Source organism: Pseudomonas sp. c313 (assembly GCF_055407145.1).
The window spans coordinates 56,636-171,098 of record NZ_JBUZRD010000004.1; the positions used below are offsets into that span (position 1 = coordinate 56,636).

The 114,463-nt window shown below is 60.8% G+C and carries 99 protein-coding genes and 2 pseudogenes (2 of these 101 cut by a window edge); 52 read left to right on the forward strand and 49 right to left on the reverse strand.

What is annotated here, in order from left to right; genetic code table 11:
- The 5 genes from ACZRKZ_RS13820 to cfaB form a co-directional block, all read left to right on the forward strand.
- Positions 1–1,309, forward strand: partial view of a cation-translocating P-type ATPase gene (locus ACZRKZ_RS13820; RefSeq protein WP_463981849.1) — the 3' portion only. Its footprint begins 602 nt before the window's first position; the window shows 1,309 of its 1,911 coding nt (coding positions 603–1,911); the start codon falls outside the window, past its left edge; it ends in the stop codon at positions 1,307–1,309.
- Positions 1,310–1,426: 117 nt separating this feature from the next.
- On the forward strand, positions 1,427–1,681 hold the full coding sequence (gene bufA2, locus ACZRKZ_RS13825) for a BufA2 family periplasmic bufferin-type metallophore (RefSeq protein WP_149412501.1): 255 nt from the start codon (positions 1,427–1,429) through the stop codon (positions 1,679–1,681).
- A 61-nt stretch (positions 1,682–1,742) separates the two neighbouring features.
- Entirely contained in the window at positions 1,743–2,588 is an 846-nt protein-coding gene (gene bufB / locus ACZRKZ_RS13830) for an MNIO family bufferin maturase (RefSeq protein WP_463981850.1), read from the forward strand.
- The gene (locus tag ACZRKZ_RS13835) at positions 2,579–3,364 is read left to right on the forward strand and encodes an HvfC/BufC family peptide modification chaperone (RefSeq protein ID WP_463981851.1); all 786 of its coding nucleotides are present in this window, start codon (positions 2,579–2,581) and stop codon (positions 3,362–3,364) included. The genes bufB and ACZRKZ_RS13835 overlap by 10 nt, the downstream gene beginning before the upstream one ends.
- An 85-nt stretch (positions 3,365–3,449) precedes the next feature.
- Complete coding sequence (gene cfaB, locus ACZRKZ_RS13840; RefSeq protein WP_463967543.1) at positions 3,450–4,634, forward strand: C17 cyclopropane fatty acid synthase CfaB; 1,185 nt, start codon at positions 3,450–3,452, stop codon at positions 4,632–4,634.
- Between the two features lie 5 nt (positions 4,635–4,639).
- On the opposite strand, the gene cls is transcribed toward cfaB, so the two are convergent.
- Entirely contained in the window at positions 4,640–6,079 is a 1,440-nt protein-coding gene (gene cls, locus ACZRKZ_RS13845; RefSeq protein WP_463981852.1) for a cardiolipin synthase, read from the reverse strand.
- Between the two features lie 130 nt (positions 6,080–6,209).
- On the opposite strand from cls, the gene ACZRKZ_RS13850 reads away from it, so the two are divergent.
- Complete coding sequence (locus ACZRKZ_RS13850) at positions 6,210–6,731, forward strand: DUF3617 domain-containing protein (RefSeq protein ID WP_149412506.1); 522 nt, start codon at positions 6,210–6,212, stop codon at positions 6,729–6,731.
- On the opposite strand, the gene ACZRKZ_RS13855 is transcribed toward ACZRKZ_RS13850, so the two are convergent.
- The 7 genes from ACZRKZ_RS13855 to folE2 are packed head-to-tail and all read right to left on the reverse strand — an operon-like array spanning position 6,728 to position 12,367.
- Positions 6,728–8,065, reverse strand: coding sequence for a dihydroorotase (locus ACZRKZ_RS13855; RefSeq protein WP_463981853.1), 1,338 nt, complete (start codon positions 8,063–8,065; stop codon positions 6,728–6,730). The two genes, ACZRKZ_RS13850 and ACZRKZ_RS13855, sit on opposite strands and share 4 nt — an antisense overlap.
- Before the next feature lie 2 nt (positions 8,066–8,067).
- Positions 8,068–8,628, reverse strand: coding sequence for a gamma carbonic anhydrase family protein (locus ACZRKZ_RS13860; protein ID WP_149412508.1), 561 nt, complete (start codon positions 8,626–8,628; stop codon positions 8,068–8,070).
- The gene (gene hisI / locus ACZRKZ_RS13865) at positions 8,625–9,047 is read right to left on the reverse strand and encodes a phosphoribosyl-AMP cyclohydrolase (RefSeq protein ID WP_463981854.1); all 423 of its coding nucleotides are present in this window, start codon (positions 9,045–9,047) and stop codon (positions 8,625–8,627) included. Before hisI ends, ACZRKZ_RS13860 begins: the two co-directional genes overlap by 4 nt.
- On the reverse strand, positions 9,044–9,928 hold the full coding sequence (locus ACZRKZ_RS13870; protein WP_463981855.1) for a metal ABC transporter substrate-binding protein: 885 nt from the start codon (positions 9,926–9,928) through the stop codon (positions 9,044–9,046). Before ACZRKZ_RS13870 ends, hisI begins: the two co-directional genes overlap by 4 nt.
- Before the next feature lie 11 nt (positions 9,929–9,939).
- Entirely contained in the window at positions 9,940–10,806 is an 867-nt protein-coding gene (locus ACZRKZ_RS13875; RefSeq protein WP_463981856.1) for a metal ABC transporter permease, read from the reverse strand.
- Positions 10,806–11,474 (reverse strand): metal ABC transporter ATP-binding protein, encoded by a 669-nt coding sequence (locus ACZRKZ_RS13880; RefSeq protein WP_463981857.1) that lies wholly within the window; start codon positions 11,472–11,474, stop codon positions 10,806–10,808. Before ACZRKZ_RS13880 ends, ACZRKZ_RS13875 begins: the two co-directional genes overlap by 1 nt.
- Positions 11,471–12,367, reverse strand: a complete 897-nt coding sequence (gene folE2, locus ACZRKZ_RS13885; protein WP_463981858.1) for a GTP cyclohydrolase FolE2 — start codon at positions 12,365–12,367, stop codon at positions 11,471–11,473. The genes ACZRKZ_RS13880 and folE2 overlap by 4 nt, the downstream gene beginning before the upstream one ends.
- 129 nt (positions 12,368–12,496) lie before the next feature.
- On the opposite strand from folE2, the gene ACZRKZ_RS13890 reads away from it, so the two are divergent.
- A complete protein-coding gene (locus ACZRKZ_RS13890; protein ID WP_463981859.1) occupies positions 12,497–13,708 on the forward strand; it encodes an N-acetylmuramoyl-L-alanine amidase in 1,212 nt (403 codons plus the stop codon).
- Here the strand turns inward: ACZRKZ_RS13890 and ACZRKZ_RS13895 are convergent.
- Positions 13,705–13,809 (reverse strand): annotated as a pseudogene (locus ACZRKZ_RS13895) (glutamine synthetase); the annotation flags it as partial. The gene ACZRKZ_RS13890 and the pseudogene ACZRKZ_RS13895 overlap by 4 nt on opposite strands.
- Before the next feature lie 132 nt (positions 13,810–13,941).
- On the opposite strand from ACZRKZ_RS13895, the gene dksA reads away from it, so the two are divergent.
- Genes dksA through ACZRKZ_RS13915 form a run of 4 tightly spaced genes read left to right on the forward strand, consistent with a single transcriptional unit; the run spans position 13,942 to position 17,233 of the window.
- Positions 13,942–14,346: an RNA polymerase-binding protein DksA gene (dksA, locus tag ACZRKZ_RS13900; RefSeq protein ID WP_463981860.1), complete on the forward strand. Its 405-nt coding sequence runs from the start codon at positions 13,942–13,944 to the stop codon at positions 14,344–14,346.
- A 26-nt stretch (positions 14,347–14,372) separates the two neighbouring features.
- Positions 14,373–15,581 (forward strand): zinc metallochaperone GTPase ZigA, encoded by a 1,209-nt coding sequence (gene zigA / locus ACZRKZ_RS13905; RefSeq protein WP_463981861.1) that lies wholly within the window; start codon positions 14,373–14,375, stop codon positions 15,579–15,581.
- The gene (locus ACZRKZ_RS13910) at positions 15,581–16,225 is read left to right on the forward strand and encodes a DUF1826 domain-containing protein (protein ID WP_463981862.1); all 645 of its coding nucleotides are present in this window, start codon (positions 15,581–15,583) and stop codon (positions 16,223–16,225) included. The genes zigA and ACZRKZ_RS13910 overlap by 1 nt, the downstream gene beginning before the upstream one ends.
- A 45-nt stretch (positions 16,226–16,270) precedes the next feature.
- Positions 16,271–17,233 (forward strand): CobW family GTP-binding protein, encoded by a 963-nt coding sequence (locus ACZRKZ_RS13915; protein WP_463981863.1) that lies wholly within the window; start codon positions 16,271–16,273, stop codon positions 17,231–17,233.
- Here ACZRKZ_RS13915 and ACZRKZ_RS13920 read toward each other — a convergent pair.
- The gene (locus ACZRKZ_RS13920; protein ID WP_133100682.1) at positions 17,227–17,619 is read right to left on the reverse strand and encodes a DUF3301 domain-containing protein; all 393 of its coding nucleotides are present in this window, start codon (positions 17,617–17,619) and stop codon (positions 17,227–17,229) included. The genes ACZRKZ_RS13915 and ACZRKZ_RS13920 overlap by 7 nt on opposite strands.
- A gap of 117 nt (positions 17,620–17,736) precedes the next feature.
- Here ACZRKZ_RS13920 and pdxY point away from each other — a divergent pair, with 117 nt between their 5' ends.
- Complete coding sequence (pdxY, locus tag ACZRKZ_RS13925; protein ID WP_149412519.1) at positions 17,737–18,609, forward strand: pyridoxal kinase PdxY; 873 nt, start codon at positions 17,737–17,739, stop codon at positions 18,607–18,609.
- A 61-nt stretch (positions 18,610–18,670) separates the two neighbouring features.
- Here the strand turns inward: pdxY and ACZRKZ_RS13930 are convergent, their stop codons facing one another.
- Positions 18,671–19,156 (reverse strand): acyl-CoA thioesterase, encoded by a 486-nt coding sequence (locus ACZRKZ_RS13930; protein ID WP_463967557.1) that lies wholly within the window; start codon positions 19,154–19,156, stop codon positions 18,671–18,673.
- Between the two features lie 293 nt (positions 19,157–19,449).
- Between ACZRKZ_RS13930 and ACZRKZ_RS13935 the strand changes: the two genes are divergently transcribed.
- Positions 19,450–21,207, forward strand: a complete 1,758-nt coding sequence (locus ACZRKZ_RS13935) for a cation:proton antiporter (RefSeq protein ID WP_463967558.1) — start codon at positions 19,450–19,452, stop codon at positions 21,205–21,207.
- Positions 21,208–21,216: 9 nt separating this feature from the next.
- Here the strand turns inward: ACZRKZ_RS13935 and ACZRKZ_RS13940 are convergent, their stop codons facing one another.
- From ACZRKZ_RS13940 to uvrD, 3 genes are all read right to left on the reverse strand, one after another.
- Positions 21,217–21,624, reverse strand: a complete 408-nt coding sequence (locus ACZRKZ_RS13940) for an SMI1/KNR4 family protein (RefSeq protein WP_133100686.1) — start codon at positions 21,622–21,624, stop codon at positions 21,217–21,219.
- 136 nt (positions 21,625–21,760) lie between these two features.
- Entirely contained in the window at positions 21,761–22,630 is an 870-nt protein-coding gene (locus tag ACZRKZ_RS13945) for a Tim44 domain-containing protein (RefSeq protein ID WP_350615105.1), read from the reverse strand.
- Positions 22,631–22,821: 191 nt separating this feature from the next.
- Positions 22,822–25,005 (reverse strand): DNA helicase II, encoded by a 2,184-nt coding sequence (uvrD, locus tag ACZRKZ_RS13950; protein WP_463967559.1) that lies wholly within the window; start codon positions 25,003–25,005, stop codon positions 22,822–22,824.
- A gap of 278 nt (positions 25,006–25,283) precedes the next feature.
- On the opposite strand from uvrD, the gene ACZRKZ_RS13955 reads away from it, so the two are divergent.
- The 3 genes from ACZRKZ_RS13955 (at position 25,284) to ACZRKZ_RS13965 (ending at position 29,513) form a co-directional block, all read left to right on the forward strand.
- Entirely contained in the window at positions 25,284–28,157 is a 2,874-nt protein-coding gene (locus ACZRKZ_RS13955) for an EAL domain-containing protein (protein WP_463981864.1), read from the forward strand.
- 162 nt (positions 28,158–28,319) lie between these two features.
- A complete protein-coding gene (hexR, locus tag ACZRKZ_RS13960) occupies positions 28,320–29,186 on the forward strand; it encodes a transcriptional regulator HexR (RefSeq protein ID WP_133100690.1) in 867 nt (288 codons plus the stop codon).
- A 132-nt stretch (positions 29,187–29,318) separates the two neighbouring features.
- Positions 29,319–29,513: a PA3496 family putative envelope integrity protein gene (locus tag ACZRKZ_RS13965; protein WP_463981865.1), complete on the forward strand. Its 195-nt coding sequence runs from the start codon at positions 29,319–29,321 to the stop codon at positions 29,511–29,513.
- Here the strand turns inward: ACZRKZ_RS13965 and ACZRKZ_RS13970 are convergent.
- Positions 29,443–30,417, reverse strand: coding sequence for a LysR family transcriptional regulator (locus ACZRKZ_RS13970; protein ID WP_463981866.1), 975 nt, complete (start codon positions 30,415–30,417; stop codon positions 29,443–29,445). The genes ACZRKZ_RS13965 and ACZRKZ_RS13970 overlap by 71 nt on opposite strands.
- A 192-nt stretch (positions 30,418–30,609) precedes the next feature.
- Here ACZRKZ_RS13970 and ACZRKZ_RS13975 point away from each other — a divergent pair, with 192 nt between their 5' ends.
- Together ACZRKZ_RS13975 and oadA are read left to right on the forward strand one after the other, a co-directional pair.
- Positions 30,610–32,025 carry an acetyl-CoA carboxylase biotin carboxylase subunit gene (locus ACZRKZ_RS13975; RefSeq protein WP_133100693.1) on the forward strand — a complete coding sequence of 472 codons (1,416 nt, stop codon included), beginning with the start codon at positions 30,610–30,612 and terminating at the stop codon, positions 32,023–32,025.
- A gap of 11 nt (positions 32,026–32,036) precedes the next feature.
- Entirely contained in the window at positions 32,037–33,860 is a 1,824-nt protein-coding gene (oadA, locus tag ACZRKZ_RS13980; protein WP_133100694.1) for a sodium-extruding oxaloacetate decarboxylase subunit alpha, read from the forward strand.
- A gap of 75 nt (positions 33,861–33,935) precedes the next feature.
- Here oadA and ACZRKZ_RS13985 read toward each other — a convergent pair whose 3' ends face one another.
- Complete coding sequence (locus ACZRKZ_RS13985) at positions 33,936–36,902, reverse strand: autotransporter outer membrane beta-barrel domain-containing protein (RefSeq protein ID WP_463981867.1); 2,967 nt, start codon at positions 36,900–36,902, stop codon at positions 33,936–33,938.
- Positions 36,903–37,124: 222 nt separating this feature from the next.
- Here ACZRKZ_RS13985 and ACZRKZ_RS13990 point away from each other — a divergent pair, with 222 nt between their 5' ends.
- Entirely contained in the window at positions 37,125–38,465 is a 1,341-nt protein-coding gene (locus ACZRKZ_RS13990; RefSeq protein ID WP_463967564.1) for a HipA domain-containing protein, read from the forward strand.
- Complete coding sequence (locus ACZRKZ_RS13995) at positions 38,462–38,737, forward strand: helix-turn-helix domain-containing protein (RefSeq protein WP_149412530.1); 276 nt, start codon at positions 38,462–38,464, stop codon at positions 38,735–38,737. Before ACZRKZ_RS13990 ends, ACZRKZ_RS13995 begins: the two co-directional genes overlap by 4 nt.
- Before the next feature lie 40 nt (positions 38,738–38,777).
- Here ACZRKZ_RS13995 and ACZRKZ_RS14000 read toward each other — a convergent pair whose 3' ends face one another.
- Genes ACZRKZ_RS14000 through ACZRKZ_RS14010 form a run of 3 tightly spaced genes read right to left on the reverse strand, consistent with a single transcriptional unit; the run spans position 38,778 to position 40,541 of the window.
- A complete protein-coding gene (locus tag ACZRKZ_RS14000; RefSeq protein ID WP_463981868.1) occupies positions 38,778–39,449 on the reverse strand; it encodes a GNAT family N-acetyltransferase in 672 nt (223 codons plus the stop codon).
- Positions 39,450–39,459: 10 nt separating this feature from the next.
- Positions 39,460–39,906 carry an N-acetyltransferase family protein gene (locus ACZRKZ_RS14005; RefSeq protein WP_463967566.1) on the reverse strand — a complete coding sequence of 149 codons (447 nt, stop codon included), beginning with the start codon at positions 39,904–39,906 and terminating at the stop codon, positions 39,460–39,462.
- An 11-nt stretch (positions 39,907–39,917) separates the two neighbouring features.
- Positions 39,918–40,541 (reverse strand): FMN-binding negative transcriptional regulator, encoded by a 624-nt coding sequence (locus tag ACZRKZ_RS14010; RefSeq protein ID WP_463981869.1) that lies wholly within the window; start codon positions 40,539–40,541, stop codon positions 39,918–39,920.
- 104 nt (positions 40,542–40,645) lie between these two features.
- Here ACZRKZ_RS14010 and pdxR point away from each other — a divergent pair, with 104 nt between their 5' ends.
- Positions 40,646–42,199 (forward strand): MocR-like pyridoxine biosynthesis transcription factor PdxR, encoded by a 1,554-nt coding sequence (gene pdxR, locus ACZRKZ_RS14015; protein ID WP_463981870.1) that lies wholly within the window; start codon positions 40,646–40,648, stop codon positions 42,197–42,199.
- Between the two features lie 33 nt (positions 42,200–42,232).
- Here pdxR and ACZRKZ_RS14020 read toward each other — a convergent pair whose 3' ends face one another.
- The 6 genes from ACZRKZ_RS14020 to aspA all read right to left on the reverse strand — a co-directional run bounded on the left by ACZRKZ_RS14020 (position 42,233) and on the right by aspA (position 49,837).
- The gene (locus ACZRKZ_RS14020) at positions 42,233–43,324 is read right to left on the reverse strand and encodes a polyamine ABC transporter substrate-binding protein (protein WP_463981871.1); all 1,092 of its coding nucleotides are present in this window, start codon (positions 43,322–43,324) and stop codon (positions 42,233–42,235) included.
- A complete protein-coding gene (locus tag ACZRKZ_RS14025; protein WP_463981872.1) occupies positions 43,321–44,361 on the reverse strand; it encodes a histone deacetylase family protein in 1,041 nt (346 codons plus the stop codon). The genes ACZRKZ_RS14020 and ACZRKZ_RS14025 overlap by 4 nt, the downstream gene beginning before the upstream one ends.
- 156 nt (positions 44,362–44,517) lie before the next feature.
- On the reverse strand, positions 44,518–45,510 hold the full coding sequence (locus ACZRKZ_RS14030; RefSeq protein ID WP_463981873.1) for an AraC family transcriptional regulator: 993 nt from the start codon (positions 45,508–45,510) through the stop codon (positions 44,518–44,520).
- A 61-nt stretch (positions 45,511–45,571) separates the two neighbouring features.
- A complete protein-coding gene (locus ACZRKZ_RS14035; protein ID WP_463981874.1) occupies positions 45,572–46,558 on the reverse strand; it encodes an asparaginase in 987 nt (328 codons plus the stop codon).
- 68 nt (positions 46,559–46,626) lie between these two features.
- Entirely contained in the window at positions 46,627–48,078 is a 1,452-nt protein-coding gene (locus tag ACZRKZ_RS14040) for an alanine/glycine:cation symporter family protein (protein WP_463967573.1), read from the reverse strand.
- Positions 48,079–48,412: 334 nt separating this feature from the next.
- On the reverse strand, positions 48,413–49,837 hold the full coding sequence (gene aspA / locus ACZRKZ_RS14045; RefSeq protein ID WP_133100705.1) for an aspartate ammonia-lyase: 1,425 nt from the start codon (positions 49,835–49,837) through the stop codon (positions 48,413–48,415).
- 181 nt (positions 49,838–50,018) lie between these two features.
- Between aspA and ACZRKZ_RS14050 the strand changes: the two genes are divergently transcribed.
- The 5 genes from ACZRKZ_RS14050 (at position 50,019) to ACZRKZ_RS14070 (ending at position 53,755) form a co-directional block, all read left to right on the forward strand.
- On the forward strand, positions 50,019–50,942 hold the full coding sequence (locus ACZRKZ_RS14050) for a LysR substrate-binding domain-containing protein (RefSeq protein WP_463967574.1): 924 nt from the start codon (positions 50,019–50,021) through the stop codon (positions 50,940–50,942).
- A gap of 255 nt (positions 50,943–51,197) precedes the next feature.
- Positions 51,198–51,689, forward strand: coding sequence for a 5-(carboxyamino)imidazole ribonucleotide mutase (purE, locus tag ACZRKZ_RS14055; protein ID WP_149412540.1), 492 nt, complete (start codon positions 51,198–51,200; stop codon positions 51,687–51,689).
- Positions 51,690–51,701: 12 nt separating this feature from the next.
- Positions 51,702–52,787: a 5-(carboxyamino)imidazole ribonucleotide synthase gene (locus tag ACZRKZ_RS14060; protein ID WP_463967575.1), complete on the forward strand. Its 1,086-nt coding sequence runs from the start codon at positions 51,702–51,704 to the stop codon at positions 52,785–52,787.
- Positions 52,788–52,886: 99 nt separating this feature from the next.
- Positions 52,887–53,132: a GlsB/YeaQ/YmgE family stress response membrane protein gene (locus tag ACZRKZ_RS14065; RefSeq protein ID WP_463967576.1), complete on the forward strand. Its 246-nt coding sequence runs from the start codon at positions 52,887–52,889 to the stop codon at positions 53,130–53,132.
- A gap of 86 nt (positions 53,133–53,218) precedes the next feature.
- Entirely contained in the window at positions 53,219–53,755 is a 537-nt protein-coding gene (locus ACZRKZ_RS14070) for a DUF3299 domain-containing protein (protein WP_463981875.1), read from the forward strand.
- A 7-nt stretch (positions 53,756–53,762) separates the two neighbouring features.
- Here ACZRKZ_RS14070 and ACZRKZ_RS14075 read toward each other — a convergent pair whose 3' ends face one another.
- A complete protein-coding gene (locus ACZRKZ_RS14075) occupies positions 53,763–54,662 on the reverse strand; it encodes a D-hexose-6-phosphate mutarotase (protein WP_463981876.1) in 900 nt (299 codons plus the stop codon).
- A 56-nt stretch (positions 54,663–54,718) separates the two neighbouring features.
- Complete coding sequence (locus ACZRKZ_RS14080; RefSeq protein WP_149412545.1) at positions 54,719–55,123, reverse strand: acyl-CoA thioesterase; 405 nt, start codon at positions 55,121–55,123, stop codon at positions 54,719–54,721.
- A gap of 481 nt (positions 55,124–55,604) precedes the next feature.
- Here ACZRKZ_RS14080 and ACZRKZ_RS14085 point away from each other — a divergent pair, with 481 nt between their 5' ends.
- The 9 genes and pseudogenes from ACZRKZ_RS14085 to ACZRKZ_RS14125 all read left to right on the forward strand — a co-directional run.
- Complete coding sequence (locus ACZRKZ_RS14085; protein WP_149412546.1) at positions 55,605–56,894, forward strand: MFS transporter; 1,290 nt, start codon at positions 55,605–55,607, stop codon at positions 56,892–56,894.
- A gap of 217 nt (positions 56,895–57,111) precedes the next feature.
- Positions 57,112–58,101 carry a phosphate ABC transporter substrate-binding protein PstS gene (locus tag ACZRKZ_RS14090; RefSeq protein ID WP_133100714.1) on the forward strand — a complete coding sequence of 330 codons (990 nt, stop codon included), beginning with the start codon at positions 57,112–57,114 and terminating at the stop codon, positions 58,099–58,101.
- Between the two features lie 178 nt (positions 58,102–58,279).
- Positions 58,280–60,565 (forward strand): ABC transporter permease subunit, encoded by a 2,286-nt coding sequence (locus tag ACZRKZ_RS14095; protein WP_463981877.1) that lies wholly within the window; start codon positions 58,280–58,282, stop codon positions 60,563–60,565.
- A gap of 15 nt (positions 60,566–60,580) precedes the next feature.
- The gene (gene pstA, locus ACZRKZ_RS14100) at positions 60,581–62,251 is read left to right on the forward strand and encodes a phosphate ABC transporter permease PstA (protein ID WP_463981878.1); all 1,671 of its coding nucleotides are present in this window, start codon (positions 60,581–60,583) and stop codon (positions 62,249–62,251) included.
- Positions 62,252–62,387: 136 nt separating this feature from the next.
- Positions 62,388–63,221: a phosphate ABC transporter ATP-binding protein PstB gene (gene pstB, locus ACZRKZ_RS14105; RefSeq protein WP_065883786.1), complete on the forward strand. Its 834-nt coding sequence runs from the start codon at positions 62,388–62,390 to the stop codon at positions 63,219–63,221.
- A gap of 115 nt (positions 63,222–63,336) precedes the next feature.
- Complete coding sequence (gene phoU / locus ACZRKZ_RS14110; protein ID WP_133100717.1) at positions 63,337–64,098, forward strand: phosphate signaling complex protein PhoU; 762 nt, start codon at positions 63,337–63,339, stop codon at positions 64,096–64,098.
- A gap of 167 nt (positions 64,099–64,265) precedes the next feature.
- The gene (locus tag ACZRKZ_RS14115) at positions 64,266–65,165 is read left to right on the forward strand and encodes a response regulator (RefSeq protein ID WP_463967582.1); all 900 of its coding nucleotides are present in this window, start codon (positions 64,266–64,268) and stop codon (positions 65,163–65,165) included.
- A gap of 79 nt (positions 65,166–65,244) precedes the next feature.
- A complete protein-coding gene (locus tag ACZRKZ_RS14120) occupies positions 65,245–65,940 on the forward strand; it encodes a M23 family metallopeptidase (protein ID WP_463981879.1) in 696 nt (231 codons plus the stop codon).
- Positions 65,941–65,965: 25 nt separating this feature from the next.
- A pseudogene (locus tag ACZRKZ_RS14125) lies at positions 65,966–66,046 on the forward strand (outer membrane lipoprotein carrier protein LolA); the annotation flags it as partial.
- Here the strand turns inward: ACZRKZ_RS14125 and ACZRKZ_RS14130 are convergent.
- The 3 genes from ACZRKZ_RS14130 to phoB all read right to left on the reverse strand — a co-directional run bounded on the left by ACZRKZ_RS14130 (position 66,045) and on the right by phoB (position 69,624).
- Positions 66,045–67,385, reverse strand: a complete 1,341-nt coding sequence (locus ACZRKZ_RS14130; RefSeq protein ID WP_463967584.1) for a hemolysin family protein — start codon at positions 67,383–67,385, stop codon at positions 66,045–66,047. The pseudogene ACZRKZ_RS14125 and the gene ACZRKZ_RS14130 sit on opposite strands and share 2 nt — an antisense overlap.
- A 122-nt stretch (positions 67,386–67,507) precedes the next feature.
- Positions 67,508–68,794 (reverse strand): phosphate regulon sensor histidine kinase PhoR, encoded by a 1,287-nt coding sequence (gene phoR / locus ACZRKZ_RS14135; RefSeq protein ID WP_463982087.1) that lies wholly within the window; start codon positions 68,792–68,794, stop codon positions 67,508–67,510.
- 140 nt (positions 68,795–68,934) lie between these two features.
- Positions 68,935–69,624 (reverse strand): phosphate regulon transcriptional regulator PhoB, encoded by a 690-nt coding sequence (phoB, locus tag ACZRKZ_RS14140; protein ID WP_133100722.1) that lies wholly within the window; start codon positions 69,622–69,624, stop codon positions 68,935–68,937.
- Positions 69,625–69,776: 152 nt separating this feature from the next.
- Between phoB and ACZRKZ_RS14145 the strand changes: the two genes are divergently transcribed.
- On the forward strand, positions 69,777–70,157 hold the full coding sequence (locus tag ACZRKZ_RS14145) for a COG4315 family predicted lipoprotein (protein ID WP_463967585.1): 381 nt from the start codon (positions 69,777–69,779) through the stop codon (positions 70,155–70,157).
- Between the two features lie 122 nt (positions 70,158–70,279).
- Here ACZRKZ_RS14145 and ubiA read toward each other — a convergent pair whose 3' ends face one another.
- Together ubiA and ACZRKZ_RS14155 are read right to left on the reverse strand one after the other, a co-directional pair.
- Positions 70,280–71,170, reverse strand: a complete 891-nt coding sequence (ubiA, locus tag ACZRKZ_RS14150; protein WP_463981880.1) for a 4-hydroxybenzoate octaprenyltransferase — start codon at positions 71,168–71,170, stop codon at positions 70,280–70,282.
- Positions 71,170–71,733 (reverse strand): chorismate--pyruvate lyase family protein, encoded by a 564-nt coding sequence (locus ACZRKZ_RS14155; protein WP_463967587.1) that lies wholly within the window; start codon positions 71,731–71,733, stop codon positions 71,170–71,172. The genes ubiA and ACZRKZ_RS14155 overlap by 1 nt, the downstream gene beginning before the upstream one ends.
- Before the next feature lie 196 nt (positions 71,734–71,929).
- Between ACZRKZ_RS14155 and ACZRKZ_RS14160 the strand changes: the two genes are divergently transcribed.
- The 3 genes from ACZRKZ_RS14160 (at position 71,930) to ACZRKZ_RS14170 (ending at position 73,764) form a co-directional block, all read left to right on the forward strand.
- Positions 71,930–72,097 carry a rubredoxin gene (locus tag ACZRKZ_RS14160; RefSeq protein WP_032856748.1) on the forward strand — a complete coding sequence of 56 codons (168 nt, stop codon included), beginning with the start codon at positions 71,930–71,932 and terminating at the stop codon, positions 72,095–72,097.
- Positions 72,098–72,148: 51 nt separating this feature from the next.
- Entirely contained in the window at positions 72,149–73,297 is a 1,149-nt protein-coding gene (locus ACZRKZ_RS14165; protein WP_463981881.1) for an NAD(P)/FAD-dependent oxidoreductase, read from the forward strand.
- 191 nt (positions 73,298–73,488) lie between these two features.
- Positions 73,489–73,764: an HU family DNA-binding protein gene (locus ACZRKZ_RS14170; RefSeq protein ID WP_003177201.1), complete on the forward strand. Its 276-nt coding sequence runs from the start codon at positions 73,489–73,491 to the stop codon at positions 73,762–73,764.
- A 327-nt stretch (positions 73,765–74,091) separates the two neighbouring features.
- Here ACZRKZ_RS14170 and ACZRKZ_RS14175 read toward each other — a convergent pair whose 3' ends face one another.
- The 14 genes from ACZRKZ_RS14175 to tssA form a co-directional block, all read right to left on the reverse strand.
- Positions 74,092–74,706 carry a DUF6707 family protein gene (locus ACZRKZ_RS14175; protein WP_463981882.1) on the reverse strand — a complete coding sequence of 205 codons (615 nt, stop codon included), beginning with the start codon at positions 74,704–74,706 and terminating at the stop codon, positions 74,092–74,094.
- A gap of 16 nt (positions 74,707–74,722) precedes the next feature.
- Positions 74,723–79,117, reverse strand: a complete 4,395-nt coding sequence (locus tag ACZRKZ_RS14180) for an RHS repeat-associated core domain-containing protein (protein ID WP_463981883.1) — start codon at positions 79,115–79,117, stop codon at positions 74,723–74,725.
- Between the two features lie 12 nt (positions 79,118–79,129).
- Positions 79,130–79,564, reverse strand: coding sequence for a DcrB-related protein (locus ACZRKZ_RS14185; protein WP_463981884.1), 435 nt, complete (start codon positions 79,562–79,564; stop codon positions 79,130–79,132).
- A gap of 15 nt (positions 79,565–79,579) precedes the next feature.
- A complete protein-coding gene (locus ACZRKZ_RS14190; RefSeq protein ID WP_463967592.1) occupies positions 79,580–81,520 on the reverse strand; it encodes a type VI secretion system Vgr family protein in 1,941 nt (646 codons plus the stop codon).
- Positions 81,521–81,652: 132 nt separating this feature from the next.
- The gene (gene tssH / locus ACZRKZ_RS14195; protein ID WP_463981885.1) at positions 81,653–84,331 is read right to left on the reverse strand and encodes a type VI secretion system ATPase TssH; all 2,679 of its coding nucleotides are present in this window, start codon (positions 84,329–84,331) and stop codon (positions 81,653–81,655) included.
- Positions 84,324–85,367 carry a type VI secretion system baseplate subunit TssG gene (gene tssG / locus ACZRKZ_RS14200; RefSeq protein WP_463967594.1) on the reverse strand — a complete coding sequence of 348 codons (1,044 nt, stop codon included), beginning with the start codon at positions 85,365–85,367 and terminating at the stop codon, positions 84,324–84,326. The genes tssH and tssG overlap by 8 nt, the downstream gene beginning before the upstream one ends.
- Complete coding sequence (gene tssF / locus ACZRKZ_RS14205; protein WP_463967595.1) at positions 85,331–87,190, reverse strand: type VI secretion system baseplate subunit TssF; 1,860 nt, start codon at positions 87,188–87,190, stop codon at positions 85,331–85,333. Before tssF ends, tssG begins: the two co-directional genes overlap by 37 nt.
- A complete protein-coding gene (tssE, locus tag ACZRKZ_RS14210; RefSeq protein ID WP_463981886.1) occupies positions 87,187–87,702 on the reverse strand; it encodes a type VI secretion system baseplate subunit TssE in 516 nt (171 codons plus the stop codon). The genes tssF and tssE overlap by 4 nt, the downstream gene beginning before the upstream one ends.
- Positions 87,696–88,136 (reverse strand): hypothetical protein, encoded by a 441-nt coding sequence (locus ACZRKZ_RS14215; protein WP_463981887.1) that lies wholly within the window; start codon positions 88,134–88,136, stop codon positions 87,696–87,698. The genes tssE and ACZRKZ_RS14215 overlap by 7 nt, the downstream gene beginning before the upstream one ends.
- Positions 88,133–88,582, reverse strand: a complete 450-nt coding sequence (locus tag ACZRKZ_RS14220; protein WP_463967598.1) for a type VI secretion system amidase effector protein Tae4 — start codon at positions 88,580–88,582, stop codon at positions 88,133–88,135. Before ACZRKZ_RS14220 ends, ACZRKZ_RS14215 begins: the two co-directional genes overlap by 4 nt.
- 79 nt (positions 88,583–88,661) lie before the next feature.
- Positions 88,662–89,150: an Hcp family type VI secretion system effector gene (locus tag ACZRKZ_RS14225; RefSeq protein WP_463967599.1), complete on the reverse strand. Its 489-nt coding sequence runs from the start codon at positions 89,148–89,150 to the stop codon at positions 88,662–88,664.
- A 175-nt stretch (positions 89,151–89,325) separates the two neighbouring features.
- Entirely contained in the window at positions 89,326–90,819 is a 1,494-nt protein-coding gene (tssC, locus tag ACZRKZ_RS14230) for a type VI secretion system contractile sheath large subunit (RefSeq protein ID WP_463967600.1), read from the reverse strand.
- A 15-nt stretch (positions 90,820–90,834) separates the two neighbouring features.
- Complete coding sequence (gene tssB / locus ACZRKZ_RS14235; RefSeq protein ID WP_133100738.1) at positions 90,835–91,359, reverse strand: type VI secretion system contractile sheath small subunit; 525 nt, start codon at positions 91,357–91,359, stop codon at positions 90,835–90,837.
- A gap of 54 nt (positions 91,360–91,413) precedes the next feature.
- Positions 91,414–92,424 (reverse strand): type VI secretion system protein TssA, encoded by a 1,011-nt coding sequence (gene tssA / locus ACZRKZ_RS14240; protein ID WP_463967601.1) that lies wholly within the window; start codon positions 92,422–92,424, stop codon positions 91,414–91,416.
- A 402-nt stretch (positions 92,425–92,826) separates the two neighbouring features.
- Here tssA and tagH point away from each other — a divergent pair, with 402 nt between their 5' ends.
- The 13 genes from tagH (at position 92,827) to ACZRKZ_RS14305 (ending at position 110,399) form a co-directional block, all read left to right on the forward strand.
- Positions 92,827–94,182, forward strand: coding sequence for a type VI secretion system-associated FHA domain protein TagH (gene tagH / locus ACZRKZ_RS14245; RefSeq protein WP_463981888.1), 1,356 nt, complete (start codon positions 92,827–92,829; stop codon positions 94,180–94,182).
- A 64-nt stretch (positions 94,183–94,246) separates the two neighbouring features.
- A complete protein-coding gene (gene tssJ / locus ACZRKZ_RS14250; protein WP_463981889.1) occupies positions 94,247–94,753 on the forward strand; it encodes a type VI secretion system lipoprotein TssJ in 507 nt (168 codons plus the stop codon).
- Between the two features lie 15 nt (positions 94,754–94,768).
- On the forward strand, positions 94,769–96,103 hold the full coding sequence (gene tssK, locus ACZRKZ_RS14255; protein ID WP_463967604.1) for a type VI secretion system baseplate subunit TssK: 1,335 nt from the start codon (positions 94,769–94,771) through the stop codon (positions 96,101–96,103).
- 6 nt (positions 96,104–96,109) lie between these two features.
- Entirely contained in the window at positions 96,110–97,405 is a 1,296-nt protein-coding gene (locus ACZRKZ_RS14260; protein ID WP_463981890.1) for a DotU family type VI secretion system protein, read from the forward strand.
- Positions 97,402–100,902, forward strand: coding sequence for a type VI secretion system membrane subunit TssM (tssM, locus tag ACZRKZ_RS14265; RefSeq protein ID WP_463981891.1), 3,501 nt, complete (start codon positions 97,402–97,404; stop codon positions 100,900–100,902). The genes ACZRKZ_RS14260 and tssM overlap by 4 nt, the downstream gene beginning before the upstream one ends.
- The gene (tagF, locus tag ACZRKZ_RS14270; protein WP_463967607.1) at positions 100,899–101,552 is read left to right on the forward strand and encodes a type VI secretion system-associated protein TagF; all 654 of its coding nucleotides are present in this window, start codon (positions 100,899–100,901) and stop codon (positions 101,550–101,552) included. Before tssM ends, tagF begins: the two co-directional genes overlap by 4 nt.
- Positions 101,553–102,284: a PP2C family protein-serine/threonine phosphatase gene (locus ACZRKZ_RS14275; protein WP_463967608.1), complete on the forward strand. Its 732-nt coding sequence runs from the start codon at positions 101,553–101,555 to the stop codon at positions 102,282–102,284.
- A complete protein-coding gene (locus ACZRKZ_RS14280; RefSeq protein WP_463981892.1) occupies positions 102,281–105,286 on the forward strand; it encodes a serine/threonine-protein kinase in 3,006 nt (1,001 codons plus the stop codon). The genes ACZRKZ_RS14275 and ACZRKZ_RS14280 overlap by 4 nt, the downstream gene beginning before the upstream one ends.
- Complete coding sequence (locus ACZRKZ_RS14285; protein ID WP_463981893.1) at positions 105,286–105,990, forward strand: ABC transporter ATP-binding protein; 705 nt, start codon at positions 105,286–105,288, stop codon at positions 105,988–105,990. Before ACZRKZ_RS14280 ends, ACZRKZ_RS14285 begins: the two co-directional genes overlap by 1 nt.
- Positions 105,990–107,177 (forward strand): ABC transporter permease, encoded by a 1,188-nt coding sequence (locus ACZRKZ_RS14290; RefSeq protein ID WP_463981894.1) that lies wholly within the window; start codon positions 105,990–105,992, stop codon positions 107,175–107,177. Before ACZRKZ_RS14285 ends, ACZRKZ_RS14290 begins: the two co-directional genes overlap by 1 nt.
- Positions 107,170–108,882 (forward strand): formylglycine-generating enzyme family protein, encoded by a 1,713-nt coding sequence (locus ACZRKZ_RS14295; RefSeq protein ID WP_463967612.1) that lies wholly within the window; start codon positions 107,170–107,172, stop codon positions 108,880–108,882. Before ACZRKZ_RS14290 ends, ACZRKZ_RS14295 begins: the two co-directional genes overlap by 8 nt.
- A gap of 84 nt (positions 108,883–108,966) precedes the next feature.
- Positions 108,967–109,893 (forward strand): type VI secretion system-associated lipoprotein TagQ, encoded by a 927-nt coding sequence (tagQ, locus tag ACZRKZ_RS14300; RefSeq protein ID WP_463981895.1) that lies wholly within the window; start codon positions 108,967–108,969, stop codon positions 109,891–109,893.
- Between the two features lie 125 nt (positions 109,894–110,018).
- Positions 110,019–110,399 carry a helicase gene (locus ACZRKZ_RS14305; RefSeq protein ID WP_350615131.1) on the forward strand — a complete coding sequence of 127 codons (381 nt, stop codon included), beginning with the start codon at positions 110,019–110,021 and terminating at the stop codon, positions 110,397–110,399.
- Between the two features lie 75 nt (positions 110,400–110,474).
- On the opposite strand, the gene ACZRKZ_RS14310 is transcribed toward ACZRKZ_RS14305, so the two are convergent.
- From ACZRKZ_RS14310 to ACZRKZ_RS14320, 3 genes are all read right to left on the reverse strand, one after another.
- Positions 110,475–111,875, reverse strand: a complete 1,401-nt coding sequence (locus tag ACZRKZ_RS14310; RefSeq protein WP_463967614.1) for an aminoacyl-tRNA deacylase and HDOD domain-containing protein — start codon at positions 111,873–111,875, stop codon at positions 110,475–110,477.
- A 77-nt stretch (positions 111,876–111,952) separates the two neighbouring features.
- Positions 111,953–114,028, reverse strand: a complete 2,076-nt coding sequence (gene recG / locus ACZRKZ_RS14315) for an ATP-dependent DNA helicase RecG (protein ID WP_463981896.1) — start codon at positions 114,026–114,028, stop codon at positions 111,953–111,955.
- 7 nt (positions 114,029–114,035) lie between these two features.
- Positions 114,036–114,463 carry the 3' end of a hydrogen peroxide-inducible genes activator gene (locus ACZRKZ_RS14320; RefSeq protein ID WP_149412560.1) on the reverse strand. It continues 493 nt past the right edge of the window, so 428 of the gene's 921 nt are visible here — the last part of the coding sequence; its start codon lies off the right edge, out of view; the stop codon is at positions 114,036–114,038.

Below are 114,463 nucleotides of genomic sequence, written 5' to 3' on the forward strand. Positions count from 1 at the left end.
TGGCGTACAGGTCTTTGGCGGGGCGATCAATCTGGACGGCTTGCTGCGCCTGGAAGTGACCCGCACCGGCAACGAGTCGACCCTGGGCAAAGTCATTGCCCTGATGCAAAGCGCCGAGCGCTCCAAGCCGCCGATTACCCGGTTGCTGGAGCGTTATGCCGGCAGTTACCTGGTGCTGGTGTTGCTGCTGGCGGCGGTCACCTGGTTTGTCACCAACGATGCCCAGGCGATGTTGGCGGTGTTGGTGGCGGCATGTCCGTGTGCGCTGGTGTTGTCGGCACCAGCCACGGCGATTGCGGGCATTGCAGTCGCGGCGCGCCATGGGATTCTGATTCGCAGCTCGGCGTTTCTCGAAGAGCTGGCGGACTTGACGTCACTGGTGGTCGACAAGACCGGCACCCTGACCTTTGGCACCTTGCGTTTGCAGTCCATTGAAACCACTGAGCCTGATCGCCAGGTGCTGCTCAACCTTGCCGCCAGCCTCGGTTCGGCCAGCAGCCACCCGGTCAGCCGGGCATTGGCGGGGTTGGCAACTCAGGAACAAATGCTGGCGCTCGCGGATATTCGTGAGCGCCAAGGCCTGGGTGTCGTGGCGCAGACTTCACAGGGTGAAGCGGCCCTCGGTCGGCCTGAGTTGTTCGACCAACTGGGTATCGTCACCACTGCGGTGCCCAACCACGACGGCCCGATTGCCGGGCTGGCGCTCAATGGGCAATTTCTCGCCTGGCTGCTGCTGGCCGACAGCGTCAAACCGGAAGCGCGCCAGGCCATGAAGGAACTGCGAGAACTGGGCCTGGGTCGGCAACTGCTACTGACCGGCGATCGCCAGAGCGTGGCCGATAGCCTGGCGCTGGAAGTGGGCATCAGCGACGTCGAGGCCCAGGCCTTGCCGGAAGACAAGCTCAACCGTGTTATGGGGGAAATCAGCAGCGGTTTCCGGCCAATGGTGGTGGGCGATGGGATCAACGACTCCCTGGCGCTCAAGGCCGGTGTGGTAGGCGTAGCAATGGGCGCGGGCGGCGCGGACATCGCCCTGGCATCGGCGGATGTGGTGCTGATTGGCAGCGACCTGCGGCGCCTGGGCACTTGCGTACGCTTGAGTCGCCAGTGTCGGCAGACGTTGCAGGTCAACGTGATCATCGGCCTGGGCTGGACGCTGGCGATCGTGGTATTCGCGGCGTTTGGCTGGCTGGGCGCGGCGGGGGCGATGATTGCGGCAGTGCTGCATAACCTCAGTACCTTGCTGGTGCTGGGTAACGCCGGGCGGTTGCTGCGGTTTCAGGAGCCGTTGCTGAAGCTGGAAGAATGATTTTCAGAAAATATCGAGGTGCTCTGTAACGGCATTCGATGACCTCACTCTAGTGGTGTGTCGGGACTGAACAATCCGTTCAGCCGACGCCATTACCGATCATTGAGGAATACAAAAATGAACATCAAAAATGCCATTTCCGGTGCTGCCCTGGCTATCGCTGCCGCCACCATGTTTGCCGGTGTTGCCACTCAAGTACAAGCCGCCGATGAAGCGAGCGTTCATTGCTACGGCGTGACTTCCTGCAAAGGCATGAACGACTGCAAGACCGCTGAAAACGCCTGCAAGGGCCAGGCTGTCTGCAAGGGTCACGGCTTCAAGGCAATGACTCAGGCGGCCTGCGATAAGGCTGGCGGCAAAGTCGGCGAGTAACGGCGAATACGTGATTTCGCAGCGGTGTGCACGTCGCTGCGGACACTTTCAGGAGTTCGTCATGTCTGCATCTATGCCTTGCCTGGGCTACGGCCTGGGATTACGTGGCGCTTACTACCAGGAGATTCTTGAACAGTCGCCGGACGTGGACTGGTTCGAGATCGTCTCCGAAAATTATCTGGTGCAAGGCGGCAAGGCCTTGTACTACCTGGACGCCATCGCAGAGCGCTACCCGCTGGTGATGCATGGCGTGTCCTTGTCCATCGGCGGGCCCCATGCCCTCGATATCGATTACCTCAAGCAACTCAAGCAACTGGCTGACCGGGTCAAACCGGCCTGGGTTTCCGATCACCTGTGCTGGAGCCGTGGCAACGCCCATCAGTTGCATGACTTGTTGCCGCTGCCTTACACCGAAGAAAGCCTCTATCACGTTGCTGCTCGTGTGCGGCAGGTACAGGAGGTTTTGCAGCGCCCGTTGGTGCTGGAAAATGTCTCCAGCTATGTACGAGCAAAGGCCGATGAATTCACCGAATGGGAGTTTCTCAATGCCCTGAGTCACCTCAGCGGTTGCGAGCTGTTGCTGGACGTTAACAATGTCTATGTCAGCTCCCGCAACCACGGCTTTGACCCCTGGACCTTTATCCGCAACCTGCCGCCCAAGAGCATCCGCCAGTTACATCTGGCCGGGCACATGGATTACGGCGACTACGTGGTCGACACCCATGATCATCCGGTGTGCGATCCGGTCTGGAAGCTCTATCAACAGACCCTTGAACACCTCGGCCCGGTGGCGACACTGCTGGAGCGTGACGACCACTTCCCGCCGTTTGCCGAGTTGCTCGATGAGTTGAACAAGGCCCGTGAGCTGGGCGCAATCGCCCTGGCCAGGAGGCCGTTATGCGCCTGATCGATTGGCAACAGGCGTTTGAACAGCACCTGCTGAGCAAATCCTCTGCGAGCAGTGGTTTTAATGCCACGTTGATGGGCGGGCCGACGCTGGATGTCGAGACGGGATTGGCGATTTACCACAACGCCTACCTGGCGCGGTTGCAGGAGGTGATGCGTGGGGACTTCCCGGCGGTGTGGCACTGGTTGGGGGACGAAGAGTTTGCCGCGCTGGTGGCGGCCTATATTTCTCGCTATCCCTCGGCACATTTTAGTTTGCGCTGGTTGGGACAGCGGTTCGAACGCTTTATCGGCGAGCATCTGGTTGCCGAGCAAAGCGCTCCGCTGGTAGAGCTGGCGCGCCTGGAATGGGCGTTTACCCTGGCGTTCGATGCGCCGGAAGGTGAACCTCTGACGGTGTCCGATATGGCCGCGCTGGCGCCTGAGGAGTGGCCGGGGCTGCAGGTCGAACTGGTACCGTCGGTGCAGCAGGTGTTGTGTCGCTTCAACAGCCTGGGCATCTGGCGTTCGGTCAAGGATCAGACTGGCTTTCCCGGCAGCCAGGAGCTGCCCTTGGCCGAGGTGTGCCTGGTCTGGCGTGACCAGCATGTTTGCCGCTACCGCAGCCTGAAACCGGCCCAAGCCTGCGCTTTAGCCGGAATGGTCACTACCGGCTGGAGCTTTTCAGAACTGTGCGCCGAGTTGGCAGTCAGTTATCAGGAGGGCGCGCCACTGCAAGCTGTTACCTGGTTGAAACAGTGGGTTCAGGACGGTTTGCTGCAGCTTCGTGCACCATAGAAAACGGCTATTAAATCGATAGCCTGCTGCTTTTCTTTGGATGGTCTACCCTCATTTCAGACGTCTGAAACAAGGGGGATTATTCATGCTCGCGCAACTTCCACCGGCCTTACAGAATCTTCAGCTTCCACTGCGTCTGCGACTCTGGGATGGCCATGAATTCAACTTGGGCCCGGAGCCCAGCGTCACCATTGTGGTCAAGGACCCCATCGTGGTTTCGCAGTTGGCTCATCCCACGCTCGACTCCCTGGGCGCGGCCTTCGTCGAGGGCAAACTGGAGCTGGAGGGCTCCATTAGCGAAGTGATCCGGGTCTGTGACGAGTGGAGTCATGCCTTGATCCATGACGACGAAGAGAGTCGTCCGGTGCGCTCGATCCACGACAAGTCCACCGACGCGGCGGCCATTTCCTACCATTACGACCTGTCGAACGAGTTCTACCAGCTCTGGCTGGACCACGACATGGCCTATTCCTGTGGTTACTTCGAAACCGGCAGCGAATCCCTCGATCAGGCCCAACAAGACAAATTCCGCCACCTGTGCCGCAAATTGCGACTGCAACCAGGTGAGTATTTGCTGGATGTCGGCTGCGGTTGGGGCGGGCTAGCGCGTTATGCCGCGCGGGAATTTGGGGTCAAGGTGTTCGGCATTACCCTGAGCAAGGAACAGCTGGAGCTGGCTCGCGAGCGTGTGATCGCCGAAGGCCTGGAGGATCTGGTGGAGCTGCAGTTGCTGGACTACCGCGACCTGCCGCAGGACGGGCGTTTCGACAAAGTGATCAGCGTCGGCATGTTCGAACACGTGGGCCACGCTAACCTGGCTGAGTACTGCAAGACGCTCTTTGGTGCGGTGCGCGAAGGTGGCTTGGTGATGAATCACGGCATTACCGCCAAACACACTGATGGCCGACCGGTGGGCCGTGGCGCTGGTGAGTTTATCGGGCGTTATGTGTTCCCCAACGGCGAGCTGCCGCATCTGTCGATGATGACCGCCGAAATCAGCGAAGTAGGTCTGGAAGTGGTCGACGTGGAAAGCTTGCGCCTGCATTACGCCCGCACCCTGGACCATTGGAGCGAGCGCCTGGAAGACAACCTGGAAGCAGCGACGAAGATGGTGCCGCAGCAAGCGCTACGGATCTGGAGGCTGTACCTGGCGGGCTGTGCGTATGCCTTTGCCCGGGGTTGGATCAATCTGCATCAGATTCTGGCGGTCAAGCCCCATGCCGATGGCAGTCATGATTTGCCTTGGACGCGAGATGATCTGTACCGATAGTGCGCCTACAAAATCGGTGAAATAAGCCGCGCGACCCGCATGCCCAGTTGTTGCAGGCGGCGGGTCTGGCGGCTTTCTTCCTGGCTGGTTTCGTGGGCCAGGGCGAAGTCGTCCATCAGCATTTTTTCCACTTGGCTGGCAAAGGCCTCATCCACCGTCAGCAACATCACTTCGAAATTGAGCCGGAACGAGCGGTTGTCCAGGTTCGCACTGCCGATGGCGCTGATTTCGCTGTCCACCAACACCACCTTCTGATGCAGAAAGCCGGGCGTGTAGCGAAACACCCGTACGCCTGCGCGCACGGCTTCGATGGCATACAGGCTTGATGCGGCATAGACGATGCGGTGATCGGGGCGCGATGGCAGCAGCACGCGCACATCTACCCCGCGTAACACCGCCAGCCGCAGCGCCGCGAACACTGCCTCATCCGGGATGAAATACGGGCTGGTGATCCACACACGCTCGGTGGCGGCATGAATGGCTTCGACGAAGAACAGCGAGCAGGTTTCATAGGGGTCAGCCGGGCCGCTGGCCAGTAACTGGCAGAGTACGCCGTCATCGGGGTAAGTGTCCGGCAGGATCAGCGGCGGCAGTTCCCGCGCGGCCCAGAACCAGTCTTCGGCAAAGGACTCCTGCAGGCATGCCACCACCGGGCCACTGACCTGGACATGGGTATCGCGCCAGGGCGCGAGCGGAGGCTTCTTGCCCATGTACTCATCGCCGACGTTATGCCCACCGACAAAGCCCACCAAGCCGTCCACCACCACTATCTTGCGGTGGTTGCGAAAGTTGACCTGAAAACGGTTGAGCCAGCCGCTGCGGGTGGCGAAGGCTTTGACGTTGACCCCGGCATCGCGCAATGGCTGTACATAACCGTGGGGTAGGGAATGGCTGCCGATGCGGTCATAGAGCACGTAGATGGCCACGCCTTCTGCGGCTTTCTGTTTGAGCAATGCCTGCAACTGACGGCCGAGTTCGTCGTCATGAATGATGAAAAACTGGATCAGTACCGCGGTTTTCGCCCCACGGATCGCTTCGAAAATCGCGCCGAAGGTGGCGTCGCCGTTGATCAGTAACCGCACCTGATTGTTCGCCAGGCACGGCATGCGCCCCAGCCTGGGCATGGCGCGCAGCGAGGCATAGGCATGGGAGTTGCGGGCGGCCAGCGCCTCTTCCACCCACGGACGCCAGTTCAGCTCGGTGATGGCCTTGTGCATTTCCTGGTTGGCCTGGCGGCGTGCCTGTATGTAGGCGTCGAAGGTGCTGCGGCCAAAGATCAGGTAGGGGATCAGCGTCAGGTAAGGAATGAACATCAGGGACAGGGCCCAGGCAATCGAGCCTTGGGCGGTCCTGACGGTCAGCACCGCGTGAATGGCGGCGATGGTGCCCAGGGTATGGAGCAATGCAATCAGGTAGCCGAGCAGGTGTGGGCCAAAAAAATCCATGGACGATGGTACTCCCGATGATTCCATGCCTAACAGACCATGTTCCGGTGCGAATGTCGCTATTTTATTCGCTGTGCAACACTGGCGCTTTTGCGGCGTCTAACGCCGACAATTGCCCAGGAGTTACCCGATGAATGCTCGTCTGCTTGGTTTGGCCATGGTTGTTGGTTTGTCGTTGCCAGTGGCGGCGCAGGCGCAGATGTTGGCGCCGGGGTTGTGGGAATTGACCACCAGCAACATGAAAGTCGATAACCAGAATCTGCCGGACTTGTCACTGATCCTCGGTCAGTTGAAACAACAGATGACCCCGGAGCAACGCGCCATGCTGGAAAAGCAGGGCATTGCCATGGCCGGCAAGGGCGTTCAGGTGTGCCTGACGCCGGCACAAGTGGCGTCCGACTCGATCCCCCTGACTGACCCGCAATCGGGCTGCAAGCAGGAAGTGACCGATAAAACCGGCAACCAGTGGAAATTCCGTTTCAGCTGCCCGAAAGCCCAGGGCACGGGAGTGGCAACGTTCCAGAGTCAGAAGGAATTCACCACCACAGTCAACGGCACCTTCAATGCCACCGGCATTCAGCAGAACGGCAGCCTGGATACCCATGCACAGTGGTTGGGCAGCAATTGCGGGACGGTCAAGCCTCGCGCCTAACGCAGAAAGTGCAAAGGCAAGCCCCGGCAGCTGTCATGTACCCGCTCGTCGTGCCAGGCCAGGTGCCCGGAGACCAGCGTGGTGCTGACGCTGTGGCGAAAGCTGCGTTCGGCGAAGGGCGTCCAGCCGCAGCGGGCGAGAATCGGTTGGCTGCTGACGGGTTTGCCGTGGGGTTCGGGTTTGATCAGCACCAGGTCGGCCCAATAGCCTTCGCGCAGATAGCCACGATCAGGGATGGCGAACAGGTCGGCGACCCGATGACTGGTTTTCTCCACCAGGGTGGCCAGCGGCAAGAGGCCGTCGGCCACTAACTCCAATAACGCAGGCATAGCGTGTTGCACCAGCGGCAAGCCCGATGGCGCCTCGCGGTACGGCTGCTGTTTTTGTGCCCAGGTATGAGGCGCATGGTCGCTGCCGATCACATCCAGGCGGTTGCTCAGCAGCGCCATACGCAGGGCGTTGCGGTCGGCGCGGGACTTGATCGCCGGGTTGCATTTGATCTGATGACCTAGGCGCGCGTAGTCGCGGTCATCGAACAACAAGTGGTGCAGGCAGACTTCGGCGGTGATACGTTTTTCCGCCAGGGGTTTGTCTTCAAACAGTGCCAACTCCCGGGCGCTGGTCAGGTGCAGCACATGCAGGCGCGTGCCGTGGCGGCGGGCCAGATCCACGGCCAGGGATGACGAGCGATAGCAGGTCTCGGCGTCGCGGATCAACGGGTGGGCCACGGCGGGGATGTGGTCGCCGAAGCGCCCGCGCAGGCGTCGTTCGTTGGCCTGGATGCTGGGGGTGTGTTCGCAGTGAGCGAGGAGGATGGTTGGTACTTCGGCGAACAGGTGCTCCAGAATCCGTGGATCATCCACCAGCATATTGCCGGTGGAGGCGCCCATAAACACTTTGACGCCTGCCACCTCTCGCGGATCAAGCGCGGCGACAGTGTCGAGGTTGTCATTGCTCACGCCAAAGTGAAAACCGTAGTTGGCCACTGAATGCAGGGCGGCGCGGCGCTTTTTATCGGCCAATGCTTCCAGGGTCAGGGTTGCCGGTTGGGTGTTGGGCATGTCCATGAAACTGGTAATGCCGCCGGCCACGGCGGCGCGGGACTCACTGTAGAAGCTGCCTTTGTCCGGCGCACCAGGTTCGCGGAAATGTACCTGGTCGTCGATCATGCCGGGCAGTAACCACTGGCCCTGGGCGTCGATTTCTACGGTAGCGTTTTGCCCTTCGATGCTTGCGGCAATCTTCTCGATGCGGCCGTTGGCGACCAACAGGTCGGCGTCGAATTCCTGGCCTTCATTTACCAGGCGGGCGTTGCGGATCAGTAGGCGGCTCATGCTTAAAACTCGTTTTGCAGGGCTTTGTAACCGCGCACCAGATCAACGTTGGTACGGGCCACGTCTTCGGAAAACTCCGAGGCGCTGATGCTTACCGGCGGGAATTGCGACAGGTCGGTGTTGGGTCCGATGCGCGTGGTAGAGGGTACGTAGAAGGCGGCAGGCAAGTCGCGGCCGTCGACCACCGAGTTGTGCCGCACCACGCAGCCGTCGCCGACCGCACAGTTGAATAGCACGCTGTTGAAGCCGATAAATACTCGATCGCCGACGGTGCAGGGGCCGTGGACGATGGAGCGGTGGGCGATGGAACTGAATTCGCCGATGGTCACCGCCGCCCCGGATTTGGAGTGGATCACCACGCCGTCCTGGATGTTGGAATTGGCGCCGATGGTGATCGGGTCCATATCGCCATTGGTGTCCACCTCGTCGGCACGGATCACTGCGTAGGGGCCGACAAACACGTTTTCACCGATGATCACCTTGCCGCAGATGATTGCGGTTTTGTCGACGTAGGCTGACTCGGCAATCACGGGGAGATCGCCGGAAGGGTTCTTGCGGATCATGCGTGTTCCTCGACGGGCGCGGTGATGATGTGCACTTGGCCGTCAGCGATGGTGTTGTAGAAGCAGGTGGGCCGGCCGGTGTGGCAAGCGGGGCCCTGTTGATCGACGATCAGCAGCACAGCGTCGCCGTCGCAATCCAGGCGCGCTTCGATCAGTTGCTGGCGATAACCAGAGGTCTCGCCTTTACGCCACAGTCGCTGGCGCGAGCGTGACCAATAGCAGACCTGCCCGGTGGCCAGGGTTTCGTCGAGGGCCAGGCGGTTCATCCAGGCCAGCATCAGCACCGCGCCGCTGCCGTGTTGCTGGGCGATGGCGGCAATCAGGCCATCGTTGTTCCATGGCAGGGCGTCGAGCACCTGATCGAGGGGAAAGCGGCTGCCGAGGGCCGCGCTTTCCAGATCGAGCATGGTCAGGGTCATGGCTTGCTCAAGGCGTCGTACAAGGTGTTGAGGTTGTATTCGAACAGCCCGGTAAAGGTGCTGGCCGGACCTTCGGTTGCCAGGGCGTCCGAGTACAACGTGCCGCCGATATGGGCGCCGCTTTCGTCGGCAATCTGCTTGAGCAGGCGCGCGTCCTTGATGTTCTCCATGAATACCGCCTTGACCTTGGCCTGACGGATTTGGGTGATCAGCGCGGCGACTTCGGCAGCCGAGGGGTCGCGTTCAGTGGACAGGCCTTGAGGTGCCATGAAGTCGATACCGTAGGCCTGACCGAGATAGCCGAAGGCGTCATGGGAGGTGACGATGCGGCGGTTGCCCGGTGGCAGCGAACCTAACTTGGCCTTGGCTTCGGCCAGCAGGCGGTAGATTTCCTTCAGGTAGACCTGGCTGTTGTGCTGGTAGTCTGCTTTGTTGGCCGGGTCCGCCGCGATCAGGGCTTTGGTGATGTTGTTCACGTAGAGTTCGGTGTTGGCCAGGTTGTGCCAGGCGTGCGGGTCGGGGAGGGTGTCGCCATCTTCGTCCATGGTGCGGGGAATTACGCCTTTGCTGGCGGTCACCACTGTGGCCTTGGTCTCGGTGCTGGTGACCAGGCGATCCAGCCACGGCTCGAAACCCAGGCCGTTCTTGATGATCACCTTGGCCGTGAGCAGCGCCTTGGCGTCGTCCGGGGTTGGTTCGTACGTGTGGGCATCGGCGTCAGGGCCGACCATGTTGCTGATCTGGATATGGTCACCGCCAACCTGGTGAGTCATGTCGGCAAGGATGCTGAAACTGGTGACCACCTGGAGCTTGTCCGCCGCCTGGACGGTCGCGAACGACAGCGCCAGCGAGACACTGAACAGCACGAGTAGAGCGCGCATCGGGAAACACCTCATTGGGATGTAAGCAAAGACGGGCGGCGCAGTAAGCCGTGCACCGGACCGAAGACCACGGACAGCAAGTACAAGCCGCCAGCCACCAGCACAATCGCCGGGCCGCTGGGCAGCGAGTAGTAGAACGACAACAACAAGCCAAGCCACACCGACAGGCATCCCAGCGCCGCCGATACCACGATCAACACCGGCAGGCGCCGGCTCCAGAAGCGTGAAGCCGCTGCTGGCAACATCATCAAGCCGACCACCATCAAGGCGCCGATGGCCTGGAAGCCGATCACCAGGTTCAGCACCACCAGGGTCAGGAACACGCCGTGGGCCAGCGGCCCGAGGCGGCTGACGGTTTGCAGGAACAGCGGGTCGAGAGTGTCCAGCAGCAGCGGTTTGTAGATCAGCGCCATGGCGATCAGGCTGAAGCCGGACACCCAGATCATGCCGGTGAGGGTCGGGCCGTCCACCGCCAGGGCCGAGCCGAACAGCAGGTGCAGCAGGTCCAGGCGCTTGCCGGCCATGCCGAGGATTAGTACGCCGCTGGCCAGGGAAATCGGGTAGATGGCGGCGAGGCTGGCGTCTTCGCGAAGGCCGGTGCGGCGGGTGATCCACGCGGCCAATCCAGCCATGCTCAGGCCAGCACCGAGGCCGCCGATGGTCAGGGCGGGCAGGCTCAGGCCGGCGAACCAGAAGCCCAGCGCCGCACCGGGGAGGATGCCGTGGGCCACGGCGTCGCCGATCAGACTCATGCGGCGCAGGATCAGGAACACGCCGAGTGGGGCGGTGCTGCAGGCCAGTACCAGGCCGCCGAGCAATGCGCGGTGCATAAATACGAAGTCGTTGAACGGCATCCATAGGTGGGCGGCGATGTGCATCAGGCCACCTGCATCTGCGGTTGCTGACGGATCAATTCGTTACTGGGTGCCAGGACGCAACCGCTGTTTTTGATCTGCAATGCCTGGGGGATGTGTTGGCGCACAGCGGCCAGGTCATGACACACCACCAGCAGTGTGCGGCCTTCGGAGTGCCAGGCGTGGATGTGTTTCCACAGCAACGCTTGGCCGTCTTCGTCGAGGGCAGCATGGGGTTCGTCGAGCAACAGCACAGGCGCTTCGGCCAGGCTCATGCGAGCGAGGAGGGCGCGTTGCAGTTCGCCGCCGGACAGGGCCATCAACGGGCGATGCTCCAGGCCGCTGAGGCACCAGTCGTCCAGTACGGCTTGAAGGCGTTGGCTGCGTTGTTGCGGTGTTTGTTTGCTGCCCCAGAAGCCGGCGGCCACTAACTCTTGCAGGCTGATCGGAAACTGGCGGTCCAAGTGTTGCTGCTGTGGCAGGAATGACAGACTGCCGCGCCGTGGAGTTTCCAGTACGACTTTTCCGGCCAGGGGTTTCTGCAAGCCAGCGATGACTTTCAGCAGGCTGCTTTTGCCGGAGCCGTTGGCGCCGATCACACCGGTGAGGCTGCCTTTGGCCAGTTCGAAATCCACTGCGGGTGTCAGTGGTTGGCCAGGCGCCCCCCAGCGCAACGCTTTGCAACTGATCATGCGGATGCCCTCGTCCAGCGGCTTTCTGCTACAGCGTCGTGAGCGTGCAGGCTTTCGGCGTGGACCACTTTCAAGTGGAAGGCGTGTACCGCGTCTGAACGTTTCAGCGCCAGATTCAAGCGGCGGGCTGCGTCCTCACAGAACATCAGGTTCTGGCCGTTGGCCAAGGCGAAGGCTTGTTCGTCGGCCCGCTTCACGGCGGTTTGCACGGCGGTGCCGAGAGCGGCTTCGGCGGCATTGATCAGCTCAATCAGCGGCAGGTTGTGAGTATTGCTTTGCAACTGGACCTGCAATTGCGCGCTGCTGCGCTGGCTGTGGGGTGTGGCGACGATGCCTTTCGTGCTGCCCAGCCAAGCCATTACGTCCTCGTGTTGCAAAGGGGTGTTGGCGAAATCATCGACAAATTGCTGCTGAATCAACTGCCTGGCGAGCGCGGCCGAGCAAGGACAGGTTGACGAGTAGGTAACGTCAATTTTTAGTTCCACGTGGAACATTTGATTTTCAAAACGCGCCTCGATGCTCACCGGATAATTTTTCCAGCCAGCCAAAGGACTGACCAGGGCGGGGCGTTTGAGCAGTAAATCTGTGTGAATACGCAGGCTGGCGTTATGGGACAGACCTTCATGGCTATCGAGGAAGCGCTGCAACACTTGACGCAACAGCGCCGGTGTCAGGCTTTCTTGTTCAAGCATTTCCAGCGCCAGATACAGGCGCGACATATGAATGCCGCGCGCCTCATTGTCGTCGAGGCTCACGCCTGCATCGGCCTTGGCATTCAGGCGCTGGCCGTCGATCAGGACAGGAAGGGCAATGCCGCACATGCCCACCCAGTCCAGTGGCAAGGCTTGGCGTGAAGCCTGCGCGGCGATATCCGGCAGAGTCAGCGCATTCATGAGCAGGTCCATCATTGGGATTAAAAAGACATGTTATATTATAACTATTGAGGCGACGATGGTTTTTCTGCGCCGGTTTTTTAATCAGTTATGTCGAGCACGGACGCTCCTTAATTTGCGGTGTAAGTCATGCACAGACGTCAACTCCTCAACCTGCTGCTGGCCAGTGCAGTATTCGCTTTACCCTTCAGTGTTTCTGCCACGCAAATCCGCAATGCCCGGCTCTGGCGCTCGGACGAAAAACTGCGGGTGGTGTTCGATCTCAGCGGCCCGGTGCAATACAAGACCTTTTCCCTGACGGCCCCCGAGCGGCTGATCATCGACCTTAGCGGCGCTGGCCTGAGCGGAGATTTCAGCCAACTGGCCCTGAGCAACAGCGGCATTACCTCTATTCGCTCGGGACATTTCGGCAAGGGCGACACGCGGATCGTCCTCGATCTTGCTGCGCCGATGCAGCTCAACAGCTTTCTCTTGGCGCCTCAGGATGGTCAAGGTCATCGCCTGGTGCTGGACTTGACCAATGCCATGAAAGTGCCTTTGCACATAGCTGCTGCCACAGCGCCGCTGATTGCTTCGGTGGGTAAGCCTCACCTGAAGCGCGACATCATCGTCGTGGTCGACCCCGGCCACGGCGGTAAAGATCCAGGTGCCATCGGCTCCAAGGGCGAGCGAGAAAAAGACGTGGTGCTGTCCATCGCCCAGTTGCTGGCCAAACGCTTGAAGCGCGAGAAGGGCTTCGACGTGAAACTGGTGCGCAACGACGACTTCTTCGTGCCACTGCGCAAACGGGTGGAGATTGCCCGCAAGCACAACGCCGACATGTTCATCTCGGTGCACGCCGATGCGGCGCCCCGGCTCTCGGCCTCTGGCGCTTCGGTCTATGCATTGTCAGAGGGCGGAGCGACGTCGGCAACGGCGCGCTTCATGGCCCAACGGGAAAACGGCGCTGATCTGCTGGGCGCCACTAGCCTGCTGAGTCTCAAGGACAAGGACCCGATGTTGGCCGGGGTGATCCTCGACATGTCGATGAACGCCACCATCGCCGCCAGCTTGCAACTGGGCAGCACCGTGTTGGGCTGTCTGGCGGGCATCACAACGTTGCATCAAAAACGTGTGGAACAAGCCGGATTCGCCGTGCTCAAGTCGCCGGACGTGCCGTCGATCCTGGTGGAAACCGGCTTTATTTCCAACCCCCGCGACAGTCAGCGACTGGTCACTCCCCGTCATCAACAGGCGGTGGCGGATGGGTTGTTTGAAGGTCTGCAGCGCTACTTCCAGAAGAACCCGCCAGTGAACAGCTACATGGCCTGGGCCCAGGAGCAGAAAAAAGGCCAGGTTTAACAGCCGGTAATACGGCTGCAGGTGAACTTGGCGCGGGACCCTCCGGAACTGGAAAACCGGTTGAGGGTGGTCCAGCCCGCTCGCCGGGTATAGAACACGTATTTCATAGCGTTTCTCGGAGTATCGATGGCCCCAGCATTGCGCCCTTCGTCGTGGTGGGCAAGGAGGGATTGGCTTATTTGTGTTGTTATACTATAACATCAAAAAACAGTCCGACCCGTGAACCTCTCCCTATGACCGAACAAGACCTCCTCGCCCAATCGCCCGCTGATTACATGAATGAAGCCCAGCAAGGCTTCTTCCGCGAACTGTTACTGGCGCAGCGTAATGAGCTGCAAGCGCGCATTGATGCCGAGTTTATGGTGCTGCGCGAGCAAGAACCCAACAGCGATCCAGCGGATGTCGGCAGCGCCGAAGAACAGCGCCAATGGCAACTGCGCCTGCTGGAGCGAGAAAAAAAGCTGTTGGACAAGATCGACGAAGCCCTGGAACACCTTGCCCGCGGTGAATACGGCTGGTGTCGCGAAACGGGTGAGCTGATCGGCCTCAAGCGCCTGTTACTGCGCCCCACGGCCACCCTGTGTATCGAAGCCAAAGAACGTGAAGAGCTGCGCGAACGCCATCAACGGGCGATTTGACCGGCCAACCTGATGAGGAATACCTGATGCCCAACCGTCTCCCCGTTACTGTGCTCTCCGGCTTTCTCGGCGCCGGCAAAAGCACGCTGCTCAACTACGTCCTGCGTAATCGCGAAAACCTGCGGGTGGCGGTGATCGTCAACGACATGAGTGAAATCAACATTGATGGCGGCGAGGTCCAGCGCGACGTCATCCTCAATCGCGCCGAAGAAAAACTGGTAGAGATGAGCAACGGCTGCATCTGTTGCACCTTGCGTGAAGACTTGCTCATCGAAGTCGGAAAACTCGCCAAGGAAGGTCGTTTCGATTACTTGCTGATCGAATCCACCGGCATTTCCGAACCGCTGCCGGTAGCCGAAACCTTTACCTTCCGTGACGAAGACGGCCAGAGCCTGGCGGACATCGCCCGCCTCGACACGATGGTCACGGTCGTCGACGGCATGAACTTCCTGCTCGACTACCAGGCTGCTGAAAGCCTGGCGTCCCGAGGCGAAACCCTCGGTGAAGAGGACGAGCGCTCCATCACCGACCTGCTGATCGAGCAGATCGAATTTGCCGACGTCATCCTGATCAGCAAGATTGATCTGATCAGCAGCAGCGAGCGCCAGGAGTTGATGGCGATCCTGGCGCGCCTCAATTCCCAGGCGCACATCATCCCGATGGTCATGGGCGAAGTGCCGCTAGCGGAGATTCTCAATACCGGCCGGTTCGACTTTGAACGCGCGGCCCAGGCGCCAGGCTGGTTGCAGGAGCTGCGCGGCGAACATGTACCTGAAACCGAGGAGTACGGGATCGCGTCCACCGCTTATCGAGCCCGTCGCCCGTTCCATCCCCAACGTTTTTTCGACTTTATCGACCGCCCGTGGGTTAACGGCAAATTGCTGCGCTCCAAGGGTTTTTTCTGGTTGGCCAGCAAGCACCAGGACGCGGGAAGCTGGTCCCAGGCCGGAGGCTTGATGCGCCATGGTTTTGCCGGACGCTGGTGGCGCTTTGTGCCGAAGAGCGAGTGGCCACAGGACGAAGAAAGCGTCGCGGCAATCATGGGCAACTGGCAGCTGAGCACCGGAGACTGCCGTCAGGAACTGGTGTTTATCGGGCAGAACATCGACTTTGCGAGGATGACTACTGAACTGGATGCTTGCCTGCTGACCGATGAAGAAATGGCCCTGGGCGTCGAAGGCTGGCGCTTGCTGGCTGACCCCTTTGGCCCTTGGTATGAGGAGGCTGCCGCCTGATGCTTGCACCGATAATGAAATTGCGCCCGGTGATCCGCCAGAGCCTGGGGAAAACCCCGGCCGTGCTGACCGACATCCTGGAAGACGGCGTGAACCTGGCGCTGTGGCAGCGTCAGTTGCCGCTGCATATCGCCGAGTTCGGCACCTTGCTGCTGTCGCGGAATGAGCCGTTGGCCGAATCGTTGGTCGTTGAACTGGCCAGCGAAGATGACGAGCCAAACTTGCGCGGTTTGGCGTCGAATTTCAGCGATCTTGAAGGCTACGAAGGGTTTGTCGCCGATGTGTCGTGGCTGATCAGCGGCTTTTCCTGTTTGCTCGGTGCCAAGCGCATTGGTGTGCGGTTAAGGCTGTTGGACAAAGCCATGTGCCCGCGTTTTCACGTCGATCATGTGCCGGTGCGGCTGATCACCACTTACGCGGGGATTGGCAGTCAATGGTTGCGGGAAGGGGTCATGGAACGGCGGCACCTGAGTCAGGCAGACGCAGAACCCGAGCACCACATCGAGCAAGTCCATTGCGGGGAAGTCGCCCTGCTCAAAGGCGAAAAGTGGCACGGCAATGAAGGGTTCGGCCTGATCCATCGCTCGCCGCAGCTGACGGGTGATCAACGACGGCTGATTCTGACGCTGGATTGGTTGGCGTAACCGGGTAGGATCAAACGTCTCTACACGGTCAGAATGATGTCCAACATGCTGCAGAACATTCCTACCCACGTGATTGCCGGCCCTTTGGGCGCCGGCAAGACCAGCCTGATCAAACACCTGCTCAGCCAACGCCCGGCCAACGAGCGCTGGGCGGTGTTGATCAATGAGTTTGGGCAGATCGGCCTGGACGCGGCACTGCTGACCCGCGATGACGACGGTATTGCCTTGGGCGAAGTGGCGGGCGGTTGCCTGTGTTGCGTCAATGGTGTGCCGTTTCAGGTAGGACTGGGCCGTTTGTTGCGTAAGGCAAATCCGGATCGGTTGTTCATCGAACCGTCTGGGCTGGGTCATCCGGCACAACTGCTCAAGCAACTACGCGAAGCGCCATGGCAGGACGTGCTGGCGGTCCAACCCTGTGTGCTGGTGCTGGACGCCCAGGCCCTGGCTGCGGGCAAACCGCTGCCGACCGCACAACGCGAGGCCCTGGCCAGCGCCGGTTTGCTGGTGTTGAACAAGGATGAGGGGCTGAGCGCCACGCAGCGCACGATGATTGCAAGTCAGTTACCTGCCTGTCCCGTTTACTGGACGCGCCAGGCGCATGTGCCTTTAGCGCAACTTCCGGGTCTTTCAGCACAGGCCGGCGCCGCTGTGGATAACTTCGAGGTGCCCAAGGGAGTGGCGCAGATGCCAGCGATCTGGAGCGATCCGGCCTTGCCGATCTGCCTGAGTCAGGTCCAGGAAGGTGGCTGGAGTATTGGCTGGCGCTGGCATCCGAGCCAGCAATTGGACCCGCAGCGTGTGCGGCAATGGCTGGAAGCGCTGGACTGGCGGCGGGCCAAGCTGGTTATCCACAGCCCTGCTGGTTGGGTTTCAGCCAACGCTGTGGATAACATCACGATAACCTGGCAGCCCAGTGAGTGGCGTCGGGATTCGCGGGTTGAGCTGATTTTCAGCGAGGCGCAGGACGTCGTCAGTTTACAGCGCGGATTGGCCGATTGCCGTTACTGACGGCCCTTGCCGTGCTCCTGGCGCCACTGGCTCATCTCAATCACCTCGGCGCTGGGCAGTGGCGTCTTGATCTCGAAGGGGTAGGGCGCCAGTTCAATCTGCGCACTGTGGGCGCCGAACTGGGTGATGGTCCCAGGGTGTCGCGCCTCACCGGTCACGGTGAACTCAAAGTTGTAGACCCGCGCCAACCGCCGACGACCGTTGGCATCTTTCACAAAACCGATGCGTTTCAACGCCACGGCGCCATCGAGCAGTTCGATATCGAGCTTGGCACAATGCTGCTTGACCCGTTCCAGCGCCCGCTCGCGCAGGCCGTGGTTGTGCCACACCCAGGCGGCAGCGGTCGCCAGCAGCATCAGCACGAAGATATTTCCCAGGGTCAGCATTCGATGAACTCCAACAAAGTATGGCCAGCTTAACTGCGTCTCCGGTCTGTCGTACAGGCTGCGTTTAGTCGCATACTGCGCGGCCTGAATTTCAACGGTTTTATGGAAATCCCCTGCATGAAACGTACGCCTCATCTGCTTGCGATCCAGTCCCATGTGGTCTTTGGCCATGCCGGCAACAGCGCTGCTGTGTTCCCCATGCAGCGGGTCGGTGTGAATGTGTGGCCGCTCAACACGGTGCAATTCTCCAACCACACGCAGTATGGCCAGTGGGCGGGCGAAGTGTTGGCGCCGCAGCAGATTCCTGCATTGGTCGAAGGGATCGCGGCCATTGGCGAACTGGGCAACTGCGATGCGGTGCTCTCGGGTTACCTGGGTAGCGCGGCCCAGGGCCGGGCCATCCTCACCGGCGTGGCACGGATCAAGGCGATCAACCCCAAGGCTTTGTACCTGTGCGACCCGGTGATGGGCCACCCGGAAAAAGGCTGCATAGTGCCGCAGGAAGTCAGTGATTTCCTGCTGGACGAGGCCGCCGCCATGGCTGACTTCCTGTGCCCCAACCAGTTGGAACTGGACAGCTTTGCTGGCCGCAAGCCGCAGTCGCTGTTCGATTGCCTGGGCATGGCGCGGGCGCTGTTGGCTCGTGGGCCGAAAGCGGTGCTGGTCAAGCACCTGGACTACCCCGGCAAACTGCCGGACGGCTTCGAGATGCTGCTGGTGACTGCCGAAGGCAGTTGGCACCTGCGCCGGCCACTGTTGGCGTTTCCTCGGCAACCGGTGGGCGTGGGCGACCTGACGTCAGGCCTGTTCCTGGCGCGGGTGTTATTGGGAGATAGTCTGTTGGCAGCCTTCGAGTTTACCGCTGCTGCGGTGCATGAGGTGCTGTTGGAGACTCAGGCCTGCGCCAGCTACGAGCTGGAACTGGTGCGGGCCCAGGATCGAATTGCACATCCACGAGTGCGCTTTGAGGCTACGCCGATAGGGCTGTAGGTACTCTTGTTTAGCGGTCAAGTTGTCGCAAGTGTTTTCGCGAGCAAGCCACTCTTACATCCTACGGCCCGTCTGCCTTGACTTCCTGATACCGCTTCTCCAGCTCCTGGCGAATCTGTCGACGCTGCTTGGCCTGCATAAAGCGGCGCTTGTCTTCACTGTTCTGCGGCTGAAACGGCGGTACGGCCGCCGGCTTGTGTTGGTCGTCGACCGCGACCATGGTGAAGAAGCAACTGTTGGTGTGACGCACCGAGCGCTCGCGGATGTTCTCGGTCACCACCTTGATCCCGACTTCCATCGATGTATTGCCGGTGTAGTTGACCGAGGCCAGGAAGGTCACCAACTCGCCGACATGGATAGGCTCGCGAAAAATCACCTGGTCCACCGACAAGGTTACAACGTAGCGTCCGGCGTAACGGCTGGCGCAAGCGTAAGCCACTTCGTCGAGGTACTTGAGCAGGGTGCCGCCGTGGACATTGCCTGAGAAGTTGGCCATGTCAGGGGTCATCAATACCGTCATCGACAGCTGGGCGTTTCCGGGTTCCATAGCACACTCACGGTTGTAGGCATTGGTTGGGGAGGCACCTCTGCGGGTGCTGGAATCTTTGCAGAGCCATCCCTAACGGGACGCCGGGACGCGGCTTGCCGTCACGCCTGGCTCTATCTGTTTCCATATATTGCACCGGCTTTTCGCTGGAAGTCGCGGTGTTACCCTTGAGAAGCCCACTTCACGGGCATTTCTTACGTTCAAGGCAGACTTTTCCTTCCGCTCATTGCGACCCGTTTGAGTATCTGTGTGGGAGCCGGGAAAGCGCCAGTACCCTCAAGGAGCCCCTCGCCATGCACGCCATCAGCTTTATCCAGGACTTGGCCGTGATCATGCTGGTGGCGGGCGTGGTGACGGTCCTGTTTCATCGCCTCAAGCAGCCGGTAGTCCTGGGTTATATCGTTGCCGGTTTTATCATCGGCCCGCACACCCCGCCATTCGGCCTGATCCACGACGAAGACACCATCAAGACCCTGGCCGAGCTGGGGGTGATCTTCCTGATGTTCTGCCTGGGCCTGGAGTTCAGCCTGCGCAAGTTGTTCAAAGTGGGTGCCACGGCGTTTATTGCGGCCTTTCTGGAGATCATCCTGATGATCTGGATCGGCTACGAGATTGGCCGCTGGTTCGATTGGAATACCATGGATTCGCTGTTCCTCGGCGCGATCCTGGCCATTTCCTCGACCACCATCATCGTCAAGGCCCTCAACGACCTGAAGATGAAAAATCAACGTTTTGCCCAGTTGATTTTTGGTGTGCTGATCGTCGAAGACATTCTCGGCATCGGCATCATCGCCTTGCTGTCGAGCATCGCCGTCAGCGGCACGGTCAGCTCCGGCGAAGTGTTTTCTACGGTCGGCAAACTCTCGCTGTTTATGATCGTCGCCCTGGTCATCGGCATTTTGCTGGTGCCACGGTTGTTGGCGTATGTGGCAAAGTTTGAAAGCAACGAGATGCTGCTAACCACCGTCCTGGGCCTGTGTTTTGGTTTCTGCCTGTTAGTGGTCAAGCTGGAATACAGCATGGTGCTGGGGGCGTTCCTGATCGGTGCGATCATGGCCGAGTCCCGGCAGTTGGTGAAGATTGAGCGCCTGATCGAGCCGGTTCGCGACATGTTCAGCGCCATCTTCTTTGTCGCTATCGGCTTGATGATCGACCCGCTGATCCTGGTGCAATACGCCTGGCCGATTGCGGTGATTACCGTTGCGGTAGTGCTGGGCAAGATGCTGTCCTGCGGCCTTGGGGCCTTTATCGCCGGTAACGATGGCCGAACGTCGTTGCGGGTGGGGATGGGGCTGTCACAGATTGGCGAATTCTCGTTCATCATCGCCGCCTTGGGGATGACCTTACAGGTCACCAGCGACTTCCTCTATCCGGTGGCGGTCGCCGTTTCGGTGCTCACCACACTGCTGACGCCCTACCTGATTCGTGCCGCCGACCCGCTGTCATTGAAGATTGCCGCCGTGATGCCCCTGCGTATGAGCCGGGTGTTCGGCATGTATGGCGAATGGCTACGCAGCATTCAGCCCCAAGGCGAGGGCGCGATGCTGGCGTCGATGATCCGCAAAATCATTCTGCAGGTGGGGGTCAATTTAGCCTTGGTGATCGCGATTTTCTTTGCTGGAAGCTATTTCGCGGTGCGCATTGGCGATCTGTTGCAAGGCTGGATCAGCGATCCAAGCTGGCAAAAAGCGTTGATCTGGGGCGGGGCATTGCTGTTGTCGCTGCCGTTCCTGATTGCGGCATACCGCAAGCTCAAGGCGTTGTCGATGCTGCTGGCGGAGATGAGCGTCAAGCCGGAAATGGCCGGGCGGCACACCCAGCGAGTGCGCCGGGTGATCGCTGAAGTGATCCCGGTACTCTCGCTGCTGGTGATCTTCCTGCTATTGGCAGCCTTGTCGGCCAGTATCTTGCCGACCAACAAGTTGCTGGTGCTGATCGCCGTGGTGACGGCTGCGGTGGCCGCCGTGCTCTGGCGCTGGTTCATCCGCGTGCATACGCGGATGCAGGTTGCCTTGCTGGAAACCCTGGATAACCACAAGGACACCTTGTAGGCGCGGGGCTCAGCTTTCCAGCCAGACGTCCCGCGCCCAGTGCCAGACCGATTCCCAGGTTTCTTCGGTGACGATCTCTTCTTCGCCGGACCACAGTACGACGGTGCCGTCCTCTTCGACGCAGTAGTAGTCGTCGCCGTCTTGGCAGATTGGGATCAGTTCGCGAGAAACGCCCATATCCCAAGCGGTCGCACAAACGTCCGGCAGATAGGTGTGGGACTGTGGGTCGGTAACGGTCACAGGCTCCAGGCTGCCATAAACCACGTCGCTGACAGTCAGCAAAAACTCTTTGAAGACAAAGGGGATATTGATGAACAACTGTTCTTCAATCTCCACCAGGTCGTCGTCGTCAGGCAGTTCCAGAGGAACCGGGACAGGTTCGTTAGCTTCACGCAATTGTTCGATGACTTCTTCCACGGCCGGGATCCTCGTGCTAGTTGGCGCGGTTTATAGGGGCGCTTTATACAGTAGCTCGCTATAAGTGCAACCGTGAAATGGAAAACCCCGGACAAGTCCGGGGTTTTTGTTACTGCCAGCTCAACGCGTGTGCGGATCAGCTGTTCTGACGGATACCGGCCACCAGCCAAGGCTGGTTTTCGCCTTGCGGACGTTCCATGTTCCAGCTTTCGCTGAACACTTCGCCCTGGTCGAAACGTGAGGTCTTCGACACACCGCTGAATGTCAGGGTGGCGATGGTCTTGTCGGCGCGATCATCTACACCTTCAAGTTGTACGCGCAGATCGTCGATGTAGGTCGACTGGAAGGCGTCGCCCAGGTCGGCACGTTCGCGCTTGAGGAACTCCAGCAGTTGTGGGGTCACGAACTCAGCGATCTTGTCCATTTCGTTGGCGTCCCAGTGTTGCTGCAGGGACTGGAAGTGGTTGCGGGCCGCCTCAACGAAACGCTCTTCGTTGAACCAGGCTGGTGCATTGATCACCGGACGAGCGGCGGCAGGTGCTGCCGAGCCGCCGAAGATCGAGCCCATGGCTGGTTTCTGCTCGAACGCTTCACGCTGCATTGGCGCGCCGGCTGGAGCCATGTGCTCCTGCTGCTTGCGACGACGAGCGGCGATAAAGCGGAAGATCACAAAGGCGATGATCGCCATGATCAGGATGTCGAAGATCTGCATGCCCTGGAAGCCGCCGCCCATGAACATGGAAGCGAGCAGGCCGCCGGCAGCGATACCGGCCAGAGGGCCCAACCAGCGCGAAGCACCGCCGGCCTTGGCAGCAGCGCCAGCGGCACCGGCCGCGCCTGCGGTTGCAGCGGCACCGCCGGCACCGGCCGATGGCGCCATTTGGCTGGTCTGGTGGCTCGGTGCTGCGCCGGAGCTTTTGCCGCCACCAAAGCGCTTGGCGTTGGCGTCGAGGCTCATCGTCAGGCCGATGCACAATGCCATGGCGATGCTAAGAAAACGTTTCATAAAGGGAATTCCCATTTGTGGACTGCACGCGCGCCATGTTGCACAGGTGTAATGTCAGTGGCTAGCGGCATAATGTTTCGGGCTTTTGCGTAAGACCGATACAGAATGATCTGTAGGACGTATTACAGATATTGGCCCATCTCCCGTAAAAGCAAGGGGTGGGCCATTACCGTTCATCTTTGACCGGTGGCTTAGACGGCTTCCAGCTTGGCGTAACCCAGCATCAACCATTTACTGCCTTCGGCAAAGTTCACCTGTACCCGAGCCTGGGCCCCGGCGCCTTCGAAGTTGAGGATCACGCCTTCGCCGAAGATCGCGTGCTTGACCTGCTGGCCGAGGCTGAATGGTGTCTCCGGGATTTCCGCACCAGCGAACATGCTGCTGGAATTCTGCTGTTGGCCGCCACCGAACGGCCGGCTGACGCTGTTGGACAGCCGCACTTCCTGAATCAGCCCCTTCGGCACTTCGCGTACGAAGCGTGACACTTTGTTGTAGGTCTCGCTGCCGTACAGGCGTCGGGTTTCGGCGTAGGTCATCACCAGGTTCTGCATGGCTCGGGTGATGCCGACGTAAGCCAGGCGGCGCTCCTCTTCCAGGCGTCCCGGTTCCTCCAGGCTCATCTTGTGAGGGAACAGCCCTTCTTCCATGCCCACCAGGAACACATAAGGGAACTCCAGGCCCTTGGCGCTGTGCAGCGTCATCAACTGCACGCTGTCTTCATGCTCATCGGCCTGGGTATCGCCAGCTTCCAGCGACGCATGCCCGAGGAAGGCCGACAGCGGCGACAGCTCGGCATCTTCTTCGCTGTTTTCGAAGGCGCGGGCGGCACTGACCAGCTCCTCAAGGTTTTCTACCCGAGCCTGGCCTTTCTCGCCTTTTTCCGCTTCGTGGTAGGCGATCAGGCCGGATTGTTCGATAACGGTCTGGGTCATCAGATGCAGGGGCATTTCCATGCACTTGGCGGCCAGGTTCTCGATCAGCTCGACAAACACGGCCAACGCACCGGCGGCACGGCCGGTCAGGCCTTTATTGGCGATCAGCAAGCGCATGGCTTCCCACATCGACACATCGCTGTGGCGAGCGTGATCGCGAATGGCTTCGATGGTCTTTTCGCCGATGCCCCGGGCCGGGAGATTGATCACCCGCTCCAGCGCCGCATCGTTGCCACGGCCTTCCAGCAAGCGCAGGTAGGCCATGGCGTTCTTGATTTCGGCTCGCTCGAAGAAGCGCTGCCCGCCATAGATGCGGTACGGGATGCGTTCGCGCAGCAAGGCTTCTTCCAGCACCCGCGACTGGGCGTTGGAGCGATACAGAATGGCGATGTCGCTGCGTGCCAGCCCGGTTTTCAGGGCGCTTTCAATGGTTTCCACCACGTAGCGCGCTTCATCGTGTTCGTTGAAGGCGGCATACAGGTTGATTGCTTCGCCTTCATCGCCGTCGGTCCACAACTCTTTGCCCAGGCGTCCGGTGTTGTTGGCGATCAAGGCGTTGGCGGCCTTGAGAATCCCGGCAGTGGAGCGATAGTTCTGCTCCAGGCGAATGGTTTCTGCGTCTGGAAAGTCATCGGAGTACTGGTAGATGTTCTCGATCTTCGCGCCGCGCCAGCCGTAGATCGACTGATCATCGTCGCCCACCACCATCAAGCTGTCGCCGCCCTTGGCCAGCAAGCGCAACCAGGCGTACTGCACGGCGTTGGTGTCCTGGAACTCGTCCACCAGCACATGGCGGAAGCGCTTCTGATAGTGCGCCAGCAAACCGGGGTGGTCGCGCCACAGGTCGAGGGCGCGCAGCAGCAGTTCGGAGAAGTCGATGACGCCGGCGCGCTGGCAGGCAACCTCGTAGGCTTCATAGATGCTGCGCATGGTCGCCAGGAACAGATCACCGCTGGCCTGGATATGTTGCGGGCGCAGGCCTTCGTCTTTCTGGCCGTTGATAAACCACTGGGCCTGACGGACCGGCCAGCGCTGTTCGTCCAGGCCCAGCTCGCGGATTACCCGCTTGACCAGGCGTTGCTGGTCGTCGCTGTCGAGAATCTGGAAGGTCTGGCTCAGGCCGGCTTCCTGCCAGTGGGCCCGCAACAGGCGGTGCGCCAGGCCGTGGAAGGTACCGACCCACATGCCGGCCGGGCTGATGCCCATCAACTGCTCGATGCGATGGCGCATCTCGGCAGCGGCCTTGTTGGTGAAGGTCACCGACAGGATCGAATGAGACGAGGCGTTTTCGACCTGGATCAACCAGGCGATACGGTGCACCAGCACTCGGGTTTTACCGGAGCCAGCACCGGCCAGGACCAACTGACGGCCAACGGGGGCCGCTACGGCCTGGCGTTGGGCATCGTTGAGAGAATTCAGCAAAAGGGAGAGATCATCGCGCATCGGCGCATTCTAGGGTGCCGGGGGAAGGTGGGCAAATCTCAATGTCGGGAGGCCGAAGGAAAAACCGCCAGCGATGGACAAGAGGCAAACAATCCAATTGCGGTGATGACCGGTCGGTCAACCTCTGTAGCCCGCGCCCCGCCTCACTCAAGTCCTCTGGCCCCAAGGTTTGCGGCCATTTATTGCACGGTTTTTATGACGTGGAGCAGTTTGGTCTGTCCGCTTGCTTGTGTATGCTCCGTCGACGTTTCGGGCTCACCATTATAAGAACACTGCCTATGACCCTCAGCACTAACCCGCCAAGCACCTCCGCGGCGCCTGCGCAGGTTATCCGCAAACACTACGCCATGGAGATGGCAGTCGAGCGCACGCGCCTGTTGTACCAAGGCTCGCTGCTGCCCACCTTATTGATGTTGCTTAACGGTCTGGTCTGCGCCTGGTTGCTCTGGAGCCCGCAGCGCTATGTGTTAGTCAGCATTTGGCTGGTATGGCTGCTGGCGCTGGTGGCCTTGCGGGTGATCCAGGTGGCCGCGTTCGATTGCGCCATGCCCAGTCGACAGGCGCAGCCGATCTGGCGCCGTATGTTCATGTTGGGGTCGGCCGTCGGCGGCCTGACCCTGGCCAGCGCCGCCATCGCTCTGGTGCCGGTAGACAGCTTTGCGCAACAGGCCTGGGTATTCGGCCTGATCGGCGCGGCAACACTGTCGGCCAGCGTTGCCTATGCGGTGAACCTGTTGGCATTTCTGTCGTTTGCCTTGCCCTGCCTGGTGCCGGCCATCGTCTATCTGTTCTGGAGCGGCGATCCGCAGTTGCAAGGTTGGGGGGTCCTGGGCCTGATTCTGCTGGCGTCCCTGAGCGTGGTGGCGTGGCAGGTCAACCGTTTGATCCAGCGTGGGCTGCGGCGCCGCTTCCAGAATCAGGCGTTGATAGAGCACTTGCAGCAGGCCCAGCAGCGCAGCGAACAGTTGAATCAGGATCTGGTTCGCGAAGTCGAGCAGCGGCGTCAGGTCGAGCAAGAGCTGCGTGAGGCCCAGATCGGTTTGCAGAACCGCGTCGAGCAGCGCAGCCAGGAACTGGACGCCGCCAGTTCGGCCTTGAGCAAAAGCGAAGCGCGCCTGGCGTTGGCGTTGCAGGCCAGCGAGTTGGGCCTGTGGGACTGGAACCTGCAGAGCGACGAAGTCCACCACACCCAGCTCAAGGAGCTGTTCGGCCTGGAGCCGGAATATGTCACGGCGATGCTTAGTCACCTCAAGCCGCGCCTGCACCCAGACGATTTGCCGCTGCTCAAGCGCGCCCTGGTTGAGCATTTGAAAGGCCGCAGCGAGGACTATCTGGTGGAATACCGGGTGCGCCATGGCGACGGCCACTGGGTCTGGATCCAGGACCGCGGCCGCGCCGTGGAGCGCTCGGCCAGCGGGCGCGTTACGCGGATGCTCGGCACCCGGCGCGACATCAGCGCTGGCAAGGTTCTGGAAGAACAGCTACGGCTCGCATCGACGGTATTCGAGGCGGCCAGTGAAGGCATTGTGATTCTCGACCCCAATTATGCGTTGATCGCCGTCAACCAGGCGTTCAGCCGCGTGACCGGTTTTGAAATCGACGACATGCTCGGACGCAATGTCGTCGAGTTGCCTAGCAGCCGCGATGCCCGGCGCCACTTTCCGGCGATCCGCCAAGCCTTGCAAAGCCAAGGCACCTGGCAGGGTGAACTGGTAGAGGCACGGAAAAATGGCGAGCTTTACCCACAGTGGCTACAGCTGAACGTCGTGCGTGATGTTCGCGGAAACGTCAGTCATATCGTGGGCTTCTTCGCCGATCTGTCGGCGCGACGCGAATCTGAAGAGCGCATGCGCTACCTCACGCACTACGATGAGTTGACAGGGCTGGCGAATCGCTCGTTGTTCCGCGAGCGGCTACGCGAAGCCCATCAGCGGGTGCGCCAGGGCGGTCGCAGCCTGGCTTTGCTGCACATCAACCTGGATCGGTTCAAGCTCCTCAATGACAGCCTTGGCCACGAAGTCGCCGACCAGTTGTTGCAAAAAATGGCCCGTCGGCTGATCAACGCCTTGCCAGAAGCTGACACCATTGCCAGGCTTTCCGGCGATGAGTTTGCGGTGCTGTTCGACGCCTACGGCAGCTTGTCGAGCCTGGCGCGGGTGGCGACGCGCCTGCTGGCCAAGCTACGGGTACCGGTGGCGGTGGAAGGGCATGAACTGGTGGTCAGTGCTTCCATGGGCGTCAGCCTGTTGCCGGATAATGCACGGGAAGTTTCCGCGCTGGTCAGCCAGTCGAACATGGCCATGCAACATGCCAAACATCTGGGCGGCAATAATTTCCAGTTCTATACCGACAGCCTGCAAGCCAGCACCCTGGAGCGCTTGCAGTTGGAGAACCAGTTACGCAAGGCCATTGATGAGCGTCAGCTGAAGGTGTTCTACCAGCCCAAACTGTGCCTGGTGACGGGCAAGATGAACGCCGCCGAAGCGCTGGTGCGCTGGGATCATCCGCAGTGGGGCAGCGTGCCGCCCGGCGATTTCATTGGCTTGGCGGAAGAGACCGGATTGATTGTGCCTTTGGGTGAGTTCGTCCTGCGCCAGGCCTGCTGGCAGGCGTGCGAGTGGCAGCGCCAGGGGCTGGCGCCGATCCGCGTGTCGGTCAACCTGTCGGTACATCAATTACGCCAAGGCAAGCTGGTCAGCCTGGTGCGCCAGGTGTTGGAAGAAACCGGGTTGGCGCCGCAGTGCCTGGAACTGGAGCTGACCGAAAGCCAGTTGCTCGACAGCGTTGAGCACATCATCTCTACCTTCCAGCAACTGCGCGACCTGGGGGTCAAGCTGGCCATCGACGATTTTGGCACCGGCTACTCGTCCCTCAGTTACCTCAAACGCATCCCCGTGGACTACGTGAAAATCGACCAGACGTTTATCCGGGGCCTGGGCCAGGGCCGCGAAGACGCGGCGATTACCCGGGCGATCATCGCCATGGCCCATGGCTTGTCCCTCAAGGTGGTGGCCGAGGGCGTGGAAGATCAGCAGCAGCTGGATTTCCTCAGGGCCGAGCATTGCGATGAGGTGCAAGGCTATTTGATCAGCCGGCCGATGGAGGCCGAAGGGTTGGCGGATTTGTTACGGAAAAATGCAGATTTTCGATAGTGGAGTCCAGGCCGCACCACCGGCTACAAAGAGCCTGCCCGCTAAATCAGGGGGCAGCAGGGCGATTAAGTGATGCATCGAACGGGCAAACCAGCAATTCTTGTAGTATAACTACAAGCTTGCTACATCCCCGGCATCAGCCAATAACAAGAGTCCTTCCCTTTGAACCTGTTGCAACATATCGCCCAGTCGCGCCACCTGTTACGCAAATCGGAACTCAAGGTTGCCGATCATGTGCTGCTTGACCCTGCGGCCGTGATGCACAGTTCCATGGCGGACCTGGCCCACAGCGTCGGTATCAGCGAGCCAACCATCGTGCGCTTCTGTCGCGCCATCGGTTGCTCCGGGTTCCAGGACTTGAAGCTGAAGCTGGCCCAGAGCCTTGCGGCCGGTGCGAGCTTCGGGCAGTTCGCCATTCACGAAGACGACTCGGTCGCCGACTACAGTCTGAAAATCTTCGACACCACCTTGCACACCCTCATGGAAGTGCGAGAAAAGCTCGATCCGGTGGAGTTGCAGAAGGCGGTGACGGCCATGTCCCAGGCCCAGCGCGTGGAGTTTTATGGCTTTGGCGCGTCCGGCGCGGTGGCGGCGGATGCCCAGCACAAATTCTTCCGCCTGCTGCTGACAGCAGCGGCCTACAGCGACCCACACATGCAGGCGATGTCGGCGGTGACGTTGAAGCCTACTGATGTGGCGATCTGCATTTCCCAGTCCGGGCGCTCCAAGGACCTGCTGATCACTGCCAACCTGGTGCGTGAAAGCGGCGCCTCGCTGATCACCTTGTGCCCGAGCCAGACGCCGTTGGCGGAGCTGTCGACGATCAACTTGGCGATCGACGTGCACGAAGACACCGAAATCTACACCCCGCTGACTTCGCGTATCGCCCACCTGGTGGTGATCGACGTGTTGGCGATGGGCGTGGCCATGGCCCGCGGCCCGAGCCTGGTCAACCACCTCAAGAGCGTCAAGCGCAGTCTGCGCAGCCTTCGCTTGTCGCCCAAGTCGGTCAAAGCCCTCGACGACTGAACGTGGGCTGTGGCGAGGAGACTTGTCGGATTACCACAGGGTAACTTTCACATCTCTGTCATCCCCGCGCCGCTAAATCGTCATCCGAAGGGCCCACTCTGAACTCCCCGTACTCGCATTGGGAGACTCGAAATGGCCCGGCAATACGAAGAAAGCAGCACCCTCAAGACTCGTCGCCAACAGGAAGACCAGCGCCGCATGGCGTTCCGTCGCGCAATTGAAGATCACTGTGACCAGCGCCAGTTGCTCCATGACATCACCGACTATCTGGAACTGCATTGGCAGGCGCCGGCGGCAGCCCTGCGAAGCGCTCAGCCAGGGCGCTGATCTGCACCCGCTCGCTGCGGATAAAGCCCAGAAATGCATGGGCCACCGGTGACAGGCGCTTGGCTTTGGCCTGCACCAGGCACCAACTGCGGTACAGCGGCAGCTCTTCTACCGGCAGCTCCTTGAGCCCGCCGGTGGCCAGCTCCAGGTTCAGGGCGTGGCGCGTCAGCAGCGCTACGCCCAAACCTGCGACTACGCATTCGCGCTGCGCCTCCGCCGAGGCCACTTCCACCGTCTGGGTGAAGTGCACGCGTTTTTCCTTGAAGTACTCTTCGCAGGCTTTGCGCGTCCCGGAGCCGGGCTCGCGCACTAGCAGCGTGTAGGGTTCAAGATCCTGCAAGCGCAGCGTTCCTTGCTGGCTCAGCGGGTGATCGGGCAGGGCCACCGCCACAATCGGGTTGTTGAGGAATGGCAGGAATTCCAGGCCCATGTCCTGGGGCACCATGGTCATGATGACCAAGTCATCGCGGTTGTCGGAAAGCCTTCGAATCACTTGGGCGCGATTGACCACCGTCAACTGCAGGTTAACTTCCGGATGTTGGCGCTTGAAGGCGGCGAACAGGTGCGGCACGAAATACTTGGCGCTGGACTCCACCGCCAGCTTTAGTTGGCCCTGCAACGAGCCCTGCATGTCCGAGAGCTGCATGTCGAGGTTTTCCAGGCGCCCGAAAATATCTCGGCTGGCCCGTTGCAGGGCTTCGGCGGCTTCGGTCATGTAGAGCTTTTTGCCGACGTAATCGAACAACGGCTGACCTACCAGCTCCTCCAACTGCTTTATTTGCAGGCTGACGGCCGGTTGAGTGAGTGACATTTCCTCGGCTGCACGGCTGTAGGAGCGTAAATCACAGACCTCATTGAAAATCTGCAACTGACGCAATGTCATACGCATCAATGACTTACGCATTATTACAACACTCCAGCAGGCCTCTATTGCGCTGACTATAAGTCTTTACTTATACACAACCCAATTATTATTGATTTTTATTAATCCCTACATGCGCATAGTGTGTGTCACGCGACTGGCTTGAAACATCTGGTCACGCGCCGACCTGGTCTAGCAGGTCGAAGGTAGCCATCGGCTCAAGGGAATTTCCAAGTGATAACAAAGATCCTGATCGCCAACCGTGGTGAGATTGCCGTACGTATCGTGCGAGCCTGCGCCGAGATGGGTATCCGTTCGGTCGCGGTCTATTCCGATGCCGATCGCCACGCCCTGCATGTAAAGCGTGCCGACGAGGCCCACAGCATCGGTGCCGAGCCCCTGGCCGGTTACCTGAACCCGCGCAAGCTGGTGAACCTGGCGGTGGAGACCGGTTGCGACGCGCTGCACCCCGGCTACGGCTTCCTCTCGGAAAACGCCGAGCTGGCAGACATTTGCGCCGAGCGCGGTATTAAATTCATTGGCCCGTCGGCAGAAGTCATTCGCCGCATGGGCGACAAGACCGAAGCCCGCCGCAGCATGATCAAGGCCGGCGTGCCGGTTACGCCGGGCACCGAAGGCAACGTTGCAGACATCGCCGAAGCGCTGACTGAAGGTGATCGCATCGGCTACCCGGTGATGCTCAAGGCCACCTCCGGTGGTGGCGGTCGCGGTATTCGCCGCTGCAACAGCCCTGAAGAACTCGAACAAGCCTTCCCCCGCGTCATTTCCGAAGCCACCAAGGCCTTCGGTTCGGCGGAAGTGTTCCTGGAAAAATGCATCGTCAATCCCAAGCACATCGAGGCGCAGATCCTCGGTGACAGCTTTGGCAACGTCGTACATCTATTCGAGCGCGACTGCTCGATCCAGCGTCGCAACCAGAAGCTCATCGAAATCGCTCCAAGCCCGCAACTGACCCCTGAACAGCGCGCCTATATTGGCGACCTGTCCGTGCGCGCCGCCAAGGCCGTGGGCTATGAGAACGCCGGTACCGTGGAGTTTTTGCTCGCCGAAGGCGAGGTGTACTTCATGGAGATGAACACCCGGGTGCAGGTGGAACACACCATCACCGAAGAAATCACCGGCATCGACATTGTCCGTGAGCAAATCCGTATCGCCTCTGGCCTGCCGCTGTCGGTCAAGCAGGAAGACATCCAGCACCGTGGTTTCGCGTTGCAGTTTCGCATCAACGCCGAAGACCCGAAAAACAACTTCCTCCCCAGCTTCGGCAAGATCACCCGTTACTACGCCCCCGGCGGCCCCGGCGTGCGCACCGACACAGCGATCTACACCGGCTACACCATTCCGCCGTACTACGACTCCATGTGCCTGAAGCTGGTGGTCTGGGCGTTGACTTGGGAAGAGGCCATGGACCGTGGCCTGCGCGCCCTGGACGACATGCGCCTGCAAGGCGTAAAGACCACCGCGGCGTATTACCAGGAAATCCTGCGCAACCCGGAATTCCGTAGCGGCCAGTTCAACACCAGTTTTGTGGAAAGCCACCCTGAGCTGACCAACTATTCGATCAAGCGCAAACCCGAAGAGCTGGCCCTGGCCATCGCCGCCGCCATCGCCGCCCACGCAGGCCTGTGAGGAATACAACAATGTCCAAGACTCCTGTTTCCAAAAAAATATTCGTAACCGACACCATCCTGCGCGACGCCCACCAATCGTTGCTGGCGACCCGCATGCGCACCGACGACATGCTGCCGATCTGCGACAAGCTCGACAAAGTTGGCTACTGGTCCCTGGAAGTCTGGGGCGGCGCGACTTTTGACGCCTGCGTGCGCTTTCTGAAAGAAGACCCGTGGGAGCGCCTGCGCAAACTGCGTGCGGCGTTGCCTAACACGCGCCTGCAAATGCTCCTGCGCGGCCAGAACCTGCTGGGTTACCGCCACTACAGCGACGACGTGGTCAAAGCTTTCGTCGCCAAGGCCGCGGTCAATGGCGTCGACGTGTTCCGCATTTTTGATGCGATGAACGACGTGCGTAACCTGCGGGTTGCCATCGAGGCGGTGAAAGCCGCCGGCAAACACGCCCAGGGCACTATCGCCTACACCACCAGCCCGGTGCATACCATCGACGCGTTCGTGGCCCAGGCCAAGCAAATGGAAGCCATGGGTTGCGACTCGGTGGCGATCAAGGACATGGCTGGTCTGTTGACCCCGTACGCCACGGGCGAGTTGGTCAAGGCACTGAAGACCGAGCAAAGCCTGCCAGTATTCATCCACTCCCACGACACCGCTGGCCTGGCCGCGATGTGCCAACTCAAGGCCATCGAAAACGGCGCCGACCATATCGACACCGCCATCTCCAGCTTCGCCTGGGGCACCAGCCACCCTGGCACCGAGTCGATGGTCGCCGCCCTTAAAGGCAGCGAATTCGACACCGGCCTGGACCTGGGGTTGCTGCAGGAAATCGGCCTGTACTTCTATGCCGTGCGCAAGAAGTACCACCAGTTCGAAAGCGAATTCACCGCTGTCGATACCCGCGTGCAGGTCAACCAGGTACCGGGCGGGATGATCTCCAACCTGGCCAACCAGTTGAAAGAACAGGGCGCGCTGAACCGCATGAGCGAAGTGCTGGCCGAAATTCCACGGGTTCGTGAAGATCTCGGCTTCCCACCGTTGGTAACACCGACTTCGCAAATCGTCGGAACCCAGGCGTTCTTCAACGTGCTGGCCGGCGAGCGCTACAAGACCATCACCAACGAGGTGAAGCTCTACCTGCAAGGCGGCTACGGCAAGGCGCCTGGCACCGTGAACGAAAAACTGCGGCGTCAGGCCATTGGCAGCGAAGAAGTCATCGACGTGCGTCCGGCGGATCTGCTCAAGCCGGAAATGACCCGATTGCGCGGCGAAATCGGTGCATTGGCCAAGTCCGAAGAAGACGTGCTGACCTACGCCATGTTCCCGGACATCGGGCGCAAGTTCCTCGAAGAGCGTGAAGCTGGCACCTTGACCCCGGAAGTGCTGCTGCCGATCCCCGAAGCTGGCGGTGTCGCTCGTGCTGGCGGTGAAGGCGTGCCGACCGAGTTCGTCATCGACGTTCACGGTGAGAGCTACCGCGTCGACATCACAGGTGTCGGCGTCAAGGCCGAAGGCAAGCGCCACTTTTATCTTTCCATCGACGGCATGCCGGAAGAGGTGGTCTTCGAACCGCTCAACGAGTTTGTCGGCGGCGGCACCAGCAAGCGCAAACAAGCCAGCGAGCCGGGCCATGTCAGCACCGCGATGCCGGGCAATATCGTTGATGTGCTGGTCAAGGAAGGCGACGTAGTCAAGGCCGGCCAGGCCGTGCTGATCACTGAAGCGATGAAGATGGAGACCGAAGTCCAGGCGGCGATTGCCGGCAAGGTCACCGCCGTTCATGTGGCCAAGGGCGACCGGGTCAACCCTGGCGAAATACTGATCGAAATCGAAGGCTGATACACAGCCTTCGAAACTACCGTTTAAACCTCGGGGGGCATCTGCCCCCTTTTTTTCGCCTGGGGTAAGGGTATTTCAGAAAGCCATGGTCCATTGGCCCATGACGCCATGATTGCGGCTGTTACTGCCTATTTCGCCACTGTAGCCCACACCGATGGTATGGCGGGCTGACAAGCCGACATCCAGCCCGGCTTCGAGCATGAGACTGTCACGATCCAGGGCGCTACCTTCGACATTGAACGCCGTGCCACCCATCAGGAAGGCCTGGCGGGTGTTGCTGTCGACGTCGCCGTAGGTGTGTTTCCAGCCGGCGCTGGCTCGCGGCGTGAGGCTGATGCCGTTTTCCAGCTGGCTCAGGTGCGCCAGGCGCAGACCGAAGGTGCTGCTGACGTTGTCCTGGGTTTGCCCGTCGACATGCAGGGCGGCGGCGCCACCTTTTTCGTTGTAGCTGTCACGGTGATAGCGCTGATAACCGAGGTTGGCGAACGGCTCGGCACTCAGGCGCCCGCTGCCCATGGCGTAGCCCAGTTCGACGAAGGCTTGCTGGCTGTTGGCGTCGTAGTCGCCTTTGGGGCGGTCGCTGAAACCGTTGAAGGCCACGGTGCGTTTGCTGTCCCCTTGGTGCCCGCTGTACGCAGCACCCAAGCGCAAGGCCAGCGGCCCACGTTGGCGCATGGCGTAGATGCCGGCGTGCCAGCTGTCTACGCTGCCGTCGACACCGGTGGTATCTAGATCCGTCTTGGAGTAGCCGCCCAACACGCCCACGCGCCACTCAGGATTGAGCGCCCAATCGGCGCCGAGCACGCTGCCCTTGGTGCGTTGGGTCAGGCCGTTGCTGGCGTGGTCGCCGTCGAGCTTGCCGTAGCTGCCGATACCTTGCAGCCACAGGCGGCCCTGGGCGTTCGGATCGTTGAGATTACGCGCCGCAGCAGGAACACCGCTGGCGGCGAGAACCGGCGTGTCCTGCTGATCAAGCCCCACCAGCAGCCCTGCGCCGCCACCCAATTGATGCATGGCCGCGAGCATGCTGCCACCGACCTGGGCGCTGGCACCCAGGGTGACGCTGGTCAGGTTGGCAGTGCTGCTGCCGGCCAGTTGCTCAATGGCCGCGCCCGCGCTGGTGTTGGTGGTGTTGAGCAGGGCGTTATATAGCGCGTTGTTTTTGCCCAGGGTCGCCAGGCTGTTGGCGGCGCTGGTGCCGTTGCCGGTGCTGGCGAGCTGATTGAAGGCCACGTCGTTGCGGGTGTACGTCAGGCCGACCTGAGTGGCGCTGTAATCCAGGGTCGGGGTGAGGAAGGCATAGTCGCTGGTGACCTTGGCGAAGATGCCGTTGATGCTGCCCGCTTGCAGCACCGTGTAGTGGCTCTGCCACGGGTAAGTGCCGCTACCGGGATTGACCGCCAGGGTCGCGCCATTGAGGTTGGCGGTACCGCCGACCTTGATCGGGGCGCTGCTGCCGTTGGCGTTGACGCCATAGGCAAGGGTCGAGCCGCTGGTCATGGTCAGGTCGCGGGTGATGGTGGCGGTGCCGAGGGCGGTGTTGGTCTGCAATGTCCCTTTTACGAGCAAGCTGGCGACACTGCCGCCACCGGCATAAACCCCGCCTTCATCGACGGTCATATTGCCGCTGATCCCGCCCTGGTTGATCAGCTTGGCACCACTGAAAATCTCGCCGCCGTCGCTGAAGTCACCGCTGCCGGTAAGGGTCCAGGTGCCTTGTTTGACGTCCAGCCATTCGAAGTTGCGACTGTCACCGAAGCTGGCGCCGGTCGCGTCATCCATTGTGAGGCGGTCGTACCCGGTGCCGCCGTCGACCACGCCGATAAAACGGCTGCCATTGCGCAGTGTCAGGCTGTCATCGCCGCCGCCCAGGTCCAGGGCCAGGCCGTTGCTGCCACTGATGAGGCCTGCGTTGATCACGGTGTCGGCAAACTCGCCGACGAACTTCACGCCATAGCCATCCAGGCCCTGGAGGGTGCCATGGTTTTCCAGGGTGGTGGCCGCCAGTCCCGAACCGTCGCTGCCGTCGTCCACGAGGATCGCGTTGTTGGCGCCACTGACCAGCGCACCGACACCATTGAATACATAGCCGCCGCCAAGGGCGATGCCTTCACTGCCGTTGGCAAAACCGTTCTTGTCGACGCCACCGGCCCCCACACCCTGAATCACTGCGTAGTTTTCGATATGGGCGATCTTGTCGATGTCCACGCCGTCACCGTCGCCATCGGGTTGCAGCCCGGAGAAGGCTCCGGTGATGGTGCCGTGGTTGATCACCGTGCCGTCGCCGTCGGAACCAAAGCCCGAGCCATTGCGACCGATCACTGTGCCGTAGTTGGCCAGCGTTGCACCCAGGTCAGTGGTTATGCCGTGACGACCACCGGAAATAGTCCCGTAGTTGGTTACGGTTACGCCGCTGGCCGAATCGATGTCGACACCATCGAACTTGTCATCCCGGGAGTGAGTATCGCCGGTGGAAATTTCGCCGTAGTTGGTGATGGTAGCGTGGGCACCGGTTTTCATGCCGTCACTGGCCTCACCACGAATCAGCCCGCCTGCGCGGTTGATGATGGTGGTGCTGACGTTGCTGCTGCGGATCGCGTCCAGATCCAGGCCTTGGCCGGTGGTGGAGCGAATGGTGCCGCTGTTATCGATCAACAGGCTGCCGCTGGCGAAGTTGCTGTCGATGCGCAGCGCATCATTGGCGCCCTGGATCACCCCGCCTGCGCGGTTGTAGATGCTGTAGGTACGGGCATTGGCAAGGTCGCCCGCACTGTCGATGGCCCGGCCACCGGTGGACGTGACCTTGCCCGCGTTGTCGATCACCACGCCCTTGCCGCTGGTGCCGTCCTTGAGGGTGATGGCCACCTTGGCGGTACTGATGCTGCCCGGTGCCGAGATCGTCAACGAATCACTGCCACCCAGGGTTTGCGCGGTGGTGGTGGGTGTGTCGATCTGTACCGTCTTGACTGGGGCCGCTTCAATGTAACTGCTGCCGGCCAGCAAGGTGATGGCGAGCGCAAGACGATGGGGCAAAAAGGGCATGGCGGACGACCTTGTTGTAGGAAACAAGTCGACCTGTATAGCGCAGGGTTTTTACAGGATTATGTCGGAGGGATGACGGGTAACGGATCTGCACTTTAATGCGGTTTTTTCGATGTCTGAACGGAGAATGCGCATTTTATTGCGTCTACCAGTCTGCATAGATTGAATTTATGCACTATATTGCAAATCAGCCGACCTTAACTGACATTCAGGCGCATTAAATTGCAGACGGAATCGACTTTTAAACTGACCCTACAAGTTTTTGATGCCGGACTTTGGCAGGACGCAATGATCCTGGAGTTTGCCGAACCGCAAAGCGGTTTTGCCAGCCCTTGCCGTTTTGGATACGAGTCTGCCTATCTGGCTGATCACCTGGACCGAATTGAAACCCTGTTTGCTGCGTCAGTCAGCGTCAGAGTGCCGCCAACCTGGGGGCAGGAATCGCTCAAGCATGCCCCCGCCTTCCTGTACGACATTGCACCGGCAGGTGCGGCCAAACGCTTCCTTTTAAATCGTATGGCCGGTGAAAAGCCTGACGGCATCAGTGCCGACTTGTTTCTACTGGCGCGCAGTACACCTGCTCCCATCGGGCATATGCGTATCAAGGAATCTGTTCGGGGAGAGGGCGGTCGGCCCGCCATCGGATTTGTACGCCAAGACGTAATCGAGCGTGATAACCGCTTCCTCGAATACGCCTATGAACAAGGTGCGGCCATTGGCGGTGCGACGGGTGCGGGCGGCGAGGCGCCCAAGTTGCTCATGACTCAAAGTCATGACGGGCTTTTGTATCCCGATGCGGTACTGGATGATGACCAGGTCAGCCAACATTGGTTTATCAAGTTCGCTCGCAATCAAGGCTTACAGCGGGACCAAGATATTCTCAGAAGTGAATACCACTACTACAGGGCCCTGCAGTCGCTTGGGATTGAGACCGTCGCGGCCCAGGGGCTGGCGCTGGAGGAGGCCTCCAAGCCCAGTTTATGGATGCACCGATTTGATCGCGCCGTTGGCGCTCAAGGCGTGGAGCGTTTCGCGGTCGAGTCGATTTACTCGGCGGCAGGCATCACGGCCCCCGGCAGTTCCATGGACCATGTGAAGGTGGTGTACCTGTTGGTCGATTTATGGAAAGCAGCTGGCCAGGATGGTCAAGTGGCCGATTTGGTCGCCGATTATCTACGGCGCGACTTGCTGAACAAGATACTGGGGAACTCGGATAATCATGGGCGGAACACGTCCATTATCCGGGGGCAAGACAGCTTGCGCCTCGCGCCTATTTACGACCTGGCACCCATGGTCATGGATGACGAAGGCATCACCCGTACAACGAAATGGCCCGGCCTACTGGAAGTGGCGGGAGACATCAACTGGCGTGGTGTTTGCGAGGCACTTTCGCAGGTGGTTGAACCCATTCAGGCCTTCGAACGGCTGCGCCAAGATGCCGAAGTACTGAGGGCTTTGCCGGACATTCTGGTTGCCAGTGGCTTGCCACAGGTGACGTGGAGTCATCCGCGCATCGCACTGCGCGACTTGGATCAACGCCTGACCGACTGGGGGCTGAGATGAGTCTTTCCATTGAGCAACGTGCACTCGTCATCGAGAGCATCGAGCAAGGGCTGGCCCAAGGCACGCTCGAAATAGGCGAAGCCGTACGCCGCCTGCGAACCGAAGTCACCGGCCTGCATCAAAGCCAGTTCGCCAAGATGTGCAAAATTTCTGTGCGCACCTTGGTGCATATCGAACATGGCGAGGGTAATCAGACGCTGAAATCGTTGAATGCGGTGTTCAGGCCGTTTGGATTAAAGATGGGGGTGGTGAAGGTTCGGCGCAGTATTTAGGCGACATTGATCGTTCTCACGAGTGGGAACGATCATTTGGCTAGCTGCGGCACTCAACCAGCGTCTTCAGTTGGCCCGAACCTGTCTGATTCTCATCCGAAAGCCACCGCTTAAACCCCGCCCCAATCGTTGACCATTCCGAGTCCAGGATCGAATACCACGCTGTATCCCGATTCTGCCCCTTGACCACCATGTGCTGGCGAAACACGCCTTCAAAACTGAAGCCCAACCGCTCGGCCGCGTACTTGGAGCGGGCGTTGCCGTTATTGCACTTCCACTCCAGGCGACGGTAGCCCAGTTCAAACGAATGCTTGGCCAGCAGGTACACCGCCTCGGTGCTTTTGGGCGAGCGCTGCATCGGTGCGCCGAAGGTGACGTGGCCGATTTCGATGCGGCCCTGGGCCGGGACGATGGACATCAGGCTGAGAATGCCCTGCACGTCGCCACTGGCGCGGTCGATCACGCAGAAGAAGTACGGGTCGCTGTTGGCCGCGTGGTTGTTCAACCAGGTATCGAAGGCGCCGCGCTCGGGGAAGGGGCCGTAGGGCAAATAGTCCCACAGCTTGGGATCGGCACCGGGGCCTTCGAGGGCTTGCCACAGGCCGTCGCCGTGGCGGACGGGGTCAAGCTTTTCCAGGCGGATGAAGCGCCCCTCGATGAGGGTAATGGAGGGTGCGGGAGCCCCTTTCCAGTCTGCAAGCGTTGTTGTCATGCTGCTCTCCTTAAAGACCTTTGCGAAACTGGATGAAGCCGGGGCGTTCGGCAATGCGTTCGTACAATTGGATGGCCGTGGCGTTGGTCTCATGGGTCAGCCAGTGGACCTTGCAGCAGCCATCGGCCTTGGCGGTGGCGTAGACGAATTCGATCAGCTTGCGGCCTATGCCGGTGCCCCGTTGCGCGGGGTCCACCAGCAAGTCCTGCAGGTAGCAGGAGTTCTCGATGCTCCAGTTGGAGCGATGGTAGATGAAGTTGACCATGCCCACGGCGGTGCCGTCTTTCCATGCCAGGGCCGAGTGAGTTGGCTCGTTGGCGTTGATCAGGCGCTGCCAGGTGCTCTGGCTGACGGCATCCGGCAGTTCGGTGTTGTAGAAGCGTAGGTACGCCTGCCACAGCGCCAGCCAGGCAACTTGGTCGGTGGCGCTAACCTGGCGGATCTCGATCGGGCTCATGATGGGGCTCCTTAAGGAATGAGTTGGGCGAGGGTCTGGTCGCGCACGTCGGTGCTGGCGGCCAACCCTTCACGCACACCGGCGATATCCGCCGCGCTGCGGTTCTGGCTGAGTTTGCGTTTGCCTTCCAGGCGCTGGATCGGCAGGGCGAAGCCGACGATGGCCTTGAGCATGCCTTCAATGTAGTCGGCCGGCGCGTCAGTCACCTTCCACGGCTGTGCACGGCCAGATTCGTGACGGTCGGTCAGGGCGCTGACCAGGGTGAGCAAGCGCTGGGCATCGGTGAACACCTCAGCCTGGCCGTAAGCATGCACCGCCAGGTAATTCCAGGTAGGCACCACTTTGCCGTGCTCGGCCTTGGCCGGGTAAAACGCCGGGCTGACGTAGGCCTCGGCACCGGCAAAAATCACCAGCGCCTCGCTGCCATTCTGCAGGTCCTGCCACTGCCGATTGGCCTTGGCCACGTGCCCGTACAGTGTGCCGCTAGGGCCTTCATCGGGGTTGAGCAGCAGCGGCAAGTGGCTGGCTTGCAGGCCATGTTCACCAAACGTCACCAACTGCGCCAAGCGTGTGTGTTGGATCAGTTGCTGCAATTGGGGCAAATCGTCGAGGGCGAAGGCACGGGGTGTGTACATGAAGATTTTCCTTGGCGAATGGCTGCATCCTAGGCAGGCTAATGGTTCGTTGTAAGAGCCATCTTCGGTCAATTTTATAGGTCCAATTTTTTGGAATGCCTGCTATGCCTCCGATAGAGCCCCCGCTGTCGTTCAACCCCGCCGGCATTGAGCTGGACCGTCGCCAGGGCCTGACGCGCCAGCTTTACCAGGCGTTGCGAATGCGGGTGCTGGATGGGCGGCTGGTCAGCGGAACCCGGCTACCGGCCAGCCGTGACCTGGCGATGGCGTTGTCGATCTCCCGCAACAGCGTGGTGCGCGCCTACGATCAGCTCTACGCCGAAGGCTTTATCGAAGGGCGGGTCGGCGACGGGACTTATGTGGCGCAATTGCCGCAAACCCCAGGGGCAGCCAAAAAACTATCCACAAAACCATCCACAGGGTTATCAACAGGCTTATCCCCAGCCTTATCCACAATTGCACCGAATCCACCTGGATTTTCATCCAGTGAAGTTATCCACAACCCGGCGTTGGGGCGGCTGGAAAATAACCATTTGCCCCTGCCACCCACCGGCCCGCCGCGGGCTTTTCGCGTCGGCGTACCGGCCTTCGATCTGTTCCCGTTTGACGTATGGGCCAAGCTGAGTGCGGCTTTCTGGCGCAAGCCAGACCTGCAGCAACTGTGTTATGGCGACCCGGCGGGGGATGAGCGACTGCGTGGGCTGATCGCGGCCTACCTGCGCAGTTCCAGGGGTATGCAATGCACGGCTGAGCAAATAGTGATCACCAGCGGCGCGCAACAGGCAATTAGCCTTTGTGCACAGCTGCTGGTGGCGCCTGGGGACACGGTGGCGATTGAAAATCCGGGCTATCGCGCGGCAGGTCACGCCTTCGCCATTGCCGGGGCGAAACTCCACGGCGTGGCGGTGGACAGTGACGGCATCGACTGCACCGCATTGAATGCACTCAGTGCTTGTCACCTGGCCTACGTCACACCGTCCCATCAGTACCCGATGGGGGTGGTCATGAGCCTGGCCCGGCGCCTGGAATTGCTGGCCTGGGCCGAGCGCAGCGGTGGCTGGATCGTCGAGGATGACTATGACGGCGAATACCGCTACAGCGGCGCGCCCCTGGCGCCGTTGGCGGCCTTGGACCGCAGCGGGCGAGTGCTCTACGTCGGTACCTTCGGCAAAGTAGCTTTCCCGGCTTTGCGCCTGGGTTACCTGGTGCTGCCACAAGGGTTGGTGAGCGCCTTCGCCCAACGCCGCGCCGTGGATGTGCGGCACTCGGAAGTCAGCACTCAGGCGGTAATGGCCGAGTTCATGGCGGCGGGGCATTTCCAGCGACACATCCGGCGCATGCGTCGCGCTGCCTTGAGCCGGCGCAACGCCTTGCTGGCCGGCTGGCCCGCCGATGTGCCAGGCGTGGGCAGCCTGCCCAACGTCATGGCAGGGCTGCACCTCACGGTACGAGTCGACAGCCTGGCCCGTGAGCATGAGCTGCTGGACCAGGCCCGTGCGGTGGATGTCGAGATCAATGGCTTGAGCAACTATTGGCTGCCCGACTCCAGCACTGCGCCTGATCAGCGCGCCGGGCTGGTGTTGGGTTTTGCTGCTGTGCCCGAGGCCGCCATCGCCGATGCGCTGGCACGGTTGCGCAAGGTATGGCAGACCCGATAACGCTCCGAGTGGTCAACCTTGAGGGAGTGTGGCTCAGGTCCCGGATTTGATCTTGGTCCAGGCGCGGGTCCTGGCGCGTTCGGCGTCACGGCCCAAGGGTTTCAAGGTGTACAGCGTGGCCATTGCTGCCTCGGTGGGGTACAGGTTGGGGTTGTTGCGGATCGCCGGGTCGACCAACTCGGTGGCATCCTTGTTGGGGTTGGGGTAGCCGACGAAGTCGCTGACGGGAGCAATCACCTGGGGTTGCAGCAGGTAGTTGATGAAGGTGTAGGCGTCCTGCGGGTTTTTCGAGCCTTTGGGAATGGCGAGCATGTCGAACCAGATCGGTGCGCCCTCCTTGGGCAGGCGCATGTCCACGGTCACGCCGTTCTTCGCCTCCTTGGCGCGGTTGGCGGCCTGGGAGAAGCTGCCGGAGTAGCCGACCGCCACGCAGATGTCACCGTTGGCGATGTCGGCCATGTACTTGGACGAGTGGAAGTAGGTGATGTAGGGGCGGATTTTCATCAGCAGCGCTTCGGCCTTGACGTAGTCCTTGGGGTTGCTGCTGTTGGGGTCCAGGCCCAGATGCTGCAAGGCCAGGGGCAAGATTTCCGACGGCGAATCCAGCAAGGCGACGCCGCACTGCTTGAGCTTGCTGATGTTCTCTTCCTTGAAGATCAGGTCCCAGCTGTCCACCGGCGCGTCGGTTCCCAGCGCGGCCTTGACCTTGTCCGGGTTGAAACCGATGAGGATGGTGCCGTACATGTAGGGTACGGCGAATTTGTTGCCGGGATCGTTGGCTTCGATCAGCTTCATCAGCTTGGGATCGAGGTGGTTCCAGTTGGGTAACTGGGCGCGGTCCAGGGGCTGGAACACCCCGGCCTCGATCTGCTTGGCCAGGAACACATTGGACGGTACCACCACGTCATAGCCGGAGTTGCCGGTCAAAAGCTTGGCTTCCAGGGCTTCATTGGTGTCGAAGATGTCGTAGACCAGCTTGATCGCAGGGTTCTGCGCCTTGAAATCCTCCAGGGCCTTGGGGGTGATGTAGTCGAACCAGTTGTAGACCCGCAGGGTTTTCTCTTCGGCCTGGACGGTGCCCCCAAGGAGCGCAGCGCACAGGAGCAGATACTTGAGCGTGTTCATTGTGCAGATCCCTCGTGTTCAAAGCCTTCGAGTACGTTGACGGCATTGATGCCGATTTCTTCCACGGCGTAGCCGCCTTCCATCACGAACAGCGTCGGCTTGCCCAATTGGGCGATGCGTCGGCCCATCGCCAGGTAGTCCGGGCTGTCGAGCTTGAACTGGGAAATGGGGTCGTCCTTGAAGGTGTCCACGCCCAGGGAGACCACGATGATGTCAGCGCCGTAGAGGTCGATCTCCTGGCAGGCCTGCTCCAGGGCCGCGCTCCAACTGTCCCAGCCTGAACCTGCCGGCAGCGGATAGTTGACGTTGAAGCCTTCGCCAGCCCCTTCGCCCACCTCGTCGGCATAGCCCAGGAAAAATGGAAACTCCGCCTCCGGGTGGCCGTGGATCGAGGTAAACAGCACGTCGCTGCGCTCATAGAAAATCGATTGGGTGCCGTTGCCGTGGTGGTAATCCACATCGAGGATCGCGACCTTTTTGTGGCCTTGGTCGAGAAATGCCTGAGCGGCGATGGCGGCGTTGTTGAGGTAGCAATAGCCGCCCATCAAGTCGCCGGCGGCGTGGTGTCCCGGTGGACGGCACAGGGCAAAGGCGCTGCGGGCGCCTTGTTGGATGGCTTGTTGAGCCGTCAGCGCCACTTGGGCGGCGCTGTAGGCCGCTTGCCAGGTGCCGGCGGTGATCGGCGCGCCACCGTCGAAGCTGTAATAACCCAACTGGCCATGCAGGCTGGTGGGCAACACGCGGCGCAAGGTACGGGCGGGCCAGGTGTAGGGCAGCAGGTCGCCGTCCTGGCCAAATTCGGTCCAGCGTTGCCAGGCACCTTTGAAGAAGTCCAGGTAGTCGCGGCTGTGGATGCGTTGTAGCGGTGCCAGGCCAAAGTCCTGGGGCGCCTGCACCGGGCCCAGTTCGCGATCCTTGACCCGTTGCAGTACGTGGTCGGCCCGGGAGGGCATTTCGAAGCAGGGCATCAATTGCCCGTCCATCAACTCGCAACGGCCGTGGTGCAGATGATGATCGTCTGAGTAGATCGTCAGCATATTGTTGTTCTCCAAAGGCTCACGGGTGTGCCTTGCAGTGTTGCGGCGTGCCGGGTTTTGGAGAACGGCAGGAACGGCCAAAAGGGGATCAATATGGCCAATGTATGTGTCCGTTATTCGCCCCTCAATGAAGCAGCCGCGCCCACCCATGGCGCATCAAGGCCGAAACTGGCTCGGCGCGACTCCGCTCCAGCGCACAAAGGCATGCCGGAAGCTGGCGGTTTCGCTGAAACCCAGTTGCTCGGCGATCCGGTAGATCGGCAGTTCATCCTCTCCCAACAACTGTTTGGCCCGCTCGAAGCGTAGTTCGTCCAGTAGTTCCTGGTAGCTGCAGCCCAGGTCATGGAGATGGCGGCGCAAGGTGCGCGGCGAACAGTTCATCTGCTCGGCCAATCCATCAATGCCCGGTGCCACGTTCAATTGTGCGCCGAGCAGCAGGCGCACCCGACCCAGCCAGGCCTGGCGCCCGGTGAACTCGGTGTTTTGCTTGCGGCAGCGCTCGGCCATGGCCTGGTGAGTGATGGCATCGGCCAGGGGCAACGGCTGATCAAGCCAGTGCCGGTCGAAGGCGAAGGCATTGGCGGTGGCTTCAAATTGCAATGGGCAGTCGAAGCTCTCGGCATAACGCGTCTTGTAGTCGGGGGCGCAGTGTTCGAACCGGGCGCCGAGCAAGGGCAGGGGCTGGCCAAGCAGATCGTCACAGATGACTTTCAGCGAGGCCAGGCAAAACTCGACATTGAACTCAGTCAGCGCCGGGTTCTCCCGATAATCGCTGGCAGTGAACCAGATCCGTTGGCCGTCTTCCTCCAGGCTCAACTCAAAAAGTGTTCCCAACAGCGCCGGGTAGCGCAGGGCCTGGCGCAAAGCGTCACCGAAGGTGGCACTGGTCAGTAGCGCATAGCCAAGCATGCCGTAGGACGACACATGCATGCGCTGGCCCAGTTCCAGGCCGATGTCACGGCGCAGGGCCACGGCATTGGCGCAGACGCGCATCTCTTGGTTGGTGGTGATGCGCGTGTCAGCACGGCTCAAGTCCGCGCCACAGATACCGCTGCCGGCCAGCAGCGCCTCGCTGGGTACGCCTTCGGCCTTGAAGGTATTGAGTACCAGTGATACGGCGTTGAGGGTGGTGAGGTGAGAGTGAAGCATGGAGGCTTCCAGCCAATGGTTGGCTGGAAGAGAGCAAGTTACATGCCGCAGCCGCTGACGATCAGTTCAGCTCGCCACACAGGTCCAGTTCCACCAGTCGGCGGATTTCGACGGATGCAAGCCCGGCACCGATCAATGCATTGAGCTTGCCGAACGCTGCTTCACGGGTCATTCCGCCGCCCGACAACACGCCAACGCCACGCAAGCGGCTGCCGGCCTCATACACATCCAGCTCCACGCCGCCTTCATGGCATTGGGTAATCGCCACGACCACGACGCCCTGATCCCGGGCCCGCTTGAGGCTGGCGAGAAACTCAGGGTTATCGCTCGGCCCGGTGCCGCTGCCGAAGCATTCCAGCACCAGTGCTTGAATGCCGCTGTTGATCAGGCCGTCGAGTTGCGCCGCGTCAATACCGGGCACCAGGGGCAGCACGCCGACGCTGGCGAGTGCTTTATCGTGACGATAATTCAGGGCCTGGGGAATCAAATCGGCCTTGGCCACGCCGCTGTTGCGCTGCAAGGCGGCAAACGGATGCCGGCCAAAGCTGCGAATTTTCGCGCAGCGGGTAGGAGCTAAAAGCTCGCCATGGAAATACAGCTGAACCCCTGGCGCCAGGCCGTTACCCAGGGCAACCAGGGCACCACTGACGTTTTCCCAGGCATCGCTGTCGGGCACGCCGGCCGGCAACATGGAACCGGTGAGCAGCACCGGCGCCGGCAGGCCCAGCAGTTGGAAGCTCATGGCGGCCGCGCTGTAGGCCAGCGTGTCGGTGCCGTGCAGGATGAGCACGGCATCGTAGCCTTCATCCACCGCTTCGATCACGGCGATACGCAAACGCTGCCAGTAGGCGGGGGTCATGTTGGCGCTGTCGATTAGCGGCGACATTTCCCGCAAGCGCCAGGCGGGCACTTTGAGTTGAGGTTGGCTGGCGAGGTAGTCGCTCATCCGCGCTTCAAAACCGGAGGCAGGGACCAGGCCGTTGGCGCTGGCCTGCATGCCGATGGTGCCACCGGTGTAGAGCACCATGACGTTGTGTGAAGGGGTCATCGAAAAATCTCCTGAACGAGTACACCGCGTGGCCCAGAGCATGCCCAAGGCCACGCGGCGTGTCACCCTTAGCGTTGCGCTTGGGCGACCGGTTCAGCGCTGGTCTGCGACGTTGGCGCAGGCTTCAGCGGGGTGGCTGGCCAGGCGTTCAAGTCCAGGTCCAGGTCCGGGAACTGGCTGGAATCAAATACCGGGGTCTTGATGCCCGCAGCACGTTGGTCGTCGTAGTCGCGCAGGATGCGCATGGCGATCTTGAACAGCAGCGCCAGGGCGATCAGGTTGACGAACGCCAGCATGGTCATGGTGATGTCGGCGAAGGCAAACACCGTGCTGAGGTTTTCAATAGAACCCCAGAAAATCAGCACCAGCACCAGGGCGCGATAGCCGATCAGTGCCTTGCGGTTTTCGCCGATCAAGAAGCGCAGGTTGCTCTCGCCCAAGTAGTAGTTGTACAGAATCGAGGTGAACACAAACAACGCCAGGGCCACCGAGATGAACATCCGGCCCCAGTCGCCGACTACCGCCGCCAGGGAGTTCTGGGTCAGGGCAATGCCGTCACCTTCAAAGCCCGGCGTGTAGAAACCCGAGAGCAGGATCAGCAACGCAGTGCAGGTGCAGATGACGAAGGTGTCGAGGAACACGCTGAACGCTTGCACGACGCCTTGAGCCACCGGGTGCTCGACCGAGGCCACGGCGGCGACGTTGGGCGCACTGCCAAGGCCGGCTTCGTTGGCAAACACGCCGCGTTTCACACCCATGATGATGGCGCTGCCCACCAGGCCACCAAAAGCCTGGTCCAAGCCAAAGGCGCTCTTGACGATAGTCATCAGCATGGTTGGCACCTGGTCAAATTGCAGCACAATCACGTACACGGTCACGGCGATGTAGACCAGGGTCTTGATTGGTACCAGCAAGTCGGCAATCGATGCGATCCGCTTGATCCCACCGACGAACACCAGGCCCAGCAGCACCGCCAGGCCTAGGCCTGTGTAGGTGGTATCGAGGCCAAAGGCGTTGTTCAGCGAGTGGGTCACAGCATGGGCTTGCAGGCCGTTGAAGGCAAAACCGAAGGTCACCAGCAACAGGAACGCCATGACCATCCCCAGCCAGCGCTTGTGCAGGCCATGCTGGATGTAATAGGCCGGGCCGCCACGGTATTGGCCCTCGGAGTCGCAGCGCTTGTAGAGCTGGCCGAGAGAGCACTCGATAAAGCTTGAGGACATGCCCACCAGCGCGGTGACCCACATCCAGAACACGGCGCCGGGGCCGCCCAGGGTTACAGCGATACCGACGCCGGCGATGTTACCGGCACCCACTCGGCCGGCGAGGCTGAGCATCAGTGCCTGGAACGAGCTGAGTTGGCCAGCGCTGCTTTTCAGGCTGTTGCCAAACACCGAAAACATATGAAAAAAGTGACGCAGTTGAACGAAACGCGAGCGGATCGTGAAGTAACCACCGAGCCCGACAATGAGCACGATCAGTACTTTCCCTGAGAGGAAGTCGTTGATGACTTCAAGCATGGAGTATTCCTCGCTGATTTTTCTAATGGCAAACCCTGAACGGCGCGATTCGCCGCAATGCACCAGGCAGTGCACGACGGTTCGACCCCAATCCTTTTTGCGGGTTGTTATTCATGCGGCTTTCGCTCATCCCAGGGTCTTGTTACCGCTGACCACTGACGCGAAGAGGGGCGGCACTATACCTAGGCGAGCGCTATACGTCTGCACGGGGCGATTAAAGGTTTCAGCTACACGCTCTTATCAGGCAAAAAAAAGGGCCTGGAGAATGAATCTCCAAGCCCTCAAAAGGTGAGAGGTGTCTAGTCCCTCAACCTGGTGAGCGGTGCAGCAACGCTTAGGCCTTCAAGGGCACCAGGCGCGGGGCAATCATGTTTTCCGGGCGCAGGATGTCGTCGAGCATGGCGTCGTCGAGCAAGCCTTCTTCACGCACCAGTTCCAGCACGCCGCGGCCGCTTTCAAGGGCGATGCGGGCGATGCGGGTGGCGTTTTCATAGCCAATGTACGGGTTCAGCGCGGTGACCAGGCCGATGGAGTGCTCCACCAGCTCGCGGCAGCGGGCTTCGTTGGCGGTGATGCCGACGATGCAGTGCTCGCGCAGCATGTCCATGGCCCGTTGCAGCAGGCGGATCGAGTCGAAGATCTTGTAGGCGATCAGCGGCTCCATCACGTTCAGTTGCAGTTGGCCGCCTTCGGCCGCAATGGTCAGCGCCAGGTCGTTGCCGATAATCTGGAACGCCACTTGGTTGACCGCTTCCGGGATTACCGGGTTGACCTTGCCGGGCATGATCGAGCTGCCAGGCTGGCGCGCCGGCAGGTTGATCTCGTTGATCCCGGTGCGTGGGCCGCTGGACAGCAGGCGCAGGTCGTTGCAGATCTTCGACAGCTTCACCGCAGTACGCTTGAGCATGCCGGAGAACAGTACGAAGGCGCCCATGTCGGAGGTGGCTTCGATCAGGTCGGCAGCCGGTACCAGCGGTTGACCGCTGATGGTCGCCAGGCGCTGGACGGCCAGGGCCTGGTAACGTGGGTCGGCATTGATGCCGGTACCGATGGCGGTGCCGCCCAGGTTGACTTCGGTCAACAGCTCCGGCGCCATGGTTTTCAGGCGCGCCAGGTCTTCACCCAGGGTGGTGGCGAAGGCGCGGAATTCCTGGCCGAGGGTCATCGGCACGGCGTCTTGCAGTTGGGTGCGGCCCATCTTCAGGACGTGGTTGAACTCGACGCCCTTGGCGGCGAACGCCTGGATCAGGCTGTCGAGGCTGGCCAACAGTGCGTCGTGGCCCAGCAGCAGACCCAGGCGGATCGCGGTCGGGTAGGCGTCGTTGGTCGACTGCGCCATGTTCACGTCGTTATTGGGGTGCAGGTATTGGTATTCGCCCTTGCTGTGGCCCATGGCCTCCAGCGCGATGTTGGCGATGACTTCGTTGGCATTCATGTTGGTTGAAGTGCCAGCGCCGCCTTGAATCATGTCCACCACGAATTCTTCGTGGAAATCGCCGCGGATCAGACGGGCACAGGCTTCGCTGATGGCGGCGTGCTTGGCTTCGCTGAGCTGGCCCAACTCGCGGTTGGCGTCAGCGGCGGCCTGTTTGACCATCGCCAGACCGACCACCAATTTCGGGTAATGCGAAATCGGAACGCCAGAGAGACGGAAGTTATTCACCGCTCGCAGGGTCTGGATGCCGTAATACGCTTGAGCAGGTACTTCGAGTACGCCAAGCAGGTCTTTTTCGGTACGGAATGATGCAGCGGAGGACATGACGGAAATCATCTCAATATGGACCCGGGCTAGGCCGGAACGCTGTGAATGCTAGGCTTGCAGAAGATTTTGGGCCAATGCTATTAAGCACTGGCCTATGCATAAACGGCATAATGTCGGTGTGACCCGGCTATCATGTCGGACGTGTGAACCAAAACGGTGCGTGTCCGGGGAGGACGAGATGAATCTGGAAAGTAAATGGCTGGAAGACTTTAGCGCCCTGGCCGCCACCCACAGCTTCTCCCAGGCGGCAGAGCGGCGCTTCGTCACCCAGCCGGCGTTCAGTCGACGCATCCGCAGCCTGGAGGCGGCGCTGGGGCTGACGTTGGTCAATCGCTCGCGCACGCCGGTTGAACTGACAGCGGCGGGGCAGTTGTTTCTGGTGACGGCGCGTACCGTGGTCGAACAGCTGGGTGAAGTGCTGCGTCACCTGCATCACCTGGAAGGCGGGCAGGGCGAAGTCATGCAAGTGGCGGCGGCGCACTCACTGGCGCTGGGCTTCTTTCCGCGCTGGATCGCCCAGTTGCGCAACGAAGGCTTGAACATCGCTACGCGGCTGGTGGCCACCAACGTTGGCGACGCCGTACATGCACTGCGTGAGGGCGGATGCGATTTGATGCTGGCGTTCTACGACCCGGACGCGGCGATGCAGATGGATGCCGAAATCTTCCCGTCGCTGCACCTGGGCAACACCGAAATGCTCCCCATATGCGCCGCTGATGCTGACGGCAAGCCGCTGTTCGACCTGGAAGGCGAAGGCAGCGTGCCGCTGCTGGCCTACAGCGCGGGGGCGTTTCTCGGGCGCTCGGTGAATTTGCTACTGCGCCAGCGCGCGCTGCGCTTCACCACCATTTATGAAACCGCCATGGCCGACAGCCTTAAAAGCATGGCCCTGGAAGGCCTGGGCATCGCCTGGGTGCCGCGCTTGAGCGTGCGTGCCGAACTGGCTCGGGGGGAGTTGGTAGTCTGTGGCGGTCCGCAATGGCATGTGCCGCTGGAGATTCGCGTGTACCGCTGTGCGCTGGTGCGCAAGGCCAATGTGCGGTTGTTGTGGCGCAAGTTGGAAGGTGGCGTGGCGCAGAGCTCCCCGGCGGAGCTCGGTTAATGTGGGCGCTGGCTTGCCAGCGGCCACATTAATTTACGGTGTTTTCGCTGACCTTGGAGTCAATAAAACCACCGGTTCAGGGTGTAAGACAGATGGTCGTCCAAGGGGCTGTTTATCTACAGTATTACGGTATACTGCGCGGCCTTCGGCCGGTCCAACCGGCCCTAATTCGTACAACAAGCCACGCCGGATTTCCCGCGTGGCTTGTTTGTTTTTTGACGCGCCTGCGGGCGCCCAGAGAGAAGAGGCACGACGATGAGTGCATTGGTTGGCGTGATCATGGGCTCCAAGTCCGATTGGTCCACCCTTAGCCACACCGCCGATATGCTGGAAAAGCTCGGCATTCCTTATGAAGTGAAGGTGGTCTCCGCCCACCGCACGCCAGATTTGCTGTTCCAGTATGCCGATGAAGCAGAATCCCGTGGCATCGAGGTGATCATCGCCGGTGCCGGTGGCGCAGCTCACCTGCCGGGCATGTGTGCGGCCAAGACCCATCTGCCTGTACTCGGCGTGCCGGTGCAGTCGTCGATGCTCTCGGGCGTAGACTCGCTGTTGTCCATCGTGCAGATGCCGGCCGGTATTCCGGTGGCAACGCTTGCGATCGGCAAGGCTGGTGCGATCAACGCAGCCTTGCTGTCCGCCAGCATCCTGGGCGCCAAGCACCCGCAGTTTCACGTGGCACTGAAAAAATTCCGCGCTGAGCAGACAGACAACGTCCTGGACAATCCAGACCCACGCATCGCCTGAGGTTGTTGATTGATGAAAATCGGTGTAATCGGTGGCGGCCAACTGGGCCGCATGCTGGCCTTGGCGGGAACTCCGCTGGGGATGAACTTCGCTTTCCTTGATCCGGCGCCGGACGCTTGCGCGGCGGCCCTGGGTGAACACCTTCGGGCTGACTACAGCGACCCGGATCACCTGCGTCAATTGGCCGAAGAAGTCGACCTGGTGACCTTCGAGTTCGAAAGCGTCCCAGCCGAAACCGTGGCCTTCCTGTCGCAGTTCGTCCCGGTGTACCCGAGCGCCGAAGCCTTGCGCATCGCTCGCGACCGCTGGTTCGAAAAGAGCATGTTCAAGGACCTGGGCATCCCGACACCGGCATTCGCCGACATCCAGTCCCAGGTGGATTTGGACGCCGCCGTCGCTGCCATCGGCCTGCCCGCCGTGCTGAAAACCCGCACCCTGGGTTATGACGGCAAGGGTCAGAAAGTCCTGCGCACCGCCGCCGATGTGGTCGGCACCTTTGCCGAGCTGGGTAGCGTCGCCTGTCTGCTGGAAGGCTTCGTGCCGTTCACCGGTGAAGTCTCGCTGATCGCCGTGCGTGCTCGCGATGGCGAAACCCGCTTCTACCCGCTGGTGCACAACACCCACGACAGCGGCATCCTCAAGCTGTCTGTGGTCAGCACCGACCACCCGCTGCAATCCCTGGCCGAAGACTATTCCAGCCGCGTATTGAAGCAGCTGGATTACGTCGGCGTGATGGCGTTCGAGTTCTTTGAAGTCGACGGCGGCCTCAAGGCCAACGAAATCGCCCCGCGGGTGCACAACTCCGGGCACTGGACCACCGAAGGCGCCGAGTGCAGCCAGTTCGAAAACCACCTGCGGGCGGTAGCGGGCTTGCCGTTGGGCTCGACGGCCAAGGTCGGCGAGAGCGCAATGCTCAACTTTATCGGTGTTGTCCCGCCTGTGGACAAGGTCATCGCCATTGATGACTGCCATCTGCACCACTACGGCAAGGCGTTCAAGGTCGGGCGCAAGGTCGGTCATGCCAACTTGCGTTGCGCGGATCGCGCGACCCTGGAGCAGCAGATCCTCAAGGTCGAGGCGCTGATCGCCGAGCAATAAGCCATGAGTTGGCGGGAACCATTGGTATCCGCCATCCTCTGATTGCAGGATGCCAAAGTCTGACTAGGCTCTAGCTAAATTCATTCAGAGGGAAATGCCATGGGTATTATTGGAACCATTTTTATCGGTTTGATTGTCGGCCTGCTGGCACGTTTCCTGAAACCAGGCGACGACAGCATGGGCTGGATCATGACCATCCTGCTGGGTATCGCCGGCTCCCTGATTGCTACCTACGGTGGCCAGGCGCTGGGTATCTACCAGGCTGGCCAGGGCGCCGGCTTCTTCGGTGCGCTGGTAGGTGCCGTCGTGCTGCTGGTGATCTACGGTCTGCTGAAAAAGAAGTAATTCAGCGACCATGCCCTCTGCGCTGCGCAGGCGCAGAGGGCTAGAATGCCCGGCGACTTTCGTCCTTTCTTTTGCCGAGCCCCTCCATGCGCCGTCTTCTGTTGACTGTTCTTTTACTGGCCACTGGCCTGGCCCACGCTGGCGAGCTGCCGGAAACCGACTGGCTGGAACTGATGCCCAAGTCGGACCAGAAAGCCCTCGAACAAATGCCGGATATTGACCACGACTCCCCCGAAGCCAATGGCACCTTTACCGACAAGGGTGGCTTGAAGCAGAGCAAGGGTTTACCGGCGGTGATGTATTCCACCAAGACCGTGGCCGCGATGAACGGCAAGAACATCCGTATCGGCGGTTATCCGGTGCCGCTGGAAACCGACGCCAAGGGTCGCAGCACGCTGTTCTTCCTGGTGCCGTACCCAGGCGCGTGCATTCACGTACCGCCGCCACCGCCCAACCAATTGGTGCTGGTGCGTTATCCCAAGGGATTGACGCTCGATGACATCTATACACCGCTGTGGGTGACCGGCACGTTGAAGGTGGAGACGGTCAACAATGACCTGGCTGATGCGGCTTATGCGCTGGATGCAGGGAAGGTGCGGGTGGTCAAGGAGTCGGACTTGTAGGCGCGATTTACAAGGCGATACTGGTGATGCTCACACCCAAGGTATGGCTCTCACCTGGTGCCAAGGTCGCCACGTCGTCCATCACATTCGCCGTCTCGATGCACAGCATGCGCTGCCAGCCGTCGTCGGCCATGTCGCTGAAGGCCTTGGCCCGTTCGGTCCACGGGTTCCAGATCACCGTTGAGCGCGAGCCGGTGCTGGTCAGCTGGATGCGACGCTGCCAGTCTGGGTCGACAATATTCAACTGCGCCGGTGTGTCGAGATAGATGCGGTCGGTTTCGCCGGTAAAGCGCAGCAGGCCTGACTGTTTCGCGGTGTTCCAATCATTTGTGGTGTCGATGTAGTCCAGGCCGTCGAGGCCTTTGACCTGCACATTGCGCACATCGCTGACGGCGAAGTAACTGTGCAACGCCTGGCTGATGGTCACGCTGTCGGTGCCACGGTTATGGCTGGTCAGGCGGATATGCAGTTGATCATCCAGCAACAGGCTCATCTTTAGGTCGACCTGATGGGGCCAGCCTGGGAAACCACCTTCGGGCACCGGCAACACGAACTCCACTCGTAGCGCCTCGCCTTCGCTTTCGATGCCTGCCAATTCCCAGTCTACTGCTCGGACGAAGCCGTGAGCCCCTGCGGGCTCATCGCTGTGACGCATGGCCTGCACGCTTTGCGGGTTACGGTCAAAGATGCCGAACCACGGCCAGCACACCGGCACGCCGGTACGGATGCCTTTGCCTGTCTTGAATACTGCTTCATCGTTAGGCCAGATCACCGGCTGCTCGCCCTGTCGCTGGTAACTGAAGATATGCGCGCCCTGCTGGGCCACCATCAATTCGGCGCCGTTGTGACGAATGCACCAGCAATCCAGTTCGTCGATTTTCACGGTTTCAACGTGGGGCGTAGGCATACAAAGCACTCTTAATGGCAGGCAATGGGCAATGGACCGTCAAAACGCAGTGGTGTTTAACGCGCCCGCGACGGAACCGACCGGGTGCGGCCGCTGCCATCAATGGCAACGAACACAAATACCGCCTCGGTGACCTTGCGCCATTCGCTGGAGAGCGGGTCATCGCTCCACACTTCGACCATCATCTTGATCGAGCTGCGGCCGATTTCCAGGGCCTGGGTGTAGAAGGACAGCTGTGCGCCGACCGCCACCGGGACCAGGAAAGCCATGCGATCAATCGCCACGGTCGCCACGCGTCCGCCTGCGATCTTGCTGGCCATTGCCGTGCCGGCCAGGTCCATTTGGGCTACCAGCCAACCGCCGAAGATATCGCCGAAACCGTTGGTTTCACGTGGCAGGGCGGTGATTTGCAAAGCGAGATCGCCTTGCGGGATAGGATCTTCTTGTTCGAGTTCGATCATGCCGGGGGTGCCTCTGACCCGTGACGCTTTTATGGGTATTTCAAGTGGATAGCCGACTGTTGGAAAAACGTTTCAGCACAAACATACTCCGTTCGATACGTTTCTCGTAAGGCGTACTAAAGGGAAACTCTGCCAAACCGGCTGGGGGCACCCAACGGCGTTTTGGCACAGCAGCCCCTCAAGGATGCGGGTTGCGCGCTTGCAAGGGCCGAGTATATCGACACGTCGTCGCCACGACGACCTCCAGAGGCTCATTTGGTCGGCAAATAGCAGCTGTAATGGGGCTTTTTCCGGCAACTGTGCTCGTACTCTTTTCCTGCCACCGGCGAAAACGACGCAGGCGCGGGATTATTTCGGACATTTGAATGGTTGAACGGGTCAGCGCTGTGCTTTTTCAAGCGATTTGCTATCTTGCCGAACCCGCCCTGGCTCAGCCAGCGTTGCCGGGCTTGCCGTTCTGACTAATAAGAGAAGCCTTGCCATGTCCTCCGTGCCTGCAAGCAGTGCGCCAACGTCGCGCCCGCTGACCCGCAACGACTACAAAACCCTGTCGCTGTCTGCCTTGGGCGGGGCGCTGGAGTTTTACGACTTCATCATCTTCGTGTTTTTCGCCACCGTGGTCGGGAAACTGTTCTTCCCACCAGACATGCCCGAATGGCTGCGACTGATGCAGACCTTCGGCATCTTCGCCGCCGGTTACCTGGCGCGGCCGTTGGGCGGCATCATCATGGCCCACTTCGGCGACCTGCTGGGTCGCAAGAAGATGTTCACCCTGAGCATTTTCATGATGGCCGTACCCACTCTGATCATGGGCCTGCTGCCGACCTACGCGCAGATCGGCCTGTGGGCCCCCGTTCTGTTGCTGCTGATGCGCGTTATCCAGGGCGCGGCGATTGGCGGTGAAGTGCCGGGTGCGTGGGTGTTCGTCTCCGAACACGTCCCGCCACGGCATATCGGTTATGCCTGCGGCACCCTGACCAGTGGCCTGACCGCCGGCATCCTCTTGGGCTCCCTGGTGGCCACCGCCATCAACACCCTCTACACCCCGGAGCAAGTCTCCGATTACGCCTGGCGGATCCCGTTCCTGCTGGGCGGTGTGTTCGGCCTGTTCTCGGTGTACCTGCGTCGCTGGCTGCACGAAACACCGATCTTCGCCGAAATGCAGCAACGCAAGACATTGGCGGCTGAATTACCGTTGCGCGCCGTGTTGCGTGACCACCGTGGCGCCATCGTGCTGTCGATGCTGCTGACCTGGCTGCTGTCCGCCGGCATCGTCGTGGTGATCCTGATGACGCCAACCGTGCTGCAGACCATCTACCACTTCAGCCCGACCGTATCGCTGCAAGCCAACAGCCTGGCGATCGTCACCCTGAGCCTAGGCTGCATCCTCTCTGGCGCCCTGGCGGACCGTTTTGGTGCCGGCCGCGTGCTGATCGCCGGTTGCGCACTGTTGCTGGCAACGTCCTGGACCCTCTACCACAGCCTGCTTAATCACCCGGACTGGCTGTTCCCGCTGTACACCCTGACCGGCCTGTTTGTCGGCGTGGTCGGCGTGGTGCCTTACGTGATGGTCAAGGCCTTCCCGCCGGTGGTGCGCTTCAGCGGTTTGTCGTTCTCCTACAATGTGGCCTACGCAGTATTTGGTGGCCTGACGCCGTTGGCGGTGTCGTTGCTGATGAAGGAAAGTCCGATGGGCCCGGCTTACTACGTTGCCGTCATTTGTGTGATGGGGATGTTGGTGGGTGGATACCTGTGGAAAAAAGGGCGCTAAACATCCCTTGAAGGCTGCTACATAACCCTGTGGCGAGGGGGCTTGCCCCCGTTGGGCTGCGCAGCAGCCCCAAAGCCAGCCGCCTCGTCCTTCCCTATCAGTTTTTGCGTCCAATGCTGGCCTTTCATCTAATTGTCATATTCCAGACATAGAGTGTTCACACGGCCTGCCGATACTTGGCCCCGATCCAACTATCCCTATCTGCTAGGAGTAAGGCATGAAACTGAAGCGTTTGATGGCGGCAATGACTTTTGTCGCTGCTGGCGTTGCGACTGCCCACGCGGTGGCCGCTGGTGTTGACCCTGCAATCAAGTCCTACACCAAGACCACTGGTGTGTCGGGCAACTTGTCCAGCGTTGGTTCCGATACCCTGGCTAACCTGATGACCCTGTGGGCCGAGTCCTATAAAAAGGAATACCCGAACGTCAATATCCAGATTCAAGCCGCTGGGTCGTCCACAGCGCCACCAGCGCTGACTGAAGGCACCGCTAACCTGGGCCCGATGAGCCGCAAGATGAAGGACAACGAGCTGCAGGCCTTCGAACAGAAGCACGGCTACAAGCCAACCGCCATCCCGGTGGCTGTGGATGCCCTGGCTGTGTTCGTGCACAAGGACAACCCGATCCAGCACCTGACCATGGAGCAAGTCGACGCAGTCTTCTCCGCGACTCGTCTGTGCGGCGCCAAAGCTGACGTTAAAACCTGGGGCGACCTAGGCGTGACCGGTGACCTGGCCAACAAGCCAGTGCAACTGTTCGGTCGTAACTCGGTATCTGGCACCTACGGCTACTTCAAGGAAGAAGCCCTGTGTAAAGGTGACTACAAGCCAAACGTCAACGAACAACCAGGCTCGGCTTCGGTCGTGCAGTCCATCAGCTCTTCGCTGAACGGCATCGGTTACTCGGGCATCGGCTACAAGACCGCCAGCGTGAAGACCGTGGCCCTGGCCAAGAAAGGCAGCGATAAGTTTGTCGAAGACACCGAAGAAAACGCCCTGAACGGCAGCTACCCGCTGTCGCGTTTCCTCTACGTTTACGTCAACAAAGCCCCGAACAAGCCTCTGGCCCCGCTGGAAGCTGAGTTCGTGAAGCTGGTTCTGTCCAAACAGGGCCAGGAAGTTGTGGTGAAAGACGGCTACATCCCACTGCCAGCCAAAGTTGCCGCCAAGGCACTGGCTGACCTGGGTCTGACAGAAGGCGGCCAATAAGCCTCCAGTAAAACTGCCTTGAGCCTGGACGATGTCTCGGCTCAAGGCCCGGGCGGGGTCTGTAATACCTGGACTCCGCCTCCAATTTTTCGGTCCGCTGCCAGCCCTGCTACGCGGCGGATTTCTTGCGTCACTGCATTGTCATCTTTCTGTCATACAGAATCGCTAGGGTGTGCGCATGAATGATCTGGCCAATTCCACCATGACGACGACTTCTCCTCCCAAGCGCATTGACTTCAATACGCCTGAGCTGCAACGCAAGCGCCGCATTCGCGCGCTCAAGGATCGCCTGACCCGTTGGTACGTCCTGATCGGCGGCCTCGCCGTCCTGGGCGCGATCACCTTGATCTTCTTCTTCCTCGCCTACGTGGTTGCGCCGCTGTTCCAGGGTGCCAGCCTGACCAAGGAAGATGCCCTGACGCCTGCCTGGATGCAGGACGCCGGCAAGCCGCTGATGATCTCCCTGGAAGAACAGAACCAGGTCGCCATGCGGATTTCCGACAAGGGCCAGGCGTTGTTCTTCAGTGTCGACAGCGGTGTCGAGTTGACGCGGGTCAATCTGCCGCTGCCGGCCGGTGCCAGCGTCGTCTCCTTTGCTGAAGACCAGCCGGGCAGCCCGCTGGTGATCCTCGGCCTGTCCAACGGCCAGTCCCTGGTGTTCCGCCACACTTACAAGGTGACCTACCCGGACGGCAAGAAGACCATCTCGCCTGCCATCGAATACCCTTACGGTGAAACGCCGATCGTCCTCGACGAGCTGGGTCGCCCGTTGGAACACGTTGCCCTCAACGCCACCGACACCTCGCTGGTGGTGGCCGGTTCCGCCGGCGCCTTCCTGAACGTGCTGTCCCTGAGCCGCGAAGAAAACATGATGACCGGCGAAGTCACCAGCGAGCAGAAGCGCATCGAGCTGCCGCAAATGACCGAGCCGGTGAAAGCCATCTTCGTCGACCCGCGCCAGCAGTGGCTGTACGTGATCAACGGTCGCGCCCTGGCCGATGTGTTCAGCCTGCGGGACAAGAGCCTTAACGGTCGCTACAAACTGTTGGAAGACGGTGCAAGCGAAGTGACGGCCAGTACTCAACTGGTAGGTGGTATCTCGCTGATCATCGGTACCTCCAAGGGTGGCCTGGCCCAGTGGTTCATGGCCCGCGACCCGGATGGCGAGCAACGCCTCAAGCAAATCCGCACCTTCCAGATGGGCACCACGCCGATCGTTGAAATCACCGCTGAAGAACGTCGCAAAGGCTTCGTTGCTCTCGACGCCTCCGGCAAGCTCGGCGTATTCCACAGCACCGCCCACCGCACCTTGCTGGTGGACCCGGTCGTGGAAGGCCAAGGCATTTTCGGCATGTCGCCACGGTCCAACCGCATCATCGTTGAAGCGGGCGGTAAGCTGCAGCCGTTGCTGCTGGACAACCCGCACCCGGAAGTCTCCTGGAGCGCGTTGTGGAGCAAGGTTTGGTACGAAAACTACGACGAGCCTAAATACGTCTGGCAATCGACCGCCGCCAACACCGATTTCGAACCCAAGATGAGCCTGGCGCCACTGACCTTCGGTACGCTCAAGGCTGCGTTCTACGCCATGCTGCTGGCCGCGCCCCTGGCCATCGCTGCCGCCATCTACACCGCCTACTTCATGGCACCGAGCCTGCGCCGCAAGGTCAAGCCGGTGATCGAGTTGATGGAAGCGATGCCGACGGTGATCCTCGGTTTCTTCGCCGGCCTGTTCCTGGCGCCGTATGTCGAAGGGCACCTGCCGGGAATTTTCAGCCTGCTGATGCTGATGCCGATTGGCATCCTGGTGGCTGGTTTTACCTTCAGCCGCCTGCCTGAGTCGATCCGCCTGCGAGTCCCGGATGGCTGGGAAAGTGCGATGTTGATCCCGGTGATCCTGTTTATTGGCTGGCTCTCGCTGTATATGAGCCCGTACATGGAAGCCTGGTTCTTCGGCGGCGACATGCGCATGTGGATCTCTCACGACCTGGGCATCACCTACGACCAGCGCAACGCACTGGTAGTGGGCCTGGCCATGGGTTTCGCGGTGATCCCGAACATCTACTCCATCGCTGAAGACGCCGTATTCAGCGTGCCCCGCGGTTTGACACTGGGCTCCCTGGCTTTGGGTGCCACGCCGTGGCAAACCATGACTCGCGTGGTGATTCTCACCGCCAGCCCTGGGATCTTCTCGGCACTGATGATCGGCATGGGCCGCGCAGTAGGTGAAACCATGATCGTGCTGATGGCCACCGGCAACACGCCGATCATGGAAATGAACCTGTTCGAAGGCCTGCGCACCCTGGCGGCCAACGTGGCGGTGGAGATGCCTGAGTCGGAGGTCGGTGGTAGCCATTACCGCGTGCTGTTCCTCTCGGCGATGGTGTTGCTGCTGTTCACTTTCGTCATGAACACCCTCGCCGAGCTGATCCGTCAGCGTCTGCGCAAGAAATACTCGTCGCTTTAAGAAAGGTAGAAGTCTGTGAAACAGAACTCCCTGAATGGATGGTTCAAGAGCGGCGCCCCTGGCGTCTGGATCAGCGGTGGCGCGGTGTCCATCGCGGTCATCATGACCATCGGTTTGCTGGCTGTAATCGCCGTGCGTGGTTTGGGCCACTTCTGGCCGGCTGACCTGATCCAGGCCAGCTACGACGTACCGGGCCAGGCTAACCATATGGTCATCGGCGAAGTGGTGCAGAAAGAACAAGTGCCCCGCGAACGCCTGAAAAGCGCCGGTTTACCGGTGCCGGACCAAGGTCCGGAATTCATGACCCGCGAGCTGATCAAGGTCGGTAACCGCGACCTGAACGGCAACGATTTCACCTGGATCGTCGGCGAGTGGTTGACCAACCAGACCACGCCGGTCGAGTTGATGGCTATCGAGCGTCGCGAGTGGGGCAATTTCTACGGCACCCTGGTCAACGTCAAACAGGACGGTAAGGTCATCGCCGAAGGCGCGGCGGCCTGGCCGGAACTGCAAGCCCGCGTGGACCGGGTCAACAAGCTCGCCGCCGACCTCAAGAGTCTTGAGAAGTCGGACATCGGGGCGATCAACGCCGGTCTGGAACGCATCCGTTTGCACGGCCGCAAGCTGGAAATGGAAGGCAAGCTTGACGCCGCCGCCCAGGCCGACATGGATGCCGATCGCGCTGAATTGAATGCCCGTTACAAGGATATCGAAGCGCGCCTGGACGAGTTGCACACCCAGTTCAACCGCGACGCCCTGACCGCCCGTGATGCCAATGGCAAAGAAGTGGAAATCGGCATCGGCAAAGTGGTTCACGCTTACCAGCCGAACGCCATGGGTTACATGACCAAGGTCGGTTTTTACTTCAGCAAGATCTGGGAATTCCTCAGCGACGACCCACGGGAAGCCAACACCGAAGGAGGGATCTTCCCGGCGATCTTCGGCACCGTGATGATGACCTTGATCATGGCGATTATCGTGACGCCGTTCGGTGTGCTGGCGGCGGTTTACTTGCGTGAGTACGCCAAGCAGAACACCTTGACACGGATTATCCGTATCGCGGTGAACAACCTGGCCGGTGTACCGGCGATTGTCTACGGTGTGTTCGGCCTGGGCTTCTTCGTGTACGTGCTGGGCGGTTCGGTGGACCGGCTGTTCTTCGCCGAAGCCCTGCCGGCGCCGACCTTTGGTACGCCGGGTCTGCTCTGGGCGTCCCTGACCCTGGCGCTGCTGGCAGTGCCGGTGGTGATCGTGGCGACTGAAGAAGGCCTGGCGCGGATTCCCCGCACCGTACGTGAAGGCTCCCTGGCATTGGGCGCGACCAAGGCGGAAACGCTGTGGAAGATCGTCCTGCCAATGGCCAGCCCGGCGATGATGACCGGCATGATCCTCGCCGTGGCCCGCGCCGCTGGCGAAGTAGCGCCGCTGATGCTGGTGGGTGTGGTGAAACTGGCACCGTCGCTGCCGCTGGACGGTAACTATCCGTACCTGCACCTGGACCAGAAGATCATGCACTTGGGCTTCCATATTTACGATGTTGGCTTCCAGAGCCCCAACGTCGAAGCCGCACGGCCGCTGGTGTACGCCACCGCGCTGCTGCTGGTAATGGTGATCGCCACGCTCAACCTGTCGGCGGTGTGGATGCGTAACCACCTACGCGAAAAATACAAAGCACTGGACAGTTAATTAACCACTGTAGGAGCGAGCTTGCTCGCGAAAAACGCAAGAGCGCCGCATTCATGCTGGCTTCCCGCGTCATCGTTAACGACCTTCGCGAGCAAGCTCGCTCCTACAATCGAATTGGTAGCACAGGGAGCATCCCATGCAACACGAAACCCATTCCCACGGCATCAACATGTCAGCCCTGGGTCGCGACAAGCAGAGCCTGAGCCTCGCCCAGGAAACCGTGGCCATCGAAGTCCCGGGCCTGAGCCTGTACTACGGCGACAAGCAGGCGCTGTTCGACGTCAGCATGAACATCCCCAAGCAGCGCGTGACTGCCTTTATCGGCCCGTCCGGCTGCGGCAAGTCGACATTGCTGCGTACCTTCAACCGGATGAACGACCTGGTGGACGGCTGCCGTGTGGAAGGCGCGATCAACCTCTATGGCACCAACATCTACCGCAAGGGCGAAGACGTGGCCGAGTTGCGTCGCCGGGTGGGCATGGTGTTCCAGAAGCCCAACCCGTTCCCCAAGACCATCTACGAAAACGTGGTCTACGGCCTGCGCATCCAGGGCATCAACAAGAAACGTATCCTCGACGAAGCCGTGGAATGGGCCCTCAAGGGTGCGGCGCTGTGGGATGAGGTCAAGGACCGCCTGCACGAATCGGCCCTGGGCCTGTCCGGCGGCCAGCAGCAACGTCTGGTGATCGCCCGCACCATCGCCGTGGAACCGGAAGTGCTGCTGCTCGACGAACCGTGCTCGGCACTCGACCCGATCTCCACGCTGAAAGTCGAAGAGCTGATCTACGAACTGAAATCTAAATTCACCATCGTTATCGTGACCCACAACATGCAACAGGCCGCTCGGGTGTCCGACTACACCGCGTTCATGTACATGGGCAAACTGGTGGAATTCGGCGACACCGATACCCTGTTCACCAATCCGGCGAAGAAGCAGACCGAAGACTATATTACGGGGCGCTATGGCTAGTAGGGGCAGTTGCGAGCCGCAAGCCTCAAGCGGCAAGTAAGAGCGATTTTACGGAACGACATACATCAGCTTGCAGCTTGTAGCTTGCGGCTTACAGCTTTTGCGGAGCAAACGCATGATTAGCAAAGAAGGCCTTACCCATCACATCTCCGCGCAGTTCAATGCCGAGCTTGAGGAAGTGCGCAGCCACCTCCTGGCCATGGGCGGGCTGGTGGAGAAGCAAGTCAACGACGCCGTCACGGCGCTGATCGAGGCCGACTCGGGCCTGGCCCAGCAGGTGCGCGAGATTGATGATCAGATCAACCAGATGGAACGCAACATCGACGAAGAATGCCTGCGCATTCTCGCCCGTCGCCAGCCAGCGGCTTCTGACCTTCGGTTGATCATCAGCATCTCCAAGTCGGTGATCGACCTGGAGCGGATCGGCGACGAAGCCACCAAAATCGCCCGCCGGGCCATCCTGTTGTGCGAAGAAGGCGAAGCGCCGCGTGGTTACGTGGAAGTGCGTCATATTGGCGATCAGGTGCGCAACATGGTTCGTGATGCCCTGGACGCTTTTGCCCGCTTCGACGCCGACCTGGCCTTGTCGGTAGCCCAGTACGACAAGATCATCGACCGCGAATACAAAACTGCTTTGCGTGAACTGGCCACCTACATGATGGAAGACCCGCGCTCTATCTCGCGGGTGCTGAACATCATCTGGGTCCTGCGCTCCCTGGAGCGTATCGGCGACCACGCCCGTAATATCTCGGAACTGGTGATCTACCTGGTGCGTGGTACCGACGTGCGGCACATGGGCCTCAAGCGCATGAAAGCCGAAGTTGAAGGTACAGCCGATCAAATCCCTAATGTTCCAGGCGTTTCTGACGATAAGTAAGATTGCCCGAGAAATAAACGCCCGGCCTCTGGTCGGGCGTTTTCGTTTGTGGCGTATGAATTTTGCGCTGCGGACGCAGGTAAGGTCCCGGCGTGACTGAAGAGTTTTGGCGAAATGCCATCAGCGAAGCGTTATGCTTGCCGGGGTTTTTATAGGATGAAGGGTCGATGAGCAAAGTCAGTGTGTTGGTGGTGGATGACGCCTCGTTTATTCGCGACCTGGTGAAGAAGTGCCTGCGCAACTACTTCCCCGGTATCAAGCTCGAAGACGCGGTGAACGGCAAAAAGGCCCAGGCCATCCTGATGCGCGAAACCTTCGACATGGTCCTGTGCGACTGGGAAATGCCGGAAATGTCCGGTCTGGAACTGTTGACTTGGTGCCGCGAACAGCCTCATCTCAAAGCCATGCCATTTGTCATGGTGACCAGTCGTGGCGATAAGGAAAACGTAGTCCAGGCGATCCAGGCTGGTGTTTCCGGCTACGTCAGCAAGCCCTTCACCAACGAACAGTTGCTGAGCAAGGTCAAGCAGGCACTGAACAAGATCGGTCGCCTCGATGCGCTGATCGCCAGCGCCCCGACCAAGATGAACTCGGCCTTCGGCAACGACTCCCTGAGCGCACTCACCGGTGGCAAGCCCGAAGCAGTCAAGCCTGCCCCGGTGGCGGCGCCCAGCAAAGGACTGCTCAACAGCCCGCCCATGCAAGCGCCGGCAGCAGCATCGGCGGCCAGCGGTCGCGGCCAGGGCCAACTGCGCCTGTCCAGCGGGACCCAGCAATGCGTGATCAAGGCCCTGAGCATCAAGGAAGCGCTGCTGGTGGTGCGTCGCGGTGAAGTCTTGCCCCAGGTGCTGGAAAGCGCGGTGCTCGACCTTGAACAGGGCGACAACGCCGAAGTGGCCCGTCTCAACGGCTATCTGCATGCCATCGTCGCCTTTGAGCCCCGGCCCGACAGCGACTGGCTGCAACTGACCTTCCGCTTTATCGACCAGGATGCGCAGAAGCTGGACTATATCTCCCGGCTGATTGCCCGCGGCACGGCGCAGAAGCATTTTGTACCGGGTGCATGATCTCCCCAAACGACCCCACACAGCGTTGTCATGATCCCTTGTTAGCCTGCCATTCAGTCGTTCTCGGCAGGCCTACCTTATGCTCGCGCGCTCAGTGCTTTTCTGTGGACTGTTCACGGTCGCCACGTCGGCGATGGCCATGACCCTCTACAAGTCCACCGATGCTGACGGCGTCGTCTTTTTCAGCGACCGACAGACGCCGGGGGCGCAGGCGTTTGTATTCCAGGATCGGATGGTCGAGCACCCGAAGCGGAAGATACTCGCTCCCCAAAAGCATCAGAACCCGCTGCAAGCCCCGTCCGCCCGTACCCCATCCTATCGTTACCCCTTGCCTTGGCAGGGCGGCCCATTTCGTTTGACCCAAGGCGCGAACGGCACCTTCAGCCATTGCGACGTCAAGAGCCGCTACGCCATGGACATCGCCATGCCCGAAGGCACGCCGATCATCGCGGCGCGGCGCGGGGTGGTGGTGAAAACCGTGAATGACCAGGCCGGACGTGGCAGTGATCCGTCGGGCAACTTCGTGCGGGTGCTGCACGACGATGGCACGATGGGCGTGTACCTGCATCTCAAGCAAGGCTCGGTCAGCGTTTGGGAGGGGCAACGCGTGGCGGTGGGCAGTGCGCTGGGGCTGTCGGGCAATACCGGTAACAGCAGCGGGCCACACCTGCATTTTGTGGTGCAGCGCAACACCGGGTTGGGGTTGGTGTCGATTCCGTACGAGTTCAATCAGCCGGTGCAGGCTTTGCCCAACTTTGCGTTGGGCACGCCATGAGGCTGTAGGAGCAAGCTTGCTCGCGATGGTCGTTAACGATGACGCGGGGAACCTGGCACCCAACGGCGCTCTCTGGTTCTTCGCGAGCAAGCTCGCTCCTACAGTTAATCGAGCATCAGCACCTTGGCCAGCACGATCTTCGGCCCTTTCATCTTCTTGATGATGATGCGCAAGCCTTCGACTTCCAGCACTTCTTCCTCTTCCGGCACCCGCTTGAGGGTTTCGTAGATCAGCCCGGCGAGGGTTTCGGCTTCGATGTGGTCCAGGTCGATACCCAGCAGGCGCTCGATCTTGAACAGCGGCGTATCACCACGCACCAGCAACTTGCCCGGCTGGTAGGCGAGAATGCCGCGCTCGGCCTTGCGGTGTTCGTCCTGGATGTCACCCACCAGCACTTCCAGCACATCTTCCATGGTCAGGTAGCCGATGATATTACCGTCGGCTTCCTCCACCAGGGCAAAGTGCGCACCGCCCTTGCGGAACTGCTCCAGCAATTGCGACAGCGGCATGTGCCGGGAAACGCGCTCCAGCGGGCGGGTCAACTCGGCCAGGTTGAACGACTCGGGAATGTGGTCCAGGGCCGCCAGTTCCAGCAGCAGGTCCTTGATGTGCAGCAGGCCGACGAATTCGTTGCGCACCGCGTCGTACACTGGGTAGCGGCTGAATTTATGGCGGCGGAACAGCGCCAGGATTTCCTTGAGCGGGGCGTTGAAATCCAGGGTCACCAGGTCTTCCCGGGAATTGGCCCAGTCCACTACTTCCAGCTCGCCCATTTCCACGGCCGAGGCCAATACGCGCATGCCTTGGTCGTTGGGGTCCTGGCCACGGCTGGAGTGCAGGATCAGTTTTAGTTCTTCGCGGCTGTAATGGTGATCATGGTGCGGGCCGGGCTCGCCTTGGCCGGCGATGCGCAGGATGGCGTTGGCGCTGGCGTTGAGCAGGTAGATCGCTGGGTACATGGCCCAGTAGAACAGGTACAGCGGCACGGCGGTCCACAGCGACAACAGTTCGGGTTTGCGAATGGCCCAGGATTTGGGTGCTAGTTCACCGATCACGATGTGCAGGTAGGAAATTACGAAGAAGGCGGCAAAGAACGACACGCCCTTGATCACTTCGGTCGATTCGACGCCCATGGCGCCCAGCAGCGGTTCCAGTATGTGCGCGAAGGCAGGCTCACCGACCCAGCCCAATCCCAGGGATGCGAGGGTGATACCCAATTGACAGGCCGAGAGATAGGAGTCGAGCTGGTTGTGCACGGTGCGCAGGATCTGTCCGCGCCAGCCGTTGGAGTGGGCGATGGCCTCGATCCGGGTGGAGCGCAGTTTGACCATGGCAAATTCCGCCGCAACGAAAAAGCCGTTGAGCAGTACCAGGATCAGTGCAAAAAGAATCATGCCGAAATCGGCGAAGAGTGTCGCGAGGGTGATACTAGGGGAAGGGTCCATGATGGGGTTTTGCGGGTTCCGTCGAGTCAAAAAGGGTGAACAGGTGGGCCTGAAAGGCAGGCTCAAGTCAGCCAATGTAGCGGCTGAACCGGCGCTTGCCTAGTGCCCACTGCCGGGCGGGGCTACTCGTTCTGGCTGACTACCCGTGAGCGTGTCACCTGCGCCGGCGGGAAATGGCAGGTAAACGTGCTGCCTTGACCTGGCACGCTGCCGATTTCCAGGTGTGCGCGATGGCGCAGTAGCACATGCTTGACGATCGCCAGGCCTAGGCCGGTACCGCCCGTGTTGGAGTTGCGGCTGGAGTCGACGCGGTAGAAACGTTCGGTCAGGCGTGGCAAGTGCTTGCTGTCGATGCCAATCCCCGAATCCTGCACGCTCAGGTGTGCGCCTTGGTGATCGGCCCACCAGCGGATACGGATCGTGCCCTTGTCCTGGGTGTACTTCACCGCGTTGAACACCAGGTTGGAAAAGGCGCTGCGTAACTCGCCCTCGCTGCCCTTGAGCAGGACCGACGGGTCGGCCTCCAGCGAAATGCTCTGTTCGCGCTGCCCGGACAAGGCTTGGGCGTCGCTCTTGATGGTCTGCAACAGGCTCTGTACCGGCACTGGCTGGTTGTCCGAGGGGTAGTCGGTGGCTTCCAGCTTGGCCAGCAGCAACAAGTCGTTGAGCAGGGTTTGCATGCGTGAGCCTTGCTGCTGCATCTGCTGCAGGGCCCGGCTCCAGCGCGGGTTCACCTCTTCGACGTTATCCAGCAACGTCTCCAGGTAGCCGCAGATCACCGTCAGTGGCGTGCGCAGTTCATGGGAGACGTTGGCGACGAAATCCTTGCGCATCTGTTCCAGTTGATGGATACGGGTGACATCGCGCACCAGCATCAGATGCTCGTTATTGCCGTAGCGCGTCAGGTACAGCTGGATGCGCACCCGGTCGTTGGTGGGCGATGGAATCTCCAAGGCCTCTTCAAAGTTGTCCTGCTCGAAGTATTCCTTGAAGCGCGGATGGCGCACCAGGTTGGTCACCGGTTGGCCACTGTCCTGGGGCGTCTTGAGGCCCAGCAGGGTTTCAGCGGCGCTGTTCCACCATTCTAGGTTGCCGTCGCTGTCGAGCATGATCACCGCGTCTTTCAGCGCTGCGGTGGATTCCTGGACTCGGTCGATCACTGCCTGCAGGCGCCCGCGCACCCGTTGGTCACGGCGTTGCAGGTGGTAGATGCTGTCGAACACCTCGCCCCACAGGCCGTAGCCGTCGGGTGGCGCTTCGTCGGATTTATGCTGGCGCAGCCACTCGTGCAGGCGCAGCAATTGCTTGAGGGTCCAGCCCAGATAGAGGCCGAGGCCGACGGCCAGGCTCCAGCCGTAGAAGCCGCTGACCAGGCCCACCAGCAGACAGCCGGTGATCAACAAGAGCATGTGGCGGATTAGGGTGCTGTGCCAGTTTTGGTTCACTTTGCGTCCTTCGGAGCAGTTGCAAGTTTCAAGCTACAAGCGGCAAGTTAAAGCGATGCGGCTTTTGACTTGCCGCTTGTAGCTGGCAGCTTCCCGCTGCCTTATCAGCTTTTTGTTGAAAACCGATAACCGGTGCCGCGCACGGTTTGTACCAGATTCTCGTAGGACTCACCCAAGGCTTTGCGCAGGCGGCGAATATGCACGTCGACGGTGCGTTCTTCCACGTACACATTGCCGCCCCAGACCTGATCCAGCAGTTGCCCGCGGGTGTAGGCGCGTTCCTGGTGGGTCATGAAAAATTGCAGCAGACGGTATTCGGTGGGGCCCATCTCGGCAGGTTTGCCATCGATGGTGACGCGGTGGCTGATGGGGTCCAGCAACAGGCCGCCAACTTCGATAGGCGCTTCACCATCGGTGGGCCCGGCGCGGCGCAGTACGGCTTTCAGGCGGGCGACCAGTTCCCGTGGGGAAAACGGCTTGGTGATGTAGTCATCGGCACCGACTTCCAGGCCCTGGATCTTGTTGTCTTCTTCGCCCTTGGCAGTAAGCATGATGATTGGGATATCCCCGGTCAGCTCATCGCGCTTGAGGCGCCGGGCCAGTTCGATGCCAGAAGTGCCGGGCAGCATCCAGTCCAGCAAAATCAGGTCTGGCTTGCGGTCGACGATAATGGCATGGGCCTGTTGGGAGTTCTCCGCCTCCAGGCAGTCATAGCCGGCCATTTCCAACGCAACGGCGATCATTTCGCGAATAGGCGCTTCGTCGTCAACGATCAGAATGCTCCTGCCAACCATGCTAAGTCCTCTTGTCATTTAACTGTCTTGCGCCGCATTAGATAACGGAATTATTGCAGTCGTGTGACAGTATTTTAGTAGCCTGCGCAATCGGCGCTGTCCTGAACTACGCTTTGGGTCCGAATCCTGACAACCACAAAAGGAAGGTTCCGATGACTCACAGTACTTTTTCCTGGAAAGTTCTGCTGGTAACGACGGCGTTAACGCTGCCAACACTGGCTTTTGCGGCTGATCCGGCGATGACCAAAGACGGGATGTTGGTGGATCACAAGGGCATGACGCTCTACACCTTCGCCAAGGATGCTGACGGCAAGTCCATGTGCAATGACAAGTGCGCTACCAACTGGCCACCGCTGATGGCTGAATCCACCGACAAACCCATGGGCAAATGGACCGTGATCACCCGTGACGACCAAAAGAGCCAATGGGCCTACAGCGGTAAGCCGCTCTACACCTTCGTCATGGATAAAGCGGCCGGTGACAAGACCGGCGATGACAAAATGGATGGGGCGTGGAAGGTGGCCAAGCCTTAATCCACGTCGCCCTTGAGATCATCGCGGGCGAGTCCACTCCCACATTGACTGCATGCGATCAAAAATGTGGGGGCGGGCTTGCCAGCGATGGCGTCGGCCCGGATACCACACATCCAGCGGGTTCAACGAAATCCGTAATCCGCCACAATCCCGACAAAAATCGCCAACCCCGCCCAATGGTTGTGCAAAAACGCCTTGAAGCACTTCAGCCGGTCCCGGTCACGGGTGTACCAAAATTCCCAGGCAAAGCACGCCGCCGCCGCCGCCAGCCCCAAGTGGAACCAGCCACCCAACTCAAAGCACGACCCCGCCAGCAGCAGGCAAGCCAGCGCCAGTCCCTGCAAGGTCAGGATGATCACCCGGTCGGCGTCGCCAAACAGAATGGCTGTGGATTTGACCCCGATTTTCAAGTCGTCTTCACGATCGGTCATGGCGTAGTAGGTGTCGTAACCCACGGTCCACAACAGGTTGGCGATGTACAGCAACCAGGCGGTGGCCGGCAGGCTGCCGGTCTCGGCGGTGAACGCCATTGGCATGCCCCAGGAAAATGCCGCGCCCAGCACCACTTGCGGGTAATAGGTGTAGCGCTTCATGAAGGGGTAACTGGCGGCCAACGCCAGGCCGCCCAACGACAGCCAGATGGTCATGGAGTTGGTCAGCAGCACCAGCAGGAAACTGAGGGTCATCAGTACCGCAAAGAACACCAGAGCCTCTTTCGAACTGATCTTGCCGCTCACCAGTGGCCGCTGTTCGGTACGTTTCACATGGCCGTCGACCTTGCGGTCGGCCCAGTCATTGATTACGCAACCGCCGGCCCTGGTCAGCACCACGCCGAGGACGAAAATCATGATATTGGTCAGGGACGGCGAACCCTTGCCGGCAATCCATAGCGCCCAAAGGGTCGGCCACAGCAGTAGGTAGATGCCGATAGGCTTGTCCATACGGGTCAGTTGAACAAAGTCCCAGGCCCTGGGGTTCAGGCGGTTCAAGGATTTGAGCAGACGCTGGTACATCAGCAATTCTCCGGGTGTTGGTGCACCGCCTGCCACAGGCTCGGCAGGAAGATTTCGGCCACCAGCACACTCAGCGGCCCGCGATCAAAGCGCGAGCGGCGCGCCCACAGTGCACTGGCTTGCGCGGCCTGCGGCAGCCATTCCCGTGGGTACTGGCAGACCTCAATGGCCTGGCGCGTAAACGCCTGGTCACAGAACAGCAATTCCCCCAGCGAGCGGCTGCCCAACGCATCCATGTTCAAACCGCCATCCTGCAAGGCGCTGCGGGCCGCCACGCTGCGGGCGAACACCCAGGCCTGGCCGTGGCCGCGCAAATACACCTCGCGCACCCAGCCAATGCTTGAGGGAGGCAGGTCGAGGGCGGCGCATTCGTCGTCTCGCAGCGGCTGCCAGCCTTCGAGCAACGGCGTCACGCTGAAAGCGTCATTGGACAGGCGTGTCAGGCGTCGTGTCAGCGAGCCTTCATCGAACAGCCAGTCGAGGGCGGGCGGTGCGGGCAGGGGGCTTAGAAGGCTCTGGGTCAGCCATTGGCAAGCATCGGGAAGGGCGATTGAGTGCGGCACAGTGGGTCAGTATTGGCAGCAAAAGAGGCGGCGAGCTTACCATGTCGCCCCGGACTTTTGCCGGGCGCCGCCGGGGCCGCGCGTCGAACATGCTTGCATCTGTGCGTCCCGATCAGTACAAAACGCCCTGAGCCGCACGGCAAGGCTGGATCTATAGACTGTCGGCCAACAAGCCTGGACCCTGAGGAAGCGAGTAATGAAGAAGTGGCAATGTGTAGTCTGCGGCCTGATCTACAACGAAGCGGACGGTTGGCCGGATGACGGAATCGCCCCAGGCACCCTGTGGCAGGATGTGCCCGAAGACTGGCTGTGCCCGGACTGCGGCGTCGGCAAAATGGATTTTGAAATGATCGAAATCGGCTAACTCTTTGAATTTAAGAAGCGATTTTAAAAAACGTATTACAAGGAGAAAGGAATGAGCGCACCTGTCGTCATCGTCGGTACGGGTTTGGCTGGTTACAACCTGGCCCGGGAGTTTCGCAAGCTCGATAGCGAAACCCCGCTGTTGCTGATTACCGCCGACGACGGGCGTTCCTACTCCAAGCCCATGCTCTCCACCGGCTTTGGCAAGAACAAGGAAGCCGATGGCCTGAGCATGGCCGAACCAGGGGCCATGGCCGAGCAACTCAAGGCCGAAGTACGCACCCATACGCGCATCAGCGGCATCGACCCCGGCCACAAGCGCCTGTGGATCGGTGAGGAAGCGGTGGCCTATCGCGACCTGATCCTCGCCTGGGGTGCGCAAACCGTGCGGGTGCCGGTACAAGGCGACGCTTCGGAGCTGATTTTCCCGATTAACGACCTTGAAGACTACGCCCGCTTTCGCGCGGCGGCAGCCGGCAAGCGCCGGGTCTTGCTGCTGGGTGCCGGCCTGATCGGCTGCGAATTTGCCAACGACCTGATCCTCGGCGGTTACGAAATCGACCTGGTGGCACCCTGCGAGCAGGTCATGCCGACGCTGCTGCACCCGGCGGCAGCTGCAGCGGTCCAGGCTGGGTTGGAAGGCCTCGGTGCGCGTTTCCACCTGGGGCCGGTGCTCAATCGCCTGCAACGCAACGCTGAAGGCCTGGAAGCCCACCTGTCCGATGGCGAAGTGATCCAGTGTGACTTGGTTGTGTCCGCCATCGGCCTGCGCCCGCGTGTAGACCTGGCCGCCGCCGCCGGCTTGCAGACCAACCGTGGGATCATGGTCGACCGTCATCTCAAGACCTCCCACGCCAATATCTACGCCCTGGGCGACTGCGCTGAGGTCGATGGCCTGAACTTGCTCTACGTGATGCCGCTGATGAGCTGTGCCCGTGCCCTGGCCCAAACGCTGGCGGGCAACGCCACGGCAGTCAATTACGGGCCGATGCCGGTCACCGTGAAAACCCCGGCCTGCCCGCTGGTGGTATCGCCACCACCACGGGGCACCGAAGGCGTCTGGAGCGTCGAGGGGCAGGGCGCCGATATCAAGGCATTGTGCCGCGATGCCAGTGGTCGCTTGCTCGGCTACGCCCTGACCGGCACTGCCGTTATGGAAAAACTGGCGCTGAACAAGGAGCTTCCGCCGTTGCTGGCGTAAATACCGGTCGTTCTGTCGGAATAAGCACTCTTTTGCCCGTAGAAAGGTCGCCGCGAGACTGGCGCAGGCTCCGATGGCATGCCATTCTCACTCGCGTCTGCCGCAGAGTAGAGCCTGCGGCGCCTTGGGCGCTGCTCCGTCAGAGAGCGGCACGGACATAACAACAAAAAACCGTCAAAGAGGCTTCACTTATGCGTAAACCAGAACTTGCAGCCGCTATTGCTGAAAAAGCTGATCTCACCAAAGAACAAGCCAACCGCGTACTCAACGCCGTTCTTGAAGAAATCACTGGCGCCCTGCATCGCAAGGACAGCGTCACCCTGGTCGGCTTCGGCACCTTCCTGCAGCGCCACCGCGGCGCCCGTACCGGCAAAAACCCGCAAACCGGCGAGCCGGTGAAAATCAAGGCGAGCAATACCGTGGCGTTCAAGCCAGGTAAATTCTTGAAAGACAGCGTCAATCCTTAAGTAGCGAAGTACGCGCGCCGCACATAGCGAGCGTGGAATGAAAAATGGGCACGCCGACTGGGTCGGGTGCCCATTTTTTGTGGGTCGCGAGTTACTTATTGCCCTTGGCCTCCTTTGCAAAAGTCTAAGTTCGCACCTTGAATTTTGCGCCACCTCTGTGAGGTGGGGAGGCCGGCCAGATGATTCTCAGATCTATTTACTGGGCGGTAAAGAGGCCCAGTTATTAAATAGATTCGTCCCCTTTAACCGCATCACTGAGGAACGACGATGGATCTATTACTAGAAATGTTCAATAGGCCCCGTGCGCTGTAGCTGTTAGCTTGACGATCACTTAAATGGTGTGAGTTTTTGCAGGCCGATCGAACCAATAATCTCCTTTATTCTTTTTAAATTATCGTTAATGTCAGCGTTGATTTTCTCGCTTGGATAATATTCGGGCTTGTCGAAAAACTTGATCTTCAGCAGGCTTATCAAATAAGTAATGCGTTGATTTCCCTCTGTGACGAAGTCCTTTTCCTCGGCAGCATCCTGTATTTTTTCCAGGCTTAACGTTTCACCCTTTATAAAGCGCTCATGTGTATTGCGCTTTACCGTTATCTGCAGCTCATTCCCTGAAGACAGTGCCTCCAGCACACGCGTCAATGCCTGCTCATAAACCTCGGTATTGCCCTGCTCCTTGGCCAGCGTGGCATCCAGCACCAGTGCTGCCTCCACCCATACCCAGTAGTCGTAGTTGTTCTCGAAAGGAATTCGGGAGAGCGGCGCGGTGATCTGCCCCGCAAGGTCTTTTTCGTTAATGACATACAACAGGTACGCCAGGCGGGTTAGCGATTCAATGCGCAGCTTGTTGGTTTTGCTGTACTTGGCCGGGACCTTTGCCAGGTAATCCGCCAGCGGGCCGCTGGCAGATGAAAATGAGTCAAGCGCTTCGGTAATCAGCATGCGGATCTCCAATCGGTTATTTCACAACTATTTTGACTCGGGTGCCGTCGTCGTAGCCGCTCAGGGCATGAGCAATCGAGGACCCCGCTCCCCGGTTGTCGCTAGGGTCGATGTACCTGACACTCGCGCCCTTGCCGCCTTCCTTGAACATCGCCATCGGGAATTCGTCCCGGTCTTTTGCCTTGACTGACGGGTGACCGGCCAAGGAGGCTTTTCGGTTATCCGTCGCGCCGAGGCGGTCGATGGTAAAGATGCTTTTGCCACGAGCCTTGATCACGTCGGCGATGTGGCCAAAGGTCTGTTTGTACTGCTTTTTGGTCAATTCGAGGACGATATCGTGGGTCTTGCCGTCGCCCGCCTTGACGTTGCATCCCTTGTAACCTAGTGGGTCGGTCCAGCCAATGGGGTTTGGAGCGTATTGGTAGAGGTTGATTCCTCCGGCCAATCCAATAGGGTCCGGGGTCGTGAACCGGCCTACATCCGGATCATAAAAGCGGAAGGTGTTGTAGTGCAGTCCCGTTTCTCGATCCAGATACTGCCCCTGGAATCGCAGGTTCTGCTCTTCTATGTAATACGGCTCGCGAACTTCCTCAACCGTATTACCCCAAACCTGATAGCGGGTTTGCCAAAGCACACGGCCATCCGACTCAGTCAGTTGCTCAGGCAAGCCGTTCAGATCGTTATGGTAATAACGCACGCTTTGATGCTCACCCGTGCCATCGACCCGGGCGAGAGGTTCATAACCGTCGCCTTCGTAAAGGTACAGGCTGCTCTGGTTGTTTTTCTGCTCTTGCAGCAGCCGCAGGCCTTCCCAGGTGAAGCGGGTTTCACCCAACGGGTAGCCACTGCTGCCATGGTCAGTTTTGGCGATGCGTCGGCCCAAGGGGTCGTAGGTCATTGTTACGACGGTTTCCTGCTGGCCTTTTTGGCTACGTACTTCGACCAGCCGATGTTCGGCGTCGTACGTAAAGCGCTGTAGGCCCCATACCGCACTGCGCTTTTCAATCATTCGGCCAAAGGCATCGTAGCGATAGCGTTTGTCCTGGTAGGTCAGCAGTTTGTTATGGACTACCAACCCCTGGGGCGGCAGGGAGGCATCCAGTAAGTTGGCAGCCGCGTCATAGGAGAACGTCTCTGTCTGACCCTGCAGATTGTCCTGACTGGCGATGATCCGCCCGCTGGCATCGTAGTGCAGCAACTGACGATGCTGGGCGGCAGGTTGCTGATTGAACTTGCCGATCAGGTTATCAGCCGGGTCGTATTCGAATGTTTTCTGTGCTGCTGGCGGGAGTAATGACGGTTGCCCGTTTTGACGGCGCTGACGTGCTCGCAACCTGCCGCTGCGGTCATATTCGCTGCGAGTGCTGATCTGCCCTTGGGTACGTAACACCTCGCGGTGCAGGCGATCACGCTCGAAGTCACTGATGACTTGTCCATCCAGATTGATCTGGTGCAAGTGGCCGCTGCCGTAGTGCAGGCGATTGATCCAGCGCCCGTCAGGTAATAGCGTTTGGATCAAGTTGCCCAGTTCGTCGTAGTGATGCTGCAGGCTGCCAGCAGCACTCTGCTCCTCGAGTAGCTGGCCCAGGGGGTCATAGGTGAACCCAAGACTCTGTTCGTTTCCCACCGTGTCGACAAAACTCACCGCGACCAACCTGTTCAACGGGTCGTAGGCATATTCTGTGCGCCCATCGGTAGTCACCTTGGCAATCAGGCGTCCAACGGCATCCCGCTCCAGGTGGTGGATGATTGGTTCGACAGGTACGGAGGGCACCACCGCCAATCCATTACCGAATGGCGCTGCAATAGCACTGACGACGCAGACGTTATCTAGCTTGTTGTAGGAATAACGTTTGGCACTACCGTCAAGGTCTTGCTGTTCAATCAGCCGGTCGCCTGCGTCCCAGGCAAATCGATAAATCTCTCCGTTTTGATTAGTCAGTGCCTGCAACCGTCCGTATCGGTCGTAACCGAACTGTACATGCCGACCATGGACGTCTGTCCGCTGGCTGACTTGGCCTCGGGCATTGTGCTGATAGAGGGTGGTGTGTCCGGCCGGGTCGGTGTAAGCCACCAGCTGGCCGCTTGCATCACGTTGAAAATGTTCTGTGCGTCCATCAGGCAACTGGCTGTTGAGCAAGCGCCCCTGAGCGTCGTAGCTGAACTGTGTGCGTTCGCCCAGGGCGTCGGTGATGACCTGCAAATAGCCCCGGTCGTCGTAGCTGAAGCGTGTCGGGTAACCCGAGCAGTCAACGTGTTCAACCAGTTGGCCAAGGGCGTTCCAGGACAGCCTTTTACTTTTGCCTGTGGCGTCGATAATTTCCACGACTTGCCCATAGGCGTCATAGCGGTACTGGGTGACATGGGCCAACGGGTCGGATTCGCTGATGCAATTACCACGGGGGTCATAGCGGTACTGCCAACTGTTTCCGGCGGCGTCGGTACGGATCAGCGGTAATGCCCAATGCGCCAGCCATACGGTCGAGTCGCTGTGCCCCAACGGGTCAAGCTCGCCAATCAAGTTGCCGGATTCGTCGTAGCTGTATTCGTATCGACCGCTTTGCGGGTCGGTAGCACTGAGCAACTGGCGCTCATCATTCCATTCAAACAGCCAGGTCTGGTCGAGGTTGTCGGTGTACGAAATGATCTGGTGTCGAGTGTTCCACAGGCGTGTACTTACGCGCTGCAACCCATCGGTAATGCGCGTGATACCCGCGTACAAGTCATAGTCGAAACGGTACTCATCTCCCTCACCAGTCCAATGCCGCACCACTCGCCACTCAAGGCCTTCGACCAATCCCCATTCATAGAAACACCGCAGCCCTGTGGGCAGTTGATGCTCCACCATCCGCCGCCCGGCGTCATAGGCAAAGCGCCGCTGAATCTGGCCGGTGGCATCGCGAACCTCGGCCAGATCACCGACAACGTCAAAGGCATAACTGACGAGCGTTTCCCGACGCTGATCAGGATACAAACGCTCAACCCGGCTGACACGACCCATCTCGCGTATCAGTTCCACCTGCACCAGCTCGAAGGTATCGCGCAGTCGCACCAACTGGCCTGCGGCGTCATAGTCGAGGTAGATACGGTTGTCGTTGCGATCACCCAATTGGCTTAATCGCAACAACGAAGCTGCGCCGGGCGTTGTATCAAACAGCCGATACAACCCGTCATCACTTTCGATCAACAGTTGCCCATTGCGGTGTCGCCGAATGCTCAAGCCCTCGCCGGGACTAAATATCGCACCGCCCAACGCTACCGCCCCCAGGTTGATCCGCCGCCCTTGCTCATCGGTGTAGACCAGCTCTTCTCCGCCATCCGGGTGCGACAACACCTCGACGCTGATCTCGTAAGATAAGCTCCAGCCTGCACCAAACATTCCGCCTTGGCGTTCATCCCGGCTGTTATAGAACCGCTGCCAATCAATCGGCAGCACGCCCGGCAATACAAAATCCAGCTCGGTATCTGCGCCCAGCACCTTGGCACCCGTTGCCGCATGCACCGGGTTCATCGAGCCCATCGCCGCGTTGGTCATCGCGCCAATGGCCTGGCTCACTGCATAGGAGCCAACCCCGTTGAGCAACATGCACGGCAAATTACTCAGCGTCTTGCCCTTTGCCCCCTTGAGCATCATCAACGCTTCAATCGCCAACCCCACGCCCGGTGTCTTGCCGCTGCGAATTTCGCGCACCACCACCGAGCCGCCGCCGATGGTGACGTTGTTGGAGATCAGCCCGGATGAAACAACAGTCGCTTCACAGACACTGCGATCGCCGCTGCGCACAGCGGGTTGACCATTGATGGTGACCTTTTCCGAACCCTCGGCCAGAAACTGCGGTGGCATCGGTGGGTGCAGGGCGCACAGTACAAAGTCGGTGGGCAGGGGCACGGCGCCGGGTGCCGGTGTGGCAACGGTGGGCCGCCACAGTTGCGAGAAAAACCCCTCAGCCATGTCCAGGAAACCAGGCTCAGGCGCTGGCGCACCTTCGGGTTCTGGCCCCGGCTCAAGCTCAGTCCCCGCAGGTGCTACATGCGAGGGAATACTTCCCGCCGCCCGCGCCGCCGGAATGCTGTTGACGAAGGTGTCGGTGGAGCCAATCGCGATGTTGGCCTGCACCGTGGGCGGGAACAGTGCGTTGCTGAAACTCTCGCACATCTTGCTCAGGCCCTTGTCGGCCCCGGTCTTGCTCATTGCCATGCCGACGACGATGCCCACCACCGCGCCGAGGATGCAGCCGCCCACGCCTGCGGTGGCAATGGTCACGCCCACAGCCGCCGCGACCGCCGCCGTTGCCAGCGCAGTAATCGCCACGTTGGCCGCCACCTCCAGCACACCGCCGAGGATGTCCGCCATCATCGAGGTGTGGGACAGCGCGTCGCCCATGCGGGCAGCCCATAATGCGTCAGACATACAAGCGGCTCATCAAGAAATAGCGTCGAACGACAACGAGTTTTTAATCGTCGCCCAGTGCGCCGCCTCGGCATCCCCAAGCTTGTCCGCCTTCACATAACTCAAGGCAAGCATCTTGCGCGTGCCGGGCAACACCAGCGCCAACTGGTACTGGAATACCTTGTCGTTGCCCTTGTTGAACTGGCTGCGCAACTCGATACCTTCCACTTCCTGGGCCGTGCCCAAACGCACGGCAACACCCGGTTGGTAGCGCAGATCCTGCACCTGTTTTTCCAGGCGTTTGAGCTGGTCGTCGAAGTTGCTCTGCAAGATTTCACCCTCGGCAAGGAAGCTGCGGCTGACGATCAGCGACGTGCCCAACTCCGGGAACTTGAGGATGTTGATCGTCGCGTCCTGCAGCTCGCCGGCCGGCAGTTGGAACTGGAATTCGTTGATTCGGTACGTCATGGAAAACAGATCTCGTCAGGAGCTTTTAGGCGGTGGGAACGCGGCTTTCACGTTGGCGTCGATGCTCTTTTTGCAACCTTGGCCTTCGGGTTCGGCACCGGGGCCCAGGCCGTTGTTCAGGTGCAGCACACCGCCAGTGTTGAACTGGGCATCGCCGCTGGCGTAGAAGCTGATTTGCACGCCGGTGAGGTTGATCTGCCCGCTGGCATTGAGCTCCAGGATGCTTTCGCCGCAGACCAGGCGCAGGTTCTCACCCACTTCGATGACGTAGCTCTGGCTGATGCTGTCGGTCTTGCGCTGGCCCACCAAGAGGACATCCTCCTGCTTGACGATGCGCGTGCGGTTATTACCGATGGTCACCGTCTCGTTATGGCCGATGCTCTTGTTTCGGTCATGCCCGACGGAGTGGCTTTCATCCACCTCAACCACAATGTCCTGATTACGCTCGGCATGGATGTACAACTGCTCCAACCCCTTCTTGTCCTCCATGCGGATTTCATTGAAGTTGGCTGGCGTGCCGCCTTTGCTGGAGCGGCTTTTCATCCCGCTTTGGGTGGCATTTTCCGGCAAGTCGTAAGGCACGGTCTGCTCGGCGTTATATACCCTCCCGGTGACGATTGGCCGGTCCGGATCGCCTTCCAGGAAGCTGACAATTACCTCCTGGCCAATCCGTGGAATCTGCATCGAGCCCCAGTTTTTACCTGCCCAGGATTGCGACACACGAATCCAGCACGAGCTGTTTTCATTGGACTGATCATGCCGGTCCCAATGGAAATGCACCTTCACGCGCCCGTACTGGTCGGTCCAGATTTCCTCCCCCTTGGGGCCCACCACCAGCGCCGTTTGCGGGCCTTTGACGATGGGCCGGTGAGTGTTGGCCAGGGGGCGGAAGCTCTGCTGTGCGTCGATGCAGGTCATGCTGCTTTCGAACTGCGCCGAGGCCGCGCTGCCACCGCTCTCCAGGCTTTCCTGGGTAATGAAGTAGCGGGCGCCGACGATCAGGTATTCGCGGTTCTGGTCCTGGCGGCTGAAGCCAGTGAGGCTGAACAGGTTGCCCGAGCCCAGGCCTCGGGCGTTGCCGCTGAACTCTACTTGTTCGTGCAGGGTTTGCAGCGCCTCGATTCGGGTGCGGGCGTAGTGTTCGCCGTCGGCGCTTTGCACATAGGTGCCGGGATAGTCGTACAGCGGGTAGTCGCCAGCGGCGTGTGGGCGCGGCATGGCCGAACGCACGTCGATGCTGGCGCTGGGGCGCTGGAAGTCATAGTCGTTGAGTTCAAGGGAACCGGGTTGCACTTGCTGGGCCAGGTGCCAGTTGTGCATATGGTCGCGCTCGCGCTGCTGCTCGTCCTTGGGGTAGTAGGGCACCGAGCCGTAACCGACCACGCCGGTATGGGCGCCGTAGGCATCGGCCAGCACCAGCACATGGCGGTCCTGCTCATGGCGGAAGAAGTAGTAGATCCCTTCCTGCTCCATCAACCGGCTGACGAAATCAAAGCTCGTCTCGCGGTACTGCACGCAGTATTCCCACTCGCGGTACGGGCGGCTCAGGGCGTCTTCGAAGTCGGAAAAACCCAGGTCGCGGAACACCTGCTTGATGATCTGCGGGATGCTCAGGTTCTGGAAAATCCGGCAGTCGGAGGTGCGACTCAGCATCCACAGCCATGGGCGCAGCGTCACCTGGTAACTGGCGAACTGGCCCTGGTCGATGTTCTGGCTGCAGCGGGCGACGAGGCCGTGAAAATAGCGCTCGCCACCGTCCGCCAGTTGCAGGCTCAGGCACATAGGCTTGCCCAGCAACTGGTTGAGGTCGATGGCCGAGTCCAGGGAGGTCAGCTGCAACTCGAAGTTGAACAGCCGCCCCAGCTCTTCGCCGCCACCCATTTCATTGAGCAACAGCACATCCGGCCCCAGGGGGCTGGTGACCTTGGCCAGGCGTGAGGCTTGGTTGAATAACATTGGCTAACCCGTTTCATTGTAGGAGCCGAGCTTGCTCGCGATGGTCGTTAACGATGACGCTGGCATTCTGAATCAGCGAGGCGTGTTCGAGTTCTTCGCGAGCAAGCTCGGCTCCTACAGGTACTGCGGCGTTTAGGCCGCGTCGCTGAAGTCGTAGTGCAATTCATTATCCCGCGCGCTGATCCGCACCCCCGCCAACGCCTTGCCTTCCAGCATGCGGGTGAGGAACTCGCGACTCATGTCCGGCAGCAGGCTGTTGGTGAGGATGGTGTCGATCATCCGCCCGCCGCTTTCGGTTTCGGTGCAGCGGGAGACGATCAAGTCGATCACCTCGTCGTCGTAGTCAAAGGCCACTTTGTGGGTGTTCTCCACACGCTTCTTGATGCGGTTGAGTTGCAGGCGGGTGATCGCCTTGAGCATCTCATCGCTCAGCGGGTAGTACGGAATGGTCACCAGGCGTCCGAGCAAGGCCGGGGGGAAAATCTCCAGCAGCGGCTGGCGCAGGGCCTTGGCGATCTCTTCGGGTTCAGGGATGTTTGCCGGGTCCTTGCAGACCCGGGAAATCAGCTCGGTACCGGCGTTGGTGGTGAGCAGGATCAAGGTGTTCTTGAAGTCGATCACCCGTCCTTCGCCGTCTTCCATCACGCCCTTGTCGAATACCTGGAAGAAAATCTCGTGCACGTCCGGGTGGGCTTTTTCCACCTCGTCCAGCAGCACTACGCTGTAAGGCTTGCGCCGTACGGCTTCGGTCAGCACACCGCCTTCGCCATAACCGATGTAGCCCGGTGGTGCGCCCTTGAGGGTCGATACCGTGTGGGCTTCCTGGAACTCGCTCATGTTGATGGTGATGACATTCTGTTCGCCGCCGTACATGGCTTCGGCCAGGGCCAGGGCGGTTTCGGTCTTGCCCACGCCAGAGGTGCCGGCGAGCATGAACACGCCAATCGGCTTGCTCGGGTTGTCGAGGCCGGCACGGGAGGTCTGGATGCGCTTGGCGATCATCTGCAAGGCGTGGTCCTGGCCGATGATGCGTTTTTTCAGGTGCTGGTCGAGGTTGAGCACGATTTCCAGCTCGTTGCGGGCCATGCGGCCCACCGGAATGCCAGTCCAGTCGGCGACCACCGAGGCCACTGCCTGGTAATCCACGGTTGGCAGGATCAACGGCGTCTCACCTTGCAGGGCGCTCAGGCGCTGTTGCAGGTCCACCAGTTTTTCCCGCAGGGCGTGGCTGTCGTCGCTGTCGACATCGCTGTCCACCACGCCGGCCTTTTCCCGCAAGGTAGCGCGGGTGGCGAGCAGTTCGTCCACCAGGGTTTTCTCTTCGGCCCAGCGGCTTTCCAGGGTGGCGAGGCGTTCGCGCTCGGCGCTCAGCAAGGCTTCGCTGTTGGTCTGGCGCGCGCCGATGGCGATGCCAATCGCATGCTCGCGGGCGATGATTTGCAGCTCGGTTTCCAGGGCTTCGATACGGCGACGGCTGTCGTCCACTTCCGCCGGTACCGCGTGCAGGCTGATGGCGACGCGGGCACAAGCGGTGTCCAGCAGACTCACGGATTTGTCTGGCAACTGGCGCGCAGGAATGTAGCGGTGGGACAGCTTGACTGAAGCTTCCAGCGCTTCGTCGAGGATCTGCACCTGATGGTGTTTTTCCATGGTCGAGGCCACGCCTCGCATCATCAGCAGCGCTTTGTCTTCCGACGGCTCGGCCACTTGCACCACCTGGAAGCGGCGGGTCAGGGCCGGGTCTTTCTCGATGTGCTTCTTGTACTCGGCCCAGGTGGTGGCCGCCACGGTACGCAGGGTGCCGCGGGCCAAGGCGGGTTTGAGCAGGTTGGCTGCATCGCCAGTACCGGCAGCGCCTCCGGCACCTACCAGAGTGTGGGCTTCGTCGATAAACAGGATGATCGGTTTGGGTGAGGCCTGAACGTCTTCGATGACCTGGCGCAGGCGCTGTTCGAACTCGCCTTTCATGCTCGCCCCCGCTTGCAACAGGCCGACATCGAGGCTGCGCAGTTCCACGTCTTTCAGGGCCGGCGGTACGTCACCGGCGGCGATGCGCAGGGCGAAGCCTTCGACCACGGCGGTCTTGCCCACGCCGGCTTCACCGGTGAGCATCGGGTTGTTCTGCCGGCGACGCATGAGGATGTCCACCAATTGGCGGATCTCTTCGTCACGCCCAGCGATAGGGTCGAGCTTGCCGCTACGGGCCTGTTCGGTCAGGTCGACGGTGAAACGCTTGAGGGCTTCCTGTTTGCCCATGGCGCTCGGGGCCATCGCACCACTGGCTTCGCCGGGCACGGCGCCGGCGTTGAAACCGTCGCTGGCGCTGAGGGCGTTTTCCGGCGAGTCGCCGACGTATTCGTCAAAGCGCTCGCTCAGGGCTTCGGCCTTGATCTTGTCGAACTCCGAGGACAAACCCAGCAGTGCATGGCGCAGGCTTGGTGTCTTGAGAATGCCCAGCACCAGGTAACCGGTGCGCACCTGGCTTTCGCCGAACATCAAGCTGCCGTAGACCCAGCCACGTTCCACGGCTTCTTCGACGTGGGACGACAAATCGGTGATCGACGTTGAGCCACGGGGCAGGCGGTCCAGGGCCTCGGTCAGGTCACGGGCCAGGCGCGCTGGCTCTACGTTGAACTGACGGATGATGCGGTGCAGGTCCGAGTCTTGTAGTTGCAGCAACTGGTGGAACCAGTGGGCCAGTTCCACATACGGATTGCCCCGCAATTTGCAGAACACGGTGGCGGCTTCGATGGCCTTGTAGGCCACGCTGTTGAGTTTGCCGAACAGTGCGGCGCGACTGATTTCACCCATGCTCTGGATTCCTTGAGGTGTTGGCGTGTTCGGCGTAATGCCGGGCCAGGATTAGGTCGTTGGCGTCGTGCTCGGGTTGGCCGAGCCAGGTGTTGAAGCCCAAACGGAATTGGCCATTGAGTTGCAACGCCGGAACTTGCGGTTGTTGAAGAATCAGGTTCAGGTCCCAGTCCAGCTCATGGCCCAGGTACTCGGCGACCCAGGCCACCAGTTCGTTGAACGGCTGGCTGCCGGGCAGCATGCCCATGTAGTCGTCGAGCTTGAGCGGCCCCAAGCGGATGCGGAACTTGTGCTGGCGGTCCCAGACATGGCTGCCCAGGCAAAAGTCCACGCCCAACTGGTTGGCGCTAACACTGACGCGGCTGCGTTCCGGCAGTTCCAGCCATTGGCCGATGTACTCTTCGATCTCCACCGGCAGGCCAAAATACTCGCCAAGAATCGCCTTCAAACCGTCCGGGTAGCGGGTCTGCGCCGACAGGTGGCCGCTGTAATGCAGCTTCGCCGTGTCAGGAATCAGGCCTTGTTTGAGCAGGCTTGGCATGCCGCGACCGCTCAAGGCGGCCAGGCGTGCGGACCAGTAATCATCATCCGGCCGATCATGGCTGACCGTCGGCCGCGCCTCGGCCCAGGCCCGGTAAAACAGAGTCAGCAGACGGTGGTGGAACACATCGAGAAAGCGTTTGCTGGTGCTGTCGGCATTGTTGCGCTGGCGTTCGCGCACGTATTCGGTGATGTGTAGCGGCAGCGGGCCATTGGGGCCGCCGAGGCCGAAGAAGAACTGCTCCAGCCGCGCAGGCTTGCCGTCTCCGCCGGGATCGACCGAGGCCAGCGTGGCCGGGGCAAAGGTGCAATCAGCCTGCTGGCCAAGGCGCAACGGGTCATCTGCCAGTCGCAGGGAATGGCCCAGGCGCGGCAAATCCGGCGATTCGCACTCGATACGGCGCAGCGCCTGGAAGAAGTCATATTCCCAGGGCTCCTGGTGCATCGCGTCCAGAGTACTCACAGGGTCGGACGGCGTCCGGGCTTGGCTTTCCATCGCATGATCTCGCCGCGTTCGGTGGTACGGATCACCGTCTCGGTAAAACTGTTGATCGACACGTAACGCGCCAGGAAGCGTTCGAACACGGCACCGAGCAGAAACACGCCGGTACCGCGGAACGCGTTTTCATCAAAATCCAGAGTAATTTCCAACCCACGACCAAATACGATGGGCCCTGGCATCGGCAGGCGGCGGGTCACCGCTTTGCTGCTGACCTTGCGCAAGCCTTCGATCTGCAATTGCAGGGCGGCGTCGTTGTTATCGCCGTACAGGCGTAGCAATTCCCGCAGTGCGGCGGCGCCCTGGCCTTCTTCGCTCAGGGACAGGTAGTTGAGCGACAACTGGCTGATCAGACGCCATGCCTTGGCATCATGGGCATGGCTGGCGCGCGGGCGGCTGGGGCCTGCGACGCAGCGAACCGCCAGCACCGGGGCGCTGTCGGCCAGGGTGAAGTCGGTCTTGCCGTTGCCAACGCTCATGAACAGCGGCAAATCGCGGTTGGTACACAGGGCTGTTACGCCCAATTGGCGCAGGTCGTGGCGGTACGGCGCTTGCTGGCTGTCCACCAGGCTGACGAAGGTTTCGCTGCCCACATAGGTGGAGCGCGGCCCGTTGCGACGCTGGTCGCTGGACAGCACGCGCGGCTCTCGGCGCACCGTGTAATAGGCCTGATCCCGACCGTAACGCGACGGATCGCGTACCGCGTAGAACGGCAAGAACGGTTGCTCCGGCCCGGTACCGTGGCCCGCGATACCGCTCAGGGAATGAATCTCGAAATCCATCGGCCGAGTGCGATCGGCGATCACATGGTGTTCGTTGACGCGCTCGGACAAGTGAATGCGGTCTACCCGCTTGGGGAACAGATTGATCGCCGGGGTGCAGAACGGCACGAACTGTGCGGCGCCGACACTGCCTTCCAGGCTCGGATCGTGACGGTCGAACAGTACGATCAGTTCCAGCTCCTGGCCGTCGCAGCGTTTTACCGCACGGCTCAGTTCGGCGAATTCGACGAACAGGAAACGGTGGGGCAGGGCGAAGTATTCCTGCAGCAGCCGATAGCCCTGGAAAGCACGCGGCACCACCGGCATGGCTGCATCGGCGTCGTCAAAGCCACGGGAGCGCAGCGCGTCTTGCGGCAGGCGTTCGACCCAATCACCGCCAGGCTGGCGGGCGAACACCGCGCAGGCGTTGCCCAGCAGTTGTTCGTACAGGCGGAATGGTTGCTCGTCGGCACCGCTGAGGTACAGCGGCAAGTTGTCCAAAGCCAGGCTGCTGAACGGCAACTCGGCACCGGTGCGCAGGGTCAGGCGCAAGCCGGCCTTGGCCTTGGGTTCACTGGCGGCCAGGCGCCCGAGTACGGCGGATGGGTTGCCGAAGTACTCGGCCTGGCTGACCAGCAACGGCCACAGCGTCACAGGGTGAGCGGTGCGGTACTCGCAACAGGTCTGGGTTTCGCGGCCAAGGGTGGCGCGCAGGACCGTGTCCCGCGGCAGAGGAAAACCGTTGGTCAGGGAACCTTCATCGGGATCAGCCTGCAATTGCACCACGGTCATCGACGGCGTCGGTGCCAGGTAGTGCGGGTAGGCGATCTCCAGCAAATTATTGGTGAAGGTCGGGTACTCGGCGTCGAGCTTAAGCTGCACTCGGGCGGTGAGGTAGGCAAAGCCTTCCAGCAAACGTTCGACGTACGGGTCGGCGCAGTCCATGCCGGACAGGGTCAGCCGACTGGCGATCTTCGGGTATTCCTTGGCGAACTCCGCAGCGCTCTCGCGAACGTGGTGCAGTTCCTGGTTGTACAGCTCCAGCAGGCGCGGGTTCATGAACGTCTCCGCTGGTCGGCATTGACCACGCGTACATGACCGGACTCCAGGTCCAGGTCAGTTTGCAGCAACAAGCGCAATGGCACCGGCTGTGCCCACAGGTCGCCTTCGATCTCGAAACTCAGGGCGTTGTGGTTCATCTCACCGTGGCCGATGCGCGCTTTCACCCGCAAAGTGTTGCGCAGGATGCGCGGTTCAAAGGTGGCGATGGCCTGGTAAATCAAGGCTTCCAGGGCGCTGATGTCGACGCTGGACACACTGTTGCCCGCCAATGCCGGCAGCCCGTAATTGATCACTGAAGTACCTGCTGGGGTGTGCAGCGTGGCATCTGCGTTGAGCAACGAGGTGGTGTTAAGCAGCCACGTCAGGTCCCGCAGCACCGAGGTTTTCAGCTGGGTCAGGGACAGCACGCGTTTGTCGGCGCTTTCCTTGGGGTTGCTCGGGTCGTCGTCGGTCAACCGGTCGAGGAGAGACGGTTGCAGGCGGTCGCGGGAGGCGATTTCGGTTACCACGAAAAGAAAGCCACATACATTTTTTGATCCCATTGCCCAGGACCACACGAGGCAATGCGGTTAGCCTCGGATGCTTCCAGAGCACCTTTGATCTGGCGCACTGCCTGGAGAGTGGTCAGACAATCCCTACTGGGTGCTGGTAAGTGCTCGCTGCGTTCAACCATAAAAACCGGCACTTCGCGAAACATCTCGACGCGCAACTGTTGAGCCCTGTTCAGGCTGAATTGGCAAGGCCATTCCATATCAAGTGTCATATGGGTTTGATCGGGTTTGACGAGCGTGCACTGACCTTGGTCGTTTATCAGGCTCAGGGGCTGACCCACAAAAACTGCCTCGGTTAGCGTTAGCGGGCTCGCAGAGGTTCTTGTTTTCTCTCCGGCGCATGCGCTCAGGCTTGTTGCCAATAATGTGGCAAGCAACAATTTGCGAATCATAAGAGCTCCCAGAACCAGATGGCTTTGGACCTGAAAAAGAGATCACCACTGCGGGTCTGACCGCGGTTCCATAAGTCGATATGGTCGCCGGTCGGTCTTCCAGCGGTGTCACTGCTTTGCTCGTAGCAGTCTTTGAAAAAGATAATGCCTTTTTTGCTCATCAGTTTCGTACGGTCCTCCACGCTGTTGGTGTAGATCTTTGGAGGGCCGATTTGTGTTCTTTTCCACAGCCAGTTGGCTAATGACTCTGCACCTCGCGCATGACCATGCGCGCAGCGGGGTTCCGAGTAGGTCGATGAATTGACCGCAAGTGTTCGTTCGCCACACAGGGCAATGCTGACACGGATCGCGCACTGGTTGATCCAGGGGCCATCACAGGCAGGAGGATCTACAGGAGAATAGGGCGGATAGCTGTTCCACAAATTAATAAACGAAGGTTTGGCCATGACTCAAATACCGAAGGGGGAGAGGTCGAGTTCGAGCAAGCACCAAACCCCCGGCGCATGACGTCGGGGGGGTGTTTTATCAGCGCTTGGTGTTGGAACGAATATTCCAGCCGTACTTGATCGCGCCGCCGTCCTTGCTGCCGTCGGCTTTCTGTGGCTGGTACTCGACCAGTACCTGAGCGAAGTTCAGCGTGACGTTTTCAGTCAGGCGATCATCGCTGCCCGAGCCGCCGGTGCTCAGGGAAGTAATGAGCACTTCTTCCAGGTCGATGATGAAGTACTCGACCTGGCTTTCGCCGCCGGCCTTGCGCACGGTCAAGCGAACCTTGTCGATGTGCTTGCCGCTGGAGCACAGCATCATCAGGTTTGGCGAGGCCTTGTCGACGTACTTGGTCAGCGACAGGTCCTGGATGTTCACCTTACCCGCGCCGCCGCCACCGCCGACGTGCATGTTGCCGGACTGGGACATGCCCCAGCTCCAGTTCAGGACGTCGATTTCGTCCTTGTGGGCCTTGTCCATGGACTCGCCCTTGATGTCGCCGATCTTGATGAAAATATCAACAGCCATGTTTTCTCCCTGTGTGGTCTTAGCCACAGAATTTGTTAACGCCGCCGACCCCTGTAGGAGCGAGCTTGCTCGCGAAGGTCGTCAACGATGACGCTGGCATCCTGGATGAACGCAGTGCCTTCAAGTTTTTCGCGAGCAAGCTCGCTCCTACAGGGAGCGAGCCAGTCCCGATTTTTTACGCGCCTTTCGCCGAAGGCAGTTTCGATACCAGGCGCAGCGACACCGTCAGCCCTTCGAGCTGATAGTGCGGGCGCAGGTAGAACTTGGAGTTGTAGTACCCCGGGTTGCCTTCGACGTCTTCCACGATCACTTCGGCAGCCGCCAACGGATGCTGGGCCTTGGTGGTTTCGGTGGAGTGCGCCGGGTCACCGTCGACGTAGTTGAGGATCCAGTCCTGCAACCAGCGCTGCATCTCGTCCTTCTCTTTGAAGGAACCGATCTTGTCGCGCACGATGCACTTCAAGTAGTGGGCGAAACGGCAGGTGGCGAACAGGTACGGCAGGCGTGCGGCCAGGTTGGCGTTGGCAGTGGCGTCCGGGTCGTCGTATTCGGCCGGTTTCTGCAACGACTGGGCGCCGATGAACGCGGCGAAGTCGGTATTTTTCTTGTGCAGCAGCGGCATGAAACCGTTCTTCGCCAGTTCCGCTTCGCGGCGGTCGCTGATGGCGATTTCGGTTGGGCACTTCATGTCCACGCCACCGTCATCAGTCGGGAAGGTGTGGGCAGGCAGGTTTTCCACTTCACCGCCGGACTCCACGCCACGGATGCGCGAGCACCAGCCGAAGTGTTTGAACGAACGGTTGATGTTCACCGCCATCGCATACGCGGCGTTGGCCCAGGTGTACTTGGAGCTGTCGGCGCCGTCGGTGTTTTCTTCGAAGGCGAAGGCTTCCACCGGGTCGGTCTTGGCGCCGTATGGCAGGCGCGCCAGGAAGCGCGGCATGGTCAGGCCGATGTAGCGTGAGTCTTCCGATTCACGCAGGGAACGCCAGCCGGCGTATTCCGGCGTGGTGAAGATCTTGGTCAGGTCGCGCGGGTTCGACAGTTCTTGCCACGAGCCCATGCCCATCACGGTCGGCGAGGCCGCAGCAATGAACGGCGCGTGCATGGCGGCGCAGACTTTCGACAGCTCGCCCAGCAGTTCAACGTCCGGAGGCGACTGGTCGAAGTAGTAATCGCCCACCAGGCAACCGTAAGGTTCGCCGCCGAACTGGCCGTATTCTTCTTCGTACATCTTCTTGAAGATCGGGCTCTGGTCCCACGCGGTGCCCTTGAATTTCTTCAGGGTCTTGTGCAGGTCGGTCTTGGAGATGTTGAGCACGCGAATCTTCAGCTGCTCGTCGCTCTCGGTGTTGTTGACCAGGTAGTGCAGGCCACGCCAGGCACTTTCCAACTGCTGGAAGTCTGGGTGGTGGATGATCTGGTTGACCTGGGCGGTGAGCTTGGCGTCGATGGCGGCGATGATCGATTCGATCGATTTGATGGCGTCGTTGGACACCAGGTCGGTCTGCGCCAACGCCTGTTCGGCCAGGGTGCGCACGGCGGTTTCTACCGCTTCGCGGGCACGTTCGGTCTTGGGTTTGAATTCTTGCAGCAACAGCGAGGCGAACTCGCTGGTTTCTTCGGTGGCGCCCAGGTTGTGCGCGCCTTCACGGGCTGTATCGGTCATGATCATTCGTCCTGATTAAGCCTGGGGCTCGGCTGGCTTTGGGGCGCTGGGCTTTGGTGCACTAGCGAGCGCCTGCAGCAGTGCCGGGTCCTTGATGGCCTTCATGATGATTTCTTCGGCGCCGGTCTTGCCGTCCATGTAGGTCAGCAGGTTGGCCAGTTGGGTCCGCGCTTCGAGCAGCTTGTTCAGCGAGTCGACCTTTCGCGCCACGGCGGCGGGGCTGAAGTCGTCCATGCTTTCAAAGGTGATATCCAGGCTCAGGTTGCCTTCGCCTGTCAGCTCATTGGGCACGTGGAAGGCCACGCGTGGCTGCATGGCCTTGAGGCGGGAGTCGAAGTTGTCGACGTCCACTTCAAGGAACTTGCGGTCGGCCACCGGCGCCAGAGGCTCGGCCGGCTTGCCGGCGAGATCGGCCATGACGCCCATGACGAAGGGCAGCTGGACCTTTTTCTCGGCGCCGTAGAGCTCGACGTCGTACTCGATCTGCACCCGAGGCGCGCGGTTGCGCGCGATGAATTTCTGAGAACTTTGCTTCGCCACGTTGCTGCTCCTGGTCGCTTGAGCGACGGTGTTGTAACTGCGAGGTCCAGACGCTTATTCGCCGTCCGGTCCGCGCAGGTTTTCAAATTGGGACATGCCGTCGGGAATCAGATTGCGCACGATGGCCGCGAAGTCGGCGTGCACCAGGTTCTTTGCCCGGTTCAACAGCACCGGCAGCGGGCTGGAAGGCTCGTGGCGGGTGTAGTACGCGAGGATTCGGTCCAGGCTGCGCAGCACTTCATCGCGGTTGGCGATGTCGCCGTTGTTACGCGGTGCTGCGGGGGCTACGGCGTATTCAACCGAGGGGGCGCTATCTTCACTGACAACCTCGGGCTCGCCGCTGTGTGGGGCGAATTGACTGAGGATCTGCAAGGCCTGCTTGAGCGGTTGCTTCAAGGGCCCGAGGTCCACGCCTTGGGCGGAGCCGACCTGGTCGCTGACCTGTTGTTCGATGGCTTCGCAGGCCGCGCGGGCTTCGTTGAGGGCGGCGCGGGTGGCGTCCAACTGCTTGGCATCGCTGTCGAGGAATGCCCCGGCCAGTTGTTCGGCGCCCAGGGTTTCCCCTGGGAAACCTTGCAGGCCGCTGGCGTTGGCGGCGGCGCGCAGGCTGACGGGGCCGAAGGTCCGCGAGCGGGTCAGGATGCTTTCGCGCAGCAGGCGGATGGTCGCGTCCGAGGTCAGGCCGGCGAGGGCGTTGATACGTACGGTGGGGTCGTTGTCGTCATCGGCATCCAGGCGTGGATGCAGGTCGGCCCAGTACTGCTTGAGCAGTTCGCTGATCAGCGTCAGGACCGTAGCCAGTCCGGCAACGCCTTGCAGGGCGAGGGAACTTTGCAGCAGAAAATGAGTGATGCGCAGGTCTTTGCTGCGTTGCAGAAGGTCCAGGCTTTGTTGCTGGACGCCGCGCCATTGCGGAGGTTCGGCGGGCAGGATCGAGTCGCCCATGCTGCGCTCAGGTTGACCCTGGGCGGCACGTTCCAGATGCAGATAATCCGCATCATATTCCAGGTCTTCGCCACAGGGCGAAGTCGTGGAAACGGCGGTGAGCAGTAAAGGCACATCCACTAAATTTGATCTCCCTATCCGCCCGTTAGTCTCGGGCGATTCATGCGTTAGTTGCGCGAGGAACTTTGCATGTTTTCTTGGTCATATACGCGCTTTGAAGTCTATTTGATTTCAAAGTGCCATCACTGGCATTCAAGAAGTTGTGCATTTTTGGTGTAGTAGTTAGGCCTTGTCAAGGTAAGCTATTCGCCCCGTGTGACAGATGTGCGGTGCTTAACAAGCTGCGCGACCGCCGAGTCGAAGCCAGTACCGTTAGAGGATTTTTGTCACAAGAGCCAGGTAAGATCAGCAATTACGCTGGAAAAACGGCTTTTAAAGGATGTTTGCACGAGTTGTCGGCGATTTCTCGGGAGCCATTTTCCCTTGGGTCAACCGCGTGCGAAGTATCAGCAAGGAGGCAAGATGTCGCTGTGTTTGACTATCACTAGTTATCACAAGATTACCCCTGGCCAGTGCCCTGAGAAGTCTATGGATCAGGGTGTGATGGCTATTGGGCGCAGTTCGGAAAATGACTGGATATTGCCTGATCCAGAGCGCCTGGTTTCCTCGCAACATTGTGTTATTCAGTACAAAGATGGCCGTTATTATTTAACCGATAACAGCACTAATGGTGTGGAGTTGGTCAAGGCCGGTATTCGGCTGCGCCGTGGCAACAGCGAGCCGCTACAGGACGGTGAACTGATCCGTATCGGTGATTATGAAATCCAGGCGCGCATCGATTTCAATCTGCAGGTCACCGATAACCATCCTTTTGCCGGGGATTCGTCCAACAGTTTTGAGGCCCTGATGGGGCGTCAGGGCGCCGTCGTGAATACTCCGATGCCAACCCCTGTGATCGCGCCGCACTTTCAGGGCGCGTCGTCGATGGACACCCTGCCTGATCTGTTTGACTTCCTCACGCCAACTGCCGTACCGCCGCCTACCCAGCCCGACCATGTGCCGGCCGAGCAACACGACTTTCGCCCGCCAACGCCGCAGCTACCACTGGTAGTTGAGCCTCCTGCGCCCGTTTTATCGGGTTCGGTGATTCCCGAAGACTGGGACTTGTTCGGTGATACGCCTGCGCCAATGATCAGCGTCCCAACGCCGGTGGCGATCCCTGAACCACCGGCGCCGATTGCTGAGCCGCCTGTGGTCGAGGCTCCGCTCCCGGTGGTGGACGTTAACCAGCCCGACCTTCTACAAGCCTTCCTGCGCGGCGCCGGCCTGGACCAGTTGCGTCTGGACAAGGCCCAAGCCGAAGCCCAGATGGAAAGCATCGGCCGCAGTTACCGGCTGATGGTCGAAGGCCTGATCGATGTGTTGCGTGCTCGCAGCAGCCTCAAGGGCGAGTTCCGCATGCAGCAGACGATGATTCAGCCGGTGGAAAACAATCCGTTGAAATTCGCCCCCAATGCTGATGAAGCGTTATTGCTGCTGCTGCGCCACGGCAACCAGGCGTTTATGGCGCCAGACCTGGCAGTGCGCGACAGTTTTGATGACTTGCGCGCCCACCAGTTGGCGGTGATGGCCGGTGTCGAAGCCGCGATCAAACACCTGCTGACACGCTTTGAGCCAGCGCAGCTGGAAGAGCGCATGGGCAAGCCCGGCGGCCTGTCGAGCCTTTTCAACGGTTCGCGCCAGGCCCAGTACTGGCAACAGTTCACCGAGCTCTACAGCAATATTTCCCGTGAGGCCCAGGAAGATTTCCAGGACTTGTTCGGGCGTGAATTCAGCCGTGCCTACGAAGAGCACAGCGCACGACAGCGTCGCCCCTGAGGGTCGTAGTCGCATAACAACAAATGGAACAACGGACAGCTAAGTACGTCATTGAGGGCGCAGGATGATTCCCAGGTTTTTACTCGCAGTTGCCACAATGCTTCTGCTGACGGCGTGTGCCAAGGATGCAGCCCAGCCCGAGGCTTCCGAGGAGCAAGCCAACACTGCTGCCGTCGAGTTGCACTTCCATGCAATTGCCGGGCTCAACCCCGGCGCCAGCGGCCAACCGGCCCCGGTTAGGGTGCGGATTTTCGAACTGAAAAACGCCGCCACTTTCAGCCGCTCCGATTATTTCGCCTTGGCCGACCGCGCCCAGGCGACCCTCGGCCTGGACCTGATCGACCAGGACGAAGTGCAGATATTGCCCGGCCAACAGCTGAGCATCCAGCGCGACCTCGACCCGGCCACCCGTCAGATCGGCCTGCTGGTGGGCTATCGCGATCTGGACCAGGCGCTGTGGCGCACGGTGATCAGCGTGCCGCCCCGCCAATACACCGAATACCAGATCAGCCTTGATGTTCGTGCCGTGCGCGCTGACGTCGTGGTTCCCCCATCCAGCCCTGCCCAATAAGCAATCGGAGCCCCCATGTCCTGGAACAATCGAGTGGTCTGGTCGGAAGGCATGTTCATCGGAACGCAGCACTTTCAGCAGCATGACCGTTACCTGGAAAACCTGATCGACGCCCGCAGCCGCCCGTTGTCGGCCGGCGCCTGGGGCTTTTCCGAATTGCTGATCGACCAGGGCCTGCTGGCCCAGGGCAAGCTGGCCATTGTCTCGGCTCGTGGCCTGTTGCCCGATGGCACACCGTTCAATATTCCCCAGGATGACCTGGCGCCGAGCCCGCTGAACATCGACGACAACCTGCGCGATGGCCTGGTGTACCTGGCCTTGCCCCTCAAGCGTGCCGGCGCCCGCGATACTGTCGACGAAGGTGAAGCCCTCGGCGCTGCTCGTTATGTAAGCCAGGTGCGGGAAGTACGGGACGACAACGCCCCCTTCGAAAACCGTGCGCCAGTGGCTGTTGGCTCCCGGGCCTTGCGCTTGTTGACTGCCCAGGATGGCGTCAGCGATTACGCCGCCATTGGCCTGGTGCGGATCAAGGAAAAACGCGCCGACCGCGCCCTGGTGCTGGACGACAGCTACATCCCACCTGTGCTGGACGTGGCCGCGAGCAAACCGCTGACGGCGTTTCGCAGCGAACTGCTGGGCCTGCTGCACCAGCGCGGCGAAGCCCTGGCCGGTCGGGTGGTCGCATCCGGCGCCGGTGGCGCTTCGGAGATCGCCGACTTCATGCTGTTGCAACTGGTCAACCGCGCCCAGCCGCTGATCCAGCACCTGAGCCAGTTGAGCCCGCTGCACCCGGAGCGGTTCTTCAGCGAACTGGTGAGCCTGGCGGGGGAATTCTCCACATTCTCAACCTCCGGCCGCCGCCCTCTGGAGTTCCCGCAATACCAGCACGACGACTTGGCCCTGAGCTTCACGCCGGTGATGCAGGCCCTGCGCGAAGCGCTGTCGATGCTGATCGACAGCAAGGCCACGCCGATCCCGATTGTCGAGAAAGCTTACGGCGTGCACGTGGCGATGCTGGCCGATAAAACCCTGATCGATACCGCCAGTTTCATTCTCGTGGTGCGCGCTGACGTGCCCGGTGAAACCTTGCGCGGTCGCTTTGCCCAGCAGAGCAAGGTCGGTTCGGTGGAACACATCCGCGACCTGGTCAACCTGCAACTGCCGGGCATCGGCCTGCTGCCGCTGCCGGTGGCGCCACGGCAGATTCCGTACCACGCCGGCTCCACTTATTACGAGCTGGACCGGGGCAGCGAGCACTGGCAGCAACTGATCCATTCCGGCGGCTTTGCGTTCCACATTGCCGGGCAGTTCCCGGGTTTGAACCTGGCTTTCTGGGCCATCCGAGGATAATCCGCGATGCATCCCAATGATGATGACCGCACCCAGTTCATGCCGCGTCCGGGTGGTCGTTCCCCGGAACCTGCTCGCGCCGAACCGACTGCTGCACCGCTGTCGATGCCGGCTGCACCGGTCCTGACCGGCACCGCCTGTGGCCTTAACCCGCTGGAAAGCGCCGCTGGCCCGCTGTTGGCGTTACTGACGCGCCTGCGAAACACCATTTCCCACCCGGCGCCGTCGAGCCTGCGGGCGCAATTGCTGGCCTACCTGCGCCAGTTCGAAGAGCGCGCCGAGGCCGCCGGCGTAGCCCGCAACGATGTGCTGCTGGCCCGTTACGCGCTGTGCACCGCCCTCGATGAAGCCGTGCTCAGCACGCCGTGGGGCAGTGCCAGTGACTGGGGCAAACAGAGCCTGTTGATCACCGTGCACAACGAAGCCTGGGGCGGCGAGAAGGTGTTCCAGTTGCTGGATCACTGCCTGCAAAGCCCGCGCGAACGCCTGTACCTGCTGGAACTGTTGTACCTGTGCATGTGCCTGGGTTTCGAAGGCCGCTACCGGGTAATGAACGATGGTCGTAGCCAATTGGAAGCCTTGCGCGAACGTACCGCTGCGGCCATTCGCAGTGCGCGCGGTGAGCATGAGCGAGAGCTATCGCCCCATTGGCGCGGCGTTACCGTGGCCCGTGATCGCCTGGCGCAATTCATGCCGCCGTGGATCGCCGTGGCCATCGGTCTCGCACTGTTGCTGGCACTGCTGTTCGGTTTGCGGATGAAACTGGCGTCGGACGCCGAGCCGGTGTTCAAAAATATTCATACCCTGGGGGAAATCCCGGTGCAGGCCATTGACCGCCCCGTGGTGCAGCCGAAAATCATCGAGCGGCCACGCTTGGCGGGCTTCCTCGCCGAAGACATCAAGGCCGGTCGTGTGGCGGTGGAAGATGCCGTCGACCGTTCCGTGGTGACTATCCGTGGCGATGAGCTTTTCGCCTCAGCCAGCTCCAGCATCGTCGATGACTTCCAGCCGCTGATGCTGCGCATCGCCGATGCCATCCGCAAGGTCAAGGGCCAGGTGCGTGTCACTGGGCACAGCGATAACCGTCCGATTGCCACCCTGCGTTTCCCGTCCAACTGGGCGCTGTCCGAGGCGCGGGCCAAGTCGGTGCTGGAGATTCTCGCGGCCAAGACCGGCCAGCCGGACCGCTTCAGCGCCGAGGGTCGCAGCGACACCGAGCCGTTGGCGTCGAACAACACAGCTGAAGGCCGTGCGCGCAATCGCCGGGTTGAAATCACCGTATTGGCGGAGGGGGTCGAGTGAAGGCGTTTTTCAGTTTTGTGATTCGCTGGGTGATCCCGCTGCTGGGCCTGATCGCCTTGAGCCTGATCATCTGGTTTGTCGGGCCGCTGCTCGAAATGCTGGTGCCGGAAGGGCGTCGTTGGGCGCTGATCATCCTGGTATTCGCGGTATGGATCGCCTATCGCGTTTTCCGGATTATCCAGGCGCGCCGTCAGGCCGCCGAAGTGATGCGCAGCCTTGCGGCAGAGACCCCGCCGGACCCCGCCAGCGTCGCCACTGCCGAAGAACTGGCGACCCTGCGCCAGCGTATGGACGAAGCCTTGGTGCTGTTGAAGAAAGCCAAGCTGGGCGGTGACGAACGCCGCAACCTGTACGAGCTGCCGTGGTACGTGATCATCGGCCCGCCGGGTTCGGGCAAGACCACCGCGCTGGTCAACTCCGGGCTGCACTTCCCGCTGGCGGCGCAACTGGGCGCTGGTGCGGTGCGTGGCGTGGGCGGCACCCGCAACTGCGATTGGTGGTTCACCGACCAAGCCGTATTGCTGGACACCGCCGGCCGTTACACCACCCAGGACAGTGACGCCACGGTGGATAAAGCCGCGTGGCTGGGCTTCCTCGACCTGCTGAAAAAGCAGCGCTCCCGTCGTCCGATTGACGGCGCGTTCATCGCCATCAGCCTGTCGGATCTGCTGCTGGGCAGCGATGCTGAGCGTGCCGCCCATGCTGCGGCGATTCGCTTGCGCATCCAGGAGCTGTACACCCAATTGGGCGTACGCTTCCCGATCTACCTGATGCTGACCAAGCTTGATCTGGTGCCAGGCTTCATGGAGTTCTTCGACAACCTGAGCAAGGAAGAGCGGGCCCAGGTGTGGGGCATGACCTTTGCCCTGGACGACGGCAAGAATAGCGACAGCCCGCTGGCTCATCTGCAAAGCGAGTTCGCTGGCCTGGAACAACGCCTCAATGATCGCCTGGTGGAGCGCCTGCAACAGGAGCGTGACCCGGCACGTCGTGACCTGATCTACGGCTTCCCACAGCAGTTCGGTGCGCTGAAGGATTGCCTGCAAAACTTCCTCGAAGGCGTGTTCAAACCCAACGCCTTTGAAGAGCGTGTATTGCTGCGCGGTGTGTATTTCACCAGCGGTACCCAGGAAGGCAGCCCGATTGACCGGCTGATCGGCGCCATGGCCCAAAGCATGAACCTGGACCGCCAGCACCTGGCGCGGCAGAGCGGCACAGGGCGCAGTTACTTCATCGAAAAACTCTTTACCGCCGTGGCCTTTGCCGAGCGCGGATTGGTCGGGGTCAACCCCAAGGTCGAGCGGCGGCGCAAATGGATCGCCCGTGGCGTCCTGGCCGCGACCGTGGCATTGGTGTTGGTGGTCAGCACCGTATGGTGGATCAGCTACCGCGCCAACCAGGCCTATATCGCCCAGGTCGATCAGAAGCTTGCACCGCTGGGCCAGACCGTACAAAACCTCAGCCCGGCGCAACGGGATGTCCTCGCGGTGCTGCCGTTGCTCAACGCGGTGAAGAACCTTGCCGGTGATTCCCCAAGCTGGGCTGAAGGCCTGGGCCTGTATCAGGGCGACATGCTCGAAGCCGAGTCTGGCAGCGTCTATCGCAAGTTGCTGATCGCGGTGTTTTCGCCACGGCTGGTGACGCGCATCGAAGAGCAACTGCACGGCGGCGGCAACTCCGACTTCCTCTACGAAGGCTTGAAGGCCTACCTGATGCTCGCCGATAACGAGCATTACGACCCGGACTTCATCAAGGCCTGGATCGCCCTGGACTGGGACCGCAACCTGCCGCGCGACCTGCCTGCCGATCAGCGCCAGGCACTGATCGGGCATTTGCAGGCGTTGTTCGAACGTCACCCGCCGAACGCACGCCTTGACCCGCGCCTGATCGACGACTTGCGTCGGCAGCTGCAACAACTGCCCGTGGCCCAGCGCGTCTATGACCGGGTCAAACGCCAGAAACTGCCGGATGGCGTGCCGGACTTTCACATCAACGAAGCTGCCGGTCGTGATGCCGCGCTGGTGTTCAGTCGCAAGAGCGGCAAGCCGTTGGGCGACCCGTTGAGCGGCCTCTTCACCGCCAAGGGTTATCGCCAGGGCTTTTTGCTCACCAGCCTGAACCAGGCCGGCACCCTCGCTGAAGAGCAGTGGGTGCTGGGCCATGAGCCGGCCGATCAGCAGAACGTTGTCAGCCTTGCTGCCGATGTGCGCCGCCTGTATTTCCAGGACTATCAACGCCAGTGGGATGCCTTGCTGGCGGATATCGACTTTGTGCCGATCACCAGCGTGGCCCAGGCGGCCGACGTTTTGCGGGTGATTTCCGGCCCGACCTCGCCGCTGAAAAAGCTGCTGGTGGCGGTGGCCAAGGAAACCGACCTGCAACAGGAAGAGCGCTTGCTGGCCGCCAAGGGGGCGCCGGTGGGAGGCGGTGTCGACAAGCTCAAGGAGCGCCTGGGCAGTTTGCTCGGCCAGGAGCAACCCGCGGCAAACACTCCGGCGACCAGCGAAGACCCGGTGACCACGCACTTTGCCGAACTCAACAGCATCGTCAGCAAGAGCGAAGGTGATCCAGCCGCCATCGACGGCCTGCTGGCGGATATGAATGCGCTGTATGTGCAGGTCAGTGCCATGGTTGGTGCCAGTGGCGACGCCTTGCTCGGCGAGGCCAAGAACCAGGCAGCGGCTGCGGCCACGCGGGTCAGCCTTAACGCCGAACGCCAGCCGCCGCTGGTGCAAGGCTTGGTCAAGTCGGTGGTCAACTCCACCACCAACAGCATGATGGGCGGGGTGCGCAATCAACTGAACGCAGCCTGGGTCAGCGAAGTGGTCAACGTCTACCGCCAGTCCCTGGCGGGGCGTTATCCGATGTCCCCCGGCAGCGCCCGCGATGCGACGTTGGATGACTTCGGCCAGTTCTTCGGTGTGGGCGGGGTGATGGATAACTACTTCCGCAAATACCTGCAGCCTTATGTCGACACCTCGACGCAGACCTGGCGCTGGCAGCCGGGCGCGGCGCAGAAGCTCGGAATTGCGCCGGGTGTGCTGCAAACCTTCCAACGCGCAGCGACCATTCGCGATGCGTTTTTCCGCGCTGGAGGTACTCAGCCGATTGTACGTTTCGAACTCAAGCCAGTGGCGATGGACGCGACGATCACTCAGTTCCTGCTTGACCTGGACGGCCAGCAACTGAGCTACGACCACGGTCCAAGCCGTCCGGTCGCCATGCAATGGCCCAACCCTGGCAGCATCGGCGTGGTGCGGATTTCCATCATGCCGCCGTCGGCCAGCGGTCGCTCTGGCGTCACTCTGGACGGTCCGTGGGCGTGGTTCCGTTTGCTGGAGCAGTCGGACCTGACTGCCGGCAATTCGCCGGACCGCTTCAACCTGCGGCTGCGGGTCGACGGCGCGAGCATTTCCTACGAGCTGCGGGCCAACAGTGCCTTCAACCCGTTCAAGAGCCGCGTGCTCAGTGGCTTCAGCCTGCCGGAGCGGCTATGAAAACGCTGGGTTTCTACGGCAAGTTGGCCAGTCGCGGGGACTTTGTCAGCCGCGCTCTGCCGCAAAGTTTTATCGGCCCCTGGGACAGCTGGCTGGCGGCAGGTTTGCTCGCCAGTCAAGGCAGCCTCGGCGGTGATTGGTTGAATACGTATCTGGTCAGCCCGTTGTGGCGCTTTGTGCTGGCGCCGGGTGTGTGCGGGCCGGACGCCGCCGTCGGTGTGGTGATGCCGAGCATCGACCGGGTCGGGCGTTATTTCCCGCTGACGGTCGCGACATTGCTGGGTCACGACACCGATCCTGCTTCGGTCATCGGCGGCCCTGACGCCTGGTTTGAACAGGTAGAGGAGTTGCTGTTGAGCACCCTGGACGTGGATGCCAGCTTTGAAGGTTTCAGCGAGGGGCTTGAGGCCCTGGGTGGCCCGGCGACTCGGCCGCGCACGTTGGGCAGTCGCTTTGCCGGCCTGCAACGGTTTACTGCCATTGATCCGCAAGCACGGATGACGGTGCTCGCCGAACAGGCCTGCGAAGGCGCGAGCCTGTGGTGGGGACGTGGTTCGGAACGAATTTCCCCAGGTTTGATGCGGTGTCAGGGCCTGCCGCCCGCCGCTGATTTTGCGCAATTTTTGCTCGGACAAGAAGGTGTTGTGTAGATGCGGTCCACCCTAGGCGTCACCTTTAAATCCGCGAGCAAGAGCCACGTCGGCATGGTCCGCCAGGTCAACGAGGACGCGTGTCTGGACCTGCCGGAAAACGGCCTGTGGGTGGTTGCTGATGGAATGGGCGGTCATGCGGCCGGCGATTATGTCAGCAGCTTGATTGTCGACAGCCTGCGCAGCATTCCCGTGGGCCGCTCCCTGGATGAATATGCTTCGGCGTTGCGCAGTGACTTGAATCGAGTCAACGCGGCGGTGCGTGAAGAAACCGCCAACCGTGGCGTGACGATGATGGGCAGCACCGTGGTGGTGCTGGCTGCGCGAGGCTTGCGTGGCGTGTGCCTATGGGCCGGTGACAGCCGCCTGTATCGTCTGCGAGACGGTGAGTTGGAACGCATTTCCCGCGACCACAGCTACGTGCAGGACCTGCAAGACAGTGGCCTGCTCAGCGAAGCCGACGCGCGGGTGCACCCTCGGGCCAATATCGTCACCCGCGCCATTGGCGTCGAGGCACAACTGGAGTTGTCGGTGGTCGACCTGCTGATCGCGCCCGGCGACAGCTACCTGCTGTGCAGCGATGGCCTGAACAAGACCGTCGAGGACCATGAGATCCACGAGGTGCTGAGCCATGACGAACCGGACGAAATTGTCCGCAGCCTGGTACACCTGGGGCTCAACCGTGGCGCGCCCGACAACATCACCGCCATCGTCGTGAAGGTTTCGCCATGAACATCGTCATTCCCGGTTACGACATCGAAGGCGAAATCGGCGAAGGCGCCATGGCCAGCGTCTACCTGGCGACCCAGCGTTCCCTGGAGCGCAAGGTGGCGCTGAAGATCATGGCCGCCGCGCTGGCCGCCGACCCGAGTTTCTGCGAGCGCTTCTTGCGCGAAGGCAAGACCCTGGCGCGGCTGTCCCACCCCCACACCGTGACTATCCATGACATTGGCAATGTCGGTGAGCTGTATTACATGGCCATGGAATACCTGCCCAACGGCACGCTCAAGGAGCGCATCGCCGCTGGCCTGACGCCGGAGCAGGGGCTGATCTACATCCGCCAGATAGCCTCGGCATTGGGTTATGCCCATGCCCAAGGGTTGGTCCACCGGGATGTCAAACCGGCGAATATTCTGTTTCGCGCCGATGGCACCGCTGTGCTGTCCGATTTTGGCATCGCCAAGTCCCTGGACGACCGCACCCAATTCACCCAGGCCGGTTTTGCTGTCGGTACGCCGAGCTACATGAGCCCGGAGCAGGCTCGGGGCCAGGACATCGATGGTCGCGCCGACCTCTATGCGCTGGGCGTGGTGCTTTACGAAATCCTCGTCGGCAAGTTGCCTTACACCGGCAACGATGCGCTTTCCACCGCGCTGGCGCACTTGACCGAGCCCTTGCCGGAATTGCCGGTGCACCATGGTCGTTATCAGGATGTGTTGCGCAAGTTGTTGGCCAAGGACCCGGCGGAGCGCTTTGCGGATGCGGCGGCGTTGCTATGGGCGCTGGATCACCTGCCGAAGGAAGCGGTGGAGGCGACGTTGATTCGGCCAGTGGTCATGCCGATTCCGGTCAGCACAGATCTGGCGGGACTGACCCCGGTGTCCATCGAGATTCCCACCGACAAGCCACAGCCACAGCCTGTGCGCCAGCCGGTGGTGACGCCGACGCAACACCGCGCCGTTTCCGAACAGCACCGTGGTCCGGTGCTGGCACTCGCCGCCGTTGCGGTGGCGGTCGCGTTGGCCATTGGCGGGGCGAGTTATTGGTGGATGAGTGACGATATGCCAGCCGCTCCACCGGCGGCATCAGTGGTCACGACGCCGCCCGTCAACACACCGACTGCGGTTAAGCCGCTAGTGGCCGATGTCGACGGCGGCCAGCGCCCATTGCTTATGGCCGGCAAAAAAACCTTGTTCCAGCGCGTGCTCAGCAAGCCCGGCGCCAAGCTCTCCGTTGAGGCAGGCGGCACTCCGGGCAGGGCCTTGCCGGCGTTTTCCGTGCTCTACGTTTATCAGCGCAAGGACATCGATGGCAGCCCTTGGCTGCGCATTGGCGCCGCCACCGACGGGCGCAGCGACGGCTGGTTGCCAGCCGCCCAGGTCAGTGACTGGAAGCAGAGCCTGGTACTCAAGTTCACCGAGCGCTCGGGCCGCGCCCCCGTGATGTTCCTGCGCCAATCCGGCGAAGTGGAAAAATTGTTGGCCGATCCTGCCGCGGCGAAAAGCCTGCTGCTCAAGGCGCAGAAAAACAGTGAGGACAACCAGCAGGTCCTGGCCCTGGAACCTACTGCCAGTGCCGTCCCGCAAAATCAGTTCTACCTGCTGCCGATCTTCGACTCCAAGGAGAGCTTCGACGAGAACGGCCAGCCGGTGCAGTTGCTCAATGTTGCCTCCATCGACCCCGGCAGCACGCCACAAACCGTGGCCAAATCCGCCACGCCCGTGATCAGCGCCAACGCCGATGCCTTCCGCACCGCCGTGGTGTTGGTGGTGGACACCACCGTATCGATGCAACCCTATATCGACCAGGTGCGCGATGTGGTCCACGAGCTGCAAACCCGCATCGCCGAGCGGGGCGAGCTGGGCAGCGTCAGCTTCGGCATGATCGGCTTTCGCAGCAGCATCAAGAAAACCCCCGGCCTGGAATACGTGGCCAAGACCCTCATCACCCTGGATCAGGGCCGCGACCCGCAACGCTTCCTCGACATGGCGCGGCAGGTCAAGGCCTCGACGGTCTCCAGCCACTCGTTCAACGAAGATGCGTTCGCCGGGGTGATGCAGGCGGTGGAAGGCATGGACTGGTCCGGCTATGGCGGGCGCTTGATCCTGTTGGTCACCGACGCAGGCGCCTTGCGCAAGAACGACCCGTTCGCCGCCACCCAAATGAACGAAGCCGAAGTGCGTCAGGCGGCGCTGGGCAAGCAGATCAAAATCTACGCCTTGCACCTGCGCACCGACGCGGGCAAGAAAACCCACAGCGGCGCTGAAACCCAGTACCGCATCCTGACTGCCGACGCCAACCCACAGATCGGCGATCTGTACACGCCGGTGTTCGGTGGCGACGTGCGCAAGTTCGGCGAGCGCGTCGATGAGATCGGTACCGTGTTCGCCAATCTGGTGCATCAAGTGCGCAGCAACACGCCGCAGCCGGTGCCGCTGCTCAGTGCTGCGCCGAGCCTGGCGGACAAGTCCGCCGCCGTCGGCTATGCCATGCACATGGATTTTCTCGGTCGAAAAACCGCCAGTCAGGCGCCGCAACTGGTCAGCGCCTGGACCGCCGACCGTGACCTGACCAACCCGGCGCTGCCGGCGTTTCAGGTGTGTGTGATGTTGACCAAACTGCAACTCAACGATTTGCAGCAGTCGCTGAAACTGATCGTCGATGCGGCACGTAAAACCCAAACCTCGCCGAAAGATTTCTTCCAGGAGATCGCCAGCGCCAGCGCCTACATGAGCCGCGATCCGTCGGCGTTGCGCAAGGGCGGCAACCTGGCCGACGGCGGCATTCTTGGTGAATACCTGGAAGGCCTGCCGTACCGCAGCAAATCGCTGAACATGACCCAGGACTTGTGGCTGTCCTTGAGCGTGGCTGAGCAGGAAGACTTTATCGACGAGCTGGATTCGAAAATCCGTCTCTACGAGACCTTCCACAACGATGTGGCCAACTGGGTCCGTTTCGGCGATGCCGAACCGGGTGATGCGTTGTACCGCGTGCCGTTGTCGACGTTGCCGTAATGCTGAATTTGAGCGCGGTGCACAAGAGCCGGGGCGTCGGTAGCCAGCGCTATAGCCTGGTGATTGCGGCGCTGCAACTGGGTGCCGGTGAGCAACTGGCGATTGTCGGGCCAAGCGGTTGTGGCAAAAGCACGCTGCTGGATTTGCTGGCCTTGGTGTTGGCGCCGGATCAGGCGGGGCAGTTTGACTTCAACCATGTCGACATCGCCGAGCTATGGCGTGCCGATCAGCAAAGTGCCTTGGCAGATCTGCGTAGCCGGCACCTCGGCTATGTGCTGCAAACCGGCGGCCTGTTGGGCTTTCTCGATGTGCGCGGCAACATTGCCCTGTCCCGGAAGTTGTTGGGTTTGAAGGACGACGGCAGCGTGGCACGACTCGCCGAGCAACTGGGAATCACCGATCAATTGGGCAAGAAACCGGCTGCCTTGTCCGTGGGCCAACGCCAGCGCGTGAGCTGCGCGCGGGCGTTGGCTCACGCTCCGCAGTTGTTGCTGGCCGATGAACCGACCGCGGCGCTCGATCCGCTGAACGCCGAGCGAGTGATGCAGGCGCTGTTGGCCCAGACCCGAGAAAGCGGCGTGTGCTGCGTAATCGCTACCCACGACGAACCTTTGGCTCGCGCCAGTGGCTTGCAGGTGCGGCGCATCAGTTGCCGTCGTGACGCCGACGGCGGCGTCACCGCCACCCTTGGGGAGGCCTGCTGATGCGCGGCGCGCTAGTGGCTTCCCTGGCCTGGCAGGATTACCGCAACGACGCCTGGCTGTCGGCCTGTTCGGTGTTGGCGCTGGTGGCGGTGATCGCGCCGTTGCTGGTGTTATTTGGCCTGAAGTTTGGACTGGTTAGCAGTTTGACCGAACGATTGGAGAATGACCCGGCCACCCGGGAAATTATTCCGTTGGGCGGTGGTCGATTCAGCAGTGCATTTGTCGAGCAGCTCAGCCAGCGCAGCGATGTGGCATTTGCCTTGCCGCGTACCCGGCAGATTGCGGCGACGGCACTGTTGGCTGGCGTGGTGACGGTGGAGATGCTGCCGACGACCGAAGGTGATCCGTTGTTGGCCGGGATGCCCATGCCTCAGGGTCTGGATCAGATCGTGCTGAGCCATACGGCTGCCGAGAAGCTGGGGGCGAAGGACGGGGATTGGCTGCAAGCGAGTTTTGGTCGCCAGGTGGCGGGTCGGGTTGAGGCGCAGCGCACTCGCGTTCAGGTGCTGAGCGTATTACCGCTGCAAGCGTTCGCCCGAGACGCAATCTTCGCGACGTTGGGCTTGCTGGAAGCGGCGGAAGATTACCGCGATGGCCGTGCGGTACCGGCGTTGGGCTGGGACGGCGATGCAGTCGGCGTGAGCGAGCAACGGGTGTACCCGGCGTTCCGCCTATATGCCCGCAGCCTGACGGATGTCGAGCCGTTACGGGTGTATTTCGCCGGGCAGAACCTATTGGTGTCGACCCAGGCCCAGACCATCGCCCAGGTGCAGTCGTTGAGCCGCAACCTGTCGATTGTGTTCTGGATCATTTGCGGGCTGGCTCTGGCCGGTGCGTTTGCCGCGATTTTTGCGGGCGCGCTGGCGGCAGTCGAGCGCAAGCGGCGGGAGTTGTCGGTGTTGCGTTTGTTGGGTTTTTCCACCGGCGCGTTGCTGCTGTTTGTGGTGTTGCAGGCGCTGTACAGCGCAGGTTTTGCCGCGTTGCTCGGCGGTGCCTTGTACGGTTTGGCCGAGTCGGCCTTGAACCAATTATTTGTGCAGGTGCCGGGCGAATACGCCAGCCACCTGCTGGCGCGTCATTACGCCCTTGCCCTGGTTGCAATCCTCGGCGTCAGCGCCGTGGCGGCAGCCTGTGGCGGTTGGCGAGTGGCACGTATCCAGGCTTCTGAAGGAATCAGAGATGTATAAGTTACTGGGCGCCGCCGTGGCGCTGAGCCTGGCCTCGATGGCTTGGGCCGATGAGGCGAGCGACAAGCTGGACAACCCCAAGCCGTTGGCCGATGACGTCAGCCTGCCGCTGCCGTGCGAAGGCAATATGGTGTTCCGTTATGCCTACGTGCTGGCGCAAGGCACCCTGGACGACCGCGAGATCAGCCTCGGCTACCCGTTCAGCGAAGGCGAGGCGGGCTATCAGCAGTCGTTTATCTCCGGTTATCGTCGGGACTTTATTAACGGTCAGTTCACCCTCAAGGATTTGCCCAAGGGCTGGAACAAGGTCATCGCGCCGTTGATGCCCAAGACCGACGCCAAGACTCCGCTCAAGCCGATGCTGTACTTCATCGGCAAGTACGAAGTCACTGCCCGCCAATACGCCCAGGTCATGTCCCAGGCGCAATCGCTAGCCAGTGGCGAACCGGCCCCGGCCTGCGACGCACCCTCCGGCATGGCCGGGCGCTTGCCCAAGGTCAAGTTGTCGCGCTTTGAAGCAGAACGCTTCTCGGCGGTGTACAGCGCGTGGCTGATGAAGCACCACCGCGAGTTGCTGCCGGTCAGCGGCCGGGGTTCTTCGGCAGACGATGGCGGCTTGGGCTTTGTGCGCCTGCCCACCGAAGTGGAGTGGGAATTCGCTGCGCGGGGCGGTCAAGCCGCGAGCCGCCAGGATCTGGAGGGCCGGCTGTTTCCGCGCCGAATTGAAGGCAGCGAAAGCGACGGCCCGTTGGCGGATTGGGCGGTGTTCAACCAGGTCGCTGGCGGCACCGGCCAGGCCGCGCGCTTGATGCCTATTGGCACCAAGTTACCCAACCCGATCGGCATGTTCGACGTGATTGGCAACGCCGCCGAAATGGTCCAGGAATCCTTTCAATTGGTCCACGCCGGGCGCCGCCAGGGCACCTACGGCGGCTTTGTGGTCAAGGGCGGTAATTACCTGGAAGGTGAGGGCACGCTGTTCACCGGCATGCGCCGCGAGTACCCGTTGTTCGCGGTTGATGGCACCGAGCAAAGCAACGAAACCACCGGTTTTCGCGTGGCCATTGGCGCATTGTCGGCACCCCGTTCGCGCTACAAGGAGCTGTTCGCCCAGTGGCAGAAAGAAGGTCGGCTGGCTTCGCTGACCGATGCCATCGATGACGCCCAGGACCCGACCAAGCGCCTGGACAGCATCATCGCCGCCAGCGTCGACCCACGCCTGCAAGCCGAGCTGGGCCTGGTTAACGAAGAGCTCAAACGCAACGTTTCGCTGATCGCCCAGCAGCGCGAGGAAGCGGCCGGCAACCTGATTCAGTCCGCCGCCCTGGTGGCCGAAACCATCAACAACTACAACATTCGCCTGACCAATCTGCAGAAGAGTCGTCAACAGTCCCTGGACGCCAAGGACGAGGCCAGCGCGCAGCTGTTTGCCACGGCTATCGACAATGGACGCAGCGCGCTGGACGGCGCGGTGGCGATCTATATCGACAACCTGGCCACCGGCACGCGCTACACCGATGCAGTGATTCAGGCGCAGTTTCAAAGGATCAAGGAAGAGTTGGATCGCAAGCCAGTACTGGGCAAGAGCCTGGTGACGCGTGCGACGTTATTCGTTCGTCATGTCGGCAACTACCGCAAGCAACAGCGGGCCGATCCGGCGGCGATATTGAAGGAATTGCTCGCAGCAAGCGGTCAGCGGTCTTGATCGCTGGTTGTACGGCGAGCTTGGAAGGGACTCAGGCGGCGGTGGGCCGTGCTGGGCTGGTCAAACTTAAACGAGAACACAACTATGCTTTTTTCCCGTAAGACGGTTTCCAAGCGTCATCTGCTGCTGATCGCCGCTGGCTTCAGCACTGTGCTGACTGGTTGCGCGACTTCACCTTCCTCCAAAGTGGCGTCGACCACCAAGGTCGAGTACTACCCGAGCTGCTACGAGCCGGTGCAACACCTGCGTGCCACTGATTCGGACATGACCAAGTCGGTCGTCACCGGTGCAGCCATCGGCGCTGCTGGCGGTGCACTGCTGGGCGCGCTGACCGGCGACTCCGACAAGCGCGGTCGCAATGCCGCCATTGGCGCAGCGGGCGGCGCACTGGCAGGCGGTGCGGCGGGTTACTACACCGAGCGCCAGAAGCAGGTCAGCGATGACAACCAGCGCATCGCCTCCTACGCCACCGACTTCAACAAGAGTGCCTCGGACATCGATCGCAGCACCTCTTACGCCAAGGCGTCCCAGCAGTGCTACCAGGGTGCGTTCACCAAGCTTGTAGCTGATAGAAAGGCCAAGACCGTCAACGACACCGAAGGTCGCAAGCGTCTGGCGGAAATCGTTGCCGGCCTCAAAGAGTCCAACGACCTGATCGTCGCCGTCAACGGCAAGGCCAGCGAAGACCTGAACAACTACACCCAGGCCTACGAGAAAGACCTGCAACAGGTGGGTGTTCAGCGTAATGACGTGGTAACCGTGGCCACTGCCGACGTTACCCCGGTCGTCACGCCTGCGAAAAAAGGCAAATCAACCGCGAAAGTCACCAAGCGTCCACCACTGCCTGTTGTGCCCAAAGAAGCGGTAGCTACCGAGAAGACCATCCAGGGCGTCAAGACCAAGCAAGCTGAAAGCAAGCAGGTCGCCAGCGCCGGCACCACCCAGGTCAATAGCATGTGCAAAAACCCTGACCTGGGCGACTGGGCACCGGTTCCTTGCCCTAACGTCTGAGCAAAGTTGTTGCTATAAGCGGTAAACACAAGCCGATCTCCTGCTAACGCGGGAGATCGGTAGCGTTCTGGGCACAAATCGTTAAACTGCTGCGGCCACCCAATAATTACACTGAGGCCGTGTGCATGAAATTTCGTTTTCTTCTGTGGATGCTGGGCCTGTTGATGGGCAAAGCCAGCCGCAATAATCCTGCGTTCCAGCAACAGCTGGGTGACAAGGACCTGGCGTTTCAGCTGCAGACCCTCGACGGCAAGGTTGCCCGTCACTTCATCGTCAAGAACCAGCGCATCACCAGCCGTTCGGGTGTTCACCCCGAGCCTGCGTTCGCTATCGTCTTTAAAGATGCCGCCTATGGCTTCGCCACGATGCAGGCGAAGAACAAGCAACTGGCGTTCATGACGGGCATTCAGGACAAGTCGATCCAGATCAAGGGCAACCCGGCACTGGTGATGTGGTTCCAGGGGTTGACCAAGTATTTGAAGCCGAAGAAAAAGCCGAAGGCTTAAACAGAGTCGGAGCAGCTCCATGTGGCGAGCGGGCAAGCCCGCTCGTCACAACAAGCTCTTTGCCCAAGAGGCTGTTTAGCCCTGGCTGAACTGTGAAGCCAATTCGCGCAACAACACTTCCGCATCCAGCACCTTGCTCACCACATCCTCTGCCTTATCCCGGGTCAGGCCCAGGCGTTCCAGCAGTTCGTCCGGGATTTCTTCATCCGGCCCGGACCCGATGCCTCGGCTGCGCAGCAGGCGCACGGCCAGGCACACCAGGTTCGGGTATTCAGCGTATTGGCCGTCGTAGGTCGGATCGTGCTGGAAGCGCAGGGCTGTGGATAACTCGTCCGGCATATCCCAGTAGCGCATCAGCCAGGCACCGATCTGTTCGCGACTGATCCCCAGCAGATGCTGCTCGATGTAGCTGTGGCACAGGTGCGGGTTGACCTCCAGGTGCCGGCAGATCAGCGAGAAGTGCGGCGGGAAGACGTGGGCCAGCAACAGGTAACCGAAGTTGTGCAGCAGGCCCGCCAGGTAAGTCAGGCCTGCTTCCGGGCGTTGGGCGCGGGGAATGGCGCGGGTCAGGCCTTCGATTACCGCAGCGGTGTAGATCGACTGATGCCAGTACGGAGTTGCGTGTTGCGGGTGGTCTTTGGGTAGGCTCAAGGTCTTGCCCAAGGCCAGGCCGAGGGCCAGGTTGATTACCAGATCAAAGCCCAGCACGCGGACGATGGCGTCTTCCACCGAGCGAATCTTGCCCGGCGAGGCGTAGTACGGCGACGCCGCCCAGCTCACTACTTGCGCGGCCAGGGCCGGATCGGTTTCCACTACGCCGGTGATGTCGTCGATGGTGGCGTTGGGGTCTACCCGCAGCTTGATGATCTTCTGCGCCGTGTCGGCCAGGGGTGGAATCTCGATGGTCTCTTCCAGGCGTTGCTGGATGCGCCGGGCGGTGAAGGCCTGTACCGCCTGGGTGATTTCTTCGCGGTCGTCGTTCGGCCGGTCAAGGTTAGGCCGGATGCTGCTCAGGGGCTCGCCGAAGTTGGCGGCGCTGGCTTTGGTCAACATGCTCTTGAAGGCTTCGCTGGAGATTTCCAGTAACACACCGGCCTCGCCCGAGTGAACCAGCAAGGTCGGTTCGCGCAGCAGGCTTTCTTCATACAGGCACGGCGAGCTGGTCAGCGGCGGCAGGCCAGGTAACAGGCTCAGGCTGTGCTTGCCGAGCATGCGCTCAAGGCGTTCCTGAGACACAGCGGTGAGTCTGCGACCTGTCAATTCAGTGAGGCGATTGAGGTCCAGCAACTGGCTCTGGGGAAACAGCACCATCAGCGCGCCCACGGCATCATCGAGCAGCACTGCTTGAACCTTTCGTGCAGGGTTCAGTCCAGGCTGTTCGGCGACTTCCGTGTAGCTGATGGCGAGTTTTGCGAGCAGAGCCCGAATGACCGAAGGTGCGGTCGGCGGGGCTGTGGCGAGGGCAACTTCTGGCATGGCCTGATCCAATTTCCTACAGTCATCGGAGTATAACCAGCTTGATGCGGATGAGGGTCGACTAAGTGATTGTGCCGTCACACTTGGCCGTATTGCTGCCCATGCCTTAACCAGCGATCCAGCAATGGGCTGACGTGTTGCGGCCAGCGCTCCAGCAGCGCCTGGGCGGCGTCCCGTACGGCAGGCAGCAAGTCGGCATCGCGCATCAGGTCGGCGACCTTAAATTGCAGCAGGCCGGTCTGGCGGGTGCCGAGCATCTCGCCGGGGCCGCGCAGTTCGAGGTCTTTTTCGGCGATCACAAAACCGTCGTTGGTTTCGCGCATGATCCCCAGGCGTTGGCGGCCGATCTGCGATAACGGCGGGTGGTACAGCAGCACGCAGTGGCTAGCGGCGCTGCCCCGGCCGACGCGACCGCGCAACTGGTGCAACTGCGCCAGGCCCAGGCGCTCGGGATTTTCGATGATCATCAAGCTGGCGTTGGGCACGTCGACACCGACTTCAATCACGGTGGTCGCCACCAGCAACTGCAGGTTGCCGGCCTTGAATTCGGCCATCACCGCGGCTTTTTCCACCGGATTCATGCGCCCGTGAATCAACCCGACCTTGAGTTCGCCCAAGGCGCTGGTGAGGTCTGCGTAGGTGGTTTCGGCGGCCTGGCAGGTTAGCTCTTCCGACTCTTCGATCAGTGTGCACACCCAATAGGCCTGACGCCCTTGCGCGCAGGCGTCGCGTACCCGTTCGATGACTTCGACGCGGCGGCTGTCGGTGATCAGCACCGTATTGACTGGAGTTCGGCCTGGCGGCAGTTCGTCGAGAATCGAGGTGTCGAGGTCGGCATAGGCGCTCATGGCCAGGGTGCGCGGAATCGGCGTGGCGGTCATGATCAACTGGTGCGGGCTCATCCGTCCACCCGCGCCCTTTTGGCGCAGCGCCAGGCGCTGCTGCACGCCGAAGCGGTGTTGTTCGTCGATGATCACCAGGGCCAGGTTCTTGAATTTCACCTCATCCTGGAACAGCGCGTGGGTACCGACCACCATGGGTGCGCCGGCTGCGATCTGCTCCAGAGCCGTTGCACGGTTCTTGCCTTTGAGCTTGCCCGCCAGCCACGCCACTTCCAGACCCAGGGGCTCGAGCCAGCGCTTGAAGGTGATGAAGTGCTGCTCGGCAAGGATCTCGGTGGGCGCCATCAGCGCCACCTGATAACCGGCTTCCAGGGCTTGTAGTGCAGCGAGGGCGGCGACCACGGTCTTGCCGGAGCCCACGTCACCCTGGATCAGGCGCAGCATCGGTTCTTTCTGGCTGAGGTCGTAGGCGATTTCATTGCCGACCCGATGTTGGGCACCGGTGGGCGCAAAGCCCAGGTTGGCCAGGTATTGCGCCGGCAGCCGGGTGGCTTTTGGCATTGCTGGCGCGCGCAGCGAGCGCATGCTCTCGCGCAGGCGTTGCTGGGACAGTTGGTGAGTCAGCAGCTCTTCGAACGCCAGGCGATGCTGGGCCCAGTGATGACCGAGGGCCAGTTCGTCGACGTCAGCGTCGGCCGGCGGATGGTGCAGGTAACGAATGGCGTCATCCAGCGGCGCCAATTGGTAATCCCGCGCCAGTTCCTCGGGCAGCCAGTCGGGCAAGCTTTTGGGGCCGAGCAGGGTCAGGGTTTGCTGGCACAGCTGGCGCAGCCGCTGTTGGGTCAGGCCTTCGGTGAGCGGGTAGATCGGGGTAAGAGTCTGGTCCACCGGCGGTGGTTCGTCGCCAGTAATGGCGCGGTATTCCGGGTGGTAGATTTCCAGCCCCGAGGCACCAGGGCGGGCTTCGCCGTAGCAGCGCACGCGGGTGCCGCGCTTGAGGCCTTCTTTCTGGGCGTTGCTGAAATGGTAGAAGCGCAGGCTCAGGCCGCCGGTGCCATCTTGCAGGCGCACCACCAAGCTACGGCGCTTGCCCATCACCACATCGGCACCGCTGACGGTGCCTTCGATGACCGCGTCCTGCCCAGGGCGCAACTGGCCGATGGGCACCACGCGGGTACGATCCTGATAGCGCAGGGGCAGGTGGAACAGTACATCCTGGAGGTTTTCCAGGCCGACCTTGGCCAGTTTTTCGGCCATGGCTTCACCGACACCCTTGAGTGCCGTCACCGACACCTGCGACAACTCGGTCATACGGCCCTTAGCTCGCAGCGGGCGGCTTGGCCACCGAACACAGGCGGATCGAGTCGGCGAGGATTTCAATGGCTTTCGGGCGCGGGAAGCTGGCGCGCCAGGCAATCGCCACGGTGCGGAACGGCACCGGCGGCGTCAGTGGGCGCACGGCGATCACGCCGGGGGCGTAGTGATGGCTGTCCACCGCTGACAGCGGCAGGATCGAAATGCCCAGGCCGGACGCCACCATATGGCGGATGGTTTCCAGGGAGCTGGATTCCACGGTGGTGTGCTTGGCGCCGTCGTTGCCTTTGGTCAGGGTCGGGCAGGCTTCCAGTACCTGGTCGCGGAAGCAATGGCCTTCGCCCAACAGCAGCAGGCTCTTGTCGTTGAGCAGGGCGGCGTCGATGGTGTCTTTTTGCGTCCACGGGTGGGACGCCGGCATCAGCACGTAGA

Bases quoted from the DNA above. Each gene is read 5' to 3' on its own strand.
- purE (WP_149412540.1), top strand. From the start codon at position 51,198: ATGAGTGCATTGGTTGGCGTGATCATGGGCTCCAAGTCCGATTGGTCC.
- tssH (WP_463981885.1), bottom strand. From the start codon at position 84,331: ATGGGTGAAATCAGTCGCGCCGCACTGTTCGGCAAACTCAACAGCGTG.
- cfaB (WP_463967543.1), top strand. From the start codon at position 3,450: ATGCTCGCGCAACTTCCACCGGCCTTACAGAATCTTCAGCTTCCACTG.
- ACZRKZ_RS14295 (WP_463967612.1), top strand. From the start codon at position 107,170: ATGTATAAGTTACTGGGCGCCGCCGTGGCGCTGAGCCTGGCCTCGATG.
- ACZRKZ_RS13870 (WP_463981855.1), bottom strand. From the start codon at position 9,928: ATGCGCGCTCTACTCGTGCTGTTCAGTGTCTCGCTGGCGCTGTCGTTC.
- phoR (WP_463982087.1), bottom strand. From the start codon at position 68,794: ATGCTCTTGTTGATCACCGGCTGTCTGCTGGTGGGCCTGGTCAGCGGC.
- ACZRKZ_RS13965 (WP_463981865.1), top strand. From the start codon at position 29,319: ATGGCCCGGCAATACGAAGAAAGCAGCACCCTCAAGACTCGTCGCCAA.
- ACZRKZ_RS14080 (WP_149412545.1), bottom strand. From the start codon at position 55,123: ATGATCGAACTCGAACAAGAAGATCCTATCCCGCAAGGCGATCTCGCT.
- ACZRKZ_RS14020 (WP_463981871.1), bottom strand. From the start codon at position 43,324: ATGAACACGCTCAAGTATCTGCTCCTGTGCGCTGCGCTCCTTGGGGGC.
- ACZRKZ_RS14065 (WP_463967576.1), top strand. From the start codon at position 52,887: ATGGGTATTATTGGAACCATTTTTATCGGTTTGATTGTCGGCCTGCTG.
- ACZRKZ_RS14280 (WP_463981892.1), top strand. From the start codon at position 102,281: ATGAACATCGTCATTCCCGGTTACGACATCGAAGGCGAAATCGGCGAA.
- ACZRKZ_RS14145 (WP_463967585.1), top strand. From the start codon at position 69,777: ATGACTCACAGTACTTTTTCCTGGAAAGTTCTGCTGGTAACGACGGCG.
- ACZRKZ_RS14165 (WP_463981881.1), top strand. From the start codon at position 72,149: ATGAGCGCACCTGTCGTCATCGTCGGTACGGGTTTGGCTGGTTACAAC.
- ACZRKZ_RS13860 (WP_149412508.1), bottom strand. From the start codon at position 8,628: ATGATCCGCAAGAACCCTTCCGGCGATCTCCCCGTGATTGCCGAGTCA.
- ACZRKZ_RS14275 (WP_463967608.1), top strand. From the start codon at position 101,553: ATGCGGTCCACCCTAGGCGTCACCTTTAAATCCGCGAGCAAGAGCCAC.
- uvrD (WP_463967559.1), bottom strand. From the start codon at position 25,005: ATGCGCGATGATCTCTCCCTTTTGCTGAATTCTCTCAACGATGCCCAA.
- ubiA (WP_463981880.1), bottom strand. From the start codon at position 71,170: ATGTACCAGCGTCTGCTCAAATCCTTGAACCGCCTGAACCCCAGGGCC.
- ACZRKZ_RS14175 (WP_463981882.1), bottom strand. From the start codon at position 74,706: ATGCTGATTACCGAAGCGCTTGACTCATTTTCATCTGCCAGCGGCCCG.
- phoU (WP_133100717.1), top strand. From the start codon at position 63,337: ATGATTAGCAAAGAAGGCCTTACCCATCACATCTCCGCGCAGTTCAAT.
- ACZRKZ_RS14095 (WP_463981877.1), top strand. From the start codon at position 58,280: ATGAATGATCTGGCCAATTCCACCATGACGACGACTTCTCCTCCCAAG.
- ACZRKZ_RS13970 (WP_463981866.1), bottom strand. From the start codon at position 30,417: ATGCGTAAGTCATTGATGCGTATGACATTGCGTCAGTTGCAGATTTTC.
- ACZRKZ_RS14070 (WP_463981875.1), top strand. From the start codon at position 53,219: ATGCGCCGTCTTCTGTTGACTGTTCTTTTACTGGCCACTGGCCTGGCC.
- ACZRKZ_RS13915 (WP_463981863.1), top strand. From the start codon at position 16,271: ATGCTGCAGAACATTCCTACCCACGTGATTGCCGGCCCTTTGGGCGCC.
- ACZRKZ_RS14090 (WP_133100714.1), top strand. From the start codon at position 57,112: ATGAAACTGAAGCGTTTGATGGCGGCAATGACTTTTGTCGCTGCTGGC.
- recG (WP_463981896.1), bottom strand. From the start codon at position 114,028: ATGACCGAGTTGTCGCAGGTGTCGGTGACGGCACTCAAGGGTGTCGGT.
- ACZRKZ_RS13880 (WP_463981857.1), bottom strand. From the start codon at position 11,474: ATGATCAGTTGCAAAGCGTTGCGCTGGGGGGCGCCTGGCCAACCACTG.
- bufB (WP_463981850.1), top strand. From the start codon at position 1,743: ATGTCTGCATCTATGCCTTGCCTGGGCTACGGCCTGGGATTACGTGGC.
- pdxR (WP_463981870.1), top strand. From the start codon at position 40,646: ATGCCTCCGATAGAGCCCCCGCTGTCGTTCAACCCCGCCGGCATTGAG.
- ACZRKZ_RS13920 (WP_133100682.1), bottom strand. From the start codon at position 17,619: ATGCTGACCCTGGGAAATATCTTCGTGCTGATGCTGCTGGCGACCGCT.
- ACZRKZ_RS13930 (WP_463967557.1), bottom strand. From the start codon at position 19,156: ATGGAACCCGGAAACGCCCAGCTGTCGATGACGGTATTGATGACCCCT.
- tagQ (WP_463981895.1), top strand. From the start codon at position 108,967: ATGCTTTTTTCCCGTAAGACGGTTTCCAAGCGTCATCTGCTGCTGATC.
- ACZRKZ_RS13855 (WP_463981853.1), bottom strand. From the start codon at position 8,065: ATGAGCCGCCTACTGATCCGCAACGCCCGCCTGGTAAATGAAGGCCAG.
- pdxY (WP_149412519.1), top strand. From the start codon at position 17,737: ATGAAACGTACGCCTCATCTGCTTGCGATCCAGTCCCATGTGGTCTTT.
- ACZRKZ_RS13945 (WP_350615105.1), bottom strand. From the start codon at position 22,630: ATGAAACGTTTTCTTAGCATCGCCATGGCATTGTGCATCGGCCTGACG.
- ACZRKZ_RS14075 (WP_463981876.1), bottom strand. From the start codon at position 54,662: ATGCCTACGCCCCACGTTGAAACCGTGAAAATCGACGAACTGGATTGC.
- ACZRKZ_RS14035 (WP_463981874.1), bottom strand. From the start codon at position 46,558: ATGACCCCTTCACACAACGTCATGGTGCTCTACACCGGTGGCACCATC.
- ACZRKZ_RS14010 (WP_463981869.1), bottom strand. From the start codon at position 40,541: ATGTACACACCCCGTGCCTTCGCCCTCGACGATTTGCCCCAATTGCAG.
- ACZRKZ_RS14185 (WP_463981884.1), bottom strand. From the start codon at position 79,564: ATGACGTACCGAATCAACGAATTCCAGTTCCAACTGCCGGCCGGCGAG.
- tagF (WP_463967607.1), top strand. From the start codon at position 100,899: ATGAAAACGCTGGGTTTCTACGGCAAGTTGGCCAGTCGCGGGGACTTT.
- ACZRKZ_RS14060 (WP_463967575.1), top strand. From the start codon at position 51,702: ATGAAAATCGGTGTAATCGGTGGCGGCCAACTGGGCCGCATGCTGGCC.
- ACZRKZ_RS13910 (WP_463981862.1), top strand. From the start codon at position 15,581: ATGCTTGCACCGATAATGAAATTGCGCCCGGTGATCCGCCAGAGCCTG.
- cls (WP_463981852.1), bottom strand. From the start codon at position 6,079: ATGGATTTTTTTGGCCCACACCTGCTCGGCTACCTGATTGCATTGCTC.
- ACZRKZ_RS13850 (WP_149412506.1), top strand. From the start codon at position 6,210: ATGAATGCTCGTCTGCTTGGTTTGGCCATGGTTGTTGGTTTGTCGTTG.
- ACZRKZ_RS14190 (WP_463967592.1), bottom strand. From the start codon at position 81,520: ATGTTATTCAACCAAGCCTCACGCCTGGCCAAGGTCACCAGCCCCCTG.
- ACZRKZ_RS14215 (WP_463981887.1), bottom strand. From the start codon at position 88,136: ATGATTCGCAAATTGTTGCTTGCCACATTATTGGCAACAAGCCTGAGC.
- ACZRKZ_RS13935 (WP_463967558.1), top strand. From the start codon at position 19,450: ATGCACGCCATCAGCTTTATCCAGGACTTGGCCGTGATCATGCTGGTG.
- tagH (WP_463981888.1), top strand. From the start codon at position 92,827: ATGTCGCTGTGTTTGACTATCACTAGTTATCACAAGATTACCCCTGGC.
- ACZRKZ_RS14130 (WP_463967584.1), bottom strand. From the start codon at position 67,385: ATGGACCCTTCCCCTAGTATCACCCTCGCGACACTCTTCGCCGATTTC.
- oadA (WP_133100694.1), top strand. From the start codon at position 32,037: ATGTCCAAGACTCCTGTTTCCAAAAAAATATTCGTAACCGACACCATC.
- ACZRKZ_RS13985 (WP_463981867.1), bottom strand. From the start codon at position 36,902: ATGCCCTTTTTGCCCCATCGTCTTGCGCTCGCCATCACCTTGCTGGCC.
- zigA (WP_463981861.1), top strand. From the start codon at position 14,373: ATGCCCAACCGTCTCCCCGTTACTGTGCTCTCCGGCTTTCTCGGCGCC.
- ACZRKZ_RS14005 (WP_463967566.1), bottom strand. From the start codon at position 39,906: ATGAGCCCGATCGAGATCCGCCAGGTTAGCGCCACCGACCAAGTTGCC.
- tssC (WP_463967600.1), bottom strand. From the start codon at position 90,819: ATGACCGATACAGCCCGTGAAGGCGCGCACAACCTGGGCGCCACCGAA.
- ACZRKZ_RS14285 (WP_463981893.1), top strand. From the start codon at position 105,286: ATGCTGAATTTGAGCGCGGTGCACAAGAGCCGGGGCGTCGGTAGCCAG.
- tssK (WP_463967604.1), top strand. From the start codon at position 94,769: ATGTCCTGGAACAATCGAGTGGTCTGGTCGGAAGGCATGTTCATCGGA.
- ACZRKZ_RS14290 (WP_463981894.1), top strand. From the start codon at position 105,990: ATGCGCGGCGCGCTAGTGGCTTCCCTGGCCTGGCAGGATTACCGCAAC.
- ACZRKZ_RS14180 (WP_463981883.1), bottom strand. From the start codon at position 79,117: ATGTCTGACGCATTATGGGCTGCCCGCATGGGCGACGCGCTGTCCCAC.
- ACZRKZ_RS14040 (WP_463967573.1), bottom strand. From the start codon at position 48,078: ATGCTTGAAGTCATCAACGACTTCCTCTCAGGGAAAGTACTGATCGTG.
- folE2 (WP_463981858.1), bottom strand. From the start codon at position 12,367: ATGAATGCGCTGACTCTGCCGGATATCGCCGCGCAGGCTTCACGCCAA.
- ACZRKZ_RS14260 (WP_463981890.1), top strand. From the start codon at position 96,110: ATGCATCCCAATGATGATGACCGCACCCAGTTCATGCCGCGTCCGGGT.
- ACZRKZ_RS14050 (WP_463967574.1), top strand. From the start codon at position 50,019: ATGAATCTGGAAAGTAAATGGCTGGAAGACTTTAGCGCCCTGGCCGCC.
- ACZRKZ_RS14085 (WP_149412546.1), top strand. From the start codon at position 55,605: ATGTCCTCCGTGCCTGCAAGCAGTGCGCCAACGTCGCGCCCGCTGACC.
- ACZRKZ_RS14025 (WP_463981872.1), bottom strand. From the start codon at position 44,361: ATGCTGACGATCTACTCAGACGATCATCATCTGCACCACGGCCGTTGC.
- hisI (WP_463981854.1), bottom strand. From the start codon at position 9,047: ATGACCCTGACCATGCTCGATCTGGAAAGCGCGGCCCTCGGCAGCCGC.
- ACZRKZ_RS14030 (WP_463981873.1), bottom strand. From the start codon at position 45,510: ATGCTTCACTCTCACCTCACCACCCTCAACGCCGTATCACTGGTACTC.
- ACZRKZ_RS14170 (WP_003177201.1), top strand. From the start codon at position 73,489: ATGCGTAAACCAGAACTTGCAGCCGCTATTGCTGAAAAAGCTGATCTC.
- ACZRKZ_RS14000 (WP_463981868.1), bottom strand. From the start codon at position 39,449: ATGACAACAACGCTTGCAGACTGGAAAGGGGCTCCCGCACCCTCCATT.
- ACZRKZ_RS14115 (WP_463967582.1), top strand. From the start codon at position 64,266: ATGAGCAAAGTCAGTGTGTTGGTGGTGGATGACGCCTCGTTTATTCGC.
- tssG (WP_463967594.1), bottom strand. From the start codon at position 85,367: ATGGAAAGCCAAGCCCGGACGCCGTCCGACCCTGTGAGTACTCTGGAC.
- ACZRKZ_RS13835 (WP_463981851.1), top strand. From the start codon at position 2,579: ATGCGCCTGATCGATTGGCAACAGGCGTTTGAACAGCACCTGCTGAGC.
- tssJ (WP_463981889.1), top strand. From the start codon at position 94,247: ATGATTCCCAGGTTTTTACTCGCAGTTGCCACAATGCTTCTGCTGACG.
- ACZRKZ_RS13995 (WP_149412530.1), top strand. From the start codon at position 38,462: ATGAGTCTTTCCATTGAGCAACGTGCACTCGTCATCGAGAGCATCGAG.
- ACZRKZ_RS14310 (WP_463967614.1), bottom strand. From the start codon at position 111,875: ATGCCAGAAGTTGCCCTCGCCACAGCCCCGCCGACCGCACCTTCGGTC.
- ACZRKZ_RS14220 (WP_463967598.1), bottom strand. From the start codon at position 88,582: ATGGCCAAACCTTCGTTTATTAATTTGTGGAACAGCTATCCGCCCTAT.
- bufA2 (WP_149412501.1), top strand. From the start codon at position 1,427: ATGAACATCAAAAATGCCATTTCCGGTGCTGCCCTGGCTATCGCTGCC.
- dksA (WP_463981860.1), top strand. From the start codon at position 13,942: ATGACCGAACAAGACCTCCTCGCCCAATCGCCCGCTGATTACATGAAT.
- ACZRKZ_RS14160 (WP_032856748.1), top strand. From the start codon at position 71,930: ATGAAGAAGTGGCAATGTGTAGTCTGCGGCCTGATCTACAACGAAGCG.
- ACZRKZ_RS13955 (WP_463981864.1), top strand. From the start codon at position 25,284: ATGACCCTCAGCACTAACCCGCCAAGCACCTCCGCGGCGCCTGCGCAG.
- ACZRKZ_RS14225 (WP_463967599.1), bottom strand. From the start codon at position 89,150: ATGGCTGTTGATATTTTCATCAAGATCGGCGACATCAAGGGCGAGTCC.
- phoB (WP_133100722.1), bottom strand. From the start codon at position 69,624: ATGGTTGGCAGGAGCATTCTGATCGTTGACGACGAAGCGCCTATTCGC.
- ACZRKZ_RS14305 (WP_350615131.1), top strand. From the start codon at position 110,019: ATGAAATTTCGTTTTCTTCTGTGGATGCTGGGCCTGTTGATGGGCAAA.
- pstB (WP_065883786.1), top strand. From the start codon at position 62,388: ATGCAACACGAAACCCATTCCCACGGCATCAACATGTCAGCCCTGGGT.
- ACZRKZ_RS14120 (WP_463981879.1), top strand. From the start codon at position 65,245: ATGCTCGCGCGCTCAGTGCTTTTCTGTGGACTGTTCACGGTCGCCACG.
- ACZRKZ_RS13875 (WP_463981856.1), bottom strand. From the start codon at position 10,806: ATGCACATCGCCGCCCACCTATGGATGCCGTTCAACGACTTCGTATTT.
- tssF (WP_463967595.1), bottom strand. From the start codon at position 87,190: ATGAACCCGCGCCTGCTGGAGCTGTACAACCAGGAACTGCACCACGTT.
- ACZRKZ_RS13890 (WP_463981859.1), top strand. From the start codon at position 12,497: ATGCACAGACGTCAACTCCTCAACCTGCTGCTGGCCAGTGCAGTATTC.
- aspA (WP_133100705.1), bottom strand. From the start codon at position 49,837: ATGTCCTCCGCTGCATCATTCCGTACCGAAAAAGACCTGCTTGGCGTA.